The 115,343-nt window shown below is 33.9% G+C and carries 95 protein-coding genes and 1 tRNA gene (2 of these 96 cut by a window edge); 39 read left to right on the top strand and 57 right to left on the bottom strand.

Features of this window, described 5'->3' with window-relative positions; all coding sequences use genetic code 11:
- On the top strand, positions 1-813 hold the 3' portion of the coding sequence (porN, locus tag AC1Q7L_RS12635; protein ID WP_066751647.1) for a type IX secretion system ring subunit PorN/GldN. Its footprint begins 126 nt before the window's first position; the window shows 813 of its 939 coding nt (coding positions 127-939); its start codon lies beyond the left edge, outside the window; the stop codon is at positions 811-813.
- 54 nt (positions 814-867) lie between these two features.
- Positions 868-1,902 carry an NAD(P)/FAD-dependent oxidoreductase gene (locus tag AC1Q7L_RS12630; RefSeq protein WP_492306248.1) on the top strand — a complete coding sequence of 345 codons (1,035 nt, stop codon included), beginning with the start codon at positions 868-870 and terminating at the stop codon, positions 1,900-1,902.
- A 39-nt stretch (positions 1,903-1,941) separates the two neighbouring features.
- Here the strand turns inward: AC1Q7L_RS12630 and AC1Q7L_RS12625 are convergent, their stop codons facing one another.
- The gene (locus AC1Q7L_RS12625; protein ID WP_492306247.1) at positions 1,942-3,363 is read right to left on the bottom strand and encodes a tetratricopeptide repeat protein; all 1,422 of its coding nucleotides are present in this window, start codon (positions 3,361-3,363) and stop codon (positions 1,942-1,944) included.
- Positions 3,364-3,733: 370 nt separating this feature from the next.
- Here AC1Q7L_RS12625 and AC1Q7L_RS12620 point away from each other — a divergent pair, with 370 nt between their 5' ends.
- A complete protein-coding gene (locus AC1Q7L_RS12620) occupies positions 3,734-5,470 on the top strand; it encodes a phage tail-like protein (protein ID WP_492306246.1) in 1,737 nt (578 codons plus the stop codon).
- A 196-nt stretch (positions 5,471-5,666) separates the two neighbouring features.
- Positions 5,667-6,455, top strand: coding sequence for a phage tail-like protein (locus AC1Q7L_RS12615; protein WP_066751638.1), 789 nt, complete (start codon positions 5,667-5,669; stop codon positions 6,453-6,455).
- Between the two features lie 601 nt (positions 6,456-7,056).
- Here AC1Q7L_RS12615 and AC1Q7L_RS12610 read toward each other — a convergent pair.
- From AC1Q7L_RS12610 to AC1Q7L_RS12600, 3 genes are all read right to left on the bottom strand, one after another.
- Positions 7,057-7,392 carry a transposase gene (locus tag AC1Q7L_RS12610; RefSeq protein ID WP_492306245.1) on the bottom strand — a complete coding sequence of 112 codons (336 nt, stop codon included), beginning with the start codon at positions 7,390-7,392 and terminating at the stop codon, positions 7,057-7,059.
- A 4-nt stretch (positions 7,393-7,396) separates the two neighbouring features.
- On the bottom strand, positions 7,397-7,846 hold the full coding sequence (locus AC1Q7L_RS12605; RefSeq protein WP_492306244.1) for a transposase: 450 nt from the start codon (positions 7,844-7,846) through the stop codon (positions 7,397-7,399).
- 369 nt (positions 7,847-8,215) lie between these two features.
- Positions 8,216-9,751 (bottom strand): phage tail-like protein, encoded by a 1,536-nt coding sequence (locus tag AC1Q7L_RS12600; protein WP_492306243.1) that lies wholly within the window; start codon positions 9,749-9,751, stop codon positions 8,216-8,218.
- A gap of 587 nt (positions 9,752-10,338) precedes the next feature.
- Between AC1Q7L_RS12600 and AC1Q7L_RS12595 the strand changes: the two genes are divergently transcribed.
- Positions 10,339-10,830 (top strand): hypothetical protein, encoded by a 492-nt coding sequence (locus AC1Q7L_RS12595; RefSeq protein WP_492306242.1) that lies wholly within the window; start codon positions 10,339-10,341, stop codon positions 10,828-10,830.
- A gap of 640 nt (positions 10,831-11,470) precedes the next feature.
- Here AC1Q7L_RS12595 and AC1Q7L_RS12590 read toward each other — a convergent pair.
- From AC1Q7L_RS12590 to AC1Q7L_RS12565, 6 genes are all read right to left on the bottom strand, one after another.
- Positions 11,471-13,945 carry a hypothetical protein gene (locus AC1Q7L_RS12590; RefSeq protein ID WP_492306241.1) on the bottom strand — a complete coding sequence of 825 codons (2,475 nt, stop codon included), beginning with the start codon at positions 13,943-13,945 and terminating at the stop codon, positions 11,471-11,473.
- Between the two features lies 1 nt (position 13,946).
- Positions 13,947-14,309 carry a phage tail-like protein gene (locus AC1Q7L_RS12585; protein WP_492306240.1) on the bottom strand — a complete coding sequence of 121 codons (363 nt, stop codon included), beginning with the start codon at positions 14,307-14,309 and terminating at the stop codon, positions 13,947-13,949.
- A 609-nt stretch (positions 14,310-14,918) separates the two neighbouring features.
- Complete coding sequence (locus AC1Q7L_RS12580; protein WP_492306239.1) at positions 14,919-16,334, bottom strand: tetratricopeptide repeat protein; 1,416 nt, start codon at positions 16,332-16,334, stop codon at positions 14,919-14,921.
- 866 nt (positions 16,335-17,200) lie between these two features.
- Complete coding sequence (locus tag AC1Q7L_RS12575; RefSeq protein ID WP_492306238.1) at positions 17,201-18,619, bottom strand: tetratricopeptide repeat protein; 1,419 nt, start codon at positions 18,617-18,619, stop codon at positions 17,201-17,203.
- A 685-nt stretch (positions 18,620-19,304) separates the two neighbouring features.
- Positions 19,305-19,655: a helix-turn-helix domain-containing protein gene (locus AC1Q7L_RS12570; protein ID WP_410693174.1), complete on the bottom strand. Its 351-nt coding sequence runs from the start codon at positions 19,653-19,655 to the stop codon at positions 19,305-19,307.
- 19 nt (positions 19,656-19,674) lie between these two features.
- Positions 19,675-20,133 carry a transposase gene (locus AC1Q7L_RS12565; protein ID WP_410693175.1) on the bottom strand — a complete coding sequence of 153 codons (459 nt, stop codon included), beginning with the start codon at positions 20,131-20,133 and terminating at the stop codon, positions 19,675-19,677.
- A gap of 481 nt (positions 20,134-20,614) precedes the next feature.
- Between AC1Q7L_RS12565 and AC1Q7L_RS12560 the strand changes: the two genes are divergently transcribed.
- Both AC1Q7L_RS12560 and AC1Q7L_RS12555 read left to right on the top strand, forming a co-directional pair.
- On the top strand, positions 20,615-22,330 hold the full coding sequence (locus AC1Q7L_RS12560; RefSeq protein WP_492306237.1) for a helix-turn-helix transcriptional regulator: 1,716 nt from the start codon (positions 20,615-20,617) through the stop codon (positions 22,328-22,330).
- Positions 22,331-22,524: 194 nt separating this feature from the next.
- Complete coding sequence (locus AC1Q7L_RS12555; protein WP_410693177.1) at positions 22,525-22,782, top strand: SemiSWEET transporter; 258 nt, start codon at positions 22,525-22,527, stop codon at positions 22,780-22,782.
- A gap of 11 nt (positions 22,783-22,793) precedes the next feature.
- Here the strand turns inward: AC1Q7L_RS12555 and AC1Q7L_RS12550 are convergent, their stop codons facing one another.
- Positions 22,794-24,212 carry a tetratricopeptide repeat protein gene (locus AC1Q7L_RS12550; protein ID WP_492306236.1) on the bottom strand — a complete coding sequence of 473 codons (1,419 nt, stop codon included), beginning with the start codon at positions 24,210-24,212 and terminating at the stop codon, positions 22,794-22,796.
- Between the two features lie 322 nt (positions 24,213-24,534).
- Between AC1Q7L_RS12550 and AC1Q7L_RS12545 the strand changes: the two genes are divergently transcribed.
- The 4 genes from AC1Q7L_RS12545 (at position 24,535) to AC1Q7L_RS12530 (ending at position 30,764) form a co-directional block, all read left to right on the top strand.
- On the top strand, positions 24,535-25,545 hold the full coding sequence (locus AC1Q7L_RS12545; protein ID WP_492306235.1) for a phage tail-like protein: 1,011 nt from the start codon (positions 24,535-24,537) through the stop codon (positions 25,543-25,545).
- Between the two features lie 18 nt (positions 25,546-25,563).
- A complete protein-coding gene (locus tag AC1Q7L_RS12540; protein ID WP_492306234.1) occupies positions 25,564-26,577 on the top strand; it encodes a phage tail-like protein in 1,014 nt (337 codons plus the stop codon).
- A 442-nt stretch (positions 26,578-27,019) separates the two neighbouring features.
- Positions 27,020-28,516 carry a phage tail-like protein gene (locus AC1Q7L_RS12535; protein ID WP_492306233.1) on the top strand — a complete coding sequence of 499 codons (1,497 nt, stop codon included), beginning with the start codon at positions 27,020-27,022 and terminating at the stop codon, positions 28,514-28,516.
- Between the two features lie 961 nt (positions 28,517-29,477).
- Complete coding sequence (locus tag AC1Q7L_RS12530) at positions 29,478-30,764, top strand: phage tail-like protein (protein WP_492306232.1); 1,287 nt, start codon at positions 29,478-29,480, stop codon at positions 30,762-30,764.
- Positions 30,765-31,089: 325 nt separating this feature from the next.
- Here AC1Q7L_RS12530 and AC1Q7L_RS12525 read toward each other — a convergent pair whose 3' ends face one another.
- From AC1Q7L_RS12525 to AC1Q7L_RS12515, 3 genes are all read right to left on the bottom strand, one after another.
- The gene (locus AC1Q7L_RS12525; protein WP_492306231.1) at positions 31,090-31,536 is read right to left on the bottom strand and encodes an META domain-containing protein; all 447 of its coding nucleotides are present in this window, start codon (positions 31,534-31,536) and stop codon (positions 31,090-31,092) included.
- A gap of 27 nt (positions 31,537-31,563) precedes the next feature.
- Positions 31,564-31,959, bottom strand: a complete 396-nt coding sequence (locus AC1Q7L_RS12520) for a hypothetical protein (RefSeq protein ID WP_410693186.1) — start codon at positions 31,957-31,959, stop codon at positions 31,564-31,566.
- Positions 31,960-32,160: 201 nt separating this feature from the next.
- Complete coding sequence (locus AC1Q7L_RS12515) at positions 32,161-33,147, bottom strand: phage tail-like protein (RefSeq protein ID WP_492306230.1); 987 nt, start codon at positions 33,145-33,147, stop codon at positions 32,161-32,163.
- A 448-nt stretch (positions 33,148-33,595) separates the two neighbouring features.
- Here AC1Q7L_RS12515 and AC1Q7L_RS12510 point away from each other — a divergent pair, with 448 nt between their 5' ends.
- The 8 genes from AC1Q7L_RS12510 (at position 33,596) to AC1Q7L_RS12475 (ending at position 45,734) form a co-directional block, all read left to right on the top strand.
- Positions 33,596-33,988: a hypothetical protein gene (locus tag AC1Q7L_RS12510; RefSeq protein WP_410693189.1), complete on the top strand. Its 393-nt coding sequence runs from the start codon at positions 33,596-33,598 to the stop codon at positions 33,986-33,988.
- Between the two features lie 149 nt (positions 33,989-34,137).
- Positions 34,138-35,220 carry an efflux RND transporter periplasmic adaptor subunit gene (locus AC1Q7L_RS12505; RefSeq protein WP_410693398.1) on the top strand — a complete coding sequence of 361 codons (1,083 nt, stop codon included), beginning with the start codon at positions 34,138-34,140 and terminating at the stop codon, positions 35,218-35,220.
- Positions 35,221-35,240: 20 nt separating this feature from the next.
- Positions 35,241-38,435 (top strand): efflux RND transporter permease subunit, encoded by a 3,195-nt coding sequence (locus AC1Q7L_RS12500; RefSeq protein WP_410693190.1) that lies wholly within the window; start codon positions 35,241-35,243, stop codon positions 38,433-38,435.
- Positions 38,422-39,864 (top strand): TolC family protein, encoded by a 1,443-nt coding sequence (locus AC1Q7L_RS12495; RefSeq protein ID WP_492306229.1) that lies wholly within the window; start codon positions 38,422-38,424, stop codon positions 39,862-39,864. Before AC1Q7L_RS12500 ends, AC1Q7L_RS12495 begins: the two co-directional genes overlap by 14 nt.
- 713 nt (positions 39,865-40,577) lie before the next feature.
- Entirely contained in the window at positions 40,578-42,206 is a 1,629-nt protein-coding gene (locus tag AC1Q7L_RS12490) for a helix-turn-helix domain-containing protein (protein ID WP_492306228.1), read from the top strand.
- Between the two features lie 427 nt (positions 42,207-42,633).
- A complete protein-coding gene (locus tag AC1Q7L_RS12485; protein WP_492306227.1) occupies positions 42,634-44,166 on the top strand; it encodes a M20/M25/M40 family metallo-hydrolase in 1,533 nt (510 codons plus the stop codon).
- Between the two features lie 353 nt (positions 44,167-44,519).
- On the top strand, positions 44,520-45,212 hold the full coding sequence (locus AC1Q7L_RS12480; RefSeq protein ID WP_492306226.1) for a hypothetical protein: 693 nt from the start codon (positions 44,520-44,522) through the stop codon (positions 45,210-45,212).
- 180 nt (positions 45,213-45,392) lie between these two features.
- Positions 45,393-45,734 carry a hypothetical protein gene (locus AC1Q7L_RS12475; RefSeq protein WP_492306225.1) on the top strand — a complete coding sequence of 114 codons (342 nt, stop codon included), beginning with the start codon at positions 45,393-45,395 and terminating at the stop codon, positions 45,732-45,734.
- An 81-nt stretch (positions 45,735-45,815) separates the two neighbouring features.
- Here AC1Q7L_RS12475 and AC1Q7L_RS12470 read toward each other — a convergent pair.
- Both AC1Q7L_RS12470 and AC1Q7L_RS12465 read right to left on the bottom strand, forming a co-directional pair.
- A tRNA-Ser gene (locus AC1Q7L_RS12470) sits at positions 45,816-45,902 on the bottom strand.
- Positions 45,903-45,956: 54 nt separating this feature from the next.
- Positions 45,957-46,973 carry an asparaginase gene (locus AC1Q7L_RS12465; protein WP_410693198.1) on the bottom strand — a complete coding sequence of 339 codons (1,017 nt, stop codon included), beginning with the start codon at positions 46,971-46,973 and terminating at the stop codon, positions 45,957-45,959.
- Positions 46,974-47,053: 80 nt separating this feature from the next.
- Here AC1Q7L_RS12465 and AC1Q7L_RS12460 point away from each other — a divergent pair, with 80 nt between their 5' ends.
- Both AC1Q7L_RS12460 and AC1Q7L_RS12455 read left to right on the top strand, forming a co-directional pair.
- Positions 47,054-47,725: a TrmH family RNA methyltransferase gene (locus tag AC1Q7L_RS12460; RefSeq protein ID WP_492306224.1), complete on the top strand. Its 672-nt coding sequence runs from the start codon at positions 47,054-47,056 to the stop codon at positions 47,723-47,725.
- On the top strand, positions 47,722-48,363 hold the full coding sequence (locus AC1Q7L_RS12455; RefSeq protein WP_492306223.1) for an XAC2610-related protein: 642 nt from the start codon (positions 47,722-47,724) through the stop codon (positions 48,361-48,363). Before AC1Q7L_RS12460 ends, AC1Q7L_RS12455 begins: the two co-directional genes overlap by 4 nt.
- Before the next feature lie 45 nt (positions 48,364-48,408).
- Here AC1Q7L_RS12455 and AC1Q7L_RS12450 read toward each other — a convergent pair whose 3' ends face one another.
- The 5 genes from AC1Q7L_RS12450 to tsaD form a co-directional block, all read right to left on the bottom strand.
- The gene (locus AC1Q7L_RS12450; RefSeq protein WP_492306222.1) at positions 48,409-48,927 is read right to left on the bottom strand and encodes a phage tail-like protein; all 519 of its coding nucleotides are present in this window, start codon (positions 48,925-48,927) and stop codon (positions 48,409-48,411) included.
- Between the two features lie 2 nt (positions 48,928-48,929).
- Positions 48,930-50,975, bottom strand: a complete 2,046-nt coding sequence (locus AC1Q7L_RS12445) for an IgGFc-binding protein (RefSeq protein WP_492306221.1) — start codon at positions 50,973-50,975, stop codon at positions 48,930-48,932.
- Between the two features lie 66 nt (positions 50,976-51,041).
- Positions 51,042-51,731 (bottom strand): RsmE family RNA methyltransferase, encoded by a 690-nt coding sequence (locus AC1Q7L_RS12440; protein WP_492306220.1) that lies wholly within the window; start codon positions 51,729-51,731, stop codon positions 51,042-51,044.
- Positions 51,732-51,776: 45 nt separating this feature from the next.
- Complete coding sequence (locus tag AC1Q7L_RS12435) at positions 51,777-52,187, bottom strand: hypothetical protein (RefSeq protein ID WP_492306219.1); 411 nt, start codon at positions 52,185-52,187, stop codon at positions 51,777-51,779.
- Positions 52,184-53,200 carry a tRNA (adenosine(37)-N6)-threonylcarbamoyltransferase complex transferase subunit TsaD gene (tsaD, locus tag AC1Q7L_RS12430; RefSeq protein WP_492306218.1) on the bottom strand — a complete coding sequence of 339 codons (1,017 nt, stop codon included), beginning with the start codon at positions 53,198-53,200 and terminating at the stop codon, positions 52,184-52,186. Before tsaD ends, AC1Q7L_RS12435 begins: the two co-directional genes overlap by 4 nt.
- A gap of 4 nt (positions 53,201-53,204) precedes the next feature.
- Here tsaD and AC1Q7L_RS12425 point away from each other — a divergent pair, with 4 nt between their 5' ends.
- From AC1Q7L_RS12425 to AC1Q7L_RS12415, 3 genes are all read left to right on the top strand, one after another.
- A complete protein-coding gene (locus AC1Q7L_RS12425) occupies positions 53,205-57,998 on the top strand; it encodes a translocation/assembly module TamB (RefSeq protein WP_492306217.1) in 4,794 nt (1,597 codons plus the stop codon).
- A 134-nt stretch (positions 57,999-58,132) separates the two neighbouring features.
- Positions 58,133-58,603 (top strand): Lrp/AsnC family transcriptional regulator, encoded by a 471-nt coding sequence (locus AC1Q7L_RS12420; RefSeq protein WP_066751538.1) that lies wholly within the window; start codon positions 58,133-58,135, stop codon positions 58,601-58,603.
- Positions 58,604-58,671: 68 nt separating this feature from the next.
- Positions 58,672-59,049: a hypothetical protein gene (locus AC1Q7L_RS12415; RefSeq protein WP_410693206.1), complete on the top strand. Its 378-nt coding sequence runs from the start codon at positions 58,672-58,674 to the stop codon at positions 59,047-59,049.
- A gap of 278 nt (positions 59,050-59,327) precedes the next feature.
- Here the strand turns inward: AC1Q7L_RS12415 and AC1Q7L_RS12410 are convergent, their stop codons facing one another.
- The 17 genes from AC1Q7L_RS12410 to AC1Q7L_RS12330 form a co-directional block, all read right to left on the bottom strand.
- On the bottom strand, positions 59,328-59,897 hold the full coding sequence (locus AC1Q7L_RS12410) for a GNAT family N-acetyltransferase (RefSeq protein WP_492306216.1): 570 nt from the start codon (positions 59,895-59,897) through the stop codon (positions 59,328-59,330).
- Positions 59,898-59,971: 74 nt separating this feature from the next.
- Positions 59,972-60,919: a transketolase family protein gene (locus tag AC1Q7L_RS12405; RefSeq protein ID WP_492306215.1), complete on the bottom strand. Its 948-nt coding sequence runs from the start codon at positions 60,917-60,919 to the stop codon at positions 59,972-59,974.
- Positions 60,920-61,007: 88 nt separating this feature from the next.
- Positions 61,008-61,862 carry a transketolase gene (locus AC1Q7L_RS12400; RefSeq protein WP_410693399.1) on the bottom strand — a complete coding sequence of 285 codons (855 nt, stop codon included), beginning with the start codon at positions 61,860-61,862 and terminating at the stop codon, positions 61,008-61,010.
- A gap of 305 nt (positions 61,863-62,167) precedes the next feature.
- Complete coding sequence (locus AC1Q7L_RS12395; RefSeq protein WP_492306214.1) at positions 62,168-63,664, bottom strand: sodium:solute symporter; 1,497 nt, start codon at positions 63,662-63,664, stop codon at positions 62,168-62,170.
- A gap of 116 nt (positions 63,665-63,780) precedes the next feature.
- The gene (locus AC1Q7L_RS12390) at positions 63,781-64,068 is read right to left on the bottom strand and encodes a GNAT family N-acetyltransferase (protein WP_410693210.1); all 288 of its coding nucleotides are present in this window, start codon (positions 64,066-64,068) and stop codon (positions 63,781-63,783) included.
- 1 nt (position 64,069) lies between these two features.
- The gene (locus AC1Q7L_RS12385; RefSeq protein ID WP_066751525.1) at positions 64,070-64,468 is read right to left on the bottom strand and encodes an OsmC family protein; all 399 of its coding nucleotides are present in this window, start codon (positions 64,466-64,468) and stop codon (positions 64,070-64,072) included.
- Positions 64,468-64,686, bottom strand: a complete 219-nt coding sequence (locus AC1Q7L_RS12380; RefSeq protein ID WP_066751522.1) for a (4Fe-4S)-binding protein — start codon at positions 64,684-64,686, stop codon at positions 64,468-64,470. The genes AC1Q7L_RS12385 and AC1Q7L_RS12380 overlap by 1 nt, the downstream gene beginning before the upstream one ends.
- 1 nt (position 64,687) lies before the next feature.
- Positions 64,688-65,266 (bottom strand): TMEM175 family protein, encoded by a 579-nt coding sequence (locus AC1Q7L_RS12375; protein WP_492306213.1) that lies wholly within the window; start codon positions 65,264-65,266, stop codon positions 64,688-64,690.
- A complete protein-coding gene (locus tag AC1Q7L_RS12370) occupies positions 65,266-65,799 on the bottom strand; it encodes an NADPH-dependent FMN reductase (protein WP_410693212.1) in 534 nt (177 codons plus the stop codon). The genes AC1Q7L_RS12375 and AC1Q7L_RS12370 overlap by 1 nt, the downstream gene beginning before the upstream one ends.
- Before the next feature lie 16 nt (positions 65,800-65,815).
- Complete coding sequence (gene bla / locus AC1Q7L_RS12365; RefSeq protein WP_492306212.1) at positions 65,816-66,691, bottom strand: subclass B3 metallo-beta-lactamase; 876 nt, start codon at positions 66,689-66,691, stop codon at positions 65,816-65,818.
- A 41-nt stretch (positions 66,692-66,732) separates the two neighbouring features.
- On the bottom strand, positions 66,733-67,632 hold the full coding sequence (locus AC1Q7L_RS12360; protein ID WP_492306211.1) for a pirin family protein: 900 nt from the start codon (positions 67,630-67,632) through the stop codon (positions 66,733-66,735).
- 325 nt (positions 67,633-67,957) lie between these two features.
- Positions 67,958-68,833, bottom strand: coding sequence for a pirin family protein (locus AC1Q7L_RS12355; RefSeq protein WP_492306210.1), 876 nt, complete (start codon positions 68,831-68,833; stop codon positions 67,958-67,960).
- Positions 68,834-69,190: 357 nt separating this feature from the next.
- Complete coding sequence (locus tag AC1Q7L_RS12350) at positions 69,191-69,775, bottom strand: MFS transporter (protein ID WP_492306209.1); 585 nt, start codon at positions 69,773-69,775, stop codon at positions 69,191-69,193.
- A gap of 33 nt (positions 69,776-69,808) precedes the next feature.
- Complete coding sequence (locus tag AC1Q7L_RS12345; RefSeq protein WP_492306208.1) at positions 69,809-70,597, bottom strand: MFS transporter; 789 nt, start codon at positions 70,595-70,597, stop codon at positions 69,809-69,811.
- A gap of 205 nt (positions 70,598-70,802) precedes the next feature.
- Positions 70,803-71,615, bottom strand: coding sequence for a hypothetical protein (locus tag AC1Q7L_RS12340; protein ID WP_410693217.1), 813 nt, complete (start codon positions 71,613-71,615; stop codon positions 70,803-70,805).
- A 242-nt stretch (positions 71,616-71,857) separates the two neighbouring features.
- Positions 71,858-73,528, bottom strand: a complete 1,671-nt coding sequence (gene asnB, locus AC1Q7L_RS12335; protein WP_492306207.1) for an asparagine synthase B — start codon at positions 73,526-73,528, stop codon at positions 71,858-71,860.
- 319 nt (positions 73,529-73,847) lie between these two features.
- Positions 73,848-75,515 carry a GLPGLI family protein gene (locus AC1Q7L_RS12330; RefSeq protein WP_492306206.1) on the bottom strand — a complete coding sequence of 556 codons (1,668 nt, stop codon included), beginning with the start codon at positions 75,513-75,515 and terminating at the stop codon, positions 73,848-73,850.
- Between the two features lie 131 nt (positions 75,516-75,646).
- Between AC1Q7L_RS12330 and AC1Q7L_RS12325 the strand changes: the two genes are divergently transcribed.
- Positions 75,647-76,600: a hypothetical protein gene (locus AC1Q7L_RS12325; RefSeq protein ID WP_492306205.1), complete on the top strand. Its 954-nt coding sequence runs from the start codon at positions 75,647-75,649 to the stop codon at positions 76,598-76,600.
- Between the two features lie 31 nt (positions 76,601-76,631).
- On the opposite strand, the gene AC1Q7L_RS12320 is transcribed toward AC1Q7L_RS12325, so the two are convergent.
- Positions 76,632-77,837 (bottom strand): RsmB/NOP family class I SAM-dependent RNA methyltransferase, encoded by a 1,206-nt coding sequence (locus tag AC1Q7L_RS12320; protein ID WP_410693220.1) that lies wholly within the window; start codon positions 77,835-77,837, stop codon positions 76,632-76,634.
- 171 nt (positions 77,838-78,008) lie between these two features.
- Here AC1Q7L_RS12320 and AC1Q7L_RS12315 point away from each other — a divergent pair, with 171 nt between their 5' ends.
- Positions 78,009-78,353 (top strand): zinc ribbon domain-containing protein YjdM, encoded by a 345-nt coding sequence (locus AC1Q7L_RS12315; protein WP_410693221.1) that lies wholly within the window; start codon positions 78,009-78,011, stop codon positions 78,351-78,353.
- Between the two features lie 482 nt (positions 78,354-78,835).
- On the opposite strand, the gene AC1Q7L_RS12310 is transcribed toward AC1Q7L_RS12315, so the two are convergent.
- Positions 78,836-79,771 carry a sulfate/molybdate ABC transporter ATP-binding protein gene (locus AC1Q7L_RS12310; RefSeq protein WP_492306204.1) on the bottom strand — a complete coding sequence of 312 codons (936 nt, stop codon included), beginning with the start codon at positions 79,769-79,771 and terminating at the stop codon, positions 78,836-78,838.
- A 75-nt stretch (positions 79,772-79,846) separates the two neighbouring features.
- Here AC1Q7L_RS12310 and AC1Q7L_RS12305 point away from each other — a divergent pair, with 75 nt between their 5' ends.
- Complete coding sequence (locus tag AC1Q7L_RS12305) at positions 79,847-80,506, top strand: YceI family protein (protein WP_492306203.1); 660 nt, start codon at positions 79,847-79,849, stop codon at positions 80,504-80,506.
- Between the two features lie 127 nt (positions 80,507-80,633).
- Complete coding sequence (gene pheS / locus AC1Q7L_RS12300; RefSeq protein ID WP_054511197.1) at positions 80,634-81,644, top strand: phenylalanine--tRNA ligase subunit alpha; 1,011 nt, start codon at positions 80,634-80,636, stop codon at positions 81,642-81,644.
- Positions 81,645-82,021: 377 nt separating this feature from the next.
- Here pheS and AC1Q7L_RS12295 read toward each other — a convergent pair whose 3' ends face one another.
- Together AC1Q7L_RS12295 and AC1Q7L_RS12290 are read right to left on the bottom strand one after the other, a co-directional pair.
- On the bottom strand, positions 82,022-84,454 hold the full coding sequence (locus AC1Q7L_RS12295) for a DUF5916 domain-containing protein (protein ID WP_492306202.1): 2,433 nt from the start codon (positions 84,452-84,454) through the stop codon (positions 82,022-82,024).
- A gap of 116 nt (positions 84,455-84,570) precedes the next feature.
- Positions 84,571-85,341, bottom strand: a complete 771-nt coding sequence (locus AC1Q7L_RS12290; RefSeq protein ID WP_492306201.1) for a DUF3108 domain-containing protein — start codon at positions 85,339-85,341, stop codon at positions 84,571-84,573.
- A gap of 157 nt (positions 85,342-85,498) precedes the next feature.
- Here AC1Q7L_RS12290 and AC1Q7L_RS12285 point away from each other — a divergent pair, with 157 nt between their 5' ends.
- Together AC1Q7L_RS12285 and AC1Q7L_RS12280 are read left to right on the top strand one after the other, a co-directional pair.
- Entirely contained in the window at positions 85,499-86,554 is a 1,056-nt protein-coding gene (locus tag AC1Q7L_RS12285; protein WP_073291081.1) for an NAD(P)/FAD-dependent oxidoreductase, read from the top strand.
- Between the two features lie 85 nt (positions 86,555-86,639).
- Positions 86,640-86,969, top strand: a complete 330-nt coding sequence (locus tag AC1Q7L_RS12280) for a 2Fe-2S iron-sulfur cluster-binding family protein (RefSeq protein ID WP_072409557.1) — start codon at positions 86,640-86,642, stop codon at positions 86,967-86,969.
- A 73-nt stretch (positions 86,970-87,042) separates the two neighbouring features.
- On the opposite strand, the gene AC1Q7L_RS12275 is transcribed toward AC1Q7L_RS12280, so the two are convergent.
- The 4 genes from AC1Q7L_RS12275 to AC1Q7L_RS12260 all read right to left on the bottom strand — a co-directional run bounded on the left by AC1Q7L_RS12275 (position 87,043) and on the right by AC1Q7L_RS12260 (position 90,474).
- Entirely contained in the window at positions 87,043-87,708 is a 666-nt protein-coding gene (locus AC1Q7L_RS12275) for a hypothetical protein (RefSeq protein WP_492306200.1), read from the bottom strand.
- Between the two features lie 94 nt (positions 87,709-87,802).
- Positions 87,803-89,248 (bottom strand): aminoacyl-histidine dipeptidase, encoded by a 1,446-nt coding sequence (locus tag AC1Q7L_RS12270; RefSeq protein ID WP_492306199.1) that lies wholly within the window; start codon positions 89,246-89,248, stop codon positions 87,803-87,805.
- A 109-nt stretch (positions 89,249-89,357) separates the two neighbouring features.
- On the bottom strand, positions 89,358-89,849 hold the full coding sequence (locus AC1Q7L_RS12265; protein ID WP_492306198.1) for a hypothetical protein: 492 nt from the start codon (positions 89,847-89,849) through the stop codon (positions 89,358-89,360).
- Between the two features lie 19 nt (positions 89,850-89,868).
- Positions 89,869-90,474, bottom strand: a complete 606-nt coding sequence (locus AC1Q7L_RS12260) for an LURP-one-related/scramblase family protein (RefSeq protein WP_492306197.1) — start codon at positions 90,472-90,474, stop codon at positions 89,869-89,871.
- A 123-nt stretch (positions 90,475-90,597) separates the two neighbouring features.
- On the opposite strand from AC1Q7L_RS12260, the gene recR reads away from it, so the two are divergent.
- From recR to AC1Q7L_RS12235, 5 genes are all read left to right on the top strand, one after another.
- Positions 90,598-91,209: a recombination mediator RecR gene (recR, locus tag AC1Q7L_RS12255; RefSeq protein WP_492306196.1), complete on the top strand. Its 612-nt coding sequence runs from the start codon at positions 90,598-90,600 to the stop codon at positions 91,207-91,209.
- Between the two features lie 88 nt (positions 91,210-91,297).
- Positions 91,298-92,401 carry a hypothetical protein gene (locus AC1Q7L_RS12250; RefSeq protein WP_492306195.1) on the top strand — a complete coding sequence of 368 codons (1,104 nt, stop codon included), beginning with the start codon at positions 91,298-91,300 and terminating at the stop codon, positions 92,399-92,401.
- Positions 92,398-93,207: a glycosyltransferase family 2 protein gene (locus tag AC1Q7L_RS12245; protein WP_492306194.1), complete on the top strand. Its 810-nt coding sequence runs from the start codon at positions 92,398-92,400 to the stop codon at positions 93,205-93,207. The genes AC1Q7L_RS12250 and AC1Q7L_RS12245 overlap by 4 nt, the downstream gene beginning before the upstream one ends.
- An 18-nt stretch (positions 93,208-93,225) precedes the next feature.
- On the top strand, positions 93,226-94,356 hold the full coding sequence (locus tag AC1Q7L_RS12240) for an NAD-dependent epimerase/dehydratase family protein (protein WP_492306193.1): 1,131 nt from the start codon (positions 93,226-93,228) through the stop codon (positions 94,354-94,356).
- A complete protein-coding gene (locus AC1Q7L_RS12235) occupies positions 94,353-95,378 on the top strand; it encodes a WaaS/CpsH family glycosyltransferase (RefSeq protein ID WP_492306192.1) in 1,026 nt (341 codons plus the stop codon). The genes AC1Q7L_RS12240 and AC1Q7L_RS12235 overlap by 4 nt, the downstream gene beginning before the upstream one ends.
- 74 nt (positions 95,379-95,452) lie before the next feature.
- Here the strand turns inward: AC1Q7L_RS12235 and secG are convergent, their stop codons facing one another.
- The 3 genes from secG to AC1Q7L_RS12220 all read right to left on the bottom strand — a co-directional run bounded on the left by secG (position 95,453) and on the right by AC1Q7L_RS12220 (position 99,289).
- A complete protein-coding gene (gene secG / locus AC1Q7L_RS12230; RefSeq protein ID WP_492306191.1) occupies positions 95,453-95,800 on the bottom strand; it encodes a preprotein translocase subunit SecG in 348 nt (115 codons plus the stop codon).
- A gap of 131 nt (positions 95,801-95,931) precedes the next feature.
- Positions 95,932-97,965 carry a M16 family metallopeptidase gene (locus AC1Q7L_RS12225; RefSeq protein WP_492306190.1) on the bottom strand — a complete coding sequence of 678 codons (2,034 nt, stop codon included), beginning with the start codon at positions 97,963-97,965 and terminating at the stop codon, positions 95,932-95,934.
- A 10-nt stretch (positions 97,966-97,975) separates the two neighbouring features.
- The gene (locus AC1Q7L_RS12220; RefSeq protein ID WP_410693240.1) at positions 97,976-99,289 is read right to left on the bottom strand and encodes a M16 family metallopeptidase; all 1,314 of its coding nucleotides are present in this window, start codon (positions 99,287-99,289) and stop codon (positions 97,976-97,978) included.
- Positions 99,290-99,462: 173 nt separating this feature from the next.
- On the opposite strand from AC1Q7L_RS12220, the gene AC1Q7L_RS12215 reads away from it, so the two are divergent.
- Positions 99,463-101,793: an ATP-dependent helicase gene (locus AC1Q7L_RS12215; RefSeq protein WP_492306189.1), complete on the top strand. Its 2,331-nt coding sequence runs from the start codon at positions 99,463-99,465 to the stop codon at positions 101,791-101,793.
- Between the two features lie 181 nt (positions 101,794-101,974).
- Here AC1Q7L_RS12215 and nagB read toward each other — a convergent pair whose 3' ends face one another.
- Positions 101,975-103,900: a glucosamine-6-phosphate deaminase gene (gene nagB, locus AC1Q7L_RS12210; protein WP_492306188.1), complete on the bottom strand. Its 1,926-nt coding sequence runs from the start codon at positions 103,898-103,900 to the stop codon at positions 101,975-101,977.
- A gap of 294 nt (positions 103,901-104,194) precedes the next feature.
- Here nagB and AC1Q7L_RS12205 point away from each other — a divergent pair, with 294 nt between their 5' ends.
- Positions 104,195-106,915, top strand: coding sequence for a TonB-dependent receptor plug domain-containing protein (locus AC1Q7L_RS12205; protein ID WP_492306187.1), 2,721 nt, complete (start codon positions 104,195-104,197; stop codon positions 106,913-106,915).
- 402 nt (positions 106,916-107,317) lie between these two features.
- Positions 107,318-108,139, top strand: a complete 822-nt coding sequence (locus AC1Q7L_RS12200; RefSeq protein ID WP_492306186.1) for a phospholipase D family protein — start codon at positions 107,318-107,320, stop codon at positions 108,137-108,139.
- On the opposite strand, the gene AC1Q7L_RS12195 is transcribed toward AC1Q7L_RS12200, so the two are convergent.
- Genes AC1Q7L_RS12195 through AC1Q7L_RS12185 form a run of 3 tightly spaced genes read right to left on the bottom strand, consistent with a single transcriptional unit; the run spans position 108,140 to position 110,335 of the window.
- Positions 108,140-109,168, bottom strand: a complete 1,029-nt coding sequence (locus AC1Q7L_RS12195) for an alpha/beta hydrolase fold domain-containing protein (protein WP_492306185.1) — start codon at positions 109,166-109,168, stop codon at positions 108,140-108,142.
- A 23-nt stretch (positions 109,169-109,191) separates the two neighbouring features.
- On the bottom strand, positions 109,192-109,575 hold the full coding sequence (locus tag AC1Q7L_RS12190; protein WP_492306184.1) for a DUF3037 domain-containing protein: 384 nt from the start codon (positions 109,573-109,575) through the stop codon (positions 109,192-109,194).
- Positions 109,562-110,335 (bottom strand): HipA family kinase, encoded by a 774-nt coding sequence (locus AC1Q7L_RS12185; protein WP_492306183.1) that lies wholly within the window; start codon positions 110,333-110,335, stop codon positions 109,562-109,564. Before AC1Q7L_RS12185 ends, AC1Q7L_RS12190 begins: the two co-directional genes overlap by 14 nt.
- A gap of 269 nt (positions 110,336-110,604) precedes the next feature.
- On the opposite strand from AC1Q7L_RS12185, the gene AC1Q7L_RS12180 reads away from it, so the two are divergent.
- Positions 110,605-111,453 carry an alpha/beta hydrolase family protein gene (locus AC1Q7L_RS12180; protein WP_492306182.1) on the top strand — a complete coding sequence of 283 codons (849 nt, stop codon included), beginning with the start codon at positions 110,605-110,607 and terminating at the stop codon, positions 111,451-111,453.
- Positions 111,454-111,553: 100 nt separating this feature from the next.
- On the opposite strand, the gene AC1Q7L_RS12175 is transcribed toward AC1Q7L_RS12180, so the two are convergent.
- From AC1Q7L_RS12175 to hppD, 4 genes are all read right to left on the bottom strand, one after another.
- Positions 111,554-112,375 (bottom strand): flavin reductase family protein, encoded by an 822-nt coding sequence (locus tag AC1Q7L_RS12175; protein WP_492306181.1) that lies wholly within the window; start codon positions 112,373-112,375, stop codon positions 111,554-111,556.
- A gap of 160 nt (positions 112,376-112,535) precedes the next feature.
- Positions 112,536-113,783 carry a fumarylacetoacetase gene (fahA, locus tag AC1Q7L_RS12170; RefSeq protein ID WP_492306180.1) on the bottom strand — a complete coding sequence of 416 codons (1,248 nt, stop codon included), beginning with the start codon at positions 113,781-113,783 and terminating at the stop codon, positions 112,536-112,538.
- 80 nt (positions 113,784-113,863) lie between these two features.
- Positions 113,864-114,319 (bottom strand): hypothetical protein, encoded by a 456-nt coding sequence (locus tag AC1Q7L_RS12165; RefSeq protein WP_492306179.1) that lies wholly within the window; start codon positions 114,317-114,319, stop codon positions 113,864-113,866.
- 69 nt (positions 114,320-114,388) lie between these two features.
- Positions 114,389-115,343, bottom strand: the 3' portion of a protein-coding gene (gene hppD / locus AC1Q7L_RS12160; protein WP_492306178.1) for a 4-hydroxyphenylpyruvate dioxygenase. 176 nt of this gene lie beyond the right edge of the window; only the last 955 of its 1,131 coding nucleotides appear in the window; its start codon lies beyond the right edge, outside the window — the gene reads right to left on this strand; the stop codon is at positions 114,389-114,391.

Genomic DNA, 115,343 nt, shown 5'->3' with positions numbered 1-115,343 from the left:
GATACTATCGTTGACAAAACAGTGAAGCCTTTGGAATATGGTTTTGTAGATGATAAGGATATCTTGAAAAGTATGTTTGTTTGGGAGATTATTGATATGAATGATAAGATCAACCAGCCATACTATTATGATAATCCGGATGGATTATTGGCTACTCAAACAAGGTCTTTATATCAATTATTACTTGATGCAGCTATTACTGGAAAAATTCAGGAGGTATATGACGACGAGAACTTTGTAACTAAACTTTCTCCTGAAGGAATTCAGAAGAGATTGGAAAGTGTAAGAGTCTCTGATGCAGCTATTGACATTCTTAACTCAGGAAGACAACTTACTGAGCAAGAGAAGAAAGAATATACAGATATCTTTAAAACAACTACAGATAAGGTTAAGGTTCTTAAAATTATGGGTATGTGGTTTATCGATAAAAGAGACGGTCAAATGAAATACAGGCCTCTTGGTATCGCAGCAATGGGTCCAGATCCTGCTGTACAAGGTAGAACAGGACCAGATGGACAACCGTTAGTTGGAGCTGATGAATTAATCGATTTGTTCTGGGTATATTATCCTAGTGCAAGAGATGTTTTAGCAAATAACTTTGTTTACAACAGAAAGAACTCATCTGCAGACCTATCTTTTGATGATTTATTGAATGCAAGAAGATTTTCTTCTGTAATCTACAAGTCTTCAAGCGGTTTAGGAGATGGAGTTATTAAAGATTATATTCCTAGAAATGCTGAAGAGCAGATTGAAGAAAGTGACAGAATTAAGGAGCAAATTCTTCAAATGGAAAATGATATGTGGAATTACTAAATTTCACTTGATATTTATAGAAAACCTGAGTACTTTTACTCAGGTTTTTTTATTATGGAAAATGTAGATTATATAATTGTAGGAGATGGATATGCGGGACTGTTTTTCGCTCATCAGTTAATAAAGAATAATAAGTCATTTGTACTATATTCGGAAGGGAAAAAGAGTGCTTCTCAGGTTTCTGCGGGGATTATTAATCCTGTTGTACTAAAGAAGTTCACAACCTTTTGGAAAGCTCAGGAACAGATTGATTTCCTTAAAGATTCTCTTAAAGAAATTGAAACCTACACAGGCAAAAATTATTTGATTGAAGCTCCTATCCACAGAATTTTCCATGATGAAAATGAACAGAATCTTTGGCTTAAAAAATCAGGGAATGAAGATTTAATTAATTTTTTGGATAAAGATTTTAAACATTTAGATATTGTTAATAACTCCTTCAATACAGGAATGGTTAATCAGTCTGCAAGGCTTGATGTAAACAGTTTTTTTGGTGATTTCTTCACTTATTTCGAGGATAATTCTCACTTAATAAAAGAGAAATTTGATTATACCAAATTAAATACTTCCGAAAATACTTACAAAAATATTAGCTTTAAAAATATCCTTTTCTGCGAAGGAATGGGTGTGAAGGATAATCCCTATTTTTCTGATATTGCTGTAATTCCCAATAAAGGACATCATATCAAAGTAAAACTTTCTACCCCGATTCCTGAAAATATTACAATTAAAAAGAAACATTTTTTGTTTCCAACTTATAACGGTTTATATTTTTATGGTGGAACTTACGACAGAGAACAGCTGCATCATCACATAGATGATTCTGCGGTTGAGCAATTGGTCAAAGGTCTATCGGAATTTTATCCTTACGATTTTGAAGTTGAAGAAATAAATTTCGGTTTTAGGCCTACTGTGAAGGATCGAAGACCAATTATCGGTCGACACTATCAAAATAAAAACTTATACGTTTTTAACGGCCTTGGAGCACGCGGAATTTTGAACGGTTGTTACTTTTCAAAGAGTTTATATGATTTTATTGAAAATGATATTCCTTTGGATGAAGAAGTATCTTTGGATCGATTTCAATAGACTATTAAATTAGCTATCTGTTTTAGAATATTTGTCACTTTAAAATTCCATGATCCATTTATTGAAATCAGTATCAGAAGAGAAATTCATTTTTTTTCTTAGTCTGTATCTTTTTGTTTCAATCGTTCGGATCGATAAATTTTCATATTGGGAGATTTCTTTGTTGGAAAGATTTAACCTCAGCAGTGCACAGAATTTAAGTTCATTGGAGGTAAGGGTAGGATATTGAGAAATAAGATTCTCGTAAAACTCGGGATAAACTTCTTTGAAGCGTGTCAGGAAAAAAGGATCAGCATTTTTTGCAAGCTCCTTCACCTCATTAAAAATAATCGGATTAGCTCTTTTCTTTAGTTTAATAGTTTCCTGTTGTTTTTCATCAATGATCTTATCTTTTTGTCTTTGGTTTTTAAGATTTTTTTTACGGATAAAATAAAATGTAAGGATAGAAGCTAAAACTGCAAAAATAATAACAATATAAAGCTGAAATTTTTCATTTTTTTTCTGCTCATCTTTTTCTTCTGCAATGTTTTTAATAGGAATATTGATTGCTTTTCTCTCTCTTCTACTAATACTATCTGTTAGAAAAGCATATTTTTTATAGTATTCATCGGCTTTTTCTACATCATTGAGTGTTTTATAAGTTCTATAAATCTTATCATAGGTAATTCTTCTTTCACTTAAACTTTTTGTTTTTTCAAATATGGGTTTTGCCTGTAAATAATACTCTAATGCTTTCTCATATTCCTTTTTCTCTGTATATAATCTTCCATAATTATAAAAAAATAAACCTTTTTCATATAAAGAGAATTTTTTATTCAAAGTATATCCTTTTTGTAGATAGTATTCCGCAGAGTCCAAATGCTTTCTTTCATCTAAAAATCTTTCGGCGATGGACGCATACAGAAACGGGGTTGGGGATAATGCAAGGCATTTTCGCTCCATTAGCTTTATAGAATCCGGAATTTTTAGTTCTTTAAAATTAAGATTTTTCCAAGAATAACAGAGATATAGACGTCTTTTCCTTTTATCTTTATCTAAAATTTGTTCCCCGTATTTGATTGCCTTATTGAAATATTCATTTGATAATTCATACATTCCCAAATAACAGTAATTTCTTCCGTAGCCCCCATAAAATCTTGATTTTAGTTCCTGATTTTCTATTTCTTCTATATCCTTTTCTATTTTTTCAAGGTAAAGTAAACTTTCTTTATGTTCAGTGTTTATCACTAGGTAATTGGAAATATTAATAGAGGCTAAAACAATTCCTTCTTTATTATTTTGTTTCTGATATTGTGCAAGAGCCTTTTTATTAATATCAATAATATCCTTCATTTTCCCGGACTTTCTATACTCTTCAGTAATTCTATCTAACTCATCTAAAGTGTAAGCTTGAGATTTATGTAGTGAAAATATAAGTATAAATAAGATATAGATTAATTTTTTTAATTGTAATGGGAACATACATGTGGTTTAATAACAAATATAATGTTTTCGAAAATAAAATTACGTTTATGTTTTAAATGAAATATTCTATTGTAATATCTATCAATAAATATTCTAAAAGATCAATTAAACCGTAAAAAAAATTGTTGATCTTATTTTCTTTTATACTTCATTCTTACTTAAGTTAGGTTTTAATTGTTTGATTTTAAATAAATTACAGTTATGTCGTAAAAATGACGTAAAGAAATCTCACATTTTCAATTCTACATTTGCACCCTCTTTCGAGAGAAGATTTCGGAAAAATAAGACTAGTCATTTTTTGAAGTACGATTCTAAACACACAAGGAAAAATTTTGAATGTATTATTAATTTTTAAAACAAATAAAGAATGAAAAAAATATCGACTGCATTGATGATATGTATTAGCATATTCCTCTTTAGTCAAGTGGGTATTGGCACTGCTAATCCTACTCCCGGCTCTATGCTGGATGTATTTTCTACAAATAAGGGATTTCTACCACCAAGGTTAACAACTGCTCAAAGAGATGGTATAAATCCTAAGCCAGGAGGATTAACAATATATAATGCAGATATAAACTGTCTGCAATACTGGAACACTACAGCATGGGTAGGAAATTGTAGTGGAGGCACCGTAGATCCCGGAGCCGGTACTATTACCAATTGTACTACAGGAGCTTTGAGTGGTACTTATCAACAAGGAATATCAATGACCTCTGCAAATACAGTAGTAATTACCGTAAATGTAACAACCATTGGAGCATGGACAGCAAATAGTAATACTGTAAACGGAGTACAGTTTACCGGAAGCGGAGATTTTACTTCTCCAGGTTCTCAGAATATTACATTAAGAGCTAATGGAGTACCGGTATCAAACGGAACTTTTCCATTTTCCTTTACTGTAGGAAGCTCGACTGCCTGTGTAAGAAATATTACTTTCTCTGCAAGCCAGGGAGGAGGAACTATTAGCTGTAATAATGCGGTACTGAGTGGTACCTATAAGCAGGGAACAGCAATGACATCTGCTAATAAGATTGAACTAAACGTAACCCCTGCTTCTACAGGACCTTGGTCAGCATCAAGTAACTCTGTGAATGGTATTAAATTTGAAGGAAGTGGAGATTTCCAGAGTATGGCCACTCAGAAGATTACTTTATATGCAAGTGGGACTCCTCAAGGAGTGGGGGATCATAATTTCATATTTACATTGGGAAGTTCTACCTGTAATAGAAATATTAATTTTGCGAGCAATCAAGGGACGATAACAGGGTTAGATTGCAGTCAAGCTGTTCAAAATAATGTTGCAACAGCTAACAGTTCATATTCTGACAATATGTTTATCAAGTATACTGGAGGAAATGGAGGGCCATATGCTCAACAGTTCTTTAATTCTAAAGGGATCTTAGGTTTAACAGCTGAAATATCTGCAGGAAATTTTGTAAATGGTAGCGGTGACATTCAAGTAAAAATTGGCGGAACACCAACTTCTACAGGTAGAGCTTATTTTGAGATTATGCTGGATGGTAAAAGTTGTTATTTATACGTATTTGTTGTTGCACCACCAGATCTTGGTAATGCTTGTTATGGTTTTGCTCTTCCGCATACCGGAAGTGGAGGACAGGCTTCAGGTCCTATTAGTACGAATAAATTTGTTACAGCTACCTTTAACCATACGAATGTTGGACAGGCAACTGGAGTATATACTTTTTGCGGAACAAGTAACGATACATCAAAAAGTTTTGCTCTTGCAGTTGCTCAATATAGTCATTCTACTATGACGGTTAAATTTGATAAGCCGGTTGTTAATCTTAAAGTAAAATCAGTAGTCTTAAATTCCGGAGAAGATTATACTATTACATTAAAAAGAAATAATAAAATTATTAGTAGCTCAGATATTATAGTTTCTCTTGGGCAAACAACTTGTAACGGTAGTTTTACAATTTCTAAAAATGGTAATTCAATTTATGTGAAGAGATCTGGTTCCGGAGTTGGTAATATTGTATATAATTTAGGAGGAGTATGGTTTGATGAAATGACTCTTGAAGCTACTAATCATAATAGTGGTAATGGATTTAATCTCGATTTCTGTATAGGAGATGCCTTGTAAAAAAACAACATAACACCTTACTAAAACACCAGAGAAGAATGATGACTTCTCGGAAATTATAAAATATCCTTTAACTAAAGCAGGGAATTCCCTTATTATATCCCTGCTTTTTTAGAAGTTCAAAAATATTTTATAAACTTAATTCAATTCATACAAGGAAAAAATTGAATGTACTTTAAAATTAAAAAAATTAAGAATGAAAAAAATATTAATCACAGCGATGATAAGTATTGGGGCATTAGTCTTCGGGCAGGTGGGTGTAGGTACTCCAAACCCTAGCCCCAGTGCTATGCTCGAGGTGTTTTCCATAGATAAGGGATTTTTGCCTCCCAGACTTACAATAGCGCAGAGAGATGGTATCAATCCTAAACCGGCAGGATCGTGGATCTATAATACGGATGATAATTGTATGGAATATTGGAACGGTACTTCCTGGATAGGAAATGATTGTACAGTGATTCCCGTAGTGCCACCTCCCGATCTTTCACTTTCCCCAACAGGATTTCGAATTCCTTACACGGTAAGTAATGGTACTGCAACTGGTACTGTGGATGGATTACTTGTTACTGCGAAATTTAGAAATTATGGTGATGTTGAAAAACCCTCAGGGTCTGTTACCAATTGTGGAGTTACTGCTTCAAACTTCAGATTTTCTGGATCTCATACTATAATTGATTTTAATAGAGAAGTCACTAACTTCAAAGTACTTCAAGCAGGTTCAAACTCAGGTAACAAGTTTTCATTTGTATTGACGAAAGGTGGTGTAAAAGTATCACCGGTAATTTCTGTAGCTCCTAATGGTGGCTGTAATAATAATTTTACAATTGATGATGCTACAACAAATATTACTGTGAGTACTAGTATTGGTACATCAGGAATAGTTTATAATTTTGGAGGAGTTTGGTTTGATTCTATTGCCATTACAGATTCAGGTATTGGTACTCAATTATCACAATTCACTATTTCCATAGGAAATGCTCAATAAATTCTATACGAGAAAGCATAATTAAAGCTTTTCTTAAATTAAAAAACAATTTTAATTATATTTTGATTTAGTTAAAGGCAGGGATCCCGTACATTACTCATATTCCATTGCCCTGTCTTTTTCTAGATCTTTTAGAAGAAAATAAAAAAACAAATGATGAAAAATTAGTGTTTAAGTTTTCAGACTTAGTGTTTACCCGGAAGCAAGGGCAAAATTCCCATTGTCCTTGTTTCCTTTTTTTGATGAAGAAATATCCTAAGCTATACACGTAGTTTTAGTTTTCATAGTTAGTGTTTTTTATAGAAATACAGGGATATTATTCCCCAATATCCCTGATCTTTCTAGTTTTAGTGTTTACCGAAGATTTATTTCAATCTTCGGTTTTTTTCATGAACTAAACTTATGATTTTGTAAGAAAAAAACTGATAATTTGACTCTTTTAGTGTGCTTAAAAACATCAAATTTTATTTAAAAAGACTCTTGGAATTATTTTTTAGATATAGCTTAATTTGTTGAATATAAAAAAGAGCCAAAGATTTATATTAAATCTTTGGCTCTAAGTAAAATATTAATTAAAAATTGAAATTATTTCTAAATAGTATTAAGCAGCAAACATTTTTTTCCATTTGGTAATGGTATTTCTGCTCATTTTCAGATCTCTTGCCAACTCTGAATTATTCAGGTTGTTTTTCTTCTGAAGTTCCAAAATTTCAATCACAGTTTCCTTGTCATAAGATCTGTGAGACTGATTGAATATTTGAGTTTCTCTATCCTCGGTTCCGAATATTTTTTCATTAAGATGAAGAATATCCAAACTAGATAATTCTTTTTTACTTAATATATTTTGACATTCTTTTTCTTTTTCGGGAAACTTCATCTGTATCATATCATTGAAGATCCTTTTATAGTCCGGAGCGTTTGAAATGTTGTTTTCCATAAGTTTACTGTTTTCCGTCATTGTTATTTATTTTATATTTGGCGATCCACTTATAGAGAGTGGTTTTTGGTATTTTATATTCTTTTATAATCTGAGTCTTTGTTTTCTTTTTAGTTTCAACAAGCTCTATTATAAAATCAATTATTTCTTTGGTATAAATATTTTTTCTAAACTGAGGTAAGCTTGTTTTTTCGACTTTTGATTGATGAGATTGAGAGGACGATTGCGGTGAATAAAGAATTAAATGTTGAGAATATATTCTGAAAAAATCATACTCAAGCAACTTACTCCATTTTAATAAATGAGCAGAATCTAAAGAATCACTCCTGTACATTTCATCAATCAATAGCTCATCACAGCTGAAAAAATTACAAATTCTGGAAATATTAATATCGTACTCCGTAACTCTTTTTTTGATTAATGATCCTATATGTATTTCTTTTAAATTGTGCATAATGCAGGTGTTAATAAAAATTGTTTTGAAAACTTTAGAATAGCATTTTCAAAAGAACTGGGTTGTTAGCTAAAAGCTTTAGCAAATTTATAGCAGATTATTGGAAAGTCTATTACTACAATTATACTTCAATTTTGCAATCTACTGAAAGTTAAAATTTTACAGATTTATTTTGAGTTAAAATGTAGTATGTTTTTCACTGCTTTATAACGAATCTTATCTTATTTTGAAATTCGCCCTGAAAAATATCAGAGCGAATAACAAGTACAAATAATAATTTAAGCTAAGTATTTGTTCACTAAGAGTTATTGTAATTTCATTTAAATAAATTCTTTTAGAATTAATGTGACTACCCTTAATGAAACTGTTTTATTGTATTTTTTGATAAGTAATAGCAGCCTCATTCCATCCAAACTGGACGGTGAATGTAGATTCAGCAGGACTGCTATTTCTATCAACAAACAAATAGTAAGTCTTATTTTTTCCAGAAGTATTATTCATTACTAAGTTTCCATTTACAATTCCTCTATCTTGTGAAAGTGAAAAACTTCCGGACGCTAATTTGGGAGAAAGGGCATCTGCACTGAAATTGAATATTGACATATCTGCCGTAGAATCTCCCAATCTGAATCTTATGAATAAGCTTCCTTTTTTATATTCATCAGAAGCAGATTCAATATCCATACCCATGGTAAGATTGAGTAACCATTTCCCCGGAGGTAAGGTGATCGGAACTCCTGTATATTTTGCTGAGTCTGTATTTTTAGGAAAAGTATACTTTATATTGGGTAAATTTAAAGTGCCAAAGGTGGTAGCAACTTGTTTCCAAGTAGCGACGCCATCAGCGTCAGAGGTAAGCACTTTCTCTGCTCCTTGAGTTCCGTCTACAATTTTCACAGCTCCGGTTGTGGACGAGCTAATATGTAAAAGATTGGTAGGTGCGGTAGTTCCTATTCCAACTTTTCCTGTAGGATCTATACGCATTCTTTCTCCTGATATGGGCATATCTCCACTTGTAAAAAAGCGTAAAGAAGTAAGGTTGTCTGTACCGTTTCCTTCGTATTTTGCATTAATTCCCGTTCCGTTATGGTAAGATTCTATTTTTCCGTTAAAATGAGGAATAAATTCAAGAGAACCTATATTATCACCAGGTTTAAGATTGGCAGCAGCAGCTACAGTGCCGCGGGATTTATGGAAACGAATGGCGTTGTATGTATTACTTGAGCCACTATAGTCATCAAAATGATATTCATTGGCTCCGTCATCATTCTGAGAGACAACGCTAAACTTAGCGCGTGATGTATTACTGGTGCCAATTCCTACTGCTCCTTCAATAATTGCTCCATTTTGTGGAGCTGATAATCCGGCATAATTAGTTCCTAATGCTAAATTACCTATTATTGAAAGTTTACTTCCAGGGGTAATTGTTCCGATACCTACAGCATTTTTAGCTGCATCTATAGAAAATGTAGAACCATCAACTGAAAAAGCATTGTTAGAATTAGCGGTAAAAGCTAATGTTTTATCTGCCTGTATTACCGTTCTGTTTTCTGTAAGGGTTCCGTCTGAGGTATAAATATTTCCATCAATGGGATTTAGTTTTATCCATGCAGTTCCATTATAATAATAGTAGCCAATAGCATCTATATTTTGTGCTATTCCTGTCTGTAATCCTGTAGTCACATTATTGATATAAAGTAGGGTAGAAGTGGGAATATCCTTCATACTCTGAGCTCTTTCTCTATCAACTCTGGGGATCAGTAATCCGTCTACATTGGTAGACGTACCTGTTGTATTTTTTGCTAATATATCTATCGTCGCTTGAGGATTTGGAGTATTAATACCTACTTGTGAAAACGCAAGTGATGAAGATAATAAAGCTAAAATAAATGCTGTTTTTTTCATTTCTTTAGTTTGATTGTTTGTTGTTGAAATTTTTCTGTCCTTGTGTGTTTAGAATCGCATCCCTAAAAGAAATACCGGTTTTTTCTTCGAAATAGTTTGTGTTGTAATTCTTGTACAAATTTACGGACAGAGAAGTGCTTTTCAGCTACTACGTATATACGACTAGATTGATTATCAGTTGTTTGTTTTGCTTTTCAAGTAAAAATGCAGTAGAGTATTTACTGTCTGTTTTTTAGAAAATATATTTAGTGATAAACGCTCAGCTGATTTCTTTACATCAAAAAATAATAAATAATCAAAAAGATAGAATAAAACTAATTTTGTTAAAATTTTTCTTAAAGATTCATCTTGCTTTATTCTAAAGAATAGATCAAAAACAGTCATTTTTTTCTACATTTTAAAGTAGTTGGTTATATATTTTAACTTCAGCTCCAATTTGCTTAAAATCATTAATGAACAAGCTTACAATAGCTTTTTAAGACTTTGTAATAATGTTTGTTAAAATTATTTGTATTGATATCCCAGACATGCAGTTTTTATTATATTAGCGACCATTAAAAAAAATACAAACCTTAAAAAAACACATTATGCCGATTACAAATCTTAACAACACTCACCTTACAGCTGCACAAGTTGACACTGCAAATGATGCGCTTTCCCAACTAGAAAGTGCACTTACAATCATTAACATCAATCTGTCTCCGGATGACCGCAGAAAATATGGAAGCATCAATGAACAGAATAAATTGTTTGTGAATAAAGTGTATGATTACAACAAAAATCAGTCTACGTTAAGCTCTCCCGAAGTAGACTGGGAAGAATTTAAAAAAGATCAGACCTCCCGCCAAAATCTTGAAGGGATGATTGCAAGGCTGGATAATCTTATCTCAAGATTGAACAATGCTAAAACCCTGCATGACTACGACAGTTATCAGGCTGCACTTACAGACTATGCCTATACAGCCTACAAAGCCGGAACAGCAATTCCCGGGTTTGAAACCAAGCAGAATGATTTGAAACAGTTTTTCTCCAGAACTTCAAAAACAACAGAAACCCCTCCTCCGGCAAGCAGTAAATAATTAATAAAACTTACAAAAAAATCCTTAAACCCAACGTTTAAGGATTTTTTATGATAGATATCCGTTATTTAATAGATGATTAAGGTTTTTGAATGTTCTGTTTGGGTGATATAATGATCCTGTGAGGTTAAGCAATGGTAAGATGGGGTGATATAACCTTCTGACGATATATTCTATCTGTTGTTTTAGGTTCTCCAACCTAAGTATTGTTTAAAATAACCTGAAAGAACCATTCCGTAACCTTACAATTCATACATAAAACCTTGTAAGATCTTTCTGTAACCTCAACCGATGATTGTACTACGTATACAGATTATTTATGAACCTCAATTGATATATGATGAACGTATATATTGGGGTTAGCTTACCTCAAAATAGGACTGCAGAAAATTATCACTTCTTAGGAATAAAAATGTAAGTAGCAGGGGATGAGTTCTCAGATCATTTGCGTTAAAGGGAATATTTATTGAAGCTTTATCATTAAAAAATTCGCTCTGCTAAAATGCAGAGCGAATAAAAGACACAAACACTAAAAACTGATGAAAAGCAGTTTTAATTTTTTTAAGGATCATACCTACTTTGGGGCTGTAGTTTTTGTATGATCCTTTATATTTGGGAGAGGATTATAAATGTTAACTGTTTATTGTACTGCTCCTAGACAAAATACGGCATAACTTCCTGCTGGTTTTTGTGCTACATCGGAAGATTCACCACCAGTTTGAGTTCCATTGATTTCAACTTCATCAAACCATGCATTTCCTATTATATATATACCATTTGCAATTGCACTTGGACCTGCAACCGAAGTAGATGTTACTATATTTGAAGATAGTTGATAATTATTATTTGTATTACATATTAATTGCATTGTAGGGCTTATTACTTGACCTTTTAATTTAAAAGTATAGACATATCTTTCACTAAAATTAATAGCTCTATGAAATACTTTTAAATTTGTCACAGGTTTATTAAACTGTATTTTTATCCTAGAAGTTGATGGGTAGGAGTAAATTGGTTGGCCACTTTTATCTTTCTTACCTGTATCAGTAGAATTTTGAGGACCCATAAATTCTATTCTTCCAGATCCAAAATTATCACCAGTGTCGCATTTGCTAACACCATAAGTACCAGCAGAAGTATATAATGCATTACTGTAAGTAGCTGTAACACTTTTTCCATTTACGGTCATTGTCTGACTTCCACTAATCTGCCCTGAAAGTAAAGTTCCATTACATGTAGTTGTATTATCAATAGGTGGCAATCCTTGAGATACCACTCTTGTAATAGTACATGTCTGCCCTCCTATATTGATGGCAAAACTAGCGGTACCAGAAGTAGAAGGTGTTCCTGTAATAGTATAGGTAAGTGTTCCATTCCCGTTGGCAAAGCTTCCGGCTGTAAGTTTAGCTGTTAATCCTGTAACCCCAGTAGAAGTTACGGTCTGCCCGTTGTGTGCTCCACCATTACCTCCGGTGTATGAAATGACAGATTTTACGTTTGAAGCTGCAGTTCCGTTTGTAAGGGTTCCTGTATGGGTGGCTCCGTTACAATTTAAATTGGCTATTGTTCCTACTCCTGCTACTACATTTCTTGTAATGGTACATGTCTGCCCTCCTATATTGATGGCAAAACTAGCGGTACCAGAAGTAGAAGGTGTTCCGGTAATGGTATAGGTAAGCGTTCCAGCTCCGTTGGCAAAGCTCCCGGCTGCAAGTGTGGCTGTTAATCCTGTAACCCCAGTAGAAGTTACGGTTTGCCCATTGTGTGCTCCCCCGTTACCTCCTGTATAAGAGATGACAGACTGTACGTTTGAAGCTGCGGTTCCACTTGTTAGAGTTCCGGTATGTGAGGCTCCGCTACAGTCTAAATCAGCTATTGTCCCTGCTCCTGTTACTACATTTCTTGTAATGGTGCATGTCTGCCCTCCTATATTGATGGCAAAACTAGCGGTACCAGAAGTAGAAGGTGTTCCGGTAATGGTATAGGTAAGTGTTCCAGCACCGTTGGCAAAGCTCCCGGCTGCAAGTGTGGCTGTTAATCCTGTAACCCCAGTAGAAGTTACGGTTTGCCCATTGTGTGTTCCTCCGTTACCTCCTGTATATGAGATGACAGACTGTACGTTTGAAGCAGCGGTTCCACTTGTTAGAGTTCCGGTATGTGACGCTCCGCTACAGTTTAAGGTAAATGCGGGACCGCTGTTTTCTATTATTCTAGTAAACAGACATTCATATTCATTTACATGGACGATAAAGCTTGCCACACCTGTCGAAGATGGTGTACCTGTAATAGTATAGGTAAGAGTTCCGTTTCCATCTTCAAAATTTCCGGGTAATAGAGTAGCGGTAAGACCTGTTATGCCAAGAGACTGTACTACTTCTCCGGCGTAAGATCCACCATCTCCACCGGTATATGGTATTGTTGTTGTTACGTTTGCAGCAGCAGGTAATCCGACCGTTAATGTACCATTTTCAACAGTCTGATTACATTGTAAATAACCTATGTCGCCTGGCAACTGTTCGGTTACAACTCTTCTTACAATACATGTCTGTCCGCCAATATTAATAGCGAAGTTGGCAGTTCCTGATGAAGAAGGTGTTCCTGAGATGATATACATTAGATTACCAGTTCCGTTATTGAAGTTTCCGGGAGCCAGGGTAGCTGTTAATCCTGTAACTCCTGTAGATTGTACGATCTGTCCACTATGAGCAGAGCCATTACCTCCTGTATAAGAAATGGTAAAAGTAACACCTGAAGCCTGTACACCAGCGATAAGTTCTCCTTGCATTGCTGCTTTTGTACAGTCAAGACTAAGCGTTGGCTCTTCTCCAGGTTCACAGATAGTATCACTTAAGCAATTGCTCCATGTATTTGTTCCCTGATATAGTCTTACACAATCATTGGTACTGTCATAGATAATTGTTCCAGGGACTACGGATCCTCCCAAAGGATTCAAAATGTTGTTCACATCAGAATTGGTGGGTAATACCAATCCCATATTGTTGGTAGTAGGCTTATTAATATCTAAAGCTCCTCTTGGAGAGGGAGTTCCTATACCAATTTGCCCAAAAGACAATACCCAAATAAAAAGTATTGCCAGTGTTAACGTTTTTTTCATCTTATTTTTGTTTTGATTTGAATAGTTGTGTTGTTATATTCTTCTGTACAGAATTATTGTTTGCCGTTTTCATAACAGTTGTTGCAGAAAATTGTATACAGTTGCTCCACTGATCCGTTTTTTTATAATATTTTACACAGTCTTGAGCGCTGTCGTAAATAATAGTTCCTGGGATCACATTTCCTCCCTGTGGGGTAATGATGTTTATCACATCTGAATTGGTAGGAAGTATAAGACCCATATTATTGGTATTATCGTTTTTGTTGATGTCTAATGCACCTCGAGGATTGGCAGTATTCATACCAACCTGCCCAAAGACAATTGAACCGATACACAGAAATCCTGTGATTATAATTTTTTTCATTTCTTAGATTTTTTTGTTTTTAATTTTTCTTTGTGTATTTAGAATCATATCTATAAAAAAGACCGGTCTTTCTTCGAAATAAAGTGAGAATTAATCAATCAACATAATTTTTTATTTTTCTGTTTCTATAGAGGGTTTTGAGCTGATGTATCAACTTTATTATTTTTTTTATCATTCCTTTAGATTTTAGTGATAAGTTTTTATTGTGTTTTTACGGCCTGTGAAAGTAGTAAATAGTAAGAGGGATAATTATGTTCTAGAAAATTTCAATTTGCTTGTTTTTTGTTTAATTGTTTTGTGCTATTTTTTCTTTTTCCTTAATGTGTATTTAGAATCGTACCTCAGAAAATAACCGGTTTTTTTCTTCAAAATAGTTTGTGTGAGAATTCTTGTACAAATGTACTGACAGTAGAGGGGAACTCAACTACTACGCATATACGACTAGTTTGACTATCAGTTGATTGTGTTGTTTTTCAAGTGGAAATGCAGTAGGTTGTAAAACCGCTTTTCTTGTGCGAAATTATAATTAAAAACAAAAAACCTGTAAAAAATACAGGCTTTGAATAAAGACGGAGAAATATTTTATTATTCTGAAAATGGATTGTAAAACTACTGTTCCATCATCCATTTATTAAGATCGATTTCGGAAGAGAGGTTTATTTTTTTTCTAAGCCTATACTTTCTGGTTTCAACGGTACGAAGGCTTATGTTTTCAAAATCCATAATCTCTTTGCTGGAAAAGTTTAATTTCAATAATGCACAGAATTTAAGTTCATTTGAGGTTAGGTTAGGATACTGATCTACCATTTTTTCATAAAAATCAGAATATACTTCTTTAAATCTGGTAAGAAAAAGAGGATCACCATGTTTAGCAAGATGTATTACTTCTTCAAATGCAGGATTAAGTTTTTTCTTTAGTATATTGGCTTCGCGTGATTTTTCAATAATCACTTTATTCTTGCGTTTCTGCTTTGTAATGTAAAATTTACCAATGAAATATCCTGAAACTAGAAAAGCGATAACAATACCGAAGATTAAAACATATAGCTTAGTCTTTTCAGTTTTTTCATGTTGATCTTTCTGGTGTAAAGCTTTTTCTACGTTAACATGAATAACTTCTTTCTCTTCATTAATGATACTGTCATTTACTATTGTATATTTTTGAAGGAATTCTGAAGATTTATCGTTGTTATTTAAAGAGCTATAGGTTTCGGAGATTAATTTATAGGTCATTCTTTGGCCATCCTTGCTTTTCATTTTTTCAAAAATTTCAAGTGCCTGCATATAATAGCCTAAAGCTTTCTCGTACTCTTTCTTTTCTGTATATAATCTTCCGTAGTTGAATAATATCCTTCCTTTCTGATAGACAGAAGATTTATCAACGATGGTCATTGCTTTATCCAAATAGTATTTTGTGGAATCATGCTTTTTTTCATCCAGATTTCGGCTTGCAATTGTGATATAAATAAGAGGTTCAGGAGAAACTTTTAAGATTTTTCTTTCCATGCTCATCATAGAGTCCCGCATTTTTAATGCTTCAAAACATGCCATTTTCCAGAAATAACCAAGATATAAACGTTTTTTTTGTTTTTCTTTATCAGATACCTTCCAGGCATATTCTACGGATTTATTAAAACCTTCAAGAGATTGCTCGTATAATGCCAATTCAAAATAATTTCGGGCAGAAGTCCCATGAAATTTTGATCTTAGTTCCGGGCTTTTGATATGATCTATATCTTTTTCAGCTTGGTTTAAATAAGTTAGACTTTCCTTGTTTTGCTTTTGAGAAGATAAGTAATTAGAAATATTGAGACGGGCAGCAAAAGCACCCTCTTTATTGTTTTGTTTTTGATATTCGGAAAGAGCTTTTTTATTAAAATCAATAAGTTCCTGAATCTTACCTTCCGCACGGTATTTTTCCGTAATAGTTTCAAGCTCATCCAAAGTATAAGTTTGAGATTTAAATTGAGAAATGGTGAGTATAAATAAAATATATACTAGCTTTCTGAATTTTTTTTGAAACATATTCGTGATTTATTTAACGAAGATAAAAAATTTACATAAACATATGTTGACCATTGACAAAAAAATCGCCCTGAAAATAGGACGATTTGATAATTTTTTTTCGCAGATGTGTTTAATTTCAAATGTGTTTTAAGTTTTTGATAAAAGGAAGCAGATATGTTAATTTTAAAATCGGGATGAATCAACATACCTGCAAGCCTTTCTAATTTACTTACTTCGAAAAAAAACTTCACAAAGACTAAATTTGTAAGCAAATTTTAATAAATCGGATTATATAATATCTTAAAAAATAAGAGTGTTTCTGGAAAATCAATAGGTTTTAAAAAAGGTAGTAAGCTTACTTGTAGTTCACTTACTACCAACCCTTATTATAAATAAACTTGTAGTTTTTTCTTTAAAAAAGAGGAAGCAAAATTTAATAGAAAACGGGATGAGTCTTTATATTAAATATTTGCATTCCTACTTCCACTTCACTCTAATTAAGTTGTAAATTATTAATAAAGTAAAATTTAAATAACCTTATTATGTCTTTTTATTAATTTTTTAAACTTTATAAAATAGTGAGTGTATTATTTGGGCTACACTCACTATTTAAATCCTTATTAAGCTAAGGAAACAAAATTTGTGTTTTTTGAAATACTAACTTGAATGTGGTACAAATGTATAGTCTATTTTTGAATAATATAGTACTGCAAATTTACTTGATGTGATTAAGTATTTGATTATTAATCGTTTGTATATTGTTAAGTAGTAGTTTTGATGTAAGGTAAAATAATGGTTTTGAGGAGTTATTACATGAAAAGTCACAAAAAAACCTTCAAAATATTTCATTCAAAGGTTTTAAAAATTATTTTTTAACAAAGAAATTACAGTTCCATCATCCATTTATTAAGATCAACATCAGACGGAAGGTCTAGTTTTTTCCTAAGTCTATATTTTCTTGATTCAATGGTACGGATGGAAATGTTTTTATACTGCGCAATAGTTTTAGTTGAAAGATTTAGTCTTAAAAAAGCGGAAAATTTTATATCATTTGCCGAAAGATTAGGATATTTTGTCGTCAATGTTTCATAAAATTCAGGATAAACTTCCTTAAAACGCGTTAGGAAAAAAGGATCGTTGGTCATGGCAAGTTTAGATAATTCTTCAAAAGCTTCGTTGAGTTTGCTTTTTAGCTCATCTGTTTCGTGCATGGTCTCGATGATTATTTCCTCGGCCTGTTTCTGCTTTTTGATGTATCTTCTTGTAAGAAGGATAACGACAATAATTGCTGCAGCTACAACTCCGGATATTAAAATAAAATATTTTAATCTTTCGCTTTTTTCTTTCTCATTTTCCTGGTGTATGATCTTGTCTACCGGTATTTTCAAGGCTTCTCTTTCGGATTCAGCAATGCTATCGTTGATGTTGGAATACATTTGAAGGTATTCATTCTTTTTTTCAATATCATCAAGAGAATCATAGGTAATAGAAATCAGTTTATAAGCGTTTTTAATATCACTTTTTCTCGAAATCTGTTTAGAAATGGCCAAGGATTTAAGATAATAATCCAATGCTTTCGGATAATCTTTTTTCGCAGTATGCAGTTTGCCAAAAGTAAGAAGAGTCATAGATTTTTGATAATGACTAAAATCACCACTCATTTGGCTGGCTTTGTTTAGATAATATTCAGCAGAATCTGTTTTTTTATTTTTAATAAAATTTTCAGCCATATAAACATAGGTAAGAGGCTGAATGGAAATCTTTAAACGTTTTTTCAGTGTAGAATTAATAGAATCTGTAGCACGAAGTTCTTCAAAATTGGCTATTTTCCAGGTATAGTAAAAATATAAAAGTTTTTCTTTTTCCTTTCTGTCAGGGATTTGTTTCGCAAAATAGATTGAAGTATCCAGACTTGTATTAGATTGATCTAAAAGGCCTAGAGAAGCATAATTTCTGGCATATTCTCCATACATTCTTGCGCACAGGGTAGGATTTTTTATTTTTCTTAATTCTGTTTCTGCGCTCTCCAGGTATTTCAGACTTTCTTTATATCGGTGAAGATTCCAGAACAGGCCGCCGATATTAATATAAGCCGCTATTATGCCGTTTTTATTGTTTTGCTTTTCGTAGTTTTTTATGGCATCAATATTAAGTTCTATACTTTTCTTAATATTACCTTCAGTTCTGTATTTCTCCGAAAGGCTGTCGAGCTCTTTTATAGAATATATTTGTGCATTATAGTTACTTATCAATAATAAAATGAGAACATATAATGTTTTTTTTAAGTAAAATTTTAAAAACATGACTTGTGGTTTTGCAATACAAAAGTAGTTTTTATAGTATATTATTGTGTAATTTATAGATATAATTTATTATTATTTATTTGTTCTTAATATAAATTGAATTGTTTTTATCTGATTTTTAGACATATTTTAAAATTTAAAACAAAAAAAAGAATGCGAATCACTTAAAATTGAAAATCAAGATTGAGTGTCCGCATTCCTGTACAAACTTTATTTTTAAAAAAACTTATGAGACCATTTTATTCATTTTGTATACAATTATTCATCTTTAAAAAAAATAGAATGCAGGTTCTAAGACTTAATTCTAGATCATGAATCAGATCCCTGCAACTTCTATTTCCACTTTACTATTACTATGAAGATGTTTTTTTTCTAACTTTTTTTAAAAATAGGGCGCAAATAAACAATGTAAAAGGGGGATGAATTTTTAACATTGATGAATATTTGCGCTTCCTATCTCCACTTAATAATTATATGTTGTATGATTGGTTACAATTTTAAATAATGGCATTTACATTCAGTAAGGCATCATTAAGGTAAAAAATAGATGTTTGATTTTTCTACAGACCTTGCGATCGGGGGAAAACACTAATAATAAAACACAAATAAAAATCAATACATTCTATATCTAGTCTTTATGGCATATACTAAATTGTGTTTTTTTAAGGATTGTCTTTCATTACTGCTACGCCTTAAAAGAATGCAAATGCCTGTTTGAAAAATGTTTTTTCCATTTGGTAACAGTATTTCGGCTGAGCTTGAAATGGTTGGCCAATTGGGTATTGTTTAGGTTGTTTTTATGTTGATAATCAAGTATTTCCAAGATTGTATTTTCGTCGTAAGAACGGTGCATCTGGTTAAAAACGAGGGTTTCTTTATCTTTAATTCCGAAAATAATATTGTTGAGTTTAATTACATCAAGCATTGAAAGATCTGCTTTTTTTAAAATGGTTTTGCATTGATCCTCTTTGTGAGGATGATCTCTTGCTATAATATCATTATAGATTCTTTTGTAGTTTGGGATTACTCTTTCCATTTTGTGTTGTTTTTAATAATTAGAATGTATTTTTATTTTTTTTCTCAAATTCGTGGTTTCTGTATTTTACGGTCCATCGGTGAAGGGTTGTTTTTGGGATGCCGTATTGATCTATTATTTCATTCATGTTTTTTTCTCCGGACTGTATTAATTCTACCAGAAAATCTATTACTTCTTTTGTATAAATATTTTTTCTAAATTGCGGCAGGGCACTTGTTTTTTCCCTGTCTGCACTGTAAGCATTACTTGGTGGCGAAAAAAGAATAAGATGCTGTGAGTATATTCTGAAAAAATCGTATTCTAATAATTTGCTCCATTTTAATATAACATCTGCTTCGAGGCTTTTAGATTCATACATTTCTTCAATTTCTTCTTCCGTACAGCTGAAAAAATTGCATACTCTGGGAATTTCTATTTCGGATTCAGTAACTCTTTGTCTAATTAGATTCCCTACATCGATATTTTTAAAAGACTTCATAACATTTTATTTAGAGTTAAAAAACTGTTTTTGTTCCTGTAAAACTTTAAACAAATCTATGGAGTGAAGATTTAAAATGGTAAAAATGAGGTGTTAATTGGTGTTAATAAGAGGTCTTTTATTCACTATAAAGTGTTAATTTTATTTTTGTAACAATTTTATTTTTAGTAGATTACATTTTTATGAGTATTAATTTTCTCTTCGAATAAGAATGTTTTCCAAGTACTACAGAATTATTACAAATTGTTTATTTTTTTAGTTTTACAGACGAAAATGTTGGTAAATTATGGGAGTGCCATAATTATTTTATCTAATTATTTAGCCTTGAGAATTATTATTAAAAACAGTTTTTTTTACTGTATAAATTACCTTTAATTGTATTTTATAATCTGATTTTTACTATCTAAAGATTGAATTTCTCATTTCTGAATTTTGAATAAATTAAGTGATTTTTACTGACTTTTTTTTTCTAATTTAGAGTATGTATCGGACTGTAATTTTCTGTTTAATATCATTTTTTTTCCTGTATTCATGTCATTCTCAGAATGATAATGAGTATTTCTATCAGCTTGATAAAGAATATACAGCACTTAACAATGATCGCGAAAAAATTTATGGTTTATACATTAAAGAAAACGAAAAATATAAAAAAACGCAGGATTTAAAATACCTCATCAGTAGTAAGTATATCGAGATGTTTCTTTATCCTGATAACAGATCCAAAAAAATATCTTTGATCTACGAATTATTAAGAATTAATAATGATGAGTACGATTATATAACCACAGCCTGTAACTTTAATCTTGCTCTTGAGTTTGAAGAAGCATCTCCAAAATTATGCTTGCAGTTTTTAAATGCCGCTATAAAAATCGAAGAAAAATCTGATAAAAAGACCTTTTTACCACATTTGTATCACATGAAGGGAAGATGGTATTTTAACCACAATAATTATTATCAGGCCAAACTTTATTTCGGAAAAGGGTTGAACAGTCTCTGTAAAAAAGATACCCTATATATTGCCTCTATGTATAACAATTTTGCTTTGTGTGATCAAAGAATGGGACAAGTGGACTCAAGCATTAGGTTATCTTTATATGGTCTTAAAATACTTCAAAACAAAAAATCATTATCGGAAGGTGAACTCTACTTTATTAATATAATGAAGGGGAATTTAGGTTCATTTTATTTTATTAAAAAAGATTATACGAATGCTATAAAATATTATAATGAGCAAACTGAGTTTCAAATGGCAAAAGCTAATAGAAATCCATATATAATTATTAGAAATTCAGCAGAATTGCTTCAAGTATATAAATATATGGATATGCCATTGAGTAGCAAAAAACTTGTTGAAAGGGTTGTAGCAACTCTGCCTAAATTAGAAAGTACAAAGGATGGAATAATGGCGTGTACATTACTTCAGAACTATTACGCTGAGAATAATGATTTTGAAAATCTCAAGTTATATTCCAAGAAATTGGAAATGTATAATAATTTATTTTACAAAGAAACAGTTCGGGATTTAGATGCTGTCTCAGATATTCTTAACGGTTATATTATTAAAAATATTAATCAGGAATATGATTACAAAATTGCAGATCAACGAAAAAAAACAGCTTTAATGATCATTTTGGCAGTTGTTGTCATCATATTTTTTATAAGAGCCATTATTAGAATAAGAAAGAGAAATAAGGAAGAAAGGCGTCTGCTGGAAAGCCAGAATACGCTATTGGAAAACGATAAAGAAGACCTTGAAAAAGATATTGAACTTCAGAAAGGAAAAATTAAAAACCTGCATCTTAATCTTAATTTAAAAATAGAAACTGAAAAAGCATTTTTAGAAAATCTGAAGAAAATAAAAAAATCTAAAAATATTAATGGGGAAGAAACCGTTAAGGATTTGCTTTTCAAGATTAATAATCTCCTTCAAATTGATCAGAAAAACCATGATTTTATTGGCGAAAGTTCTGAAGAAACCAAACAATTCATGCAAAAGATCTCGGAGAGATTTCCTTTTTTAACGGAACACGAATTAAAGCTTTGCGTCTATTTCAGGTTAAATTTATCCTCCAAAGAAGTTTCTCTTTTAGAAAATATTACTCCGGGAAGTGTGAGAGTGTATAAAACGAAGATTAAATATAAAATAGGTCTGGTTAAGGAAACAGATTTAAATGTTTTTCTGAATTCAATAAAATAATATCTGGTATAATTAAAAAATTCGCGTTCTTCGCTGAGTGAAACGCCTTTGCGAACGAAAAATATTCTCAATCATTTCAAAAAAAACTTTGCGATCCTTTGCGTTAAAAAAAATAATCTTGAATATTCGCAAATAATATATTTAAAATTCATAAATGCTACAAAAATCATTATCTTCAAGCTAGAAATAAAGCCATGAATGAAAATGTTTTAGGTATTGTTGCAGGTGTGCTTACCTCAGCTTCAATGATTCCCCAATTGATAAAAGTCCTGAAAGAAAAAAATGTGGAAGATCTTTCACTCGTTATGTTGTTGGTGCTTATTACCGGTGTTTCTTTGTGGGTCTGGTACGGAATTATGAAGGACGAACTGCCCATTATTTTATCTAATGCTTTTTCTGTTCTTGTTAATTTAAGCCTTCTTGTTTGTTACTTTATTTACAGAAAATCTTAAGATTTAATATTTTACAAATCGAGTATCCATCTTTGAAGATCTGTTTCGGCAGGAAGCTCCAATTTCTTTTTAAGCCTGTATTTCTTTGTCTCTACTGCTCGTACGGTGATGTTTTCGTATTGGGCAATTTCTTTACTAGAAAGATCGAGTTTAAGATAGGCACAGAATTTTACATCGTGATTGGTAATATTTGGATGCTGAGATATTAAGCTTTCATAGAATTCCGGATACACTTCTTTAAAACGTGTCAGAAAAAAAGGATCATTGGTTTTGGCTAACTTTGTGACCTCATCAAAAGATACATTGATCTTCTTTTTCAGCTCATCTGTTTCAATAGATTTTTCTTCGATGATCTCTTTGCTTTTATTATGCTTCTGAATGTATTTTCTTCGGATAAAGTAGCCAATTATTAAAAACAGAATAACAAGAGTACAAATTACCAAATAGAATTTACTCTTCTCATCTTCTTTTTCCTGAATAGATTTTTCTACTGCAATACCAAGCGCTTTTTTTTCATCATTTACAATTTTATCGCTTAGAAGAGAATATTTAGAGTAATATTCCAGCGCTTTTTCTTTATCATTAAGGAAATTATATGTTCTTGAAATAGCTTTGTATACCTCTCGTATATCTGTGCTGCTATTCATTTTTTGCGAGACGGCAAGAGACTGGAGATAATAATCTAAGGCTTTTTCATATTCCTTCTTTTCAGTATACAGATTTCCGAATGTTATTAAAGCCATTGCTTTCTGGCGGATCGGATATTTTCCTGTTGAAGCTAGTGGAAGGGCTTTATTAAGATAATACTCAGCAGAATCCAGATGTATTTTTCTTGAAACATACTGATCTGCAATTTTGACAAATATTAAAGGTTCAGATGAAATTTTCAAGCACTTTCTCTGCATCATATGCATAGAATCCAGCTCATTCAGATTATCGAAATTATCCCATTTCCAGGCGTAATTATAATATAAATAATAATTTCTTTGCTTTTGGGAAGGGATTTTCCATGCGTAATTAATGGCTTTGTCAAAAATTAAATTGGATTGTTTTAGTAATTTCAACAATGCATAATTTCTACCATATTCACTGTATAATCTTGATTTTATGATAGGATCTTTTGTTTTTTTGATTTCTTTCTCAGCTTTATCCAGGTATTCCAGGCTTTCTTTATGTCTGTTGAGCGTACAGAGAAGGTTTCCTATGTTGATATATGTACTTGTAATACCTTCTGAATTTTTATCATTTTCATAGTGTTTAAGGGCTTCTACATTAAATTTCATTGCACCTTCCAGATCACCTTTATTCTTGTACTGTCGGGTAATAGTATCAAGCTCAGCTAAAGTATGATTTTGCGACATATACTGAGTTGCCAGTAATATGGTGAAAAGATAAAGTGCTTTTAATATAAAATTAATAGAGAAGTTCATGAAAAATTATATTAAACAAAAGTAAAGATTAAAAAAATACTTCATATAAAATTAATGAAAAGTTTCAAATTTTTAAAATTCATAAGATAATTCTAATAAAAAAGCCTGTTTTTTACATACTTCAATTATACTTCTGTTAGTTTGTAATATGTTGATTTAAAATATTTTACAATAGAGTAGTTAAATTGTAGTAGGAATTTTTACTGCCATTGGTGGTAGATTTGCAACAGAAAATTTATCGCAAACAATCAAAAATACACCGGTCACTTTTTTTTGATTACGATTCTAAAAACACACAAAAACAAATTTAAAAACAGTAAAAATGAGTAAGTATATTATTTTATCTGCTATACTATGTTCAGGCCTTGCTTTCGGGCAAGTAGGTATAAATACCCCTGATCCTAAGGTTACCCTTGATATTAAAGCTAAAGATTCAGTGGGAATATCCACAGCTCCTGAAGGATTGCTTATACCAAGAGTCGACAGAGAAAGAGCACAGTCTATGTCCGGAATGCCAACTTCCACTATGGTTTATGTAAACGATATTGCAACAGGAACACTAGCAGGAACAGCTGCAAATATCGATACAACAGGATATTATTATTTCAATGGTACTCTTTGGACGAAAGTTGATCAAAATACCAATCTGTATAATACCAACGGATCTCTCACAGAAAACCGAACAGTAGATCAGGGTGATAAAACATTAGCATTTACGGGAACTGCAGCCAATGCATTTTCTGTTGATGGAACCACTTTTTCTGTAAACGCAGCCAATAACAGAGTAGGAATCGGTACGGCTACTCCTGCCCAAACATTAGACATAGAAGGAACGGCAAGGCTAAGCCAGGCTGTTGCTGAAAATAATTCTACACAACTAAATAATGCAAGACCATTGTATGTAAGTACAGCAACAGGTCAGGTAATAACTTCTCCAAGAGGTTTTACAACAGTATCAGGTGGATATAAAGCGGGACAAAACTATACCCTCGCCAATATTCCTAACACAAATACAATAATAAGAGTACGTTTCGTATGCTATGTAGACGACAGCAGCGCAACCGAAAATAATGAATCTGAGGCGTATACCTATGGAGATTTTACCATACTGGGAAGAGGAACTTCCAGCAGGATCAGCTTTATTGATCTTAATATAAAAGACAGTGAAGGAAATTCCAAAACGCTGATCGCTAGTGATCCTACCACAATAAGCTGGGATAACAACTCTCAGGGAGTAACCTCTTTAAGACTGAATCAAACAACGGGGGAGTTTACAATAGAAAACTCTACTGATAAAATGACATACTTTTTTGAATCTCTAGGAGGAATATAAATGCTAATTACAAAGGAAATGAAAAATTTAATGATAACCTCTTTTTTATTCTTAGCTCATGTTGTCAGTTTTGCACAAATAGGAGTGAACACCGTTGAACCTGAATCAACATTTGATATTAAAGCTAAAAATTCCACAGGAAACTCAACAATAGCTGAAGGTATCTTGATACCAAGAGTTGATAGAGAAAAAGCACAGTCAATGACCGGAATAAAAACGTCTACAATGATTTATATAAATGACGTTACCACAGGAACTTTATCGGGAACTGCAGTGAATATAGATGCAGTCGGATACTATAAATTCGAAGAAAATTTATGGACTAAGTTTGATACTGATCATGATATGTATAGTATTGACGGAGCATTGCTAGGAAATCGCATAGTGGATCAGGGAGCGAATAGATTAGCATTTAATGCAACAGCAACTAATGCATTTTCTGTAAATCAAAAAACCTTATCTATAGATGCTGCCAATAATAGAGTCGGAATAGGCACTTCAACGCCCTCTCATAGTCTTGATATAGAAGGAACAATGAGGTTAAGCCAGTCTGTTGCAGGAAACATACCAGGATGGGCTTATTATGCAAGGCCGCTTCATGTAGATAAAGACAACGGACAAATGACGATACCTCCAAGAGGTTTTACAAGTGTGGTAGGCGGATACAGACCGGGAAGAAATTTCAACCTCATTGTATTGCCCAATACAAATACGATAGCACGTGTACGTTTTGTATGTTATGTGGATGCCAGTAATAATTCAAATAATGAAATTGCCCAATCTTATACCTATGGTGAGTTTACGATAATTGGAACGGGGCCATCTAACCCGATTAAGTTTGTTGACATTAATATTAAAGATGCTTATGGAAATTCCAAACCATTATTAACCAGTAATGGAACATCTATTGGCTGGGACAATTATGTACAAGGAACAACTACTTTAAGACTTAATCAAACAACCGGAGTATTTTCGATAGCAAACCAATATGATGTAATGTCTTATTTCTTTGAGATTCTTGGAGGAACATAAAATAGGATTGAGGAAAAAATTAAATTGATGGTCATCAGTTTAATAAGGTCACATATTTTACTATGCCAAAGTTTATTTCTTTATCTCATATTACGAAATAACTCCACTATTTGTTTGGTTTTTTTATTGATTTTTATTCACTTCATGATTACTTAATGAGTGTTGTTAAATTTAATGAAATCAACATGTTGTGGGTTTGGAGTAAAATTGCAGTACTCATTTTTTCGCCTATTGGTTCTACATTTGCAACGTAGTTTGGTGAGAAAATAAAATTTTAATTGAATGCTAAATTTTAATTAATTTTTTTTCGAATTCAGATCAAAATAAAATACAAATTTAATATAAATCTTAAAGATCTGCTTAACGCTAGCTCTTTAAAAATTTCTAAAAGCAATAAATCAGATTTTAATGCCGGAAGAAAAAACAATTAACACTAAGACAAATGAAAAACAAGATTACCTTAACAATTGCCCTTATTATCGGTGGTATTGCCCAAGCGCAGGTTGGTTTCAACACCCAAACACCAAATGCAACCCTGGATGTTGTAGCTAAATCTACTACAGGTGCTAGTCCAGAGGGGTTATTGGTTCCGAGAGTAGACCGACTAAAAGCACAATCAATGACGGGAGTTACAACTTCCACAATGATTTATGTAAACAGTATTGCTAACGGAAGCACGGGAGGAACCGCTGCTAATATCAATTCTGTAGGTTATTACTATTTTGACGGAACGGTTTGGGTTAAAATAAACACAGGAACTTCCGCAGACACAAATATTTATAATACAAACGGAAATCTTAGCGGAAATCGTACGGTAAATCAAGTTGGTAATACATTGGCATTTACAAGTACAGCAACTACAGGAACGAGTCATTTCTCTGTTGACGGAACAACTTTGAATGTTGATGCTGTAAATAACAGAATCGGTGTTGGTACAGCAACTCCTGAAACAGCAGTTGACATCAATGCTGCCGGAGCCGGATTTCAGCATACCAGCGAAACGGTAAAGCTAAGATCTTATCTGGGGACTGATTTTGCTTCTTTTGGTACAGTTAGTAATCACTCTCTGTCCTTTGTAGCTAACAGTGGATATCGTATGACTATTGCTACAGACGGAAAGATTGGTATTAATACACAGAAACCAAATAATCTTTTAGATCTTGGTGCGGGTAACGGAAAAAAACTAGCACTTTGGAACAGTGCTGCCGGTGATGATTTTTATGGATTTGGAAATGCTGCCAATGTTCTACAATTATTTGCAGGAGCTCCGGCTAATGGAAATGCGTTGATGACATTGAATAAGAATGGAAGAGTAGGCGTTGGAACAATTGATCCTCAAGCTAATTTCCATACAATTGGAACAAGAAGATTTGAGAATGCTGCTGCGGGTTCAGTTACTGCAGGTTCTGTATTAACTGCAACAGATGTAAATGGTACTGCAGAATGGAGAACACCGGCCACTGAGGTTGTAATTGGTGTATTGAATGTAGCAACAGGTTTAGATATTCCTTTTGCAGGTGATGGAAATTACAAATATGCAGGAAGATCAATTACTTTACCTCCGGGAAAATGGGCGGTTACAGTTACTCAGCTTATTAGAGTAAGTGGGGTTCTGGATGGTGATGACTGGATGTATGTTAGAAGTAGTTTTGGAGAAGGAAATCCTGCAATAGGAGCAACTCTTGGAATTTCTGGTGATGTAAAATCTCCGAGTTTGATGAGTTTTAAAGTACAGGGACCGGCAGTAGCTGGGCATGCTCAACAATTTGATGTTGCACAGGGTACGATTTTTATTGATAATTCAACGACTGCGGCTAAAACATACAGATATATTGCAGGAAATACCGTTACAGGAGGAAGTCCTAATTCTGCTACAGTTATCAAAAACTTTGCAGGGACTTGGGCAGAAACTGCAATTTACGCTACTGCAATTAAATAATATGATAAAAAACACTAGGTGAAAAATATTTTGTTGTGTTTGTGTATAAAGATAACAGATTGATAAAATTTTCTTCTGTTATCTTTTATCCACAAAAAAGTAACTCCCTCAGTTACATTTTATTTAGATGAAAAAAAATAATGAAGACGGTGAATGCAGAAAACACATTAATTATTATGAATATGGTAAATGCGGAAAAGCACAAGAATTCTTGTTAGATGAAAAAAAATAAATGAAGACGGTAAATGCGGAAAAATTAGAGTCACTTTACATGATGTAGAGTGACTCATTTATATTGATGTGTTTTATAAAAATGAAGTTATTCCTGTAATACAAATTTTGCCTAAGAAGCCATTCTTGCTTTATTAAGGCTTAATATATTTCCGTTTACAAAATAATTATGATTAGTTGTAATTGTTCGGTTTTCAAATCTTCACAGGTTAATCTTGGTTGAATTTGATAAATATTATTTCATGTTTAATTTCAAAGGATTCTCCAACGTTGTATGATCTTACAAAAGTCCAGTCTTCTTTTCAGATATGTCACATATTTTACTATGCCAAACTTATTTGGAATAATTTATTTTCGATAATAACTCCACTATTTGTTTAGTTTTTTATTGATTTTTATTCACTTCATGATTACTTCATGAGTGTTTTTAAGTTGCATTAAATCAATGTATTGTGTTTTTGAAGTGAAATTGCAGTACTCATTTTTTCGCCTATTGGTTCTACATTTGCAACGTAGTTTAGTAAGAAAATAAAATTTTAATTGAATGCGAAATTCTAATTAATTTTTTTTCGAATGTATGTCAAAATAAAATACAAATTTAATATAAACCTTAAAGATCTGCTTAACACAACAGCTCTTTAAAACTTCTAAAAGCGATAAATCATTTTGGTGAAGAAAATATTCAACATGATTTTAATGCCGCAAGAAAAAACAATCAACACTAAGACAAATGAAAAACAAGATTACCTTAACAATTGCCCTTATTATCGGTGGTATTGCCCAAGCGCAGGTTGGTTTCAATACCCAAACACCAAATGCAACCCTGGATGTTGTGGCTAAATCTACAGCAGGCACTACACCGGAAGGATTATTAGTTCCACGAGTAGACCGGCTAAAAGCACAAACGATGACGGGAGTTACAACTTCCACAATGATTTATGTAAACAGTATTGCTAACGGAAGCACTGGCGGAAATGCAGCAAACATCAATGCGGTAGGTTATTATTATTTTGATGGAACGGTTTGGGTTAAAATAAACACAGGAACTTCTCCGGATACCAATATTTACAATCAAAATGGAAGTCTTACAGGAAATCGTACTGTAAATCAAGTTGGTAATACATTAGCATTTACAAGTACAGCAACTACGGGAACGAGTCACTTCTCTGTTGACGGAACAACCTTTAATGTTGATGCACGAAACAATAGAATAGGTATTGGGACAGCTACACCAAACAATATTTTGGATTTAGGAACATCTGCAGGAAAAAAATTAGCAATATGGAACAGTACTGCAGGAGATGACTTCTATGGACTCGGAGCAGCACAAAATGTATTACAGCTTTTTGCAGGAGTTCCAACTACAGGAAATGCGCTAATGACATTGAATAAGAATGGAAGGGTAGGTGTTGGAACGGTTGACCCGCAAGCTAATTTCCACACGATTGGAACAAGAAGATTTGAAAATACTGCTGCCGGGACGGTAGCAACTGGATCTGTATTGACCGCGACGGATGCAAATGGTACCGCAGAATGGCAGGCTCCCAGAAGTCAGACTGTAATAGGAAATTTAGGAGGTGGTTATAATCTTCCTTTCGCTAAAAGTACAGATATGAGATATACAGGTTCATCTGTTACTTTGCCACCCGGGAAGTGGATGGTTACCGTTACGCTTCTTATAAACCCTGGCGGAACTTTAGCTGCGGATGACTGGATGTTTGTAAGAAGTACATTCTCAGATCAAAACTTAACGACAGCAGGGCAGATAGGAATACAATCTGCAGACGTTATCAGACCTACTTTAATTAGTTTTCAAATTGCGGGACCTTATACTGGAGGGCAAAAATATAACGTTGCAACTGGTGCTGTTCAGATCAATAATACTTCTGGAGGAAATAAGACTTATAGATATGTTGTTGGAGGTACGGAAGCTAGTAGAACGGTAGCAGGTGCTCAGTTAGCAGGTGTTGGCGGTAGTTGGTCAGAAAACTCAATTGTTGCTACGGCAATTAATTAATTAGATAAAAAACACTAGTTGAAAAAATAATTTTAGTTGTGTTTGTGTATAAAGATAACAGATTGATACAATTTTCTTCTGTTATCTTTTATCCACAAAAAAGTAACTCCCTCAGTTACATTTTAATTTAGATGAAAAAAATTAATGAAGAAGGTAAATGTGAAAAAACACTAATATTATGAAGATGGTAAATGTAGAAAAGGCACAAGGATTCTTGTGAGATGAAAAAAAAAAATTGATGAAGACGGTGAATGCAGAAAAATTAGAGTCACTTTACATTATGTAGAGTGACTCATTTATATTGATGTGTTTTATAAAAATGAAGTTATTCCTGTAATACAAATTTTGCCAAAGGAGCCATTCTTGCTTTATTAAGGCTTAATGTATTACCGTTTACAGAATAATTATCAGCTGCCAATAAAGCTTTTGTGAATAATTGTTCGGTTTCCAGATCATCACAAGCCATCATGGTAGACATTCCTTGGTTGAATTTGATGCGCATCACTTCAGGTTTGATTTCGAAAGTTCCGCCAACGCCGTTGCACCCGCCATTTCCTTCGTATCTCATTTCTTTCATATTTAATGAAAAATAAGGATTGCTTTTAGGATTTTTAAGAGCGATAGGTTTACCATTGATTTCTGTAAGTTTCCAGGTTTTTCCTGTAATATCATTTGATGTTGTTGGAGGAGTAGGAGGCATAGGCTTGCTCATACACGATGCTAAAAACATCACCAAAAACAGACTTGCTAAATGATTATATAAAAATTTCATAGTTTTAATTTTAATGCGTGATAATTTTTAATAAGATGCCATTTTAGTGGAAGCTGGTTGTTGCTTTTCCTTAGTATGATGGAACAAAACCATATCAACATTCTTTTTCAGGAAAGTAATATTCCCTCTGATGTTTGAATATTGATATTCTGCATTGGAAGCAGTATACTCGGGAAGGTCTTCACTTTTTTTCAATTCATAAGTTTTGCCATCCAGATGTACAGTCATTGTGTTTTTAGAATTGTTGATCGCAACTTCCATTTGATCTCCGTAGGTATCCGTGAAAACATCTTTGGTGATGTCATCCGTATTTACGGGTTGTATAGTGTTGGTAAGGGTTTCTGATTCTTTTGCAGAGTGCCTACACGCTGTTACCGAAAAGGCAATGATGCCGAAAATAATGATTTGTAATAATTTTTTCATAGTGATAAGTGATTTGGTTTTCCATGAATTAAGTGTTAAAGTGTTATAAATTTACAATTATTTTTAATATAAATATGTTAATTTTACATAAATTAATTAATAATTTTTATTTTAGAGTCTTTTGTAAGCTTGTAAATTGTCGATTTCATTTTCTGTATATATCTAAAAAAGGGAGTTTTTTAAGAACTCCCTTTTATTTTTTTATGGTGCAGTGATTTGATCAATTGTGAAAAATGCTTTAGTTGTATTACATATTCCTGCGGGGCATGTTGTTGCATTTCCTTGGCTGGCGTAAGTTGACGAACCCATCATATAATCCAGCTTATAAAAAACTTTGTCATTTCCGTTGGTTGTTGTCCATGCGTAAAGGCGATGCTCAGGCATTCCTGCGGCATAGGTTTCAGCATTTCCCCAAGATGGAAATGTAGAAGCTGTTTGTGCTGTGGCAACGATAAGTCCGGCTCCGTCAATTCCACCATCTCCTGCCCAAACTCCGGGAGGAAGCCTTAATTGATTTTGCTGGTTTCCGCCAGATCCTCCCCACAGCCAGTGTTCGTTTGCTATAATATCTACACTGGCAGCACTATTATTTCTGATTTGTATATTAACGAAAGAAAAGCCGGTATCGGTAGGAATAAAGGTTCTTATCGAAAATTTACCATCAGGGGTTGTGATAGAAAGACCGTATCCTGCTCTTCCGTTTTCGTTGGTTGCTACTAAGGGACCTATCACTGCTATGTTCTCAACATTTGCCAACGTGTTGGTTCCGCTGTTGTTTCCGGATGATGTGTTAAAAACCCTCCATTCGGCACCATTCCAAAAATAATATCCTTGGCTCAAAACTGGCCCGGTATTATAAATAAGCAGACCTGTTGCGTTAGGGTTGCCGCTAAGCTGCATGGTTGAAGATGTTAAGCTGATTCGGGGTCCCAATATTCCTTTATTTGCAGAACTGATGTCTAAAATAGCTGAAGTGTTAGGAGTTGTAGTACCTATTCCGGTACTTCCTGTAGAAGTGACGATAAAATCGTTGGCTTGTTGAGCGGCTGAGGGAGCGCCTGTTGCGGGATTGTCTTTTGCTCCATCCACGTGTAGTGAATTTTGAGGATTCGAGGTATTAATACCTATTTGTGCAAATGAGAGAGCTGACGTAAACAGCAATCCTGCTAATGTTAAATTGTTTTTCATAGTTACAGTATTTCGTGGTTGTTATGGTTTTTTTTATGGTTTGAATTTGTTTGATTCAAATAATTATAACAAATGTTAAAAGGAATTAATGTTGTCATAATCGATAAAATCATACAAGAAAACAAATCACTTATTAGTTATTTATTTCTGAACTAAAATTAAATAAAATATTGATATAATCTTAAATTATAATAAAAATATTAATGATAATTAATTTTATGTGTTGAAAAAATAATTTAATTGCATGAAATTTATTAATATTAGTATTCTGTGAAATCACAAATTTTTAATAATTATAGTGTTATTTCAGGTCTGAAATTTTCAGAAAAAACAGTATTCATCGGTTTTCAGCTTATTTAAAGGAGAGTTAAATATTGTTAATATGTGTAATTATCATAAAATTTGTTTGAAATGTATTCAAACTAAGAATTACATTTGTGCCTTGAAAATGAGAAACTACATCGTATACTTTTTGACCAGCTTATTTCTGCTATTCGTAGTGGAAAGTAAGATCAATGTCAAAACGTTGAAAAACGATTATAACTCTCATACTTCTCATAATTTACCCAAAAGAGCAAACCGCTTAAACCAAACCTACGAAAAGCTTTCTATGCAGCAGGCTCCGGATGATGCAAGTAATGCTTATTCCTTAGAACTTGCGGAAGATGACTTCCAGTTGTCGGATACGGTACAGTCTATTGTATTCTTTGCAAGTGTTTTTACGCTGGTTTATATTTTTGGGTTAAAAAGTTTCAAAAAATTAAAGCCCGCAATTCACGGCTATTTATCTGAATTTTCTTCAGTTAAAACATTCATTCTGATTCGTTCTATCAGAATCTAAAATTTCATTTTTCGATTAGTTTTCTGCTTTTTATTTTAAGCAGAAGATGTTCTGCGTTGTGCTGTAGGTGAGCTCACATCGCCAAAATACTCATTACCACAATTTTTCTATTTAAAACATTAACGATTTATATAAACTCTAGTATTATGATGAAAAGAGTTGTCTCAAGCTTCGCGCTTGGCAGTCTTTTGTTGTTCGCAAGTTGTAACAGCAAAAAAGAAGAAAAAGAAGAGGTTACAATCTATCCGGTTACAAACCCCGTAAAAATGGACACTGTGATCAGTAAAGAATATGTAGCGCAGATCCAGTCTGTAAAGAACATCGAAGTTCGTGCACAGGAAAAAGGTTTTCTTGAGAAGATCTTTGTAGACGAAGGTCAGTTTGTACATCAGGGTCAGACATTGTTCCGAATTATGCCAAAATTATATCAGGCAGAATTATTAAAGGCGCAAGCTGAGGTAGCACAGGCTACTATCGAATTGAAAAACGCAAGTACATTAGCCAACAACAACATTGTTTCTAAAAATGAAAGATTGATGGCAAAAGCTAAGTTGGATGCGGCAAGTGCGGAAGCAAAACTTGCTCAGATTCATTTGTCGTTCACGGACATCAAAGCTCCATTCTCAGGAATTATCAACAGAATTCCTTTGAAATTGGGAAGCTTGATTGATGAAGGTGATTTATTAACATCTCTATCAGATAACAACGATATCTACACCTATTTCAACGTTTCCGAACCAGAATATCTGTCTTATCAGACGAATGTTGCATCAAGAGGAAGCAATCTGGTTTCTTTGGTGATGGCAAACGGAGATGTTTTTCCTCAAAAAGGAGAAGTTCAGACCATCGAAGGAGAATTTGACCGCGAAACAGGAAATATAGCATTCAGAGCTAAGTTTCCGAATCCTAATAAATTATTAAGAAACGGCGAAACAGGAAAAGTACAAATGACTTTACCGCTTAAAAATGCTTTAATTATTCCACAAAAAGCAACCTACGAAATTCAGGATCAAAAATATGTTTTTGTAGTGGATAAAAACGGAGTGGTGAAGTCTAGAAATATCAAAGTAGCTTATGAGCTTCCTGATGTTTATGTAGTTGGTTCTGGACTTGCTGAGGGAGATAAAATTCTTCTTGAAGGAGTTCAGAAAGTAAAAGATGATCAAAAAGTTCAGGTGAAGTTCCAGGATCCGAAAAAAGTTCTTCAATCATTGAAATTAAAAGCAGAGTAGGACTCTATAAATGAAATTATATGTTTAAGAAATTCATTCGCAGACCTGTTCTGTCTATCGTAATCTCATTGATTATCGTATTTATGGGAGTCCTGTCGCTGGTAAAACTTCCGGTGACGCAGTTCCCTTCAATTTCTCCGCCTAAAGTAAACATTACTGCAGAATATCCCGGAGCCAACAACGAATTGTTGATCAAATCCGTGGTTATTCCGTTGGAAAGAGGTCTAAATGGTGTTCCCGGAATGAAGTATATGACTTCCGATGCCGGAAATGACGGTGAAGCTTCTATCCAGATTGTATTTGATTTGGGTACAGATCCAAACGTTGCAGCCGTTAACGTTCAAAACCGTGTTTCTTCGGTGGTAAATAAACTTCCACCATTGGTAGTGCGTGAAGGGGTGAAAATTACCCGTGAAGAGCCTAACATGTTGATGTACATTAACTTGTATAGTGATGATCCTAAAGCTGATCAGAAATTCCTTTTCAACTACGCAGATATCAACGTAATGTCTGAATTGAGAAGGGTTGGTGGAGTAGGTTTCGCTGACATCTTAGGAACAAGGGAATATGCAATGCGTGTTTGGCTAAAACCTGATAGAATGACTGCTTACAATGTTTCATCCGATGAGGTAATGGAAGCATTGAATCAGCAGAGTTTGGAAGCGTCTCCCGGTAAAACAGGAGAAAGTTCAGGAAAACGTTCTCAATCATTTGAATATATTTTAAAATATCCGGGTCGTTTTAATAATGAAAAAGACTACGGAAATATTATCCTTAAAGCAAAACCGGGAGGAGAATTTGTAAGATTGAAAGATGTTGCGGATATAGAATTCGGTTCTTCAATGTATGATATTTATTCTACATTAAATGGAAAACCTTCTGCAGCAATCACGGTTAAGCAATCATACGGATCCAATGCAAGTGACGTTATCAAAAATGTTAAATCTTTGATGGCAGATCTTCAAAAAAATAACTTCCCGAAAGGAATGCATTACGACATCAGTTATGACGTTTCCAGATTCTTGGATGCATCGATTGAAAAGGTAATTCATACACTATTTGAAGCATTTATCTTGGTAGCGATCGTAGTATTTCTATTCTTAGGAGACTGGCGTTCAACCTTGATTCCGGCGATAGCTGTTCCCGTTTCATTGATCGGTACGTTTGCCGTAATGTCCGCCTTTGGAATTACGCTGAATATGATTTCACTTTTTGCCCTCGTAATGGCAATTGGGGTCGTCGTCGATGATGCGATTGTAGTTATTGAAGCCGTCCACGCCAAGATGGAAGAGAAAGGTCTTTCTCCATTGAAAGCAACGGAAGAAGCGATGCATGAGATCAGTGGAGCAATTATCGCGATCACTTTGGTAATGGCATCTGTGTTTATTCCGATTGCGTTTATGTCTGGTCCGGTTGGGGTATTCTACCGTCAGTTTTCAATTACAATGGCTTCTGCGATTATCCTTTCAGGGGTGGTAGCATTAACGTTGACACCGGCTTTATGTGCTTTAATTCTAAAAAATAACCACGGAAAAGCTAAAAAAAGAACTCCGATCACTATTTTCTTAGATAAATTCAACAATTTATTTACAAAAGGAGCAGGGAGATATGAGAAAATGCTGAACAAAACAGTGACGAAAAAAATGGTAACACTTCCGTTATTATTAGCGTTCTGTTTATGTACATTTTTCTTAAGTAATTCACTTCCTTCAGGGTTTATTCCGAGTGAGGATCAGGGGATGATCTATGCGATTATTCAGACGCCTCCGGGTTCTACATTGGAAAGAACAAACCAGATTGCCAAAGAATTATTGAAAGAATCTGAAGATATTGATGGTGTACAGTCTGTTTCATCATTGGCAGGTTACGAGATCTTGACGGAAGGTACAGGTTCAAACTCAGGTACTTGTTTGATCAACCTTAAAAGCTGGGAAGACCGTAAAGAATCTGCCGCCGAGATTATTGAAAAGCTTGAACAAAAAGCTAAGAATATTCCGGGAGCAAATATTGAATTCTTCCAACCGCCGTCTATTCCGGGTTATGGTGCTGCAGGTGGTTTTGAGCTTCGTCTTTTAGATAAAGCCGGAAGTGGAGATTATCAGAAAATGGAAAAAGTAAGTAATGACTTTGTTAAAGAACTGAAAAAACGTCCTGAATTGGGTTCTGCTTTCACCTTCTATTCTGCGAGTTTCCCTCAGTATATGTTGAAAATCGATAATGATTTGGCCGAACAAAAAGGAGTTACGATTGAAAATGCGATGGATAACCTTTCTAATTTGATAGGTTCCAACTATGAAACCAGTTTCATCCGTTTCGACAGACCTTATAAAGTAATTGTTCAGGCAGGTCCTCAATATCGAGCGTTACCGAGTGATTTATTAAAGTTGTATGTTAAAAATGATAAAGACCAGATGGTTCCGTATTCAGATTTCATGCATTTGGAAAAAGTGTACGGTTTATCTGAGATCACGAGACATAATATGTACAACTCTTCTGAGGTAAGTGGTACTCCTGCACCGGGATACAGTTCTGGACAGGCGATTGCAGCCATTCAGGAGGTTGCCGATAAAACACTTCCGCGAGGTTTCGGTATCGACTGGGCAGGTATCTCGAAAGATGAGGTAAGCCGTGGAAATGAAGCGATTTATATATTCTTAGTGTGTTTAGGATTTGTTTATTTAATTCTTGCCGCTCAGTATGAAAGTTTTATTCTTCCATTACCAGTAATTCTTTCGTTACCGACAGGTATTTTCGGGGCATTCTTATGCTTGAAATTATTAGGATTAGAAAACAACATTTATGCTCAGGTGGCAATGGTCATGTTGATCGGACTTTTAGGTAAAAATGCCGTATTGATCGTGGAATTTGCCGTCCAGAAGAAGGCTGAAGAAGGAATTCCGGTGGCGCAGGCTGCTATTGAAGGAGCTGCGATCCGTTTCCGTCCGATTTTGATGACATCATTTGCGTTTATTGCAGGTTTGATTCCGTTGGTAATGGCAACAGGGCCGGGTGCAACAGGAAACCGAACGATTGGTACAGCCGCGGCAGGAGGTATGTTGATCGGAACTATTTTCGGATTAATGATCATCCCTGGATTGTACTACATCTTTGGAACGATTGCCGAGAAATCTAAATTGGCAAAATATGAAGAAGAAAATCCTTTAACAGAACAAACCGAACCTTACAAACACGATGGAAAACATGAAGACTTATAATAAATATATAGCAGCCATTGCTTTATCGCTTGTTTTAGCAAGTTGTAAAGCGCCGATGGCGACCGTAATAAAAGATGAGGTGAAAGAAAATATGCCTCAAAATTTTAATCAGGAAGAGCAACAAGACGCCAATAATAATAGCGGAACAACTCCTTGGAGACAGTTTTTTACGGATCCGAATTTAGTTTCTTTAATTGAGACAGCTTTAAAAAATAATCAGGAGCTGATGATCACTTTGCAGGAAATTGAAATTGCAAAAAGTGGTATTTTAGCTAAAAAAGGAAGATTAACTCCAACTGTTTCTGCCGGAATTGGCGCAGGAGTTGCTAAAGCAGGACGTTACACAAGCGAGGGAGCTGGTGACGCTTCAACCGAAATCGAGCCCGGAAAAGAAATGCCGGATCCGCTTGGTAATTTTGAAGGTGGATTAATGGCCAATTGGGAAGTTGATATCTGGAAAAAGCTTAAAACAGAAAAAGAATCAGCCGTAGCACATTATCTGTCTACGGTTGAAGGAAAAAACTTTGTTCTTTCAAATTTAATTGAAGAAGTAGCTGATAATTATTATGATTTATTGGCGCTTGATAATCAATTGGATATTATTCAGCAATATATCAAACTTCAGCAAAAAGCATTGGAAATTTCTAAAATTCAAAAAGAAGCGGCGGCGGCAACTGAATTGGCAGTGAAGAAATTTGAAGCTGAATTAGCAAAATCAAAAGCTTCAGAATATACAATCCGTCAGAGTATTACTGAGAAAGAAAATCAGATCAATGCTCTTCTGGGAAGATATCCTCAGCCGATTGTAAGAACGAAGGAGAGTTTTATGTCGACAATTGCTCCGACTGTTTATACAGGAATTCCGTCACAGTTATTGGCGAACCGTCCGGATATTAAACAGGCTGAATTAGAATTAAAATCATCAAAACTAGATGTAGAAGCAGCAAGAAAAGAGTTTTATCCTTCATTGGAAATTTCTGCAACATTAGGATTGGAAGCTTTTAAACCTTCTTATTTAGTGAAGTTGCCGGAATCTATTGCTTCAAGTTTAGCAGGAGAATTAGCGGGACCGCTTATTAATAAAAGTGCGATTAAAGCTAATTTTCAAACGGCAGATGCAAGACAGATCCAGGCGTTGTATGAGTACGATAAAACGATTCTTAATGCATATTTGGATGTGGCCAATTTAATGTCAAAAGTTAAAAACATAGATCAGTATTATCAGCTAAAGTCTCAGGAAACAAAGGCTTTGGATGAATCTATCGATATTGCTAATCAACTATTCCGAAACTCAAGAGCAGATTATCTGGAAGTTCTTCTGAACCAAAGAGATGCTTTGGATGCCAAAATGGAACTGGTTGAAGCAAAACAAAAACAGCTGAGTACAGTTGTTGATATTTATAAGAGCTTAGGCGGAGGCTGGAAGTAATTATAAATCCTTAATGTTTTAAAAAAGAAAAGAGGCTGCCCATATGGAACAGTCTCTTTTCGATTCTAAACTGAAAACTTTAATAAAGAAAGGTTCTTTTACAAGAACCCTTCAAAATTTACCTGCAGGAAATGACCACAACTAAATTGAATATTTCAATGGATATTAGTTTTTATATGAAAAGGTTATTAGTTTTTTTTAACAAAGATTAATTTTAAAAACCAACCTTCCTTAAAAGAAAATTCCCAAGAAGGAAGGCGGTATTTTACTGTACAATCATGAAATTATATTTGTTTTCTTCAAAACTTATATTTGGTGTTTTTGTGTGTTTTTACCCTTCTAATGTTTTTTTGTTTTTACAATCTTACTGTACTTTCCAGTTGTTCCCATTTAAAATCTGAGGCCGAAATTATCATCTTGAATCGATTAAAAAAAATACTTGTTGTCTTAATTTATAAATTTATACGTCCTAATTTATGAATTAGTTATATTTAATGTATTGATTAATAGGGTGTTGTTTTGTAAAATGAAAATAATGCTCATGTTGGTATTAATTCAATAATCAATGAGAAAAACTACTCAATTTTATGTACTTTTGATCGAAATTAGGACACTGAATGTTCATCGGGGTGACAAAAAAAATATTTTTCATACTTTTTATCGTTTTTTTTAAACTTCTTCTGTCCCAGGAAGGCTATAGTGATTTTCAAAAATTGAGACAAAAATTTGAGAATCTTGAAGAGAATGATGCAAGGGCTTTTCCGTTTCTTCAACCTTATATTTCTAAAGCAAAAAAAGAGAAGAACTATAAAGAATTGGTTCAGGGATATAAAGACGGTGTATTTTATTCTACTGAAAATAAGATTAAATTAATATATTCAGACAGTATGATTTGGGCGGCTAATCAGTCCAAAGATGGTGACCTGAAAAGTATAGCCTATCTTGAGAAAGGAATTATATATTATTACCATTATAAAAAATTCCAGCAGGCACTTAATGAATATCTCAAAGCTTATGAATATTCTAAAAATACAAAAAATGAATATCTGAAATATCAGAATTTATATCATATTGGTGTTGTAAAAAGCTATTTAGGATACTATCAGGATGCCTCGGAATTATTTAAAAATAGTCTGGAATATTATGACAGAGAAAAATCCAGATCCGATCTTGGCCCAAATGCAATTTATAATAATAAAAAAGGGTATTTGAACTGTCTTCATCAGTTAATTATTTGCTACAGACATTTAGAGCAATATAAAGAAGCGGATTCTGCCATACAAACCGGACTTTCCGAAGTAGGAAATAATCCTGACTATGCTCAGGAAAAAGGATATTTTCTTTTATCCAAAGGTATTTCTGAATATCGGAATAATCAATTTCAGTCGGCATTATCAAATTTAAATCAATCACTTTCTTCAATTAAAAAAAGCCGGGATTTTGCGAGGCTTTCGCTTGATTATTTTTACATTGGAAAAACGTATTATAGTTTAAAAAATGCTAAAGAATCGATGATATACTTTAAAAAAGTAGATTCTATTTTTAAAGAAAATCAGTTTATTCTTCCGGAATTAAGAGAAAATTATGAGATCTTAATTGATCAGAGTAAAAAAGAGAAAAATCAAACGCAGCAATTATATTACACAACCCAACTTTTGAAGGCAGACAGCATCATGTCTAAGGATTTTATTTATTTATCTCCAAAAATTCACAAAGATTATGACACAAAAACGTTGTTGGAAGAAAAAGAAAAGTTGCAGAAAATCAATTATCTAGGAACGATTGTAATTATTGTTCTCATTATCTGGGCAATCGGAATGGTTACTTTATTCACCAAAAGACATAAAAAAGCGAAAGAAGTAAAGAAAAAATATGTTTTATTGGAAGAAAAATTCACAGTCCATCAAACTGAAAATGTTCCTAAGAAACTGGTTTTCGCTGTAGAAGAACGAAAATCGACTCTTAATGAAAGTAAAGTTGAAGAATTGCTTCAAAAATTAAAATCATTTGAGGATAAAAAAGAATTTACCCAAAAAGGCCTTACCCTAAGTAAATTAGCCACTCAATTGAATACCAATTCTAATTATCTTTCTCAGGTTATCAATGACTGTAAAGGAATGAATTTTAATAAATATTTGAGTGAATTAAGAATTAATTATATCACCAATTTACTATTCGAAAACAAAGAATATCTTAAATACAGCATTGAAACTCTCGCCAAAGAGTGTGGTATTGCCTCAAGACAAAACTTCTCTGATCTCTTCTTTGAACTCAATGGAATTCGCCCCACAGATTTTATAAAAAACAGAAAACAGGAGCTGGATAGTAAAAATAATTTGTAGAAATTAAATACTACTTAAACTAATTTTACAATATTTATAAAAAAATAGACTTAAATTTATAGTATAATTTCAGTGTGAGTGAAATTCTCACATGAGATTAAAAAGATTTTAAAGAGTGATTTAAAAATGGTTATGAAGAAAATGGCTATTATAATTTTAAGAATTTTGCAGTTTTTTTGCTTTAGCTTTTTTTTATTTTACTTATTAATGGCATTAGGAAGTAGCCATGAAATTCCTTTTCAAACTTATTTTAAAATTGGAACTGTAGGACTATTCTCAATAATTTCATATTTATCTGCTAATTATATGAAAAGCAGAAAGTAGTATTAAACTTTTACTATTATCATTTAAAGAGTTATTTCTTTCTCAGTAGATTTCATTTAAATGTATTAAGTATAATAAAACTTTTTATAAAAAACCAATCACCATGAAAAAAATCCTTTTAATCATTCTGGGAGCCATTATTGTATTAATTATAATTCTGCTCATTAAAACTTTCACTTATCCTTACAAAAAAAATAGTTCAACAACTACAAAAGAATGGAAAGTTGTAAAAAATGATTCCGCTGTTCAAAGATTTTCAAACGGACTAAAAATCGCAACAATTTCAACAGGTGAATTGGGTGATTTTGATTATTCAACATTTGATACATTTAAAGAATATTTAAAAAAATCCTATCCCGAAATTTATCAGAACACCGAAAACTATGAAGTTAATAAATACGGATTGGTTTTTAAACTAAAAGGAAGCCAGCCTAATCTCGAACCTATTCTATTTCTTTCTCACATGGATGTTGTTCCTCCCGGAGACGCGGATATTAAAAATAAGGAAGAAAATATTTTCAGACCAGATGATAAAGCTTTACAACGGGTTACAAAAGTTGCGGAAGATTGGGATTATGCGCCATTTTCAGGCGCGGTTGCCAACGGAAGAATCTATGGAAGAGGTACAATTGATATGAAAGGAATGCTTTTCTCCTTAATGGAATCCATGTCGAATACAATTAAAAGTGGTCATATTCCGAAACGTGATATTTATCTGGCTTTTGGGTTTGATGAAGAAGTGGGCGGACAAAAAGGGGCGGCACAGATTGCAAATCATTTCAAAAAACAAGGACTGAAATTCGATGCTGTATATGATGAAGGCGGATTGGTATTAGAAAAAGGAAGTGTAAAAGGTATCGACTCAGATGTTGCCGTGATAGGATGTGCAGAAAAAGGATTTTTATCAGCTAAAATCAAAGTAAAAGGCTTAGGCGGACATTCTTCCATGCCTCCCACAGAAAGCGCCATCGGAAAAGCTGCTGTCATTATGCAGAGGTTAGAAGACGATCAGATGAAACCAATTATTACGCCTTTAATTAAAGAGTTTTTCGATAATATCGGAGGCTCGATGCCCTTTGCCAATAGATTGGCTATTTCAAATCAGTGGTTATTGCAGCCTTTACTTTTGTCTCAGTTGACAAAAAATAATACAACCAATGCTTTAGTTCGCACAACAACGGCTTTAACGATGATGAAAGGCAGCGACGGAACCAATGTTCTTTCTCCAGAAGTAGAATTTGTGGTTAATTTCAGACTGCTTCCGGGAAATACGGTTAAAGATGTAAAGGAACATATTGCAAAAGCAACAAAAGGCTTTGATGTTGAAGTAGAAGAGATTGATAACACCCGTGAAGCTTCTGCTGTTTCACCAACAAATACCAAAGCTTTTAAATTGATAGAAGCCGGAATTAAAGAAATTTACCCAACTGCAATTGCTACACCTTATCTTACGGTTGGTGGTACAGATGCCTATAAATACCAAATTGTAAGTAAAAATATTTACAGATTCATGCCAATTAAAATAAATAATTCTGAACAACAATCTATCCACAGCACGAACGAATATATCAGTATCGAAAACTATCTTAAAATGATCCATTATTTTGAATTTGTAATGAAGAATTATGATAAGTGATGACTATATGCTTTAAGCAGTAAGCTTTAATATACTTTAAGTTTAAATTTTCCATCGAGTTTGTCATTCCGGAGGAATCTAGATGTAGCTTTTAAATGTAATATAGTTGAGATTCCTCCGGAATGACAAACTTGATAATAATCTGATATAATTAATTGATACAAATCTTTGTTAACTTTGCTGAGTAAAACGCCTTTGCGAACCTTAAAAAAGTATAGTAGTCAAAAAAACTTAGCGCCCCTTGCGTTAAAAAACATCAAAAAAGATACCTACAAAAATCTTTCAATTAAAAAATAACACGTCAAGTTTTGTCGCATTACCGCTATAGCTTTGTCATATCAAAATACAGAGTTATGGAAATGCCGTTTTATTTAAGTTTCAATGAATTTCAAAATCGCTATTACGATAATCTTGAAAAATGGTTCGAAGAATATCATAATACAAGCGAAATAGACTATCTGAAAAGCCTTGCAGAGTTGTACAGCCCTTATCTGTACTACAATTTTGCGAGCGACAGATTACAGTCGGATGCATCTATTCAGATTAAAGACTGCTTTTTTCCATATTATGAAAAAATTGGACTTTCGTTCTGTACAAGCTGTGAAAACGGGAAACAAATAAAAAACGGAATAAATCATGTATTCGAGTGGAAAACAATCACCATGATGGAATATGCTCAACATATTTTAGATAAAATCAACAGGTATTTTTCAACGAATAGCATTTCTCCAAAAACAGAAAATGTGCTGGATTATATCAACGATTACGAGATCGTCACTTCTAAAGACGGAGCGGGATATTGCGTAAATTATAATCAGCATCAATCAACAATTCCTTTCTTGAAAGCGTATTTACCTTGTTACGGACAAACGGTTAACATCGCTGTGTACAGAGATTTTATGTTCTCTATTGTTCAGATTGCAGAGTTTATTGATCAAAAATTAAAATCAATTCATGCTTTTGAACATTCTATTTACAGCAAAGCGAGATCTGAAGCGAAATTCAGAGTGCAGATGAGTCATCAGTTTTTGACAATCTGTAATTAATAATTAAAACCAAAACATTCATATATAGCTAAATTGTAGTTTGAAAAAAGTTAGTAGATTTTTCAAACAGAAATCCCAGTCAATTTGATTGGGATTTTTTTATTTAATCAAAAGATAATTGCATTACGGTTTTCCTTAAATTTTGCCTACCTCTTTTTACTATATTTGAAAAAAGTGATCATGGAAAAGCTATTATTTCTATTTATAATTGTATCGTGTGGTGATAAATACACTGCAGAAATGGAATATACTACAACATTTCCTATTACGAATAATGTAGAATTGCAAAAGGAAGATTATAAATTTAATTCCAAAACTGATAGAGCTGCAAAAATTGAATTTGTAACGATGGCAAATATCTTAAGCAACTTATCAAATGATATTGAAACTAATTTCGTATCAGGAACTCTCAGAAAAAATGATAAAATTTTAGAAATTGACTTAGATCAAAAAACAATTGATAGTATAAACGACAGATCAAAAAAAATGCTTCCAAATGTAAATTTTAAACCTTTTAAATAGCTTCTGATATTACTGGAAAATAAATTTATTTTTTATATAAAATAAAAAAGTCTTAAGTTTCATACTTAAGACTTTGATTTGCAGAGAGGAAGGGATTCGAACCCTCGATACAGTTACCCGTATACTACCTTTCCAGGGTAGCTCCTTCAACCACTCGGACACCTCTCTATTTGAGATTGCAAAAATAGGCTATTTTATTGAACTGACAAATTATTAATTCAATTACTCAGTGATTTCTCCGCATAAACTTTTCGCGAAATTATCAGCAAAAGTTCCCGTGTAACTAGGATTGTCAATTAAATGCATTGCTTTTGTGATCGCGCTTTCGGCCGTAATATCATTTCCGCTAATAGCTCCGATTCTTGAGAAAATATTACTATTTTCATACTTTCCGAAAGATATTCCGCCTGAAATACACTGACTTACAACTACAATTTCAGTTCCGTTATTTCTGATTTCCTGAAGCGTCTCCTGAGTTTTTTCACTGCTGAAAATAGTTCCCGAACCAAAAACCTGAAGAATTAAAACCTTCATTTTCGGAATTTCTTTGAAGTGGCTTAAATGCATTCCCGGAAAAATTCTCCAGAATAAAATATCTTCTGAAATATGTTCATCCACATGAAATTTTACATCAGGTTCGCAACGGTATAGATTATCTTTAACGATATTTAAATGAACACCGGATTGTCCCAAAATAGGGTAGTTCGGACTGGAATAGGCGTCAAAATACTCCGCAGAATACTTCAATGTTCTGTTTCCTCTTAATAATTTATATTCAAAATAAATGGCAACTTCCTGAATGACAGCTTCATCATTTTCATACAAACTTGCGTAATACAAGCTCGTCAGAAGATTTTCTTTAGCATCAGTTCTCAAATCTCCGATGGGAAGTTGAGAGCCGGTAAATATTACGGGCTTTTTCAAACCTTTTAACATAAAACTCAATGCAGAAGCGGAGTAGGACATGGTATCTGTTCCGTGAAGAATCAAGAATCCGTCATAATCATCATAGCTTTTAAGAATATAATTGGCGATGATTTTCCATTCTTGAGGTCCCATATCCGAAGAATCGAGCGGTTTGGCAAAAGGATGAACGAACACTTCACATTCCATCAACTTCATTTCGGGCATTTTTTCGAAGATATTTCCAAAATCAAACGCACGAAGGCTTCCGGTTTCGTAATCTTTCTCCATACCGATGGTTCCTCCGGTATAGATGAGCAGGACTTTTCGTTTCATGTAGTACTTTTATTAGAATTTCACAGCTGTTTCAGGTTCGTTCCTCAAAATTACGTTAATTTGCAAAGATTTGAAAATGAATGGAAGATTTAGCGAAAACTTTTGAGTATTTAAAACAATTTTTAACAGACGAAAGATTGAGAAAGATCGAGCATTTTTCTCCGGAAAGTTCTGATTTTGTGCTTCCTGTGATGGACGATGTGTACCAGTTCAGAAATGCGGCGGCGATTATAAGATCGGTGGAAGCTTGTGGTTTTCACAAAGTTGTCGCGATGGAAGAGGAAAATGTATTTGATCCGAATCTTACTGTAACTAAAGGTGCAGAAACATGGGTTGAAGTTGAAAAGATGCCAAAAAATATTGATTCTTTACAAAAAATTAAAGATCGAGGATATAAGATCTTGGCCGTATCATTGGAAAAAAATGCAGTGATGCTTCCTGATTATCACATTACAGAACCTATTGCCTTAGTTTTCGGAACCGAAATGGCAGGAGTTTCGGAAGAAGTAATTGATTTTGCAGATGAAACGCTGGCTATTCCGATGTTTGGCTTTACGAGAAGCTTTAATGTATCGGTGGCGGCAGGAATTTGTATGTATGAATTAAAACAAAAATTGATTAATTCTAACCTCGATTACAAATTAAGCGACGAGAAATTATTGAAAATGAAAATCCGTTGGGCAGTAAATTCAATGCAAAGCGGACAGCAGATTTTTCAGAAATATTTGAGAGATCATAATCTTAAAATATGAAAAAAATAGTATTTCTTATATTTTTAACAATAATAAATTGCGCTAAAAAAGCTGAAAATAAAGTCATTATTAATGCCGATTCGGATAGTTTGATCGCGCAAATTATAACTCCTGAAAAAGAAGATACTGCAACTGTTCCATTTTCCAAATCTTTGACGGGAAATGGTTATTTCTACACACTTGAAGGTGTAAAAAATTCCAATGAAACAATTGATTTTAAATCAATCAATATATTTTATAAAAGAGAACTTCATCAGAAAATTATATTTGATACTGTTTCTGTTCTTAATGAAAATGAAGCCTATTTTAGCATCGATAAAGATGCTAATTTTGATGGATATAATGATCTTGAAGTGGTGAATCAAGTAGGAAATTACTTTTCAAGCTCAAGTTTTTGGCTTTATAATAAAAAGGATAAAAAATATATTTATTACAAACCTTTCGACAGTATTATCAATCCCAGAATTGATTCCAAGAATAAAGCCATTATTTCAGATTATCATGTTGGTCCATCAAATTTCTATTCCAAAACATATGAATGGAAGGGGAAAAATCTTATTTTACAAAGTATGAGAATTGATGAGGAAGGCGAAGTGACTGAAATGTATAGAAAAAATGGAAAACTAATATCCAGATAAATATTAATTTTCCATATGTTCTAATTTATGAAATGTATTGGGTGTTTATTCAATATTTCCCCAAAAACTCCAACTCGTTCCATTATAAAAACACACCAGTTTTGCTACGGGATCGTAGCACATCATCCCTGCTGATGGTGATTTTACATTGGTTGCAGGATCAATGATTTTAGGTAAAATTAAAGCTTTATCATTCGACTCTAAAACTAAAACTCCTTTAGCCGTTGAATCTGGTGCTCCAATGATGACTCCTGCTGATCTGTCTTGTTCAGTTCCGACAAGTAATGTTTTTGAAGCACCTGTCTGACCTGTAAGCTCGATCCAATTGGCACCGTTGTAATATTTTACTTTTGAAGAAGCTCCGTCAAAAACAAAAGTTCCTGCTGAAGTATCTGTCATGTTGATATTATTGGCTACCTGAGGAAGTATAATTCCTTTTGTAGTTCCTTCAGGAAAATCTACCAGTCCGCTACCGTCTATAGATTCTTTCTCTATACCTATTTGAGCGTTCGCAAGAGCAGATACAAAAAAAGATATAATAAATAGATTTACTTTTAAATTCATAATTAATTACATGTTTGGTTAATACAGCTCCATTGGGTTCCGTCATATATTTTTAGACATAAGTCATCGGTGTCGAATACAATCATTCCGTTTACAGGAGTTGCAATTGATTCTTCCGGATCAGGAATTCTTGTGATTACAAGCCCTTTGTCGTTAGATTCGAGTGCTAAAAATGCGTTGTTCATATCTGCAGGCCAGTTTGCTGTACTTTTTGAAGCTCTTGTTGAAACACCTATTTTGGTAATTTCAGGAGTTCCTGTTGCACCTGGTTTATAACAAGGGCATGCGAATGATTTTACAACATTTGAATAAATAAGACATCCTCCGGGTGGGGTTACGACAACGTTATATTCTGCAGCAGAATTATCTGTTATGGGAATAGAATAATTACTGTTGGTTCCTCCGGAAATAGGAGCACCGTTTTTATACCATTGATAAGTACCTAAACCGGGCGTTACGGATAAAGATAGTGATGAACTTCCTGTGGTTCCCGTACAAGGTCTTGAACTTGGACTGTTAGCTACGGCAATAGTAACAATTGGAGCCGTTCCAAATCCTGAATAATATCCTCCAAATCCTGCAGCACCACTGGCTCCGACTAATTCGGCCTGAATGGTTCCTGCAGAACTTACTCTTACGTTTTTAATCGTAGCTGTTCCTCCCGCTGCGGTAGCAATGTTATATCTGTAGCTTCTCCAGTTGGCATTTCCCGGTACGGCTGTACCTGCTGCGACAGTTGCTGTAAGCGCGGTTCCACCTACCGTTACAACGGGGATGTTTGCTGTTCCGCTTGCGGCAAGTACCGCAAGTTCTGTATTGTCATATGAAGTTGTTCCAATCTGTTTAGCATCCGGAATCATATTTACTGATGTCTGTCCGAAACACGAAAGCGGTGGAATAAACATAAAACTGTTGGTATTAAGCGCAGAGCTTCCGAATATTTTATGAAAAACATAGACTGCTTTATTTGTTTTCAGGTACATGTTTTTGTTGGTGAAAAAACTGGCCGGAACGATTTGATAATCTCCAATATTTACTAATGTATAACTTGGAGTGGTGTTGGCGTTCATGGTTATTTTTGTATTGGCTTCTGTAGCGACTACAATTACTCTTTCATAAGCTCCGCCATTTCCCTGCATGACAACATATTCGTTTCCTAATTGTTCTACAGGAACCAATTGGTCTACACCAAAGTCACGACTGTCTGAAAGTGTTCCGGTTTCAACACTTCCTTGTTGCATTAGCCCTCCTACGGTAACAGCGATATTTTTATCTGATGATATTTTAGCACCGAGCCAGCCTCTATCTTGTAAACTGAGTGCATTAAGTTTTACTTTGGCGTACAGTACAAAAGACTGTCCTTTTTGTAAGGTTCTTGTAAAGGTAGTTCCTGTTAATGGTGTCGCACTGGCTCCGTTAATAAATTGTGTCCCGGAATCAATATTAGAAATGGTAATAACCGTATTATTTTCGGTAGCCATCATGGAGACCATGTTTCCAACTTCGGGAACATTCGTTGTAAATTCGTTGGGTGTTCCGCCCCAGAAGAAATTTTTCCCTAAAGCTACTTTTCCTTTTGTAAGAACAGATCCTGCCTGAGAACCGGATAATCCTCTATAATTGACGAAAAAATCATCAGCAGAAGTGAATAACAATCCTCCTATATTGGCAGGGATTATCGTTCCGGCTCTGGTAGTTGCTACCGTCATGGGAGATGATCCCGGCGGTAAAACTACGTTTGATGCGTTGATGACCGCAATTCTTACAGGAGTAGTATTGCTAAATGTCACAACACCCGTCGCAACGTTAGCGGTTGTTGCTGCATTAATATTATAAACAGACAGTCTTGGAATGGTAGTTCCATCGGCCATTCTGATATTTACCGTAATATTTGTTGAAGATGGAGTAGAAAGATAGATATACTCCTCAGTTATGGTAGTTGTATCATATGCTCCAAAAATAATGGGCTGTAAATAATGGGTGTTATCGAGTTGTGAGAAAAATAATTTAAATATAAAAAATGCTAAAAATAAATAAATACGCTTCACGATATGTTAGTTTAATCGCAAAAATATTAAAATAATACTAAAATATTCAATTATTAGTGATTAATTTTAAGTTAAATAATTCCAAGCTGCAACAAATATTCCTGCAGTTTCCGTTCTCAATCTCTGATTTCCCAGTGAAACAGCTTTAATTCCTTTTTCGGCTAAAAGCTGAATCTCTTTATCAGAAAAATCTCCCTCGGGGCCAATTAGAAAAGTAATATTATCTAAATGCGGAATTTCCTTTAATTCAATCCTTTCTAAATTTTCATTACAATGTGCCACGAAAGTCTCTTCTGGATTAATATTTTTCAGAAAATCAGGAAGTTTAATTAAATCATTAATTACAGGAAAATGAAATCTCAAACTCTGCTTTGATGCGGCAATAGCCTGTTTTCTTAATTTATCAATATTGATATTTTTACGTTCTGTTTTTTCAGTCTGTAAAATAGTGATCTCAGAAATTCCCATTTCCACAGATTTTTCTACAAAAAATTCAATACGGTCAATATTTTTCGTTGGAGCAATCGCAATATGAAGTTTCGGATTAAAATCTGGCGTATCATTTTTAATTTCAGAAACCTCGATATTGGCCTTTTTGCCTTCGATCACTAATTTTCCGGAAGCAACGTTTCCTTTTCCATCGGTTACGTGAATTTCTTCACCATCTTTCATACGAAGAACTTTTACGATGTGTTGCTGTTCTTCGTCATTAATTATTACTTTTCCGTTACTGATTTCGCCAAAAAAAAGTTTCATATATTGATATTTAAAATCTGCCTGAATTTTATTTACAAGTGACTATTAAAAGGTAATTTCATTATCGCTTAAAAATGCCACACCGGTTTTTATCGTGGTATAAATATCACCTTCACAATCTCTGTATGAACATGAGTAAATTTCTTCAATCCACTTATTATTCATGAAAATTAAATTCAAATATTCGTTTTTTCTTAAATTATTTTTGATGGATAAAAAATCTCCTTCTTTAGGTTCGTAAGAAAAACTAAATACATTTTCTGAATTAATTTTCTCTACGATCTCTTCCTTTATATTTTGAACATATCCAATTTCTGAGCTTATCATTAAATAATCTTCATCTTCAGATTTTTCTGTCACTTCATTTTTTCCTACAATGGTTTCTAAAACCCAATAATATTTTGAGTTCTTTTTAGATTGTGTTCCAAGTATTTTTTCTTCTAACAATATTTTCATAAATCGTATTTTGCGGTTGCGGAAGTTCTCAGATCCGTAAATTCACCTCGCTCAAATTTTAACTGAGCAACCATAGCGATCATTGCCGCATTATCGGTCGTATATTCAAATTTTGGAATGTAAATATTCCAGCCTAATTTCTCGTTATTGTCCTGCATCGCTTTTCTCAAAGCAGAATTGGCAGAAACTCCACCAGCGATTGCGACTTCTTTTATATCTAATTCTTTGGCAGCTTTTTCAAGTTTAGCCATTAGAATTTCAATAATTGTTCGCTGAACAGAAGCACAAAGATCATTTAAATTGTCTTTAATAAAATCTGGGTTCTTTTTAACTTCTTTTTGTATAAAATATAATACAGAAGTCTTAATTCCACTGAAAGAATAATCGTAATTCTCTAATTTTGGTTTATTAAATTTAAACGCATCAGGATTTCCTTCTTTAGACAATCGATCGATAATTGGGCCTGCCGGATAATCTAAATCAAAGATCTTTCCGATCTTGTCAAATGCTTCTCCTGCTGCATCATCGATGGTTTTTCCAATGATTTCCATGTCAAAATAATCCTTCACCAAAACGATCATCGTATGTCCTCCGCTTACCGTAAGGCATAAAAACGGAAACTTTGGCGGCATAGGATTTGCATCCTCGATGAAATGTGCTAAAATGTGTGCCTGGAGATGGTTTACTTCAATCAAAGGAACGTCCAAGCTCATTGCTAATGACTTAGCAAATGAAGTTCCTACGAGAAGAGAACCCAAAAGTCCGGGTCCGCGAGTAAATCCTATAGCAGAAATAGCATTTTGTTGTATATTTGCTTTAGTTAGAGATTTTTCAACTACGGGTATTATATTTTGCTGATGCGCGCGTGAAGCTAATTCAGGGACAACACCACCATATTCTTTGTGGATTTCCTGATTCGCGGCGATGTTTGACAGAATAGAATTTCCCTTGATGATAGCTGCTGATGTGTCGTCGCAAGACGATTCAATACCTAAAATTATAGAGTCGCTCATAATAATGGCAAAGTTAGAGAATAATAACGAGAATGAGAACAAAAAATCAGTAGCTGGAAACTTAGGTGATCAGGTACACAAGACTGTGGAGGATGTCGAGGGAGTTGTGAAGGAAGCAGTTAAAGAAGCGTCTGAGCTGGCTTCAGATGCCATTCATCATCCCGTTGAAACTGCCGGAGAATTTGGGAAACAGGCAGTAAAAGATGTCACAAGTTATACTTGGTGGGCAAAATTGTTGTTGATTCTTTTTTGGCTGGTATTAGGTCTCATAACTGCAATTGTTATCATTATTAATCTTCCTGCAACCAAGCAATGGGCTGCAGATCAGGCTTTACAGATCGTAAATCAGGATTTTAAAGCTGATATGTCTACAGAAAGTGTAGAAGTGAATTTTTTTGGAAATGTAAAGATCAAAGGTTTAAAAATTAAAGATTATAAAGGTTTTGAATTTATTAAAGCAAAGGAATTTACCGCCAACTCAGATTGGTTTTCTTTGGCTACAAATATTGGTAAACACAATTCTTTAAGTTTTAATTCCTTAACCCTGAAAAATGCAGATGTCCAGGTAATTACTTATAAAGGCGACAGTATTTCAAACTTTATCCGCTTTACACAATTGTTCGACAGCGGTAAAAAAAGAGATCCAAGCAAACCTCCTTTTCAGCTGAATTCCAGATTACAAATTATTGATTCTAAAGTTTCTATCATTAATCAAAATTCGCCTGGCGAGCCCGGAAAATGGTTAACAGCAACAAAATTCAATCTAAAAGCTCCGAATGTTAAAGTAAACGGAACCAATATTTCTGCTTTAATTAATAATATGTCCTTCGTCACAACAAGATGGGGGAAATCTCATTTTGTAGATACTTTTTCTACGGAACTTTCGATGTCACAGGATTTTCTTTTGCTTAAAGATTTAACATTAAATACCGATCATACGCTTTTACAGGGAGATATTAAGTTTAATCTTCATAAAGGTTCGTGGGCCGATTTTGCCGACAAAGTACGTTGGGATATGAATCTTAAACAGGGAAGCCAGTTGAGCGGTTATGATATCAGTTATTTTGTAACGAATTGGGATAATTTTAAACCATTCAATGTTTCCGGAAAAATGACAGGACCATTGAATAAATTTCACCTTGAAAATTTCCTGATCAGAAATCCTGATGTAAATATTGCCACTCAGACCATGAAGGTTAATAATTTACTGAAAGGTAATTTTTTAATTGAAACCAATAATCTTTCAACAGATTTTACATACAAAGACCTGAAAGCAATGATGCCTTCATTCATTTCTAAAAAAATGAAGAATTTCGCTGATGATTTCGGGAAATTAAAATATAACGGAGCAGCAAGAGTTACTCCAGAACAGGTTTATGTGCCAACCGGAAATCTAATGACAGGAATCGGACAGGCAAAAATCACCAAGTTTTCTCTTACAGGATACAGTACGCCTGTTCCAAAATATTCGGGATATGTTGAGGTGAATGATTTAAATACTTCTGTCATTACTAAAAACAAATCGGTTGGATTAATTTCAGGAAAATTTGATATCAACGGACAGAGTTTCGATGTTAATACGATGCGTTTGACTACAAAATCGCAGATCACAAAAATCGAAATCATGAATAAAGAAATTAATAATCTTTATTTAGACGGTTTGTTGGATCACAAAAAATATAACGGACTTATCACAATTAATGATGAACAGGCCAAAGCAACGATAAAAGGTTTAATAGATTTCAGTACTCCAAAGATTTCTATGAATGTAGATGCTGATGTTGATCATTTAAATATGAATTATTTCACGGATAAACCCGGAAGTCAGATCGTAAGCGGAAAAGTTGTAGGTAAAATGGCAATGACTTCTATTAGTGATCTGAATCTGGATGTTGAAGCCAGTAACATCAATTTTGCGACTGCTACCCAAAAATATGTCATTCCGAATGCTAAAATAAAAACGTTCTTGGAAGCGGGCGGTCGAGTGATCGATGTTGATGCGCCGGGAGCTGTGAACGGAAAAATTTCAGGGAAATATAATCTAGCCGATCTTGTAGGAATGGTCGAAAACGGTATCGGAAGAATATTAGTAGGTCCACCGCCGAGAAAATTATACAGAGGACAGAATTTTGCCATGAACTTTAATGTTCAGCAAGGTTTGGTGAGCTATTTTATGCCTGATCTTAAACTTCCTCAAGGAGCTGTAGTTGATGGGCAATATGATGGAAATTCAAATAATTTAATCTTAAATCTTGATGCTGCTTCCCTGAAATACATCATGACTAAAAAGGTTGAGATTACAGAAGCGGATAAAGCTTTAGCGGAAGCAAATCCTGCCTATAAAATTAATGACAGAGATAATATTACCAGAGACAGTGCAATGGTCGACAGTGTTATGGTGAGAATTAATACGGCCAATCTTGACGAGCAGATCTACGCTAAAATAAACAGGGTAGAATACAACAAAAACATATTAAAAGATGTCACGTTAAGCGGTAGAAATGAAAATAATAGTATTCTTCATTTAGCAACAAAATTCAAGCATGGAAGTCCGGAAGATGAGCTTGATGATAAATTGAGAGAGTATGCTATTAATGTCAATCAATCTACGAATGCTGGTGGAGATTTTGTATTTAAATTTGAGCCTACAGAAGTTAAATTTAATGAAGTTACTTGGGCGATAGATACAAGTCCGGAACTCGATCACTCGATCACGTATCGTAAAGCAACGTCCGATTTTGATATTAGAAATTTAAAGATTTATTCAGATAAAAGTTCACTGTTTATTAAGGAAGCTCAGTTTAAATCTGCTAAAGATTTTTATGTAGATGCAGATATTGAAGATTTTGCTATTGAAAAGCTTCTGGAAATGCAGTCCGGCGGTAACTCAATGAATATTAAAGGTCTTGCAAACGGAAGTGTAAAGATCAAAATGGATAAGAGTACGCTTCAGCCTTTGGTAGACCTTACTGTCGACGATATCATGATGAACGGAAATGATATGGGAGATCTTACCATTTCAGCGACAAATGGTTTTTCATTGAATGTGTATGATGTAGATATAAAAGTAACGTCGGCAGGAGTGCTTGGTGGAAATAATTTAAATCTTACAGGAACTGTTAACAATAATACTTCTTCGCCAACGATTGATTTAACAGCAGAAATGCGTGAATTTGATGTGTCTTTTGCTCAGCAGTTTGTACAATCAGTTTTTGGAAATTTAAGGGGTAAAGCAACTGGAGATCTTAAAATCAGCGGAAAATTAAACAACCTTGATTACAGTGGAGATATTGCCATGAAAAGTTTTGGTTTAAAACTTTTATTCACGGGAGTAGATTATTCATTTGATGATACGGTGATTCCTTTATCTAAAGGTTTGGCGGTACTTAACAATATAAGTGTTCACGACGGAAGATCAAACTCACAAGGGACAATTTCCGGAGCGATTCAGTTTGAAACGCTTTCTTCAATGGGGGTCAACCTTGTAATGAGAGCCGATAATTTATTAATGCTGAACACCACCCAAAAAGATTACGATTTGTTTTGGGGAAGAATTTACGGACAGGGCGATCTCTATGTTGACGGACCGGTTTCGGGATTAAGTATTTCAACACCAAATATGAAAGCGCTGAATGGAAGTACATTCACATTCAATTCAAGTTCTACATCAAATGTTGAAGAATTTAAAATGCTAAGATTCCTGAAAGAAGGAAAAGATGGATTAATCACACTCGAAGAAAAGAAAAAAACCGGAGCCAATATGAATATCGATTTCGATCTTGATGTTGATAAAGGTACCACGGTAAACGTATTGATTGGAGATGATGTAGGAAATATTACGGTAAAAGGTATTGCAGATAATTTGAGGTTCCAGATGAGCCGACAGGGAAATATTGCAATGAACGGAACCTATAAAGTTGATAACGGAACTTTTGTTTCTAAAGCGATTCTTAACAAGACTTTCCAAATTGCAAACGGAAGTAGCATCCGTTGGGATGGTGACGCGATGAAGCCTGCTCTAGATATTAAAGCCAATTATGTGAGAATGGTTTCCAATGCGGGGGAATATTTAAATATGGGAAATATACAGCCGATCAGTATCTTGCTTCAGGCTAATATTACGCAGTCTCTTATTGATCCTAAAATTGATCTGAATGTTTCGGCATTGGATGTTTCGAGTCAGGTAAAAGAAACTTTAGCTGCCAAAATGAGTCAGGAGGGAGAGAAGGTTTTACAGTTTGGTTCGGTTCTTTTGTTAAATAGTTTTAACGTTTCAAATACAGGTGGAGTAGATGTGGATGTTGCCGGAGTTGCAGAATCGTCCGGATATAACTTGCTTTTAAAGCAATTAGGTTCGGTTCTTAATGCAATGAGTAATGAATTCCAGATCGACCTTAATTATGTAAAAGGAGACCAGAATTCCAATACGGGAGATCGGGCAAATGCAGGGGTTAGCTTTGCGCTTTCGCCTAGAATCAAAGTAAAGACAGGGCTGGGAATTCCTTTAACAAAAACCGAAAGTACGGAAGCAAATTACCTTTCCGGTGAAGGATCTATTGAATATGATGTGTCTAAAAAGAACGACGGAAGCTTAATTTTAAGAGGATATTCCAAGCCAAGTAATATTGGAATGGGTGTTGGAGCAGGAACTAACGGTTCTGCTAATCAAGCCTATGGAGGGGGTGTTGTATGGAGTCGCAGCTTCAATTCTTTGTTCAAAAAGAAGAAAAAAGATAAAAAACAGACCGAGTCGAAAACTGAAATAAAAACAGATTCTGTAAAAACAGGGGGCAAATAATCAGAATATTTTAATGATTTTTATCATACATGTTAATTATTGTTAATGTTTGATATAATTTTCATGGTTAAATTATTTTTCCTAAATTTGCAAAGAATACATAGGATTTTTAAGGAAATTGTAATTTAACTAATATGAACTATCAACTGGACGAAATAGACAAGAAGATTCTTGACTTCTTAGTAGAAAACACAAGAATGCCCTTTACTGAAATTGCTAAGCAAATGGATGTTTCTGCGGGTACAATTCACGTAAGAGTGAAAAAAATGGAGGATGCAGGTATTATTTTGGGATCATCCCTTAATATCGATTATGGTAAGTTAGACTATCATTTTACAGCTTTTATCGGAATTCTTTTAACAAAATCAAACCGTACACAAGAGGTATTGAAAGAGCTTACAAGCATTCCAAATGTAATCGAAGCGAGCGTAATTTCAGGAAAATATAATATTTTCTGTAAAGTAAGAGCTAAGAATACGGACGATGCTAAGAGAATCATTTATCAGATCGATGACATCCAGGATGTTATGAGAACTGAGAGTATGATCTCTATGGAAGAATTCTTAAGCGATAAAAATAGATTGATCAACGCTATTTCTATTTAATCAAATTTTAAACGAATTACTATAAAAGAACTTATGAAATCTCTCATAAGTTCTTTATTTTTGTACCTATGGAAGAATACAGTTACTTTGACGAGGATCCGAAGAAAGGATGGGGCTTTATTTTGGCATTTGCCGCTTTGATGTTATTTACGGTAATGGGATTGGGAATTGATGTAGATGAATACCTGCAGCACGAGTTTCTTAATATCCCAAGATGGTATTTTTACGTAATCTTTTCAATTGATGCATTAATGATGATAAGTCTGGTGCTGATGTTCTTTTATAGAAAAATAGGGATTTTTGTATTTCCTGTTTTATTGGTTCTGCATTTCTTTATGCACAACTATTATTTATCAACGTTTTTATACACAGACGTTACGAACCTTTTTCTTTTTACAGGATTTGGAATGTTGGCGATTATCCCGAAGTGGAAGTTTTTTAAATAATTTTTGAAGCTGTTTCCCGCTTTCCACTGTATCTTTTTTATTACGGCCTCCGCTTCGCTCCGGCCGCAACAAAAAAGGATGTCGTTGCAATCGGGGCTAGGGCTGCAGTCACTTATTTAAACATTTGGAAATAACCATAAATTTTGTCATTCTGAAAGAATCTGGGCAAGAATTTTTCCATTCTATTTTCTAATACTATATTGAGATGATTCCAGCATGACAAACTTTGAAAATATGTAGGAGAAAATAAAAAGCTTAAACAGTTTGCCGAAAAACCCCTAGACTTTAGTCAAAAAATAAAGTGGATAATCAAGCTCGAAAGTTTCATGGAAAATCACAAAATCATTTTGGGTATAAAAAGCTCTGTTTTCAGGTGTTGTTGTTTCAACATAAATCAGTTTGTTTTTGTAATACTCTAATGATTCTTTTAAAAGCTGAGTTCCAATTCCTGTTCCCTGACTTTCCGGAATAACTGCCATTAACCATAACTGCACAAAATTTTCTTTAGGATGAAAGTTTTTCAGCAATTTTTCTCTTTTTAAGACCTTAAATGTGTTTTCGATACCAATGCAGGCGAATAATAATTTAAGCTCAAGAATAATTCTTTTAAGGCTGAATTTAGCATTGTCAAGATATAATGTGCAACCTTTATTGTTTTCGCTTAAAAATACAGTTCCATATAAAATTGACATGTCAAACTGATATTCCATTAATGCCTGAATTCTTTTTTGCCTGTTGCCTGAATTTTTCACAACATAATTAATCGAATTTGGAATCAACACATCAACAAAAGCCTGACATAAAATATCAACTACTATTTTCCTGTCGCGAAAACTTGCTTTTTTCATGCTAAAATTAAAATGCAAATAAACAAAAAAAGCACCCAAACCTGGATGCTTTCATTTATTCTTAAAAAGAAAAATTATTTATCTAAAATTCTCTTCACAGCTTCTTTCACGGCTGTAGAATCGATTTTATATTTTTTCATTAATTCAGCAGGAGTTGCAGATTCTCCGAAAGTATCGTTTACCGCAACAAATTCCTGTCTTGTTGGTCTTTTTCTAGCCAACATTCCGGCAATTGATTCTCCTAAACCACCAATATAGTTATGCTCTTCAGCTGTAACAATCTTTCCTGTTTTTTCAACTGATTTTAAGATGATTTCTTCATCCAAAGGTTTAATGGTGTGGATATTGATTACCTCACAAGAAATACCTTCTTTTTCAAGTTCATCTGCAGCTACAAGAGATTCCCAAACCAAGTGACCTGTTGCAACAATCGTTACATCAGTTCCTTCCTGAAGCATAATTCCTTTTCCGATTTCGAAAGGCATATCTTCCGGAATGAAAACTGGAACTACCGGTCTTCCAAATCTTAGGTAAACTGGTCCTTCAAAATCAGCAATAGCTAGAGTTGCCGCCTTAGTTTGATTGTAATCACAAGTATTGATTACTGTCATTCCCGGAAGCATTTTCATCATCCCGATGTCTTCCAACACTTGGTGAGTAGCACCATCTTCACCCAAAGTAAGACCTGCGTGAGAAGCACATATTTTTACATTTTTATCAGAATAAGCTACTGACTGACGGATTTGGTCATACACTCTTGAAGTAGAGAAATTAGCGAAAGTTCCTGTAAAAGGAATTTTTCCTGTAATACTAAGACCTGCAGCAATACCGATCATGTTCGCTTCAGCAATACCGATCTGAAAGAATCTTTCTGGTGCTTTTTCAATGAATTTCTCCATTTTCAAAGAACCGATAAGGTCTGCACAAAGTGCTACTACATTAGGGTGTGTGTCAGCAAGTTCAGCTAATCCAGCTCCAAATCCTGAACGTGTATCTTTTTTTTCTGTATATGTATATTTCATTTTGTTAAAATTTTTGATAATTGATAAATTATAGTTGATAAACGATCTTGTAACACATCATTTATCATTGATGATTCATCATTTATTATTAATAGTCTGCTGGAGCTTCTAAGTATAATTCTTTCATTGCTGTAGCCAATTGATCATCATTAGGAGCTTTTCCATGCCAAGCATGAGATCCCATCATGAAATCTACACCGTTACCCATCTCCGTATGAAGAATAATGACAACTGGTTTTTCTTTTCCTGTCTCAGTTTTTGCTCTCTCTAGGATGGCAATTACTGCTTCAAGATCATTACCGTTTTTCTCTTCCAAAACAATCCATCCGAAAGCCTCCAATTTTGCATGAAGATTTCCTAATGAAAGTACGTTGTCTGTACTTCCGTCGATTTGTTGTCCGTTATAATCAATGGTAGAAATAATGTTATCCACTTTTTTAGCAGAAGCATACATCAGAGCTTCCCAGTTTTGACCCTCCTGCAATTCTCCATCTCCATGTAAAGTATATACTAAAGAGCTGTCTCCGTCTAATTTTTTACCTTGAGCTACACCTAAAGCTACAGAAAGCCCCTGACCAAGAGATCCGGAAGCGACTCTGATTCCCGGAAGACCCTCATGAGTAGTTGGGTGTCCTTGCAATCTTGAATCTAATTTTCTGAAAGTACTCAGTTCTTCAACTGGGAAAAATCCGAATCTTGCCAAAGTAGAATAGAATACCGGTGAAATGTGTCCGTTTGAAAGATAAAAATGATCTTGATTTTTCCCCTCCATTGTGAAAGGAAGGCTATAGTTCATTACCTTTCCGTAAAGCGCCGTGAAAAATTCTGTACAACCTAAACTTCCGCCCGGGTGACCTGAATTTACAGCATGAACCATTCTTAAAATGTCTCTTCTGATTTGTGTAGTAAGAGATTTCAACTCTTCGATACTTTTACTCATTATATCTGATTTATTTACACGCGAATTTACAATTTTTTAATGGCTTACAAAAATGTAAAAATCCGAGCCTAAAACTCGGATTTTGAATTATTTAAATATTTTATTGCTTTAACAGCCTTTGATGATGGATGTTAACAGTTTTATTAAAATATTATTAATCTTTTTTAACTTAATATTGTAACTGAATCTTTGCCATTGATTTTTTAAATCTTCGAATCTCAACAACGTAATTTTTTCATCAATAGGGGTGGGCTTTAGCCCGTCCAAACCCAAAAGCCTAATCAATTGGCTTTAGCCAAAACTTAAAATTATTTCTTTCTAATCAACCAAAGCCCAAAGAAAGTCAACAATCCATTAATGATCAACAACTCCAATCCTATTTTGAAATCTCCGAAAAGAGTAGCCTGATATTTATCGATAAAATAAGAGATAATCGGCGCTGCGATACAAACGTAAGGAACCAATTTATCAACAACTTTATATTTAGTGAAAATTCCGAAAGCAAAAAGTCCTAATAGCGGTCCATAAGTGAATCCGGCCAATTTAAGAATTAAACCAATCATGGAATTATCATTAATAATTTTAAAGATAACAACCATAACTAAGAAAGAAGCAGCAACAATTAAGTGAACATTTTTTCTGAATTTTTCCTTCTTTTTAGTATCCCAAGGCTTGTCTTTCATTCCAACAATATCAATACAAATTGATGAGGTAAGCGCCGTCATAGCACCGTCTGCACTTGGAAATAAAGCTGAAATTAAAGCGATAATAAATATAATTGAAATAAATCCTGGCATATGATTTAAAGCCACTTCAGGGAAAATTTTATCTCCGAAAATATCTTTTCCATTCAATAAAAATTCTTTTTTAGGAATTCCGTCTTTAATAATTTCTGTGATGTGACCACCTTCGCTTTGTCCAAAAAGATATAAAAGTCCGCCCATATAAAGGAATAGTGAAATCACACCCAATAAGATGAAACCAAGCGTTACCATATTTTTCTGAGAATCTTTCAGCTTTGTTACAGAAAGACTTTTCTGCATCATTTCCTGATCAATTCCGGTCATGGTGATGGTAATAAATGCCCCGGCAAGAATTTGTTTGATGAAAAATCCGGGAGAATTAATATCGAATTCAAATATTTTAGTATAGCCTTTATCGCCCATTGCGGTTAAACTCTGCCCAACACTTAGATCTAAATGATTCAACATATAAACCGTACAGATAATCAATCCTAAAAGCATGCAAGAAGTCTGTAAAGTATCTGTCCAGACAATGGTTTTTACACCTCCTTCATAGGTATAAAGGATAATCATGATTAAAATAATTAAGGTCGTCACAATAAAAGGAACTCCTAAACTATCTAAAATAGTGATTTGAAGAATATTAACAACCAAATACAATCTCGCTGTCGCACCCACTAATCTCGAAACAATGAAAATCCACGCTCCCGATTTATAGGAAAGTTGCCCCATTCTTTGCTGAAGATAACCATAAATTGAGGTTAATTTTAACCGATAATATAAAGGAAGTAAAACGTAGGCAACCACAATATATCCGATAAGATAACCTAAAGTAATCTGTAAATACGAAAAACTGTCTTTTCCAACGGCACCCGGAACGCTCACGAAAGTCACTCCAGAAAGTGAAGTTCCGATCATTCCAAAGGCAACAAGCATCCAGTTACTTTTACGGTTTCCGATGAAGAAACTCTCATTATCACTGCCTTTTCCTGTTTTGTAAGCTACCCAAAGGAGTAGGGCGAAATAAATGATAATGATGGACAATAATATAAGTGGAGACATATTTTATTCGATTAAAATTTTACAAATATAGTTTTTTTATGGTGTGTTAAAAAAGAAAAAAACCTCTCAGTATTGATAACTGAAAGGTTGATTTATTTTCTGTGTTTAATTTAAAACTAATTAACTAAAACATCCTGAAGTTCTTCACTTTTCTGGAAACTAGCCTTAGCAAACGGACAAAGCGGAATGATTTTCTTGCCATTTTGCCTTGCGAATTCTACCGCAGCCAAAAGCATTTCTTTACCAACACCTTTTCCGTTGTGTTCTTCGCCTACCTCGGTGTGATCGATGATGAATCTTTCTTCACCCGCCCAAGTGTAAGTCATTTTTCCTGCTGAGATCCCGTCTATGAAAGCTTCAAAACTTCCGTGTTTTTCGTCGTTGGTTTGTTTTACTTCTATCATATTATGAAAATTTGGTTTGAATTTCTATATCGTGAGTTAATATTTTGTGTACAGGGCATGCATCAGCTATCAAATGAAGCCTTTTCATCTGTTCTTCGTCAAGATTTGTGCCTTCAAAACTGATATTTCTTTTGAAAACACAAAGTTTTGTCAAAGGAAAATTTTCAAGTTCTACTTCTACATTTATTTTTTCTACATCCCATTCTTTTCGGTCGATGTACATTTTTAATGTGGCTGCGGTACAGCTTGCTAATGATGTTGCCAGGATTTCAAAAGGATTAAAACCTTTATTCTGTCCGCCTTTATCTACAGGTTCATCCGTGATCAGTTGGTTTTCGCCAGCCGTTACTTCGGTGTAATATTTTTCTTTTCCTAAAACTGCTTTTACGGTTACTCCCATTATTGTTGTGTCTTGAATTTATAACTTAATGCTCCGGAAGGGCACAGGTCTATTTGATTTTTAAGTTCTTGAGGAGTTGCATTTTCAACTTTTATCCAAGGTCTTTCTTTTGGATTATAAACTTTTGGAAGAGTTTTCACGCAAACTGTTGAATGGATACATTTTTGAGGTTGCCAGATAACAGTGATTTCTCCATTGATGTATTCGTGTGTTTCCATACTAATCTTCTTTTAATGATCTTTCAATTCTTTTGTCGGGAACGAGCCATAGCAAAGCAGAGGCGTAATAAAAACCTATTGCAATATAAGGATAAAAAAACGAAGTCACGATCCCTGAAATATAAAAAATAATCGATATATACTCTTTAAATTTAGAATGTATTGCTTCTTTTATCTTCGAGTTTTCGCCTTCATTTTTTATAATTAAATTTTCCAGAATGGTATACGCAATCCCAGCCATTATTAATCCTATGCCATAAACTGTTACTGGATTTTTTGCAAAATGAGTTTCACCAATCCACTCTGTGGCGACGGGCATTAATGAAAGCCAAAATAACAAATGAAGATTGGCCCAAAGAATATTTCCGTTCACTTTTTTTACAGCCTGAAACAAATGATGATGGTTATTCCAATAGATTCCGATATAAATAAAACTAAAAATATAAGCCAAAAACTTTGGAATAAGAGGTTTCAAACTTTCCCAATTAGTTCCTTCCGGTACTTTTAATTCAAGCACCATAATTGTAATAATAACAGCTAAAACGCCGTCACTGAAAGCCTCTAATCTTCCTTTTGTCATTAGTTTTTAACCTGAATTTTAAAATTTTCAATTTTTTCCTTTAATTCTTTAAGCATTTCCGGATTGATGACGCCACTTTCTAAATCGAAGTTTTCGTAAAATTTAGAAAGAGAAAAAGTATCTTTAATATCAGCTCCAAAGTTTGGAAAGAACGTTTTTGCCGTATTCATCACATTTCCTCCGCCGTAACCTCCGGGAGAAGTACTCATCAAAAGCATTGGCTTATTCTGAAAAACTTTAACATTAATTCTTGAAGCCCAATCGAAAACGTTTTTAAAAGCTGCGCTATACGATCTGTTATGTTCTGCAAGCGAACAAATAATCACGTCGCATTCTTCTATTTGCTTTAAAAAGTTGTGCGCTTCATCCGGAAAACCTTTCTTTTCCAGATCAACAGAAAAAGTAGGCATCGTGAAATTATTAAGATCAATTAAATTAATTTCTTCATCCTGAAAATCTTTCAAAACAAATTTTACCAATTCTCTGTTAATTGAAGTGGAAGAGGTACTTCCTGCAAATGCTAATATTTTCATTATTTAATACTTTCTGTTATTTTTCTGGTGAATCTTGTTTTACTTTTTCCTGATAATCTGCTTCTAATTTTTCAAGTTTTTGAAAATAGACTTCTTTATCTGCAAATAGTTTCGGATTGTAAGCATCTCCTTCTTTTCGTTTTGTGTGCAGACCAAACTGACTTCCATGAGAGGCTACCCAAATGTCAAAATTCACATTTTTCATCGCTTTAAATGTATCACCATAATCTTTCTGAATCGTTTGATACGTTTTTACTTCAGAGAATTTTTTGTCATCAATAATGATCGAAGGCAAATTGGCAATTAAAACTTTATAGGTTTGATTTTTATCTTTGGTTTCGAATAAAAAACTACAAGATCCTTTTGTATGTCCCGGATGATGAAGTAAAGTCAGGGTCGTATTCCCGAGTTTTATTTTAGCATTATTTTTCAAAAGATAGTCAGGAGTTACTGGTTTAAAAGTTACTCCGTATTTTCCTAGTTCGTAGTCTGATTTACCGCCGCTTTTTAATTCTTCTGCATCTTTTTCATCAACATACAATTTAGCGCCTGTTTCTTTTTTTATGTCAGCCATTGCTCCCATGTGGTCAAAATGAGCCTGTGTCAAAGTAAGAATTTTTATGTCCTTATAATTAAAACCAAGTTTTTTAATACTATTCTTGATCATTGGAAACGAGCCCGCTAATCCTGTGTTGATAAGAATGTTCCCTTTATCAGTAACAATTAGATAAGATGCCAAATCGTAAGTTCCTACATAATATAAATTTCCTGCAATTCTGAACGGCTCATAAGGTTTTGACCATTCTTCAGGATTGTTTTTAGGCTCATTTACGGTCTGAGCATTACTTAAAAAGGATGTAATTATTAAGAATACAAGGATTATTCTATTCATTTATTTAGGATTTATGAGTGAAAATTCTGAGATTTTAAAGTTTATTTTCTGTTTAAAATAGCTTTTGGAAGTGGCACAAATTCGTGTTCATCGCCTGGAACTAAAGGAAAAGCATCGTGATTTTGGTCGTTCCAATTTACTTTCGCCTGATCGATTAATTCTTTGTCTGAATTTACAAAATTCCAGAATATAAAACGCTCTTCATCAAAAGGTTCTCCTCCGAAAAGATAAACAGTTCCGTTTTCGCTCATTTCGAACTCACAAAGTTTGGTTTCTTTGGCGATCATTAATTGTTTTGAACCGTAAGAATTTCCGTCTGTAGTAACGGTTCCGTCCAAAACATACATGGCAGCTTCACCGTAAAGATCTTTTCCGATGCTGATTTTTTGAGCCGTTTTTGTTTTAATTTCAATAAAAAATAATTTACTGTGAACAGGAACCGGAGATGTTCTTCCAAAAGCTTCTCCTGCAATTAATTTATATTGAATATTACCTTCTTCCCAAACCGGAATTTCATTCGCTTCGATATGATGAAAGGTTGGTTCACTTTGTTCTAAATGTTTTGGAAGTCCGACCCAGATTTGAAATCCGTGAAGTTTTTTATCGGTATGTCTTAAATATTCAGGGGTTCTTTCTGAGTGAACAACACCTTTTCCTGCGGTCATCCAGTTTACGGCGCCTGGTTTAATTTCAAGAGCACTTCCGATGCTGTCTCTGTGGAAAATTGATCCTTCCAAAAGATAAGTTAAGGTTGAAAGTCCGATATGCGGATGTGGCGGAACATCAAGATTTTGATAATCTTTTAATTCAGATGGTCCCATATGATCGATAAAAACGAAAGGTCCGACTGCTCTTTTTTCACGGAAAGGCAATAATCTTCCCACTAAAAAGTTTCCTATATCTGCTGATTTTTCTTCTATAATAAGTCCGATGTTTGACATGGCTAAAGTTGTTTTTTCAATTTTTGTTTACGCTAATGTAATCAATATTTCCAATGGTTATGGTACTTTAATGAAAATTAAAGTTGAATAGATTCTTGTTGGATAAACGCAAAGACGCAAAGAATTTTTTAATTATTCTGTTTTAAGGCGCAAGAAAATCGAAGATTTTCAATTTCTAATCCTATTTAATTTGATAGTTGTTTTATACTCAATCAATTTTATCGCAGATAAAATCCTTGCGCCTTAAAATAATCAGTTGTTAATTAACTTTGCGTCTTTGCGATTATCCAAAAACTCAATTATAAAGGTAAGAAATAATTAAAAATTAATCCGCCAAATATCCAAATCTTCCCAAATTATAATCCTCAAAAGCCTGCATAATTTCTTCTTTTGAATTCATTACAAACGGGCCATGTGGATAAATAGGTTCGTCTAAAGGCATTCCGCTGATGATTAATACAATTGAATCTTCAGATGCTTCAATGGTGAAATTTTCGCCTTCATTCTGGAATAATACCAAATGATCTGATGGTGCTTTTTCTTCTCCGTTTATGATGATACTTCCTTCAACAACCAAAGCTGCGGTATTAAAGTTTGCAGGAAAATTGAACTCCGCTTTTCCTCCTGTTTTTAATTTTGCATTCATCATGTGAACCGGACTGTAAGTAAATGCAGGGCCTTTATGATCGTTATATTCTCCTGCGATGATTTCTATGATTCCGTTGTCACCAAGATCTACTTTTTCCATATCGGAATTTTTGATTGCCTGATATTTTGGACAACTCATTTTGTATACTGAAGGAAGATTTACCCAAAGCTGAACCATTTGGAAAATTCCGCCTGTTTTTGCCCATTCGGTTTCATGATATTCTTTGTGAAGTACGCCTTTTGCAGCGGTCATCCATTGTACATCGCCTTCACCGATAATTCCTCCGCCTCCTGCGCTGTCGTGATGCTCAACTCTGCCTTGATAAGCTATAGTTACGGTTTCAAAACCTCTGTGAGGGTGTACACCGACTCCTCTTGGTGTTTCTGTTCCGTTGAAATGAAATTTTGAATTATAATCGAGCATAATGAAAGGATCCATTCTCTTCATATCCAATCCTTGTACGCCCGGAATAAAATTATGCACCCTAAAACCGTCACCCACAAAATGTGCAGGTTTTGGAGATACTACGATTTCTACTTTTTTAGTTGCCATAATAGTGTTGATTTTATATAAGCAAAGTTATTAAAGTTGAAAATCAGATGCATTGATGTGTGATAAGTAGTTGGCTTGTTCTGAAGTTAAGAGATGCGAAAATGGGAGATGTTGAAATATAATTTTTTGTATTATGACAAACCTCACAGGTTTTCAAAACCTGTGAGGTTTATTATGTGGAAAGATTCGATTCTAGATCCCTGTGGGATGACAAACTTTGCGGTTACTTGAAATGTCAAATACTGGGCAAATACCCTAGCCGCGATTGCAGCGAAAGTCCTTTTGAAAAAAAAGATTGTAGCGGAAAGCGGGAAACAGCTTCAAAAAATATTAATTAAATTGGTGGAATCTCTAATTTTAATCCTCTTTTGATTTCATGTTTTTTCCATCTGAGACATGAAGTCTTCTGAAAACAAGTCCGGAAATGATGGTTAAAATTCCGACAGTCAGAAATGTATATCGGAAAGCGTTGTGTATTTCTCCTTCGATTAAATCTGTATTTTCATATAATTTTAAAACAATTAAACCAAATGCGATCCCAAAACCAATGGCAAGTTGTTGATTGACGGATATTAATGAGTTTCCACTGCTTGTTTGAAAGTTTCGCAAATCTGCAATGGAAATGGTGTTCATTGAGGTGAATTGAATCGAATTGAAGAATCCCAAAACGGCAATAATCGGTACAAACCAATATAAAGAAGTGTGAATATTCGGAATAGCTAATAAACAGATTAAAGTTCCGATGATGAAAGTGTTGACCATCAACGTTTTTCGATAACCGAAAGTATCTAAAATTTTAATGACATAAGATTTTCCAAACATGGCGGTTAAAGCCATCGGCGCGATAATCCAGCCGGAAGTTACCGCGGATTGTTTGTACGCAATCTGAATCATTAGCGGTAATAATAATGGAATAGCACTGATTCCTACTCGCGTTGCCAAGTTTCCTACAACGCCAACACGAAATGTTCTTACCTAAAAAAGATTTAACGGAAAAATAGGATTTCCACCTCTTTTTGCATGTCTGTAATAATAATACATGAATAAAAATCCTAAAATAAACACGACCAAAACGGGAGTTGTATTTTGAAGATCTCCAAAAAGTTCTAACGAAATGGAAAGTAGGAGAGAGGCTGCCGCAAAGATCAAGAAGCCTTTTAAATCGAAATCGGGGGACTCAGATTTGTAATTAGGCATGTATTTGACACCTAAAATAATTCCGATGATACCGAACGGAATATTAATTAAGAAAATCCAGTGCCACGAAAGATAATCTACCATGTAACCTCCGACTAATGGACCTAAAACAGGACCAATCAAAGCAGGAATGATGGCGAAATTCATTGCTTTTAATAATTCATTTTTATCGAAAGTTTTAATTAAAGCTAATTTTCCGACGGGAGTCATTAAACTTCCCCCAACACCCTGAATTACTCGGGCAATCACCAAATGCGTAAGGTTTTGCGAAATAGCACAAAAAAACGAACCCAAACTGAAAAGTATTAACGAAAAAATAAAAACTTTTCTTGTTCCAAAACGATCGGCCAAAAAACCGCTTGCCGGCATAAAAACTGCTAGTGTAAGAACGTAACTGATGATTGCGTTCTGCATGTTAAGTGGAGATTCCTGTAGGTCTTTTGCGATGGAAGGCAGGGAAGTATTTAAAATTGTGGAATCCAGCATCTGCATGAAAATCGCAGTGGCAAGAATCAGTGGAAGGATTTTTTTTATGGATGTTTTGGGTTGTTCACTTACTTCTGACATATGATTTTTACTGAAAATGAAAACTTTTCAGATTTGTTTTTGTTCAAAGAATTGTTCTTTTTTAAAGCAATATTTATTCCTTAATGAGTTTTTTAAACAAAGATTTTATGTAAAATAATAAACTAAGTCTAGATTCCTTGGGAATAGCAAATTTAGAATTGATTTCAACAAAAAAGTCTTGCGATGTTTCACAAGACTTTTTGATTTATTTTCTAGGCTTTTCTACTCCTTTCCACTCGTCACCAGCTTTTCTGTACTGGCTTAGTTCGTAAGTTTTGAAATCCGTTGTTTTGTATTCAATGTTATCAGTATTCTGTTCAAAAGGCATGATGTAGTAAAAATCTACATCTGTTTTATCTGTTTTAGTTCCTTTTTTAACTGAAGGTACATATTTAGAGAATTTATAACTTGGAAGATACTGCTTCACTCTTGCATAGAAAGCTTTGTTTTCTTTCTCTTCAGGAATGATATCTACAATATTGAAATCATCTTTTTTCTTATTGATCCAAAGATAATAAGTTTTCTCTTCCTGAGTTTTTTTGTTCAAAGAGTTGAAAGCAAATAATTCTTTCGGTACCAATTCCTTGATTTTTTCAGGATCTACTTTTGTGAAATATTCTCCCTGAGAAGGATCAACATACGTCTCTAAGTTTAACATTAAGACATTGTTATTCTCGAAATTTTTATTTTTAAAATATTGATTTAAAGATAATTCTGCTGTTGCTCTTAATTCTTTACCTCTTGCATCCAGTTTTTTTGTTGGATTTTGAGGATTTACTTTTTTCACAAACTCATACAAAACCTTAGGCTTAACATCCTTAAGGTGTGGATACGTTTTTAGCTGTTCAGCTTTTGCAAGCCAATAGAATTGTTGATAATAATCATCCTTTTCATTATCCTTTACGCTTTTGTATGTTAAAGCAAGTTTTTTTGAGTTAAGATATTTACCAAATTTACCCTGACCAAAGGTAAAAGTTATAGATAATAAAGCAAAAAAGATAGTAATGTTTCTTCTCATTTTTATAAAATTGATTTTTCGTTTTCCAAATATAATTATTTATTAGATAATATTTTTGATTGTCAGTTAAATTATATCAATTTATTATTAGTTTTTCAAAAGAAAATCCTGTATCGCTACAGGATTGATAAATTTTATTGTTAGGTAATAGGATTCAGGGCTTAAAAATTAGGTTTTTAGCTTACTGTTTTAAATTCTATTTTCCTAAACCCTAAACCCTAAACCCTAAACCCTAAACCCTTTTATTCATATGAAGTTTCGTGAACTTTTACAGATCTTCCGCTCGGATCGTTCATTTTTTTGAAAGCTTCATCCCATTCCAAAGCAATTGGGCTGGAACACGCAACAGATGGAACAGATGGAACCGTAGCTGCAGCCGTTTCACTTGGGAAATGTTCTTCAAAAATTGTTCTGTAACGATACTCTTCTTTGTTTTGAGGAGTATTTAATGGGAATCTGAATTTCGCATTAGTCATCATTTCGTCAGAAACCTCTTTTTCAGCAACTTCTTTTAAGGTATCGATCCATGAATAACCAACGCCGTCCGAGAACTGCTCTTTTTGTCTCCACGCTATAGATTCGGGAAGTAAATCTTCAAATGCTTTTCTTAGAACCCATTTTTCGATTTTTCCTTCAGCAACGTTGATCATTTTATCTTTTGGATTAACAGCCATCGCAATATCCATGAATTCTTTGTCTAAGAAAGGTACACGACCTTCAATTCCCCAGCTCATTAACGCCTTGTTGGCTCTCAGGCAATCGTAAAGGTGAAGTTTTCCTAATTTTCTTACCGTTTCATCATGGAATTCTTTTGCATTCGGAGCTTTATGGAAATACAAATATCCACCGAATAATTCATCGGAACCTTCACCGGAAAGCACCATTTTTATTCCCATTGATTTAATAACTCTTGCCAAAAGATACATCGGAGTAGAAGCTCTGATGGTTGTTACATCATAAGTTTCCAAGTGATAAATTACATCACGAACAGCGTCCAGACCTTCCTGAACAGTGAAATTAACTTCATGATGAATTGATCCGATATGTTCTGCAGCTTTTTTTGCAGCAATAAGATCGGGTGAGCCTACCAAACCAACAGCAAAACTGTGTAATCTTGGATACCAAGCTTCCTGAGTATCGCCACTTTCAATTCTTTGTCTTGCAAATTTTGCGGTAATTGCAGAAATAACAGAAGAATCCAAACCTCCTGAAAGAAGCACGCCGTAAGGAACATCACTCATTAATTGTCTGTGAACGGCATCTTCAAGTCCTTTTCTGATCTTAGAAATATCAGTTTCGTTATCTTTTACATGATCAAAACTTTCCCAGTTTCTTGTGTACCATTGTTGAAGTTCAGTTCCATCCGGGCTGAAAACAAAATATCCGGGTAAAAAAGTTTCAATAGTTTTGCAAACTCCTTCCAACGCTTTTAGTTCAGAAGCTACATAATAGTTTCCGTTTTTGTCCCAACCTTGATATAATGGACAGATTCCCATGTGATCACGGGCGATCAGATAAACATCATTTTCTATGTCATAAAGAGCAAAAGCGAAAATCCCATTTAGTTTTTCGATGAAATTTTTCCCGTATTTTCTATAAAGAGCTAAAATAACTTCGCAATCTGACTGCGTTTGAAATTCATAATCAGGAAATTCTTCCTTTAATTCTCTATGGTTATAAATCTCTCCGTTTACCGCTAAAACAACGTTCCCGTCTTTTGTAAATAAAGGCTGCTTTCCTGAAGTAGGATCTACAATAGCAAGTCTTTCGTGAGAGAAAACTACTTTTTCATTTTGAAATACGCCACTCCAGTCCGGACCTCTGTGACGAATTTTTTTTGACATTTCTAAAACTTGAGGTCTTAATATTTCGGTTTTTTGTTTTGCATCAAACAAACATACGATTCCACACATTTTTTATCATTTATTTAAAGCAAAAATAGAATTGTAATTTAAAAATAACAACAAAAAATACATAAATGTGAAAAATTTTAACTTAATAAATTGTTTAACGGTAAAATATTAATTAAATGTACTAATTATGGCGATTTTGATTAATATTTTTCACATCTACATATTAATTCATTATTACATACGAAATAAAAATGAAATATTTATTAATCTATGTTAATTAATTATACGAATTTTTGCCCTTACTTTGTGGCTCGAAATAATTTTTTTTCATCATTTGTGTTTTTACCTTCTTGCAATCCCATTGCAAGAAGGTTTTGTTTTATTGGGACCCAAGTAAAACGCCTGATACATTCCACGAACTGAAACTTGTTCCTTCCGTTGGTCCCTGAGGTATTTTTACCTGAATGGTGTGCTTCCCTGCTTTTAAATCTCCAAGAGGAATAAAGTTTGGATTGGTAACAGTTCCCGGGCACCAGTTTGATCTGCTTAGGTCTGATGATGAAAGTCCGTCCGGGAAATTTCCAGATGCAGGATTATACAGTCGGTAAGATCCGCAATCCGATCTCCATGGAACAAAAGAAAACGCCATTTTCCCATCAAGGAATATAGAATTGGCTTTAGGAACAAATTCGTCTCCATTTTCCCAACCGCCGTGGCCTGTAGTTGTATATCTCAGCTGTGCATTTTTCAAATCTTTTTGTAACGTAAATTCTACAAAAAGCCCTTTATGGTTATTGAACATGGTTGAATAGTCCTGTCCGGCCATTTCCATAATGTTGAGTGTATTGAAAAGTGGAATGACCGTGTTATTTTTATTCACAGCCTGATCACTTTTGTGAATTGTTATTTCCAAACTTACTTTGTGACCGCCTTTGTCATAGTTACCAATAAAAGTACCGATCCAAAGTTCTTTTTCAGAAAGGGAAGGTTTTAATTCAGTGATATCTTGACGATAAGGTGTGATTGTTTGCCACGTTTTTCCTTTTAATTCAATGTGATTAAATTTTTGAGTACCAAAAGCGGTAAAAAATCTCATCATTTCGGTTGCAGGAGTATAATTTTCGGTTGAAGTTATACCATAATACTGCTTTCCGTTGCCGTTGTCATAAAGAGGAAGTGTTTTTGCTCCTTTTTCTAATCCGTCAAAGAAAGATTGAGATTTATCTTGCGGAATAAAGAAAACGGTTCCGGTTCTGTCGTAAGCGTCGCCGTTGGACTGTTGCTTAAGTTCAGCAAAAATTAGTTCACCTTCTGAGATTTTTGGGAACTTAATTTTTTTAAGTATAATTGTTCCGTTGGCGAATCTTTTTATCTGTTCATCTGATTTTGATTGATCAGAAAAATTAATAGTTTCATTTTCAAAAACTTTTAAAGTAGTAAATCTGCTTTTCCAAAGAAGATCTTTATAACCTAATAAATCTGTAGAATTTATAGGACCTTTTAATAAAGTTTCAATATCTGTTTTCTTAACTTTTTTAATTGAATTGGCTGTTATCACAGAATTTTTATTACGCTCAACTTCCAACACCAATCCTAAGTTTTGACCTAAAGTTGACGGTCCACCTTTGATTTTTAAATCATTCGTATACCAAACTTCAATGGTGTTTGAATTGATTTTTGTAACCGCTTTCTTGCAATTATAACCTAGAATTTTTTTCGTTTCGTTTGTGAATTCAAAAGTTTGTTTTCCTACAGATTCTACATCAGAAGTTGAAATAATTTCGTTAGGCTTTAAAAATCCATAAGAAACAATAGTATTTGAAGGTTTTTCGATTTTCGTTATTTCAAAAGGATAATCGCTTTTTTGTTCTCTGATTTTGTTATTTAAGATAAAATTTTCCTTTTCATTAGCCCAGACTAAAGTCGGAGTTTGATCGGTCAATACTTTTCCGTTGTAAGAACTGATGTATTGGATTTCGTATGTCTGAGCAAACGTCAAACAAAATAAAAAGAAGGTAAAAAAACTGAATAAAATTCTTTTGCGCATAATAGAGTAGGTTTATCACAAAGATAAAATTTAGTTAACATAATATCAACTTTGTGAATTTTCAAAATAGCTTTTATTAATAGGTATGAAATATTTACATGATTGTTACGTTCAAACAAAAAATAATAACCATGAAGCGATTTTTTCTGCTTTTTTTATTTCTATTTTCATCATGCTTTATATCGGCACATACGTCAAAAGTGAGAGTTGGAACTTTTGGAAATGTGAAAACATATTTTTCATCGAGTTTTAATTTTGGAGAAAAAACAATTGAATCTGAAGAGCTTAAAATTCAGATTATAGGAAGATTTTCAAAAGTAATTTCTGAAAGATTGGGATATTCTGATACGATTTTAATAGAACACAGAACTTATTACGCTCATAATCCAAATCAAAAATTTTTTATTTTAGAAAATAATAATTCACAATATAAAGTTGCAGTATTAGAAGATGGAGCAGTTCTTAAAAGTAATAATAAAGGTTTGTCAATCAGGATTATTGGTAATGAAGTTCAGGTTGTTGATGTTTTAAAATTAATTGAATATTCTATTCTAAATAGAAAGAAACTTAATAAAAAGTTGGTTCCTACAGATTATTACTTTGGTGAAAAAAATAAATTGTCAATTTTAGTAAACACGAAAGATTTTATACAGAAAATAATAAAAAAAGAATCAAAGTTAGTTGATGATATAATTAATGAAGAAGTTATTTTATTAGATAATGGCTCATTAGGAACTCAAATTTCATGGAAGAATAACGAATTTATATTTGCAAAAAGCACAAAAGATTTGAAGGAAGACAATGTTTATAAAAACTATTATGTAACTTATAAAGTTCTAGATTTTAGATACTATATTACTTCTTTTGATTGTGATTATTTTCTAATTTTTAATAATAAAAATACATTTACTTATTTTGACGGAATAGAAGAAAATACTTCTCCGAAAATAAATGTTGAAAAGAAAGGTTGGTATGTATTCAATTTAGTAAGAGAGAAGCTAGGCAGTAGAATTATTTTATACGATACGAGCGAATATTTTTATCTGTATGATATCAACAAAAAACTACTCCAAAAAATAGAGTAGTTAATGTATTTTGATAATGTTAAGCTAATGTTTAAGCAAGTCTTTCAATCAAAGCCATGTAGAATCCATCATACCCTTCGCTAGGCATTACTTTTTCTTCTTTAACCATTTTAAAATCTGCATTATTTTTCAAGAATTCTTCAACCTGTAAATTGTTCTCAGAAGGTAGGATAGAACATGTTGCATACACCATTTTTCCGCCTTTTTTAAGAATTTTAGAATAATCCTGAAGAATTTGCTGTTGTTCTTTTTTAATTCTATCGATAAAATCTTGGTCGATTTTCCACTTACTGTCAGGGTTTCTTTTCAAAACTCCCAGACCTGAACATGGCGCATCGATCAATAATCTGTCGGCTTTCTCATGAAGACGTTTGATTACTTTGTTGTCAGCAATCATACGTGTTTCAATGTTGTGGGCTCCGGCTCTTTTTGCACGACGCTTTAGCTCAGCTAATTTCCATTCGTAGATATCTAAAGCGATAATTTGTCCTTTATTGCCCATTAAAGCAGCTAAGTGAAGCGTTTTTCCACCTGCACCTGCGCAAGCATCCACAACTCTTTGTCCTTCTTTTACATCAAGGAAATATCCGATTTTTTGAGAAGTCGCATCCTGAACTTCAAATAATCCGTCTTTAAATGCAGTTGTAAGAAAAACATTCTTTTTCTCTTCCAATTGTACTGCATCTGGATAATTTTTTACAGTGTAAGAAACAATATTGTCAGATTCTAGGTCAGAAATAAGTTCTCTTGGTGTAGTTTTTAAAGCATTAGCTCTTAAAACGGTAGGAGCGCGCTCATTCAGAGCTTTCATTTCTTTCTCCCAAATTGGACCTAATTCTCTTTCCAAAGTCTCAACCAACCATTCAGGAATAGAATGCTCAATTGCTTTGGTAGGAACAGTTCCTTTTTTAAGCTTAGTGGTGATATCAGCGATTTTTATTCCTTCAAATTCTTCAAATCTTTTATAATTTGTTTTGCTCCAAAGTAAATATGCGATAATTAGTTTGTAAATATTATCAGGTTTTACGCCTTCTCCCATATAATATTCCAGACGTTTTTTCCAACGGATGATATTATAGAAAATCTCAGAAACAACGGCTCTATCCTGGCTTCCCCATTTTCTGTGAGCTTTTAAAAGTCTTTCGATTACTTTATCGGCGTATTTATTTTTCTCGAAAAATGTTTCTTGTAAAGCATCGTGAATTCCGATCGCTAAGTTTCTGTGAATAAGTTCCATAAATTGCTTCTCCTGTTTTGAATCTGCAAAAATACGAAAATTATAAATGGTATTAGTTATGATTTATAAGTTATGAATTATGAGTTTTTCACTAGACAATAACTTCCATCTCTCAACTTAAGCTTCCAACTGATTAATTATAAAATTTTACCTTTGCAAAAATTAAAAAATATGAGTGATACTGTACTTTGCCCGAAATGTGGTTCCGAATTTACTTATCCAAGCGATAACATGACGGTTTGTTCTCAATGTTTCTACGAATGGAATCCTGAAGAAGCAGCTTCTGAAGCTTCAAACGAAGGAAAAATCCTTGATGCTAACGGAAATGAATTACAAGACGGTGATTCTGTAGTTGTTGTTAAAGATCTTCCTGTAAAAGGCGCTCCAAAACCGGTAAAAGCAGGAACTAAAGTGAAAAATATTCGTTTAAGACCAGACAGCGACCATAATATTGATTGTAAAATTGATGGTTTCGGTTCAATGGCTTTGAAATCTGAATTTGTAAAGAAAGCGTAATTACGCTGTAAGCAATAGGCTTTAGGCAGTAAGCTTTTCCATGTTTGCTGCCTAAATTCCACAAAAAAAAGGAAAGAATTGGACAGTGTTATCTTTCGAAGACTTAATTGCAGAGCCTGCTAATGTCCGCCTAATGGATGAAAGAGAATTAACCAAAAATTTCCTTATGCTGTGGTACTACAAATCTAAGAAAAAGATTGATAGATTATAACCTTTTTTATCCACAAATTAATAATAACTGTTAGTAAATGTGGTAATTATGATTTTTAGAAGCTGTTTCCCGCTTTCCGTTACAATCTTTTTTTTCAAAAAAGGATTTTCTCTTCAATCGGGGCTAGGGCATTCGTCGCCATCATTATTTTTTGTCATTGCGAGTAGCGAAGCAAAGAAGCAATCTCATTTCAACAAAATTAAAATTAGTATCATGTAATAAATAGCGTTGTTGGGATTCTTACTGAATGACAAACTGTATGCTTAAAACCTTAATCAAAAGAAATATTAACCAGATTTTCAAGCTTTCCATCAGTATAAACAACAAGTTCCTTATCCTCCATTTTCAACTTATTCCAATAATGATTTCCTGCAAATCGACTTTCTAAAACCTCTGCTTCAAAACCATTTTCAGAAATTGTAACCTCTTTCGGATAATAAGAAAATTTAGAAAGTTTTAAATCTGAAATTTCACTTTCATTGAAAATATTCACTTCCCCAAAAAGCTTTGCAACATAAGAATTGTAAGGATTTCTATACGTTTCTTCCGGACTTTCATTCTGAATTAATCTTCCTTCCTGAAGAATAACAATCTGGTCAAGCCAAGGCATAATATCCTGCAATTCGTGAGTGGAAATGATCAGAGAAATATTATGTTCTTTCACATATCTGAACAATTTTTCACGAAGTTCAATCTTTCTGGGAAAATCCAGATTACTGAAAGGTTCATCTAAAATTAAAAGCTTCGGAAGTACAGAAAGTGCCCTTGCAATGGCAACTCTTTGCTGTTGACCACCACTTAAGTATTTAGGTAAAATAGTTGCAAATTCTTCCAATCCAACAACTTCCAGAAGTTCGGTTACGGTTTCTTTTTTCTTTTTCAGATCAATATTAGAAATAAATTTTCCCACATTATCAGCCACGGTAGAATAGGGCATCAGATCAAAATTCTGAGCCACAAATTTCATTTCCGCTTCACCGGGAACTAAGTTTCCTTTTGGCCCGAAAAGTTTGGTTTCGTTAAAAATAATTTCACCACTTTCCCAGTCGAGAAGTCCGTAAATCAAATTTAATAAGGTAGATTTTCCACAACCGCTTTCCCCCGCCAATGCGATGATCTTTCCCTCTTCAAACTTGATGTTGAGGTTCTGAAACAGCGGTTTGTCTTTGGTATGTGAGAAGTATAAATTGTTTATTTCTAATAGCATATTACAAATGTAGCGATTTTAGGAAAAAATAAAATATTTTATTATATTTACAGGTAGAATAAAAATATATCAAAAATGAGAAAAAAACTGTTTTCGTTAGCTATTCCTGCTCTTTTTACTGCGGTTGTAGTGGTTTCTTGTAATAAAGACAAACCTCTTACAAGCGAAAGTAATGAAGTTGCAACAACTAAGGACGGTAGCCAGTTTACATTGGATACTTTAAACAGTAAAGTGGAGTGGAAAGGATATAAAGTCTTTAAATCTGAAAATACTAGCCATTTCGGAACGATTAAGTTTGAAAGTGGTGACGTCACAGTAAAAGACGGTAAACTTGAAAGCGGAAAATTTGTTGCTGATATGAATTCTTTAACATCAGTTGATTTAAAAGACGATGCTGATCAGTTAGGAAAATTAAATGGTCATTTGAAAAGCGGAGATTTCTTCGAAGTAGAAAAATTTCCCACAGCTTCTTATGAAATCACAAAAGTTACTCCGGCTGCGGAGGGTGATTACAACACATTGCTAGACGGTAACTTAACGATTAAAGGAATTACAAAACCTACTCAGTTTAAAGCCAATGTTTCTGTAAAAGATGGAGTAGTGAGCGTTGCAACTGAGCCTAAGGATATTAAAAGAGAAGAGTTTGGCGTGAAATTCCAGGCTCCTGCTGAAAACGGAGTCATCAAGGATGAGGTAACTCTTCAGATCAACGTTAAAGCTTTAGAAAAAAAATAATTTTTTTATTTAAGTGAAATAAGTGATTGAAGTCTGCCTCCGAAAAGAGGCAGATTTTTTTTGGTTCAAATAAATTATTAAACTTAAAAACCGTATTTTTGCAAAACATTTTTGAAAGTGTAGAATAATGATAGAAAAGATAGAAGAACTACTTGTTGAAGTAAACGGCTTTAATGCTACATCTAGAGAGGAGATAGAGAACTTCCGAATTAAGTACAATGGTAAAAAAGGTGTTCTGAATGATTTTTTTGAAAAATTTAAAGAAGTACCGAACGACCAGAAGAAAGAATTCGGGCAGAAGATCAATACTCTAAAGCAAGCGGTTGCTGTAAAATTGGAAGATTTGAAAACATCGTCTGAATCTTCTATTATTTTAGAAAAAGAAGATCTTACGAGACCTGCTTTTCCATTGGATTTGGGTTCAAGACATCCAATTAATGTGGTGAAGAACAGAATTATCGAGATTTTTAAATCTATCGGATTTGCTGTTGCAGACGGACCGGAGATCGAAGACGACTGGCACAACTTTACAGCCCTTAATCTTCCTGAATACCATCCGGCAAGAGATATGCAGGATACTTTCTTTATCGAGCAAAATCCAGATCTTTTGTTGAGAACGCATACTTCTTCTGTACAGATTCGTTACATGGAAGAAAATCAGCCGCCGATCAGAATTTTATCTCCGGGAAGAGTATTCAGAAATGAAGCAATTTCTTCACGTTCGCACTGTATTTTCCACCAGATTGAAGGTTTGTATATTGACGAGAACGTAAGTTTTGCAGATATGAAGCAAACGATCCAGTTCTTTACGACTGAGCTTTTCGGTAAGTCTAAAATCAGAATGAGACCTTCTTATTTCCCTTTCACAGAGCCAAGTGCTGAGATTGATGTATATTGGGGATTAAACTCTGAAACTGACTACAGAATTACAAAAGGAACAGGTTGGTTAGAAATCATGGGTTGTGGAATGGTAGATCCTGCCGTTTTGAAGAATGTAAACATTGATTCTGAGAAATATTCAGGATACGCATTCGGAATGGGTATTGAAAGAATTACAATGCTTCTTTACCAAATGAGTGATATCAGAATGTTCTTCGAAAATGATATCCGAACATTGGAACAGTTTAAAACTTTATAATAAAAATTAAACCTCCGACAACTTCGGAGGTTTTTTTATAGAAAAATATCTATAACCCAACCGATATATATCTACGCTATTTAAAACAATAATACACTTTGATGTTGGTATCTTTGTATCAACAAAATGAGAAAAAAAAATTATTTTTTTGCACAAGTGAATGAAAACAAAACCTCCGAAAATTTCCGGAGGTTTTTTGTTTTTAATTACTGACCTTAGAAACAAAACGTAATTAAAAACTGATTATTAAAAAACTTATACAGTACTTATTATTCTTAAAAGATGCTTCAACGCAGCTCCACATGACATTGGTTCGGAATAATACATAATTAAACAGCTCGTATTAAAGATGGTATTAAGCCTGTTGAAGCATCAAACTAACTTTTCATATTCTTCTTTTTCGTCCAGGTTTTTACTCGATTATAGTCTAAAAAGTAGGTCAGCTTTAACGAAAAATTATTCACCATTGGTTCGCTGAAGAGTGTATCATAATTTTTCCCCACATTCAATCTTGACATTTCAAGATAATTTGAAGTTGCATTTCTGTATAATAATGTCAACTGACTTCCGGGCGCAAACCACCACGAAAATCTTAGATCAACATTCCAGGCATTGTAAGTTCCATCAAGGTTTTTGGTGAAATTATTGGTTTCGGCTAGACTTCCGTCTTGGTTTAAAGTATAAAAGTTTTTATAAGTAACATCTGAAAAATAATGTCTGAAAGTTAATGTTAAAGCCATTTTTTCATTAAAAGTATATTTTGAGGTTAAAGCATTTTCGTACGTATTTCTTTGTCTTCTTCCGATGAAAATATCCGTGTCACTTTTTCCGGCAAAACCTGTTTCATTGTTGCTGAAACTTGGATTAAAACTCCAGTTTACATTAAATTTATCCGAAAATCTGTAACGCAATCCGAAATTAGTGAAAACCTGATTTCTTCCTTTTTCATCAAATGCATAATAATCGACCGTAAAATTATACTGCAGTTTTTTTCTGCTGTCACTTTCAAACCAAACCCAAGAATCAAAATATCCGGGAATTTTAAGGTGTCTTCCAAAGGTTCTGGGTTCGTAAATATCATTTTGCCCGAAAGGAGTAAATTCAATTCCACCACCGAAAACTCTGAACTTTTTATCAGTAAAACTATTGTTATTATTGAAAACAAAATTTGAGTTTAAGAATGGTTCAATTCGATGAAAATAATTTAGATTAAAATTCAAGTAAATATTGTTGAATTTCTCTGTTGGCTGTAAAATTCTGTAACCGTACCAAGCATTATAATTCGCAAAATTGGTCTTAGTTGAAAATCCAAGATCATTAATATCCCAATCTTTTGTTGTGGCGTTTCCGTTTAATGAAAAACGGTGTTTTCCTGCAATTTTTTCAACTCCGGCTTCTGCACGACTTCCAAATTTTGTTCCTTCATCCATCACCCAACTTCCTTTCAGACTTCCGAAAGTTTTGTAGGTATTTTTCTTGTTGATTAAATCCCAAAGAATCCCTGTGGAATTGGCATCCCGGAAATCTCCTTCTCTGGTTACATTGGTGTTTACAAGGGAAACCGATGAATTTCCGTTGAATCTCTGATCGAAAACTAACACATTATAATTCGTCCATGGTTCTACAACTTCTTTTCTGGTTTCGCCTGTTTCATTATTTAAAATTGTAGCTTCCATTTTTTGAGTTATTCCATTAAAAAAGCCAATTCCAAGCCCTTTTTTTGTTCTTCCTGAAATTTTAAAAGCATTGAATAATTTTACTTTTGCAGGATATTCTAAGACTTCCTCGTTTTCGTGTGTTGTTGGATATCTTGAAGGCTCTCCACCGACTCTTCTTGAGTAAAACATTCCGCCTTTGCTGAATAATTCGGTTCCTTCAGTGAAAAAAGTTCTTTGCTCGGAAAATTGCTGCTCGAACGGACTTAAATTTAAAATAGAATTATCAAAATTAGCCTGTCCAAAGTCCGGAATTAAGGTCATATCAAAAGTGAAGGCATCATTAATTCCATATTTTACATCCATTCCGCCATTGAAATTTGTTGTGGTTTTTCCGTCAAAACTATTGACGTAACTTGAAAAATAAGGTGTAAAAGACAATCTGGTAGGAGGATTGATGTTTTCGATACCTTGTAAAATACCATCAAAAAGTGTGTAAGAGTTTTTAGCATTATCTACAAAATTCCAGTCGTAAAAAGTTTTTGTCCGCTGAATTTTTCTAAACATATTCATTCCCCATTCCTGAACATTATTCTTTGGAAATCTCAATTCGGAGTAAGGAATTTTTATTTCAACAGCCCAGCCTTTATCGTTGATTTTTGCTCCACTGTACCAAATGGAATTCCAGGTATCATCTTCTCCGTCAGTCGTTAATTTGGCATCATATTGCACACCTGCTGCAGTTACTACAAACTCCAGACTTTGCTGTTTGTCATTATATCCATTTAAAGCAAGACCAAAAAAATCATCATTGCTGATTCCGTCTCTCTCCGTTAATTCTTTTGCAATCTTTTTGGGAGTTGGATCGTACATTTGAGCAGCAAAATAAATTCCGGTATCATCATATAAAATTCTGACTTCGGTTTTTAAAGAATCTGGCTGAGGTCTTCCATTATTTGGATTTCTTTCAATAAAACTTGTCGCAATGGGAGCGTTTTGCCATTCTGCATCATCAGGAATTCCATCAATTTTTGGTGATGATGAGGTTTTAGTGATAATAATTTTTTTTCTTACAATATGATCATCTTCTTTTTTCTGAGAATACGCTATCAATGAGTGAAATAGCAGACAAATGATCAGTAATTTAGTTCTCATGTTCTTAGTGTTATAAAATCAAGACAATCTAAAAAGAGAATTTATTACATCTAAAAACAAAAATGTCTGTAAAAATTTTTACAGACATTTTCAAAATTAAAAAAACTAACTATATTTTATTTTGTGAATTTCAAAGGATATTTCACATTTTTAAAGTCATCAATACTGGCTTTTAAAGAGCCTACGGCCAATTCTGCTTTCAATAACATCGGAACGTGATTCGCATCATTAGAAACCCACATCGTCACACCTTCTTTTTCTTTGAAAACCCTTCCGCTTTTTACAGACGGAATAATTTTTAAACAGTTAATGGTTCCGAATTTTGTCTTTAAATTTTCTGTTCCTGTTACTTTTAACTGGAAAGGAAACATTTCATCATCAATCCAGACGTTCATGTTGATTACTGTTCCGACTTTCAATTCAGCCGGGCTTTTGCTTCTTAAATAATAGAAACAGGAAAGCATATCCTGAACTCCTTTTACTGATTTTATAACCTTAGAGCCATTAGCTGGAGTTTTTTTATCGGTTAAAATTAAAGTTTGATTATCGTGATTGAAAACAGTTTCAAAATGCTGTGTATATCCACCTTCTTTTACGTTTCTTACATAGAAACTTGGAAGTCCGGTTTGTATGTTGATAAAACTTTCATACAAATCTTCTACTTTAAAAAATGCTTTTACAGCACCCGTTGTAGACCCAGTTCCTTTTACATAAAGATGCGGAACTCCTTGATAAGTAGTTGTTTTTGTGGTTAAATTTGCGGTTCCGGCATTAAGAAAACCATAATGGATTCTCAAGGTTAAAGATTCGCCGTTTGCGATATTATCTATCTGAGCACTGCTCAAACAGAAAATGAATAAAGTTAAAATATTAAATATTTTCTTCATACTAAGAGCATTAACAAAAAGGTTGCCAAATTTAAAGTTTTTATTTTTTTAATGATATTTGATAAATCTCAGCTTTTTATTTAGACTGAATTAAATATGCTTAGCATTAAAATTAGTAAATTTGCAGCTATACTTATAATTAAATTATCTTATTATTATGATAACTACTGATATATTGATCATAGGAGCCGGACCAACTGGACTTTTTGCTGTTTTTGAAGCAGGTTTATTAAAAATGAAGTGTCACATTATCGATGCACTTCCTCAACCTGGAGGCCAATTGACTGAGCTTTATCCTAAAAAACCTATTTTCGATATTCCGGGGTATCCTTCGGTGAATGCAGGGGAATTAATTGATAATTTAATGGAGCAGATCAAGCAGTTTCAACCTGGTTTTACATTGGGAGAAACAGCGGTTTCTTATTCAAAAGTTGATGATGAGTGGTTTGAAGTTATTACCAACAAAGGAACTGTTCACAGAGCAAAAGCAATTGCAATTGCAGGTGGTTTGGGAACTTTCGAACCTAGAAAACCAACTTTTGAAAATGTAGCTGATTACGAAGAAAAAGGTCTTGAATATTTCGTTAAAGAGCCTGAACATTTCAGAAATAAAAAAGTAGTTATTGCCGGAGGTGGTGATTCTGCGCTTGACTGGAGTATTTTCTTGTCAAATGTAGCAAGTGAAGTTACTTTGATCCACAGAAGAAACGAGTTCAGAGGAGCATTGGATTCTGTAGAAAAAGTACAGGATCTTAAAAATCAAGGAAAGATTAAATTAATTACTCCAGCTGAAGTTACAGGAATCAAAGGAGATGGAAAGGTAGAATCGATCACTGTTGTAAAAGATGGTGAAGAAGCTTATGATCTTGAAACTGATTATTTCATTCCATTATTCGGATTGACTCCAAAATTGGGAGATATTTCTAAGTGGGGCTTGAATATCGAGAAAAATGCAATCGTTGTTAACAATGCATTAGATTATCAAACAAATATCGATGGAATCTACGCAATTGGAGATATCAACACCTATCCGGGTAAATTGAAATTGATTCTTTGTGGTTTCCATGAGGCAACATTGATGTGCCAAAGTGTTTATAACAGATTAAATCCGGGTAAAAAATACGTATTAAAATATACAACTGTAAGTGGAGTAGACGGGTTCGACGGAAGCCGAAAAGAAGCTGAGAAAGCTGTTGTGAAAAAAATTGATTAAATTTGTTGCCAGTTGACGGTTATTAGTTGTTAGTTAAAACGAACTTTTACCATCAACTAAAGAAGACAATCAACTATCAACTAAAATGAACGATATTAATATAAAAATCACCGATAGAGACGGTGTAACTCACGATATTGTTGCTCCTACGGATATGTCCATGAACTTAATGGAAATCATCCGTTCGTATGAATTAGCAGAAGAAGGAACAATCGGAGTTTGTGGAGGAATGGCGATGTGCGCATCATGTCAGGTATACGTGATCAGTGATCCGGGACTTGTAGAAATGGGCGATGAAGAAGATGCAATGCTTGCAGAAGCTTACCATGTGAAGGAGAATAGCAGACTGGGTTGCCAGCTGCATATTGTTGAAGAAATGGAGGGCCTTGAAGTGGAGATTGCTCCTTATCCTTAAAAGGTTTTTAACTTAAAAATATAAACTCCTGAAGATTTTCTTCGGGAGTTTTTTATAAAATTAATTTTAGATATTAACTTGTTTGAAGTATAAAGTTTAAAACACCTTGATACATTAAATTAACTTGTTCTATAGTATATTCAGAGTATTTTCCATGAGCTGCTCTATTTCTTAAATCTAGCCAAGCTGTAATATTTTTTTGCTCCAATACTCCATAAACACCATCTTTTGTTAATTCTGCATTTAATACATTAGCTTTTTTAGGAATATAATTATCTCCTTTACTAATTGTTACTTCAATTAAAGAATTTTCACATAATTTCCTTAAATGTTCCTCTAATACTGAGCCTATCATAACTGCAGCAGGATCTTTGTATTTTTCATCTAGTAAATATTTAGCCATTTCTAAAAAATCAGTAAATACTTCTGATGTGACTAATTTTCTTAAACTTTTTAACCAATCTAACTCAATTTCGTGTTTAATTGAGTATAAAATATTTACACCAGCTTTAGCTTTATTAAAATAATTATGATCAACTATTTTGATAAACTCTTTATAATAAGTATGGTTTTCTCCATATAAATTTGCAATAAAGGATAATGATAAAGTTTTGAATCCTGCAAGTAATCCTTCATCTACAAAATCATCTGAAAATTCAGAATATCTTTTGGATCCTAATAAATTATTTCCCTTTTCAATTATAAGATCAATTCTGGTAATCAATTCTTCTTTTTTCATATTAAGTTTTATGGTTATAATATCAAATATAAAACATTAAAAAAAATATCCAAAATCAAACGACTTTGGATATTCAATATAGCAATGTATTATTTTATTTCTGAGGAATATTCGCTAAAATATCTTTTAGGAAACTCCAGAATTTCTGTGCAGAAGGTATATTTGCTCTTTCGTCAGGAGAGTGAGCACCTCTGATTGTTGGTCCGAAACTCACCATTTCCATTTCTGGATAATTTGCTCCGATGATTCCGCATTCTAAACCTGCGTGACAAGCTACAACTTGTGGTTTTTCTTTGAATTTATCGATGTAGATTTTTTCCATCAACTGAACGATTTCAGAACCCGGTTTTGGTTTCCATCCCGGATAAGAACCACTGAATTCTGTATTCATTCCTGCTAATTCTGCTACAGATTTTAACTGTTCTGACACAGAATCTTTAGAAGAATCAACCGATGATCTAGAAAGGTTTAAAATCTTCACCCCCCCTTCTTTTAACTCAACTCTTGCTACGTTGTTTGAAGATTCTACCAAATCTTTAACATCCGGACTCATTCTGTAAACACCGTTGTGAAGAGCTTTTAATGTTAAAATAATCTTCTTTGAATCTTCTTCCGAAATTGCTTTATCTGAGCTTGTTGAATTTTCAATATTGATATGAAGAGCAGGTTCAACCGTTGCAAATTCTTCTAGAATCTCTTTTTTAAGACCATTCGTAATTTCTTCAATAAATTCTTCAGCATTTCTCACAGAAACGATGGCAACACCTTCTCTCGGAATAGCATTTCTCAATCCACCACCGTCGATAGAAATTAATTGAATATTTTCTTTTGCTAAAGCTTTGTAAAGTAATCTTCCTAAAATTACATTTGCATTTCCGAAACCTTTATGGATGTCCATTCCGGAGTGACCGCCTTGCAAACCTTTAACTTCAATTCTTACAATTTGTCCGTTTGAAGCTTGCGTTTGATAGTTTTGAGAAATCGTAACATCAATTCCACCTGCGCAGCCGATGTCAATTTCATCGTCTTCTTCTGTATCAAGGTTTAATAAAATTTCACCTGTCAATTGTCCTGGTTTTAGACCGATTGCTCCTGTCATTCCAGTTTCTTCATCAATTGTGAAAAGTGCTTCCAAAGCCGGATGCGGAATGTCTGAACTTTCTAAGATCGACATAATAGTAGCCACTCCTAAACCGTTATCAGCTCCTAGAGTTGTCCCTTTTGCCTTTACCCAATCTCCATCGATTTCCATTTTAATTCCTTCAGTTTCGAAATCAAAATTTACATCATTGTTTTTCTGACAAACCATATCCAAATGCGATTGCAGCACAATAGATTTACGGTTTTCCATTCCTGCAGTGGCAGGTTTTTTAATAATTACATTTCCTACTTCATCAACCGTAGTTTCCAATCCTAGATTTTCACCAAATCCTTTAATGAAAGCAATTACTTTTTCTTCTTTTTTTGAAGGTCTTGGAACAGCATTAAGTTTGGAGAAATTTTTCCACACTATTTGCGGTTCTATATTAGATAATTCCATGAAATTTTATTTTTATCAAAATTACGAAATAAAAAATGCTCCCGTAAATCTGGAAGCATTTTTTATTTTTGCTAGAAGCTAGAAGCTAGAAGCTAGAAGCTAGAAGCAGTTAGCATCCACATTCACCATAAATTGGCATTGTTTCAACCGTTCCGTCTGGTTTTTCAATAGTCAATGTACCTTGAAATAACAAAGCCTCTTCACCTTTTATTTTTTTACCTTTTACAGAGATCTTGTAATCGTCAATTTCGATTTCTTTGCTCAGTTCTTCGTCAGATTCCATATCGCTTGAAGAGATAAGATTCATTGCTAATCTTTTACCATCAAGTTTCATGTAAGCTGTTTTTCCTACGTCATCAGCGTAAATGTATTTTTCTGCTTCAAAATCTGCTTTATTTCTTGCAAAATAGCATGAACATTCTTTAATTTCTTTAGGAAAAGCAATAGTTTCAACTAAAATTTTACCTGTAGAAGCTGTCGTTTTTGCAGAATCCTGAACAATGTTCAGTGAATCTTTAGCTGTCGAACTCGAAACTGTTTCTTTGTCTTTTTTACAAGCGACTAATAAGAACGCTGAAAAGAAAATAATTAGGTATTTCATTGTTTGTGGTTTATATTATTTATCCTCTGCCTCTTTCTAGAAGAACCATCATCAATAATGAAAGAACAACTAAACTTTCGTCTTCGTCATCAATATCGATTATTCTGTCAAGCTGAAATCTTCTTCCGAAGAATGAAGGCATTTTTTTTAGTTTAAAATATTCTTTTCCGTCAACTCCTCTTACAGTGTAAGCCGGATTAAGGAAATATCCTGTAAACATACCGATAATTGGGATCTCACTTACCATTCCGTCGAAGAATTTTGTCCATGCATTATCCTCTGTTACAGTGAATTTTGGCTGATCGTTTGAGTCTAAAATATTATAAGTAGACTTCCAAATAGAACGCATCCCTTTTCTGGCCAATCTTCCGTAATTTTTCTTATCAATTAAATCATTTAAAGAATAGGATGAATTAAAATCGATCCATTTATTCGCCTGAATTCTGAAAAGCTCTTTTGATTTGCTTTCGTCGTTGAAGATGATCACATCTTCTTTCAATTTAAACATTTTTTGACGAACATACGCAACGGCATTTCCGTTTTTGTCCGTAATATTGAAGTCACTGGCTAATGTTGTGATCTTGAATTTAAAATCCAGTGGATAATTTAGGTTGTTAAGTACCATTTAGTTTATTTTTTTCTCAGATTAATATTAAGTTTCCAAAGATAATTTTTTTATTGGAATTATCTCTGGATTTAGCCCCCGTAAAACTACGGAAAATCATCTTTTTGTATTATTTTTGTAGTTATGGATTACCCTAGTAAAGTTTTGGCAAAAGCAGTGGATGAGATCTCTGGATTACCCGGGATCGGCAGGAAAACAGCTTTACGTTTAGCATTACATTTATTGAAACAACCTAATTCCAGAGCGACGACTTTAGGAAATTCTCTGATCAATTTAGTTAACGAAATAAAATACTGCAAAGAATGTCATAATTTCTCTGATTTTGAGATTTGTGAGATCTGCAGCAATCATAAACGAAATGACGAAGTTATTTGCATCGTAGAAGATGTTCGTGATGTTATTGCGATTGAAAATACAGGAAAATACACAGGGAAATATTTGATTTTAGGCGGAAAAATTTCCCCGATGGAAGGAGTTGGACCGAATCAGTTAAACATTCCGAGTATTGAAAAGAAACTTAATGCTGGACAGGTAAAAGAATTTATTTTTGCATTGAGTGCAACGATGGAAGGAGATACCACCGCATATTATATTTACAAGAAATTCAAAGGTTTTGATGTGAATTTTTCCAGCATTGCGAGAGGAATTTCAGTTGGGGACGAGTTGGAATATGCTGATGAAATTTCTTTGGGAAGATCGATTATCAATAGATTGCCTTATAATGAAGCAAGCTAATAAATACAAGTACAATTGATTTCCTATGAAAATCTTCGATATTTTTCCCAACCATATTTTAAACAATACAAAAAAGTACAGCCTTTTTTTGATCTACGTTATTATTAACTCACTCTTTGTTTTAAAATATGGCGAAAAGTATGGATTTCCTTTATTGGCTGTTTACATTATTGCTATTCTTGGTATAAGTTTATTTTATATTAAAATTGAACTTAAAGATTTATTTTATAAATACATATTCTGGATAGGAGTGATTTCATTTTTTACATTTAGTATTTATTTAAATTATACTGTTAATGGCTTATCTTTGAATGTAGACAGATGGTCTGCAATGGAAATAGGTATAAAAGCTCTGTTGAATGGTCATTATCCCTATAATATTCCCGATCATATGGGACGAGAATCTTCTAACCTGCCGATGTTGATTATTTTAGGAATGCCTTTTTATTTAATATTTGGGAGCGTAGGCTTCTTGCAATCATTCATTTTTTTATTCTTTTCATATTTAATAATTAAAATATTTAATAATTACAAGCAGAGATTAGCAGTATTGATATTGCTATTTTTTTCTCCAAGTTATTTATGGGAAGTGTATGTCAAAAGTGATTTGTTTTCCAATTTTATAATAGTTTCAGGTTTTGTATTTTTGATTTGGCAGAATTTTATAATAGAAAAAAAACTGAAGCTGGAATTGGTTTCAGTTTTAACAGCTTTAATATTTCTTACGCGCCTTTCTGCAATTATTCCTATTATTTTATTATTTTTTAAAAAGTTTTGCAATTTTTCTTTAACTGAAAAATTACGCTTTGCATCAATTTTTACTGTAACGATCTCATGTATTTTGTATTTGTTTTTTCATAATGCAGATAATTTTGATTTGATAATAAAGCATAATCCGCTTACGATACAAGGCGCAAAGCAACCTTTATTTTTAAGTATTTCATACATCATATTAGCTTTTATTTTGTCCTTTAGATTGAAATCTTTTTATGATAGTATTTATTGGACTGGAACCTTACTGTTTATCTGTGTTTTTGTACCTTTTATTATCTATTTAACGGAGTACGGTTACAATGATATTGTCAATAATTCGATGTTTGACCTGAGCTTTTTTAATATGTCAATGCCGTTCGTGATATTGGGCACAGTGTATGGATTTTTAAAAAATAACTATCAAAAAGATGTAGTATGATTTCTGTAATTATCCCGATGTATAATGCGGAAGAGTCTATATCTTTTGCTTTGAATTCTGTAAAACAACAGACTTTTCCTCAAAAAGAGTTCGAAATTATCGTCATCAATGATGGTTCGACAGATAAAAGCCAAGTTATTGTAGAGAAATATATCACAGAAAATCCCGAAATGAATATTAATTTGATCAATCAGATTAATGGTGGGGTTTCTAAAGCACGAAATACAGGCTTGAAAATTTCAAAAGGAGATTATATTGCTTTATTGGATTCAGATGACGAATGGCTTCCGGAAAAGATCAAAATTCAGATCAATTATTTTGAAAATATATTGATGGATATTGATTTTCTAGCGACTGCAAGGAACAATAATAAAATTCTTTCTCCATATCAAATTAAAAATAACCTTGCTGAAATAACATTCAACAAATTACTTATAAGAAACGAAGCTCAGCCATCAACGGTTATATTTAAAAGAAAAATTCTTGAAAATACAGGCTATTTTGATGATAATCAAAGATATGCAGAAGATGTAAATTATTGGTTGAAAATTTCTTTGAAGAATAAAATGTATATTTTGAACCAAAGTTTAGTCAGTGTTGGAAAAGGAAAAAGATCTTTTGGTGTTTCAGGTTTATCTGCAAATCTTTCTGAAATGAGAAAAGGATTCCGTAAAAATCTCTATGAAATGTACAAACTGAAAAAAATATCATTCATCCAATATATCTTATTTAGGCTTTTTTACAAAGCAAAATACTTACTTTTGCTAGGCAGGCAATTTTATTATAGCAGCAACATAAAAAAATAAAGTTTTTACTAATTCATAATGAAAATACTCATCACCGGTGGAGCTGGTTTTATAGGAAGTAAGCTGTCATTAGAGCTTACAAAGAAAGGGCATGAGGTAACGGTGTTGGATAATCTTTCGTCACAGATCCATGGAGAAAATCCATCGGAAGATTCGCCTTTGTATAGGAGTATTTTAAATAAAATCAACTTTATTAAAGGAGATGTTGCAAATCGTGAAGATTGGGAAAATGCGATTGAAGATCAGGATGTAATTGTTCATTTGGCAGCTGAAACAGGTACCGGACAATCAATGTATCAGATCGAAAAATATACTGAAGTAAACGTTTCAGGAACAGCAAAAATGCTGGATATTTTGGTTAATAAAACCCATCAGGTTAAGAAAGTAATCATCGCATCTTCCAGAGCTATTTACGGTGAAGGAAAATATCTTCATCCCAAGCTAGGATTGGTTTATCCCAAGCCAAGAAAAGTTGAAGAAATGAAAAACGGAGATTTTGAAGTGAAATACTCTGACGGACAAGTTCTTGAAGCTCTTCCAACCGATGAAGAATCAAAAATTCATCCAACGTCTATTTACGGAATTACCAAGCATAATCAGGAGCAAATGGTCATGACAACCTGTGCTGCTATTGGGATTGAACCTGTTTCATTAAGATTTCAGAACGTGTATGGAGAGGGGCAGTCCTTATTGAATCCTTATACCGGAATTTTATCCATCTTTTCATCACAAATACTTAATGGAAATGATATTAACGTCTTCGAAGACGGTAAAGAATCAAGAGATTTTGTACATGTTGACGATGCTGTGGAAGCAACGATAAAGTGTATCGAAAATGATGAGGCGAATGGCGAAATTTTTAATGTAGGAACAGGAGTTTCCACTGCTGTAACTGCTGTTGCCGAAAACCTGCGAAAATTTTACAATAAAGATTTCGAAATTAATGTTTCCGGACAGTTTCGTTTGGGAGACATCAGGCATAACTTTGCGGACATCAGTAAAATTAAATCAAAGCTAAATTTTCAGCCAAAAATTTCTTTTGAAGAAGGAATGTCGAGGTTTACAACTTGGGTATTACAACAGAATATACAAGATATAAAGTTCAAAGAATCGTTGGAGGAAATGAAGGTTAAAGGGCTTTTAAAATGATCAGTTTAAAACATAAAAAAATACTTTTCTTATCGGTTAGCTTTTTTAAATACGAAAGAGCTATTGCGAAAAGATTGACTGAGCTAGGTGCTGAGGTTGATTTTTATGATGAAAGACCTTCCAATTCCAATTTTTCAAAGGGAATTATCCGTTTGAATAAAAGATTGTATCAATCTCAGATCACGAAGTATTATAATACAATTTTAGACGAGATCAAAAATAAGAAATACGATTGTTTTCTATTAATAAAAGGCGAAGCAATCCCGGTTTTTTTTCTTGAAAAAATCAAAGAATTAAATCCTGAAATGGAAATGATTTATTATAATTTCGATCCATTAAAGGAATATCCAAACCTTATCTCAAATCTCAAATATTTCGACAGAAAAATTACATTTGAATATGATGATTCTATCAAATATGGATTAAATTTCCGACCGCTTTTTTATCTGGATGAATATAAAAATTTAAATCAAAATTCGAAAGCTTTTGAATATGATATTGTATTTATCGGAAGCGCACACACAGATCGTTACATCGTAGGAGAGGAGGTAAAAGCCAAGGCTGATATTCTTAATTTAAAGACTTTCTTCTATTATTATGCAATGGGAAAGATGGCCTTCAGAATTAAAAAACTGATTGATAAAAATCTAAAGAAGTTTGATAATAATAAATTAAGCTTCGAAAAACTGACTCACCAGCAAATCATCGATTATTATCAGAAATCAAAGTCTGTACTTGATATTAATAAACCTTTTCAATATGGTTTAACGATCAGAACGTTTGAAGTTTTGGCTTCAGGAAGAAAACTGATAACAGCGAATACAGATATTAAAAATTATCCTTTTTATAATTCTAAAAATATATTAGTTCTTGATCGTGAAAACATTCAATTAAACGCTGAATTCTTCAAAACAGAGTTTGAACCATTAGATAAAGAAGCACTGCATATGATGTCTTTAGATTCTTTTATTGAGTGTTTATTTATCTCGAATCAGGATGATTATTGGAATCAATACAGATAAAAATTAATTACAGTAAATAAAAAAAATAACTCTCGAAGCCGAGAGTTATTTTTATATGTAAAAATATTATTTGCTTATTTTGCCGGTGTCGCAGGAGCGTTAGCCGGAGTAGCTGTTTTAGAAGCCGGAGCAGATTTTGCAGGTGCTTCTTTTTTAATTGATTGTTGAGCAGGAGCCGCTTGTGTTGGCTTTCCTGTGATTACAACGCTTACAAGGATTAGAGCGATAATAATTGCGCCTAAACTCCATGTTGCTTTTTCCATGAAATCATTGGTTCTCTGTACTCCGAACTGTGCAGAAGATGCACCTCCGAATGTACTTGAAAGACCTCCACCTTTTGGGTTCTGAGCCATAACAACGATTACTAATAAAACACTAGCAATCATAATAAGAACCATCAATAATATAAATATAGTATCCATTAATTTGATATCTTTTTGAATGGGCAAATTTAATCTTTTTTTACCGAATGACAAAGAAAGATGTTCGCAAATGTTAATAAAAATAAAAACGACAACAATTGTTGCCGTTTTTTATATGAAATTGGTTGTTCTTATTTGAAATCAGAATCTTTTGCCTGATTGATCTGATAAGACTGTACCGTTAAATTAATATCCATTCCGCCCATATTCTGAGTGATTGTGAAAGGTAATTTAACCCCTGAAACATCCTTGTAATCTGCATAGCTTGTCGGGATAGAACCTCCTTCTCCAGCTTTTACTTCACCAGTTTTCAAGCCAGTTTTTACGCTGTAGTAATATGTTTCTTTTGCTCCTTTTACTACGTAAGAATCTTCGTTGTTGTATTTTTCGATTCCTGCAAGTTTGTACTCAGCAGATTTTGCAAAAGCAAGTTCCGGGAAAAGTTCAACATCTTTCGACATATCAGCTTTTTGCTTGTCGCTAAGAGGAACTTTTTTTCCTTGAGCTTCCATGTAACCGTCTTTTCCGTCGAATACAATTTTTTGAACTGTATTTCCCATCATGCTAACATTCATCGCCATTTTTCCGTTCTTTCCCTGGATCATTTTCATGCTCATATCCATTCCCTGAACTTTAGTTGTAGCATCAGAAGAGATTGAAGTTATCTTTTGAACAGCAGCTAAACCTCCGATAGCATTGATGTATTTATCAGCAACAGATCCAATTGTTACGCTTGCGTCAACTTTCTGAGCAGCCGGTTTTGCAACAGGATTTGCGTCCTTATCAAAGTATTTTACAGGGTAACCTAATTTTTCCAATCCTTCAGAAATATCAGAAGCTTTACCAGCGATGAAAATTCTGCTTTGGTTTGGTAAAATAGTAGCTTTTACAGCATTTGTTACGTCTGCAGCAGTTACTTTATCAATTGATTTTAAATAATTTGTATAAAAATCAGAAGGAAGATCCTGAACTTTTTGGTTTAAAGCAAATCTTGCTATCGTTTCAGGCTTCTCTAAAGACATGATGAAAGATCCTTTCAATTTAGCTTTAGCATTTTCCAATTCTTCTGGTTTTACAGTAGAAATTGCGTTAAGTTCATTCATGAATTCCTTAACCGCTTTGTCTGTAACCTCGTTTCTTACACTTGCTTCAGCAGAAAAATCCGGTGAATATTTACTTGCAGTCATGCTAGAATAAGCTCCGTATGTAAATCCGTTTTTCTCACGAAGATTCATGAAAAGTCTGGCTTCACCACCACCACCTAAAATATAGTTGGCCATTGTAGCAGGGAAGTAGTTCGCATCTTTCATTTTCAGCGTGTTCAGGTTGTTTACAGAAACAACAGACTGTACAGCAGAAGGAACATCCACAACATTGATCTCTGTTTTAGCTACGTTAGAAGCCGGTTCTAGAGCTGCAAATGTTGTATTTGATTTTTTCCAGCTACTGAATGCTTTTTCGATCAAAGGTTTTACCTGATCAAATTTTACATCACCAACAATAACTAAATAAGTGTTGTCCGGAGAATAATATTTTTTGTAAACGTTCTGTACGTCTGCTAATTGAATTTTGTTGATAGATTCAACCGTTTCAAATTCACCTCTTGAAGTATTTTTTCCATACATCAAAGCGTTTGAAACTCTGTTTGCGATAGAAGAAGCATTTTTCTCATCAGATTTCAGTCCTTCAATCGTTCTCTCTTTTGAGTTTTGAATTTCTTCCGCAGAGAATTTAGGATTAATAATCGCATCAGCCATTAAACCTAAAACTTCAGGGAAATATTTTGAAAGTGAATTTGCAAAAGCTCCGTTTGAAGAGAAATTTAAGCTAGCTCCAAGGAAATCGATTTTCTTGTTGAATTCGTCTTTGCTTAAATTCGTTGTTCCGTTTTCAAGCTGTTCTGCCATGATTGAACTTACTCCGGAAACAGTTCCTTCATAATATGGAGGTCTGTCCATAGAAAGGTTGGCGCCTACTCTTGGTAACTTGTTGTTTTCAACTACCATTACCGTAAGACCGTTGCTTAACTGGAAAGTTTTTGGCTTAGCAATGTTGATGGCAGGAGTTGGCCCCGGCTTCGGCATTGCATTAATATCTATTTTTTGTGCAGAAAGCATTCCTGTGAATAAAAATGCTACCGCTATATATGTTAATTGCTTTTTCATTTGTAAAAAATTATTTTTTTTCAGGAACGTAGTTAATAACTACTCTTTGGTTAGGGTTAAGATACTTTTTAGCGGCATTTTGCAGGTCTTCTCTTGTGATACCTCTGTAGATGTCTATTTCTTTGTTGATTAAGTTGGTATCTCCCATCAAAACGTGGTTTGTTGCCAATGAAGCAGCAATCCCCTGAATGCTCGAATTCTGATTTACAAACTGATTTTCAAACTGATTTTGAAGTTTCTGATAATCTTCCTGAGAAATTAAAGTTGTCTGAAGTTTTTTGATCTCAGCATCGATGTCTGTCTGTAATGTCTGCTTAGTGGTCTGTCCCATTGGGATCGCGAAAAATGCAAAAATTCCATAATCTTCAAGACCTTGGTTGAAAGCCTGCACCTGAAGTGCTTTTTTCTCCTGATCTACTAATTTTTTGTATAAAACTGAAGATTTTCCACTGCTTAAATAAGAAGAAAGCATATCTAAAATATAAGCGTCTTTTTCTTTGTTAGCAGGTGTTCTGTAAGCGAAAACATATGCAGGAAGCTGAATGTTAGGATCTGTAGCCGTAACTTCTTTTTCCTGAGTAATAGGAGCGTCTTTCGGGTAATCTTTTGGATACAAAGTTCCTTTAGGAATTGCTCCGTAATATTCCTGAATCCACTTTTTAGTTTGCTCAGGCTTAATGTCTCCTGCAACTACCAAAGTAGCGTTGTTCGGAACATAGAATTTTTTATAGAAAGCCTGGAATTCTTCTAATTTAGCAGAATTTAAATCTTCCATAGAACCAATTGTTGGCCAGTTATACGGGTGATTCGTGAATAGATTTTTCTGTACTGTTGTGAATAGATTTCCGTAAGGTTGGTTATCCATTCTCAATCTTTTTTCTTCTTTTACAACCTCTCTCTGAGTATCTACCCCAACTTGGTTAATAACAGCATGACGTAATCTTTCAGACTCCATCCAAAGACCTAATTGCTCATTGTTTGAAGGGAAAGTTTCGTAATAATATGTTCTGTCGTTCGTTGTGTTGGCATTGTTTTGTCCTCCGTTTGAAGAAACTATTTTAAACCAGTCACCTCTCTTGATGTTTGGAGTTCCTTCAAATAAAAGATGCTCGAAAAAGTGAGCAAAACCCGTTCTTCCTTTTACTTCATCCTTTGCACCTACGTGGTACATTACCCCTGTTGTAACTACCGGCGCCGAATTATCCTGATGAAGAATTACGTGAAGCCCGTTTGGTAGGTCATACTCTTCGAATTTAATTTGTTGTGCATTCAAAGCCATTCCGAAGAAAGCCACTGCAGCAACAGAAAGAAGTCGTTTTTTCATAAAATAGAAATTGTTTTGTCAATTAGTGTTAAAAATACTTCAAATGTTACATATAAAATATGATTTTTTTTTGAATGAAATAATGATTTATTTAATAGATGCAGATGATCAATCTAAAATTTGAATTCTCCATATAATACACTAATTTTGTGTTCCCAAAATTTTTTTGCAGTATGGATTATCTGAAAGGACTCAACGAATCACAATATGAAGCCGTTACCACATTACAAGGACCTCTGATGGTGCTTGCGGGAGCGGGTTCCGGAAAAACGCGTGTACTGACGATGCGTATCGCTCATTTGATAACGAATGGAGTAGACCCTTTCAATATTCTGGCGCTAACCTTTACCAATAAGGCAGCAAAAGAAATGAAAGAACGTATTGCAAAAGTGGTTGGACAAAGCAATGCAAGAAGCCTTTGGATGGGAACGTTTCACTCTGTTTTTGCAAGAATTTTGAGAATTGAAGGTCATTACTTGGGCTATCCTTCCAATTTTACAATCTATGATCAGCAGGATGCATTAAATGTTATCCGAAAAGTGATCAAAGACATGAATGTAGATGCCGATTTGTATAAACCGAAAAAGGTTCAGTCAAGAATTTCGACTTATAAAAATAACCTGATCACGGTAAAAGCCTATTTCAACAATCCTGAATTGGTTGAAGCTGATGAAAAAGCTAACATGAAATTCATCGGACAGATTTATCAGAAATATGTTGAGCAGTGTTTCAAAAACGGAGCAATGGATTTTGATGATCTATTGTTGAAAACCAATGAATTATTAACTCGTTTTCCGGAAGTTTTAGCAAAATATCAGGACAGATTCAGATATATTTTGGTAGATGAGTACCAGGATACGAACCATTCTCAGTACCTTATTGTAAAGGCTTTAGCTTCAAAATTTGAAAATATCTGTGTGGTTGGAGATGATGCTCAGTCTATTTACTCTTTCCGTGGCGCGAATATTTACAATATTTTAAACTTTAAAAAAGATTATACAGACGCAGTAACGGTTTCTTTGGAACAAAATTATCGTTCAACACAAACGATCGTAAATGCTGCGAATGTTGTGATTGCTAAAAACTTACAGCAGTTTAAGAAAAATGTTTTCAGTGAAAATGAATTAGGAGATAAAATCAAAGTATACCGTTCGCTTTCCGATGCTGACGAAGCCAATTTCGTTGCCGGAAATATCTGGGAATTAAGAAATAGAGATCAAAGAAAATACAGCGATTTTGCTATTTTATACAGAACAAACTCTCAGACGCGTGCTTTTGAGGATGCGTTGAGACGTAAAAATATTCCGTACAAAGTGTATGGAGGTCTGTCTTTCTACCAAAGAAAAGAGGTTAAGGATTTGATTGGTTATCTTCGATTATTGGTGAATGAAAATGACTCGGAAGCGTTGATGAGAATCATTAATTATCCGACAAGAGGAATCGGGGAAACGACTCAGAATAAGTTGATTGTATTTGCAGATTCTCAAAATATTCCGGTATCTAATGTTTTAGATAATCTTCCGATTTATGCACCACAATTAGGTTTTAATAATGGAGTTTTAACAAAATTGAGTGATTTCTGGTCGATGATTAAGGCATTTCAAGTGTTGTTAAAAACGGAAACAGCCTACAATGTTGCAATGGAAGTTGCCAAACGAAGTGGTTTAATTAAATTTTTAAAAGACGATCAGACTCCAGAAGGAATTTCACGTGTAGAAAACGTTCAGGAATTAATGAATTCCATGCAGGGGTTCATTGAAGAGCAAATGCAGTTAGAAGACGGAGATCCAAGTTTACCGAATTTCCTTGAAAATATTGCTCTTTCGGCGGATACACAAAATAAAGATAATGAGGATGAAATGGTTTCTTTAATGACCATTCACCTTTCAAAAGGACTGGAATTTCCGGTTGTTCACTTGGTTGGTTTGGAAGAAAACCTTTTCCCAAGTTTTATGAGTTCTGCAACCAGAGAAGATCTGGAAGAAGAAAGACGTTTATTTTACGTTGCCTTAACGAGAGCTGAAAAACAGGTGTTTTTCTCATATGCTGTTTCCCGTTTTCAATGGGGAAAAATTACTGATGCAGAACCTTCAAGATTCTTAAGTGAAATTGATGAAGAGTTTATTGAATTTGTGAATCCTGCGATCGAAAAACGTTTCATTAATAATACTGGTGTAAAATCAAATATTTTCGATGAACATCCTTCTGAAATGAAAAGTTTCAAAAGAGTTGAGAAGAAAAGTATTGAAAAACCAGAAGGCTCAAAACCAATTGCTGAACCAAGAAAATTAAAACCTGTAAGTACAGCTAAAATTATTAACCCAAGCGGAGCTTCTTCTCAGGATATAGTAGTAGGAGACAGCGTAAGACACGACCGTTTCGGAATCGGACAGGTAACTTTCCTGGACGGTACAGACCCTCAGAATATCAAAGCAAAAGTAGTTTTCATGCATGAAGGTGAGAAAAACCTGATCTTAAAATATGCTAAGCTGACGAAAATATAATTCGTCATTGCGACGAGCAAAGCGATCTCAAAATAATTTCCCACAGATTACACAGATTTGCACAGATGATTGCGTATAATCTTTAAGTTTAATTAATTGAAAATATGCATAAACATCTGTGCAAATCTGTGTAATCTGTGGGAAATTTAATATAAATTTTAGTGAAAATTCAAGTAAAGAATTAGTCCTCAAATTTCCATCTCACAAAAGCTTCCATCGCCTCATATTCTGCAAGTCCCAAATCATCATAAGCTTTTGCAGTTTCGCGATTACGGTCTTCGGCACGTTGCCAAAATTCCCTTGCATCATCACCAGGAAAAACAGCTCTGTCTTTCTGACTTTGATGTTTAAAAATAGCGTGTTTCTTTCTCTCTAACTCCTGTGGACTGATTGGAACGGCCATTTCAATTTCGTGAGTTTCAAATTCATGCCACGCACCGCGATACATCCATAACCAACAGTCTTTTGCCCAATTTTCTGTTTTTCTTAAACGTTTTAATGCTTCTAAAATAATATTGAAACAAACAATATGAGTTCCATGAGGATCTTCAAAATCTCCGGCGGCAAAAACCTGATGAGGTTGTACTTTTTGAAGAAGTTTCATTGTTAATTCAATATCCAAATCGGTAACCGGATTTTTTTTCGTTTTTCCACTTTCGTAAAAAGGAAGTGACTGGAAATGAATATGATCATCCTCTAAACCACAATAACGGGCTGCAGCAATAGCTTCTCCTTTTCTAATCAATCCTTTAATGGTTTGAATTTCAGAAGTATCTACCTGATTCGGTTTTTTCTGATCAATAAATGAGCGCATATTTTGATACATTTCCTTGAGCTTTGTGCTATCCATTCCCATTTTTTCGGTAAAATCAACATTAAACTCAATAAAACGGAGTGCATCATCATCCCAAACGGCAGTATTTCCCGAAGTTTGATACGCGACATGCACATCGTGTTTTTGATCTACCAACCGAATAAAAGTTCCGCCCATCGAAATAACATCATCATCAGGATGTGGAGAAAAAATAATCACACGTTTTTGAGACGGTTCGGCTCTTTCAGGACGTTGAGAATCGTCTGCATTTGGTTTTCCGCCAGGCCAGCCTGTAATCGTGTGCTGTAATTTATTAAATATATGGATATTAATATTGTAAACTGGACCTTTTTCGGTGGCTAACTGAGCCATTCCATTGTTATTGTAGTCGTCTTCTGTTAGTTTTAAAACAGGTTTTTGTAGATGATTGGCAAGCCAGATGACGGCTTTATGGATCAATTCATCAGTCCAAACGCAATCTTTTACCTGCCAAGGAGTGTCAAAACGGGTAAGTTCCGAAGCGGCGGGTTGATCGAGAATAAACTCGACATTATTTGATAATTGGAGATAGGTCGCGGGAACTTTTCCGGAAATTTTTCCTTCCACGGCTTTTTTAATAATAGAAGCTTTTTTGCGGCTCCAAGCCATTAGAATGATTTCTTTAGCTTTAAAAATCGTTCCGATTCCCATTGTAATTGCTTTCGTGGGAACAAAACTTTTTCCTCCAAAATCTTTTGCAGCATCTCTTCGGGTAAGATCGTCCAGTGTGACAAGACGAGTTCCTGAATTGGGCGCAGAGCCTGGCTCATTAAAACCAATATGTCCTGTACGTCCGATTCCAAGAATCTGGATGTCTAATCCGCCAAGTTCTGCAATTTTCTTTTCATAATTTAAGCAAAATTCGGGAATATCTTCTAACGATAAAGTTCCGTCCGGAATATGAATGTTCTCTTTTTCTATATCAATATGATCGAAAAGGTTTTCATTCATAAAAGTGACATAGCTTTGAGAAGCATTGGGTAGCATTGGATAATATTCGTCAAGATTAAAAGTGATTACATTTTTAAAACTTAAATCTTCCTCTTTGTGTAATCTTACCAATTCGTTATAAACTGCAATTGGTGTAACTCCAGTTGCCAAGCCGAGTACGGCAAAAGTATTTTCTGCCTGTTTTTTCCTAATAATATTGGCGATACGATGAGCTACATTAATGGAAGCAGATTTTGGATTTTCGAAAACTGAGACGGGTAATTTTTCAAAACGAGTCTCTTCGAGTAAATTTAATTTTATCATATTATGTGTGATTTAAGAGTAAATATAATAAGTTATTATTAATTATTAATCAGTGTTTTGGCATTTTTACATCATGTTTAAATGAAATGATTGATTGTCATAAGAACAGTTGGTGAAATACCATTTTACTCTTTAAAAATTAAATTGACGGTGATTTTTAGATGGAAAATTTATTTAATGAATTTAAAGGAAAATATTTTTACAATTTAAAAGTCTATTAATTTTGTAGACTAATAAATATGATTTACATTTGCTCCTCAAAAAACATAAATTATTAATTATTTTAGAAAGTCTATGAAAAATAAAAAGACAATTTTTTCAGTTTCCGTGCTTTTTTTCTTGGGAACTTATACATATGCTCAACAAAAAGATACTTTAAAGACGGGAGATGTAGAGGAAGTGGTAATTCTGGGGTCAAGAAGTGGGGCGAGGTCTAAAGTTGACAGTCCGGTTCCTGTGGATGTATTTAATGTGAAAGAATCTTCGGTTATTCTTCCGCAAACCAATATTTCTCAGATCTTAAATTCGGTTGCACCATCTTTTACGTCCACAATTCAGACGAATGCGGATGGAACGGATCACCTCGATCCTGCCCAATTGAGAGGACTTGGCCCAGATCAGGTTTTGGTTTTGGTGAATGGAAAAAGAAGACATACTTCAGCTTTGGTGAATGTCAACGGATCGCCAGGAAGAGGAAGTGTTGGAACGGATTTAAATTCGATTCCATCGTTTGCATTAACCAGGATTGAGGTTTTACGTGACGGAGCTGCCGCCCAATATGGCTCGGATGCGATTGCCGGGGTGATCAATTTAGAATTGAAAAGAGATACCGGAAAACTAACCGGACAAGTAAATTACGGAGGTAATTTGACGCCAACAGCCAATGATCATACCGGAGATTTTGACGGACAGAATATTCAGGTTGATCTTAATTATGGAAATAAAATTGGTAAAAAAGGCGGTTTTTACAATATAACATGGACTTCACAGTTCAGAAATCCAACTTACAGAGCAGGAATCGAAAGCGGTACGATTTATAATGCTTACAACGCCATAGAACAACGCGCTTTGAATAATGGAGTGAATCTTTCTTCCCTTTTTACAAATATCGGAAGTACACCAAACTCTCAGCAAATTATTAATTCTATTCATCAATATGCTCAGGGTGTAAATTATTTTTCAGTAGATTTTCAAAATCAGATACAATCTGCCACTACAATCTCTGCTTTACAGGGGCTTTTAAATACAAATGTAACGGATCAGGAATTGGCCTACAGAGGGCAGGATAGAAAAGATTTCAACATGCAGGTTGGGCAGTCTAAGCTCAGCAATCATCAGTTATTTGCCAATATTGAAATTCCAATAAATGATAACTGGAAAGTCTATACTTTTGGCGGTTACAGCTACAGACAAGGGACTTCCGGAGGTTTTTACAGAAAGCCAAATCAAAGCAGAACATTTACAGGATTGGCAGCCAACGGATATTTGCCACAGATCGGAACTGACATTCAGGATTTGTCGCTTTCTGCAGGAATTAAAGGAAATTGGAGTGGTTGGAATATTGATTTAAGCAATACTTTCGGGCAAAATTCATTTGATTATACCATTCAAAATACAGGAAATACATCGTTGAGATTTGCTTCACCGAGCGAGTTTAGTGCGGGTGGATTAAGATTCTCTCAAAATACAATCAATTTAGATTTTTCTAAAAAATATGATGTCTGGAGCGGAATTAATGTTGCTTTCGGAGCAGAACACCGTTATGAAAATTTCAAAATTACAGCCGGAGAAGAAGCGTCATATGCAACATATGATGTAAACGGAAATATTTGGAATGGTAGCTCTGCAAGACCAACAGATTTCTTCGGAAATGCACTTCCGGGAGGGTCGCAGGTTTTCGGCGGTTTCAGACCTGAAAATGCTGTGAATAAAAACCGCCAATCGGTTGCAGGGTATGCAGATCTGGAATTTAATTTCACAGATTGGTTATTGGTTGATGCAGCAGCGAGATATGAAAATTATTCCGATTTTGGTTCTACTTTTAACTATAAACTGGCTTCAAGGATAAAATTAGATAAAAATTTAAATTTCAGATTTGCGGGTTCTACAGGTTTTAGAGCTCCGTCGATTCATCAGATTTATTATAATGTAACGTCTACTTTGTTTACAGACGGGGTTTTAAAAGAGGTTGGAACTTTTAGTAATGATTCAAAAGTTGCCGATTTATTAGATATTCCAAGCTTAAAACAGGAAACTTCAAAGTCTGCAAGTGTAGGTTTTACCTATAAAATTCCTGCTGCTAATTTAACGTTTACAGCAGATGGATATTTTACAAGAATTGATAACAGAATTATTCTTACAGGACAGTTTGCGAGAGCGTCAGTTTCTCCTCAGGCACAGGCGGCTATGGATGCGGCCGGAGTAAATGCCGTTCAGTTATTTGCCAATGCAATTGACACGGAAACCAAAGGTTTGGATGTGGTTATCAGTCATAATTTAAGGTTTTCCGGAGTGAAATTGGACAATAATTTTGCGATCAATCTTAATCAGACTAAAAAAGTTGGAAATATTCATTCCTCAGGTTCTTTACAGGAAACAAATTTAGAAAATGTCTATTTTTCTGAAGCCTCAAGAATTTATCTTGAAGAAGCTGTACCAAGGGTAAAAGCAAGTTTATCGAACCAACTTTCTTGGGGAAAAACAATTGTTTATTTAAGAAATACTTATTTTGGAAAAGTAACAAGTCCGGATATCATTGATGCCAACGGAAACGGAATTGTTGAAACGAACGAGCATCAGCAAATTACCCCAAAAATCATCACGGATCTTTCTGTAGCTTATCAGTTTACAAAAAATATTGGACTTACTTTAGGGGTAAATAATTTGTTTGATATTTATCCTACAAAAAATCTTACGGCATCTACCAATAACGATCAATTTATCTATTCGCGCTCTACATCGCAGTTTGGACAGAATGGTAGATATCTGTTTTCAAGACTTAATTTCAATTTTTAAATGTTTTTTTAGCTTTCTATTATTATTTATTAGGAACGGATTCTTTATGGGGATCCGTTTTTTATTGACAAACTTGTTTAAACTTATTATTTTAACCACAAAAGGAACAAAAGATTAAGTATATTATTTATTTAAGTTCATGATGAACAGCAAAGAAGAACACATAAGTTTTAAAAATCTATGATTTTTAATCTTTTGAGGGCTTTTGTTTTCAAAACAGTTAAATTTTAAATAGCTCAATCATTGCTTTTGTACCTTTTGTGGTTAAAATAATAAGTCTAAACAGGCTTGATTATTCGTAATTTGATATAATTGAAAATCTTAAAAAAACAGTTATCCATTTTAATTTTAGAAAAAATTGTCTTTTAAAGGGTTAAAATATTTAAAGTTGAACTATTTTTGGTGTCCGATAAAAACGACAAAACAAATAATGAAAAACCTCAATTTTTACTAAGAATGGGAACTTTTTATAATAATGCGGTATGTGATATCTACATGGGAAAGGGTGCTGGTGCCAAGCTTATGCAGGATATAAGAAATGCAAAGAAAAACGTGAAAATTGTTTCTCCCTATCTTTCTCCTTTTTTAATTAAAGAGCTGATTTTTCTTCATTCCAGAGGGATCAATATTAAACTTATTACGAGTGATGAGATTGAAGATTTTTATGGATATGAAAAAAATATTCACAAACTCATCATTCAAAACAAACATGTTGATCAGAAAGCAAAAGAAACGAGAGATAATTTGGAGAGTTTGTCGGGAACTCTACTCTTTGCAATGATCGGTTTGACAGTTGTTTTGTTTCCCTTAATGTATCTTTTGAAAGACTTGAAATATGGACTCGTCTTTATCATTGTCGTTCTTATTTTTTTCGCAAGAGATTCTATGGTTAAGAAAATTAAAAACACCAAAGTCTATCATTACACCTATAAACAGTTATTTCCTTTCAAGGTTTTTGTTTCTCCAAATAATGGAAATTCTTTCAATAAAACGTTTATTCACAGTAAAATTTACGTTATTGATGATGAAATTGCCTATTTAGGATCTCTTAATTTCACAGGAAGTGGCGTAAAAGAAAACCACGAAACAAGAATAAGAACTACCGATGTTAACGCTGTTCAAAAAATTATAGAAGAAGTAAAAGATTTGTTTTTTAATTCAAATCTGGCAGAAAGAGATATTCAGTTTTGGGGAAGTCAATTGTATGATGAGCCCGGAAATTAATTAGTTTTTCTTTTGTGAAACAATAAAATTTACCATTTCATCATCAATTTGATGTAAATAAGTTTTGTCAGTCGTTCCGAATCCGTGTATTCCGTCTTTTACGATAATTAAAGAATTTTGTACGTTGGCTTTTTTGAGCTTTCTACTGAGCTTTTTAGATTGTTTTAAAGGAACTACTTTATCTTTATCACCTTGCACAATTAAAGTCGGAACAGCGTTATCTGCATACGTTATCGGAGATACGGTTTTAAAATATTTTACTACTTTTCTTTTGTCTTTTTTGATATCATATCCGGAAATTCCATTGACAAGATTTTCTCTTAAAGTCACGATTTTGTTTGAAAATATTAATCCAACGAAAAAAACAGGTACTTTTCCGATTCGGGTATGAAGAAGTGTATTAAGATCTGCCGGCCCGAAATTATCAACAACATAATTTACTTTTGCAGAATAAGGCGCGAGTTCAGGACTTCCAACAAATTCATTATCCTGAGTATAAGCTGCAAGCATAGAAAGATGAGCGCCCGATGAAGCTCCGAATAATCCAATATTATTGGTGTCGAAATTATATTTTTCTGCATTTTTTCTCACCCAACGTATCGCATCTTTAGTGTCTTGAAGTGGTAGTGGAAAATGAATGTTTTCGTTTAATAAGGTATAATTTATCGCAATTACTGCATATTTTTTTTCAACCAATTTTAAAAACATGTCTTCAATATAAGTCTCAGATCGTATGGTTTTATCACCTTTTACCCATCCTCCTCCGAAAACGTAAATTACGACGGGAAGTTTCTCGGATGATGCATCTTTTGGAGTGTATATATCCAATTTCATCTCATCTCCGTTTGCATTGGTTTTGTAGACAATGTTTTCAGAAACATTTGTTTTTTCCGGCAACAGAGTACTTTTTCCGGTTTTCGGTTCAAATGGAAGCTGAGAAAAACCTAACGTAAATGAACTTAAAAATAAAATAAAAAACAGGTTTATTGAAAACCTGTAGATTGATGTATTGTTTATGATTGATTTCATATAATATTTTTTGAAAGAGAGTACTATTTTACTAACTCTTCAAAAAGTTTACCAAAAGTCTTTTCCAAGTCTTTAGATTTCCCCGGATGAGGTCTTGAAGTTTGAACAACAGAACTTCTCACAGCCGTTAACCAACGAAAACGTTCTGGGATTTCAAACTGTGCAATAGGCCCGCCATCTTTATCTCCATTTGCTATTTTTTGGAAGCTTTCCAGATTTTGAATGATGTCGTCATAATCCAACTTGCTGTGCATTAGTTTGAATTTATCGGGACATAAATAATAATCTACCTTGATAAATTTCTCTCTTTTTGAGAACATAACGAGTCCGACATTGAAAAACTCTTCTCTCTCAACCTTCGGTACCAAGCGTATTACAGCGTATTCGTAAATTTTATCCTCTTGCATTTTTGGCTTCGTTTAAAAAGATTTCAGAATTTTCTAATCGTGTTTTCAGGAAGTTGAAATAGATCTCACGAATTTCTTCAGGCGTTTCATCGGCGTCATTCCAATGCAGCCAATCTTCAGGAATCAAATTAACGATTTCTCTGAAAACGGTATCATTCAAAACTTCTTTCGCGAACTTATCGGCTTCATCCAACATTTTTGCCTGTGGAAGCAAAACGTGGTCTTTCACATATTTGAACGGAGTTTTCGCTGCCGTATCAAAATTCTGCCAAGAATGATGGAAATAAAATGACGCACCGTTGTCAATTACCCACAATTCTTTATGCCACATCAAAAGGTTGGTGTTCTTAAAAGTACGGTCGATATTAGTAATAAACGCATCCAGCCAGACAATTTTTGAAGCCAAAAGCGGATCAACTTTTATACTCGAATCATATGTAATCGAGCCGGAAAGATAATGCAGTCCTAAATTGAGTCCCTCAGAATTTTTCAATAAATCCTGAATTTCTTCATCTGCTTCTGCTCTTCCAAAATCTACATCAAGATTGATAAAAACCAATTCAGGAATTTGCAGTCCTAAAACTTCTGTTATTTTTCCTCCTAATAATTCAGAAATCAACATTTTAACGCCATGACCAGCGCCACGGAATTTCAAAACATATTTAAAATCATCATCAGCCTCTGCCAAAGCCGGAAGCGAACCTCCCTCGCGAAGTGGCAGAATATAACGCATTACGGTTACCGTTCTTAAATCCAACATATCGCAAAAATAAGATTTTACTTTGTGTTTAGGTGTATTTTTAATATTTTTAAGTGAAATATAGGTAATCAATAAAATATATAGTTTGTCATTCAGAACGAAACAAAGTGGAGTGAAGAATCTAAACGAGAATATAGATTTCTCATTCTTCGAAATGACATGCTGCTAAAATCGAAAATCTCTGATTTTCTTGCGCCTTAAAACGTAATTAAAATAAAAACTCTGCGCCTTTGCGATTAACCAACAAATAAATAGAACAAAATCAAAACATGAAAATCACAAAACAACAAAATATAATCATCACAAATCCTGAAACCAGAGAATTTCTTGCAGACGCATTTTATCCGGAAACAGATGAAAAATTACCGTTAGTCATTTTCGTTCATGGCTACAAAGGTTACAAAGATTGGGGCGCATGGGATTTAATGGCTGAAAAGTTTGCCGAAGCCGGATTTTTCTTTGTTAAATTCAATTTTTCCCACAACGGAACGACTGTTGAAGATCCTCATAACTTTGCAGATTTGGAAGCTTTTGGAAATAATAATTATTCTAAAGAACTTTCCGATTTAGGTGTTGTGATTGATCATTTTGTTAAGCATCCGAATGTGGATGATCAGAAAATAATATTAATCGGACATAGCAGAGGAGGAGGGATTTCTATTATTAAGACTTTTGAAGATGAAAGAATTAACGGGTTAATCACTTTGGCAAGTGTGGATACATTAGAACGTTTTCCGAAAGATGAAGCTCTGGAAAACTGGAAGACGAAAGGAGTTTACCATGTGTTGAACGGACGAACAAAACAGGAAATGCCACATTATTATCAATTTTTTGAAGATTTTGAAAAAGATGAACATCGTTTTGATGTAGAAAGAGCAACAGAAATGGCGAAAGCTCATGTCTTAGTTATTCACGGAACAAGTGATGAAAGCGTAAGTGTGAAAAATGCGGAACATCTTCATATTTTAAACCCAAATTCTGAATTGTTTTTAATTGAAAATGCCAATCATACGTTTGGCTCAAAAGAACCTTGGGAAGAAGAAAATCTACCAAAAGAATTGAATACAGTTGTTGAAAAATGCATTGAATTTATCAACGATAAGATTGTCAATGAATAAAGAAAGGAAGCTGGAAGCAAGAGGTTTGAAGTTTTCATACTGTGAAAATTAGCGTTTCAATTGTAACCTCCATCTTCCTGCTTCCAACTTCCTTTCTAAATTATTTAACTAAAATTTTCCAAGCCCCATCAATTTTACTTTCCAATAATAATTTTTGAGCTTCTTGATGAATATTTTCGTCTTCATGACAGTTTTCAGAGGGTAAAATCTCAACGTTGGCAAGCATTCCCAGATCGTTTCCTGTAAATACTTTACTGTATTTTATAGCATCAGGAAGAAGATCAAAACCAATTCCTTTTGTTACCAACGGTTTTGGAACTTCAAAAAGATTATTTTCATTATTTCTGGAATACCAGTTTCCGCCGAGACGAGCGACCATATCGAGTTTTTTCTGATCTAAGTTTCCATCTTCATTCAAGTATTCTTCTCTGATATGAATTTTCTGAACCTCACAAATAACCAGATTTCCTGCACCACCCTGATCTCCCAAAGATTTTATTTCTAAAACTTTACATTCAAAGTTGACAGGACATTCTTCAATTAATTTAGGTTGAACCAGATCGGCGTCTTTCATGGTTAAGCCCGATTTGATGAACTCATTTACTCCGTCACCATATTCTGTAGAAGCTAAAGAAATTTGCTGTACAATCGGGAAATTTACAGTGCCGATGACCACTTCCTGAACTTCTAAAACGTTTTCTAACGTATGTTTCGTGGTATTGTCACGAACTCTTCTTGAGGGTGAAAAGATCAATATCGGAGGAACCGTACTGAACATATTAAAAAAACTGAATGGAGATAAATTATGATTTCCGTCTTTATCCACCGTTGAAGCCAATGCAATCGGTCGTGGTGAAACGGCTGTCTGCATGATGGTTTGTAGTTGTACTGAAGATAATTCGGAGGGGATTACTGTTTTCATATTTTTTTGATACTAAAGCTTTTGTATCTTAAAAATAGATGCTTCGACTTCGCTCAGCATGACATCGCTAAAAATTAACTGCTAAAAAAACAGCTAGTATTAGCAGTGTCATGCTGAGCGGAGTCGAAGCATCTAAATATTATTATTAAAAGTTTAAATGTTATTTAGTAGGAATAATTTTTCCACTTACTTCACCGAAACCAACTCTTACACCGTCTTTTTCAGACCAGGCTTTCATTGTTACAGTGTCGTTATCATCGATGAATTTTCTTTCCTGACCGTTACTTAGTTTGATTGGGTTTTGACCTCTCCATGTCAACTCAAGCATAGAACCGAAAGATTTTGGATCGCTTCCTGAGATGGTTCCACTTGCATACAAGTCACCAACTTCAAGGTTACAACCATTTACAGTGTGGTGAGCTAATTGCTGCGTCATGTTCCAATACATGAATTTATAATTGCTTTCAGAGATTAGGTTTTCTTCACCGTTTTCAGGCTGTAAGTAAACCTCTAAATTGATATCGTAATTTTTATCTCCTTCAAATTTTAAATAATCTAAAACTTCAGGATCCTGTGTAGGAGAAGCTGTTCTGAACTGCTCTAAAGCTTCCAAAGTAACAACCCAAGGAGAAGCTGATGAACCAAAGTTTTTAGCTAAAAATGGCCCTAGTGGAACATATTCCCAAGCTTGAATATCTCTCGCTGACCAGTCATTGAAAATAATCATCCCAAAAATAGCGTCTTCCGCTTCATTTGTGGAGATACTTTCGCCCATGTCTGTATTTTTATTGATGATGAAAGCCATTTCTAATTCAAAATCCAATTGTTTTGATGGTCCGAAAACTGGTTTTTCTGCATCAGCAGGCTTTGTCTGACCTTTTGGGCGGTTAATATCCGTTCCTGAAACCACAATTGATGAAGCCCTCCCATGATATCCTACAGGTAAATGTTTCCAGTTAGGTAATAATGCATTTGCAGGGTCACGGAACATTTTTCCAACGTTGGTAGCATGCTCAATGCTGCTGTAAAAATCAGTGTAGTTCGGAATGTGAACCGGCATCATCATTTTTACTTTATCCAAATCATAGAAAGCGTCTTCAATGGTTTTCTGATCTTTAGACAAGATAGAACCTTCCAGTAATAATTCCTGAATTTTTAAACGAACAGCATTGGTTACAGGTTTTCCCAGTTCAATAAATTCGTTTAAGGTATATGCTTCAAAAACATTGTCTTCTAATCCGTCAATGTCTTCAAAATAACTAAGGTCATACAATGTCGCAAGATCAACGATCTGATCTCCGATTCTTGTACAACATCCGATATATTCTTTGTTAAAAACTGCTACTCCGAACGGAATATTGTGTATTGAAAAGTCCGAATTGGAGGAATACTCTACAAATGATTTCATAAGATTTGAATTTAGTTTAGATTATTAAAAAGATTGCTCCGTCGCTATGCGCAATGACGAGTGTTCTTCCAAGATTTATATTATTTTTTTGAATACGATGCTTCATCGATCCATCTGTCTTTTGTGTTGACATCGATAAGATACAGAATGTCTTTTTGTTTCGTAAGCAGTAAAGTTTTGGTAACCGGAATGGGAACTCTTTTATTTTCAAGCATATTTGCTCTTAAAGAAATAATGTTCTTTTTTCTGATAATATCTCCTGTGAAAACATTTGAACTGCTTTCTCCGGTGGCTTTATCGTCAAAAACTTCTACATAAGTAGCATTTTTTCCTTTAATAATAATAAAATCCCTTTCTGTATGATCTTCCGCGTCTTTAATTAAAACAAATTTTTTGTTGTCTACGCTTTCATTTTCCAGATGTTGATTAATGCCTTTTTTTTCTTCAAGGATGGTAAGAATTTCATTCATTGATCCGTATTGAGCTTTTACACCCAATGCTCCCAAAAATAAAATCCCGATAAATAATTTTTTCATATAATGTGTTTATAAAAAAGTTTTGCCAAGACTTTGAATCCTGACAAAACTTGTAATTGTATTTTTTAATTAAAGATTACCTCTTTTCTCTTGCTCTCTCTCTAATGCTTCGAACAATGCCTTGAAGTTACCTGCACCAAAACTCTGTGCACCGTGTCTTTCAATGATTTCGAAGAAAAGAGTAGGACGGTCTTCAACAGGCTTTGTAAAGATCTGTAAAAGATATCCTTCCTCATCATGATCAATAAGTATACCTAAATCCTGTAATTTTTTTAGATCTTCATCGATATGACCAACTCTTTCAGGAACCATGTCGTAATATGCTTCCGGTGGAGCAGAAAGGAACTCTACACCACGTTTTTTAAGTTCAGTTACTGTATGAATGATGTCTTTTGTAGCTACAGCGATGTGTTGTACACCTTCTCCTTCGTAGAAATCAAGATATTCTTCTACCTGAGATTTCTTTTTACCTTCTGCAGGCTCGTTGATCGGGAATTTTGCGAATCCGTTTCCGTTTGACATTACTTTAGACATCAATGCAGAATATTCTGTGTTGATCTGTTTGTCATCAAAAGAAAGAATGTTCACAAATCCCATTACTTTTTCGTACCATTCTACGGTAGGAATCATTCTGTCCCAATCTACGTTTCCAACGCAATGGTCTACATATAATAAACCTGCATCTTCCGGCTGATAAGCGCTTTCCCACTTTTGGTAGCCAGGCATGAAAGGACCTTTGTAGTTTTTTCTTTCTACAAACATGTGAACAGTCTCTCCGTAAGTGTAAACTCCGGACATTCTTACTTCACCATGCTCATCTGTTAAAGTTACAGGCTCTAAATATGGTTTTCCACCTCTTTTTGTAGTTTCTTCGAAAGCTTGGTAAGCGTCATCTACCCAAAGTGCCAATACTTTTACTCCATCACCGTGTTTTTTTACGTGTTCGTTGATTGGTGAGTCAGACTTAAGACCAGTCGTTAAGATAAGTCTAATTTTTCCTTGTTGAAGAACATAAGATGCACGA

The sequence above is a fragment of the Chryseobacterium sp. GW823-FHT05E08 genome (assembly GCF_058795655.1).
This window is presented reverse-complemented; position numbering and strand designations above follow the sequence as displayed.

Bases quoted from the DNA above. Each gene is read 5' to 3' on its own strand.
- AC1Q7L_RS12225 (WP_492306190.1), bottom strand. From the start codon at position 97,965: ATGAAAAAGCAATTAACATATATAGCGGTAGCATTTTTATTCACAGGA.
- AC1Q7L_RS12615 (WP_066751638.1), top strand. From the start codon at position 5,667: ATGAAAAAAATATTAATCACAGCGATGATAAGTATTGGGGCATTAGTC.
- AC1Q7L_RS12515 (WP_492306230.1), bottom strand. From the start codon at position 33,147: ATGAAAAACAATTTAACATTAGCAGGATTGCTGTTTACGTCAGCTCTC.
- AC1Q7L_RS12535 (WP_492306233.1), top strand. From the start codon at position 27,020: ATGAAAAACAAGATTACCTTAACAATTGCCCTTATTATCGGTGGTATT.
- AC1Q7L_RS12460 (WP_492306224.1), top strand. From the start codon at position 47,054: ATGGAAGATTTAGCGAAAACTTTTGAGTATTTAAAACAATTTTTAACA.
- AC1Q7L_RS12455 (WP_492306223.1), top strand. From the start codon at position 47,722: ATGAAAAAAATAGTATTTCTTATATTTTTAACAATAATAAATTGCGCT.
- AC1Q7L_RS12340 (WP_410693217.1), bottom strand. From the start codon at position 71,615: ATGAGAAGAAACATTACTATCTTTTTTGCTTTATTATCTATAACTTTT.
- AC1Q7L_RS12435 (WP_492306219.1), bottom strand. From the start codon at position 52,187: ATGAAAATATTGTTAGAAGAAAAAATACTTGGAACACAATCTAAAAAG.
- bla (WP_492306212.1), bottom strand. From the start codon at position 66,691: ATGAATAGAATAATCCTTGTATTCTTAATAATTACATCCTTTTTAAGT.
- AC1Q7L_RS12215 (WP_492306189.1), top strand. From the start codon at position 99,463: ATGGATTATCTGAAAGGACTCAACGAATCACAATATGAAGCCGTTACC.
- AC1Q7L_RS12475 (WP_492306225.1), top strand. From the start codon at position 45,393: ATGGAAAAGCTATTATTTCTATTTATAATTGTATCGTGTGGTGATAAA.
- AC1Q7L_RS12315 (WP_410693221.1), top strand. From the start codon at position 78,009: ATGAGTGATACTGTACTTTGCCCGAAATGTGGTTCCGAATTTACTTAT.
- AC1Q7L_RS12595 (WP_492306242.1), top strand. From the start codon at position 10,339: ATGCCGATTACAAATCTTAACAACACTCACCTTACAGCTGCACAAGTT.
- AC1Q7L_RS12605 (WP_492306244.1), bottom strand. From the start codon at position 7,846: ATGCACAATTTAAAAGAAATACATATAGGATCATTAATCAAAAAAAGA.
- AC1Q7L_RS12625 (WP_492306247.1), bottom strand. From the start codon at position 3,363: ATGTTCCCATTACAATTAAAAAAATTAATCTATATCTTATTTATACTT.
- AC1Q7L_RS12440 (WP_492306220.1), bottom strand. From the start codon at position 51,731: ATGAAACTTTTTTTTGGCGAAATCAGTAACGGAAAAGTAATAATTAAT.
- AC1Q7L_RS12390 (WP_410693210.1), bottom strand. From the start codon at position 64,068: ATGATAGAAGTAAAACAAACCAACGACGAAAAACACGGAAGTTTTGAA.
- AC1Q7L_RS12380 (WP_066751522.1), bottom strand. From the start codon at position 64,686: ATGGAAACACACGAATACATCAATGGAGAAATCACTGTTATCTGGCAA.
- AC1Q7L_RS12375 (WP_492306213.1), bottom strand. From the start codon at position 65,266: ATGACAAAAGGAAGATTAGAGGCTTTCAGTGACGGCGTTTTAGCTGTT.
- AC1Q7L_RS12560 (WP_492306237.1), top strand. From the start codon at position 20,615: ATGTATCGGACTGTAATTTTCTGTTTAATATCATTTTTTTTCCTGTAT.
- AC1Q7L_RS12525 (WP_492306231.1), bottom strand. From the start codon at position 31,536: ATGAAATTTTTATATAATCATTTAGCAAGTCTGTTTTTGGTGATGTTT.
- AC1Q7L_RS12185 (WP_492306183.1), bottom strand. From the start codon at position 110,335: ATGTTGGATTTAAGAACGGTAACCGTAATGCGTTATATTCTGCCACTT.
- AC1Q7L_RS12485 (WP_492306227.1), top strand. From the start codon at position 42,634: ATGAAAAAAATCCTTTTAATCATTCTGGGAGCCATTATTGTATTAATT.
- AC1Q7L_RS12355 (WP_492306210.1), bottom strand. From the start codon at position 68,833: ATGGCAACTAAAAAAGTAGAAATCGTAGTATCTCCAAAACCTGCACAT.
- AC1Q7L_RS12205 (WP_492306187.1), top strand. From the start codon at position 104,195: ATGAAAAATAAAAAGACAATTTTTTCAGTTTCCGTGCTTTTTTTCTTG.
- AC1Q7L_RS12220 (WP_410693240.1), bottom strand. From the start codon at position 99,289: ATGAAAAAACGACTTCTTTCTGTTGCTGCAGTGGCTTTCTTCGGAATG.
- AC1Q7L_RS12505 (WP_410693398.1), top strand. From the start codon at position 34,138: ATGAAAAGAGTTGTCTCAAGCTTCGCGCTTGGCAGTCTTTTGTTGTTC.
- AC1Q7L_RS12530 (WP_492306232.1), top strand. From the start codon at position 29,478: ATGAAAAACAAGATTACCTTAACAATTGCCCTTATTATCGGTGGTATT.
- AC1Q7L_RS12480 (WP_492306226.1), top strand. From the start codon at position 44,520: ATGGAAATGCCGTTTTATTTAAGTTTCAATGAATTTCAAAATCGCTAT.
- AC1Q7L_RS12295 (WP_492306202.1), bottom strand. From the start codon at position 84,454: ATGAGAACTAAATTACTGATCATTTGTCTGCTATTTCACTCATTGATA.
- AC1Q7L_RS12265 (WP_492306198.1), bottom strand. From the start codon at position 89,849: ATGAAATACCTAATTATTTTCTTTTCAGCGTTCTTATTAGTCGCTTGT.
- AC1Q7L_RS12540 (WP_492306234.1), top strand. From the start codon at position 25,564: ATGAAAAATTTAATGATAACCTCTTTTTTATTCTTAGCTCATGTTGTC.
- AC1Q7L_RS12395 (WP_492306214.1), bottom strand. From the start codon at position 63,664: ATGTCTCCACTTATATTATTGTCCATCATTATCATTTATTTCGCCCTA.
- AC1Q7L_RS12575 (WP_492306238.1), bottom strand. From the start codon at position 18,619: ATGTTTTTAAAATTTTACTTAAAAAAAACATTATATGTTCTCATTTTA.
- asnB (WP_492306207.1), bottom strand. From the start codon at position 73,528: ATGTGTGGAATCGTATGTTTGTTTGATGCAAAACAAAAAACCGAAATA.
- AC1Q7L_RS12175 (WP_492306181.1), bottom strand. From the start codon at position 112,375: ATGAAAACAGTAATCCCCTCCGAATTATCTTCAGTACAACTACAAACC.
- pheS (WP_054511197.1), top strand. From the start codon at position 80,634: ATGATAGAAAAGATAGAAGAACTACTTGTTGAAGTAAACGGCTTTAAT.
- AC1Q7L_RS12370 (WP_410693212.1), bottom strand. From the start codon at position 65,799: ATGAAAATATTAGCATTTGCAGGAAGTACCTCTTCCACTTCAATTAAC.
- AC1Q7L_RS12280 (WP_072409557.1), top strand. From the start codon at position 86,640: ATGAACGATATTAATATAAAAATCACCGATAGAGACGGTGTAACTCAC.
- AC1Q7L_RS12420 (WP_066751538.1), top strand. From the start codon at position 58,133: ATGAACTATCAACTGGACGAAATAGACAAGAAGATTCTTGACTTCTTA.
- AC1Q7L_RS12555 (WP_410693177.1), top strand. From the start codon at position 22,525: ATGAATGAAAATGTTTTAGGTATTGTTGCAGGTGTGCTTACCTCAGCT.
- AC1Q7L_RS12320 (WP_410693220.1), bottom strand. From the start codon at position 77,837: ATGGAACTTATTCACAGAAACTTAGCGATCGGAATTCACGATGCTTTA.
- AC1Q7L_RS12330 (WP_492306206.1), bottom strand. From the start codon at position 75,515: ATGCGCAAAAGAATTTTATTCAGTTTTTTTACCTTCTTTTTATTTTGT.
- AC1Q7L_RS12495 (WP_492306229.1), top strand. From the start codon at position 38,422: ATGAAGACTTATAATAAATATATAGCAGCCATTGCTTTATCGCTTGTT.
- AC1Q7L_RS12410 (WP_492306216.1), bottom strand. From the start codon at position 59,897: ATGAAAAAAGCAAGTTTTCGCGACAGGAAAATAGTAGTTGATATTTTA.
- AC1Q7L_RS12570 (WP_410693174.1), bottom strand. From the start codon at position 19,655: ATGGAAAGAGTAATCCCAAACTACAAAAGAATCTATAATGATATTATA.
- AC1Q7L_RS12545 (WP_492306235.1), top strand. From the start codon at position 24,535: ATGAGTAAGTATATTATTTTATCTGCTATACTATGTTCAGGCCTTGCT.
- AC1Q7L_RS12245 (WP_492306194.1), top strand. From the start codon at position 92,398: ATGATTTCTGTAATTATCCCGATGTATAATGCGGAAGAGTCTATATCT.
- AC1Q7L_RS12405 (WP_492306215.1), bottom strand. From the start codon at position 60,919: ATGAAATATACATATACAGAAAAAAAAGATACACGTTCAGGATTTGGA.
- AC1Q7L_RS12285 (WP_073291081.1), top strand. From the start codon at position 85,499: ATGATAACTACTGATATATTGATCATAGGAGCCGGACCAACTGGACTT.
- AC1Q7L_RS12180 (WP_492306182.1), top strand. From the start codon at position 110,605: ATGAAAATCACAAAACAACAAAATATAATCATCACAAATCCTGAAACC.
- AC1Q7L_RS12270 (WP_492306199.1), bottom strand. From the start codon at position 89,248: ATGGAATTATCTAATATAGAACCGCAAATAGTGTGGAAAAATTTCTCC.
- AC1Q7L_RS12290 (WP_492306201.1), bottom strand. From the start codon at position 85,341: ATGAAGAAAATATTTAATATTTTAACTTTATTCATTTTCTGTTTGAGC.
- AC1Q7L_RS12325 (WP_492306205.1), top strand. From the start codon at position 75,647: ATGAAGCGATTTTTTCTGCTTTTTTTATTTCTATTTTCATCATGCTTT.
- AC1Q7L_RS12165 (WP_492306179.1), bottom strand. From the start codon at position 114,319: ATGAAAAAATTATTTATCGGGATTTTATTTTTGGGAGCATTGGGTGTA.
- AC1Q7L_RS12240 (WP_492306193.1), top strand. From the start codon at position 93,226: ATGAAAATACTCATCACCGGTGGAGCTGGTTTTATAGGAAGTAAGCTG.
- AC1Q7L_RS12450 (WP_492306222.1), bottom strand. From the start codon at position 48,927: ATGAATTTAAAAGTAAATCTATTTATTATATCTTTTTTTGTATCTGCT.
- fahA (WP_492306180.1), bottom strand. From the start codon at position 113,783: ATGAAATCATTTGTAGAGTATTCCTCCAATTCGGACTTTTCAATACAC.
- AC1Q7L_RS12465 (WP_410693198.1), bottom strand. From the start codon at position 46,973: ATGAAACGAAAAGTCCTGCTCATCTATACCGGAGGAACCATCGGTATG.
- AC1Q7L_RS12610 (WP_492306245.1), bottom strand. From the start codon at position 7,392: ATGGAAAACAACATTTCAAACGCTCCGGACTATAAAAGGATCTTCAAT.
- AC1Q7L_RS12415 (WP_410693206.1), top strand. From the start codon at position 58,672: ATGGAAGAATACAGTTACTTTGACGAGGATCCGAAGAAAGGATGGGGC.
- AC1Q7L_RS12275 (WP_492306200.1), bottom strand. From the start codon at position 87,708: ATGAAAAAAGAAGAATTGATTACCAGAATTGATCTTATAATTGAAAAG.
- AC1Q7L_RS12590 (WP_492306241.1), bottom strand. From the start codon at position 13,945: ATGAAAAAAACGTTAACACTGGCAATACTTTTTATTTGGGTATTGTCT.
- AC1Q7L_RS12305 (WP_492306203.1), top strand. From the start codon at position 79,847: ATGAGAAAAAAACTGTTTTCGTTAGCTATTCCTGCTCTTTTTACTGCG.
- AC1Q7L_RS12425 (WP_492306217.1), top strand. From the start codon at position 53,205: ATGGCAAAGTTAGAGAATAATAACGAGAATGAGAACAAAAAATCAGTA.
- AC1Q7L_RS12195 (WP_492306185.1), bottom strand. From the start codon at position 109,168: ATGAAATCAATCATAAACAATACATCAATCTACAGGTTTTCAATAAAC.
- AC1Q7L_RS12580 (WP_492306239.1), bottom strand. From the start codon at position 16,334: ATGTTTCAAAAAAAATTCAGAAAGCTAGTATATATTTTATTTATACTC.
- AC1Q7L_RS12235 (WP_492306192.1), top strand. From the start codon at position 94,353: ATGATCAGTTTAAAACATAAAAAAATACTTTTCTTATCGGTTAGCTTT.
- AC1Q7L_RS12360 (WP_492306211.1), bottom strand. From the start codon at position 67,632: ATGTCAAACATCGGACTTATTATAGAAGAAAAATCAGCAGATATAGGA.
- AC1Q7L_RS12520 (WP_410693186.1), bottom strand. From the start codon at position 31,959: ATGAAAAAATTATTACAAATCATTATTTTCGGCATCATTGCCTTTTCG.
- AC1Q7L_RS12385 (WP_066751525.1), bottom strand. From the start codon at position 64,468: ATGGGAGTAACCGTAAAAGCAGTTTTAGGAAAAGAAAAATATTACACC.
- AC1Q7L_RS12630 (WP_492306248.1), top strand. From the start codon at position 868: ATGGAAAATGTAGATTATATAATTGTAGGAGATGGATATGCGGGACTG.
- AC1Q7L_RS12600 (WP_492306243.1), bottom strand. From the start codon at position 9,751: ATGAAAAAAACAGCATTTATTTTAGCTTTATTATCTTCATCACTTGCG.
- AC1Q7L_RS12260 (WP_492306197.1), bottom strand. From the start codon at position 90,474: ATGGTACTTAACAACCTAAATTATCCACTGGATTTTAAATTCAAGATC.
- nagB (WP_492306188.1), bottom strand. From the start codon at position 103,900: ATGATAAAATTAAATTTACTCGAAGAGACTCGTTTTGAAAAATTACCC.
- AC1Q7L_RS12190 (WP_492306184.1), bottom strand. From the start codon at position 109,575: ATGCAAGAGGATAAAATTTACGAATACGCTGTAATACGCTTGGTACCG.
- AC1Q7L_RS12500 (WP_410693190.1), top strand. From the start codon at position 35,241: ATGTTTAAGAAATTCATTCGCAGACCTGTTCTGTCTATCGTAATCTCA.
- AC1Q7L_RS12565 (WP_410693175.1), bottom strand. From the start codon at position 20,133: ATGAAGTCTTTTAAAAATATCGATGTAGGGAATCTAATTAGACAAAGA.
- AC1Q7L_RS12620 (WP_492306246.1), top strand. From the start codon at position 3,734: ATGAAAAAAATATCGACTGCATTGATGATATGTATTAGCATATTCCTC.
- secG (WP_492306191.1), bottom strand. From the start codon at position 95,800: ATGGATACTATATTTATATTATTGATGGTTCTTATTATGATTGCTAGT.
- AC1Q7L_RS12550 (WP_492306236.1), bottom strand. From the start codon at position 24,212: ATGAACTTCTCTATTAATTTTATATTAAAAGCACTTTATCTTTTCACC.
- AC1Q7L_RS12345 (WP_492306208.1), bottom strand. From the start codon at position 70,597: ATGTCAGAAGTAAGTGAACAACCCAAAACATCCATAAAAAAAATCCTT.
- tsaD (WP_492306218.1), bottom strand. From the start codon at position 53,200: ATGAGCGACTCTATAATTTTAGGTATTGAATCGTCTTGCGACGACACA.
- AC1Q7L_RS12310 (WP_492306204.1), bottom strand. From the start codon at position 79,771: ATGCTATTAGAAATAAACAATTTATACTTCTCACATACCAAAGACAAA.
- recR (WP_492306196.1), top strand. From the start codon at position 90,598: ATGGATTACCCTAGTAAAGTTTTGGCAAAAGCAGTGGATGAGATCTCT.
- AC1Q7L_RS12510 (WP_410693189.1), top strand. From the start codon at position 33,596: ATGAGAAACTACATCGTATACTTTTTGACCAGCTTATTTCTGCTATTC.
- AC1Q7L_RS12585 (WP_492306240.1), bottom strand. From the start codon at position 14,309: ATGAAAAAAATTATAATCACAGGATTTCTGTGTATCGGTTCAATTGTC.